This window comes from Mesorhizobium sp. M3A.F.Ca.ET.175.01.1.1, assembly GCF_004791945.1.
Classification (GTDB): Bacteria; Pseudomonadota; Alphaproteobacteria; order Rhizobiales; family Rhizobiaceae; genus Mesorhizobium.
Genome location: NZ_SRTP01000001.1, coordinates 858333 through 949432, shown reverse-complemented (window position 1 = coordinate 949432; position 91100 = coordinate 858333). Strand labels below are relative to the sequence as shown.

69 protein-coding genes and 1 pseudogene (1 of these 70 only partly in view) are annotated in these 91100 nt (G+C 64.4%); 45 read left to right on the top strand and 25 right to left on the bottom strand.

The genetic code is table 11. The features are described 5' to 3' along the window. Positions 1 to 178: 178 nt before the first annotated feature. Together EN818_RS04650 and EN818_RS04645 are read right to left on the bottom strand one after the other, a co-directional pair. Positions 179 to 2152 carry a pilus assembly protein gene (locus EN818_RS04650; protein ID WP_186815542.1) on the bottom strand — a complete coding sequence of 658 codons (1974 nt, stop codon included), beginning with the start codon at positions 2150 to 2152 and terminating at the stop codon, positions 179 to 181. Between the two features lie 52 nt (positions 2153 to 2204). Beyond that, a complete protein-coding gene (locus EN818_RS04645) occupies positions 2205 to 4169 on the bottom strand; it encodes a pilus assembly protein TadG-related protein (protein ID WP_095809501.1) in 1965 nt (654 codons plus the stop codon). 290 nt (positions 4170 to 4459) lie between these two features. On the opposite strand from EN818_RS04645, the gene EN818_RS04640 reads away from it, so the two are divergent. Beyond that, positions 4460 to 5320: a TIGR01459 family HAD-type hydrolase gene (locus tag EN818_RS04640; RefSeq protein ID WP_095809515.1), complete on the top strand. Its 861-nt coding sequence runs from the start codon at positions 4460 to 4462 to the stop codon at positions 5318 to 5320. An 8-nt stretch (positions 5321 to 5328) separates the two neighbouring features. Next, complete coding sequence (locus tag EN818_RS04635; protein WP_095809502.1) at positions 5329 to 6312, top strand: bifunctional riboflavin kinase/FAD synthetase; 984 nt, start codon at positions 5329 to 5331, stop codon at positions 6310 to 6312. A gap of 19 nt (positions 6313 to 6331) precedes the next feature. Here the strand turns inward: EN818_RS04635 and EN818_RS04630 are convergent, their stop codons facing one another. Beyond that, the gene (locus EN818_RS04630; protein ID WP_095809503.1) at positions 6332 to 6886 is read right to left on the bottom strand and encodes an HdeD family acid-resistance protein; all 555 of its coding nucleotides are present in this window, start codon (positions 6884 to 6886) and stop codon (positions 6332 to 6334) included. Positions 6887 to 7026: 140 nt separating this feature from the next. Here EN818_RS04630 and EN818_RS04625 point away from each other — a divergent pair, with 140 nt between their 5' ends. The 5 genes from EN818_RS04625 (at position 7027) to EN818_RS04605 (ending at position 14013) form a co-directional block, all read left to right on the top strand. After that, entirely contained in the window at positions 7027 to 8577 is a 1551-nt protein-coding gene (locus EN818_RS04625) for an acid phosphatase (protein ID WP_245420756.1), read from the top strand. A gap of 23 nt (positions 8578 to 8600) precedes the next feature. Further along, on the top strand, positions 8601 to 8813 hold the full coding sequence (locus EN818_RS04620; RefSeq protein WP_095809505.1) for a hypothetical protein: 213 nt from the start codon (positions 8601 to 8603) through the stop codon (positions 8811 to 8813). 118 nt (positions 8814 to 8931) lie between these two features. Further along, on the top strand, positions 8932 to 9729 hold the full coding sequence (locus EN818_RS04615) for a MipA/OmpV family protein (RefSeq protein WP_129552801.1): 798 nt from the start codon (positions 8932 to 8934) through the stop codon (positions 9727 to 9729). Between the two features lie 307 nt (positions 9730 to 10036). Then, the gene (gene ileS / locus EN818_RS04610; protein ID WP_095809507.1) at positions 10037 to 13003 is read left to right on the top strand and encodes an isoleucine--tRNA ligase; all 2967 of its coding nucleotides are present in this window, start codon (positions 10037 to 10039) and stop codon (positions 13001 to 13003) included. A gap of 332 nt (positions 13004 to 13335) precedes the next feature. Continuing rightward, positions 13336 to 14013 (top strand): hypothetical protein, encoded by a 678-nt coding sequence (locus tag EN818_RS04605; protein ID WP_095809508.1) that lies wholly within the window; start codon positions 13336 to 13338, stop codon positions 14011 to 14013. Positions 14014 to 14108: 95 nt separating this feature from the next. On the opposite strand, the gene EN818_RS04600 is transcribed toward EN818_RS04605, so the two are convergent. Continuing rightward, on the bottom strand, positions 14109 to 14573 hold the full coding sequence (locus tag EN818_RS04600) for a nucleoside deaminase (RefSeq protein ID WP_095809509.1): 465 nt from the start codon (positions 14571 to 14573) through the stop codon (positions 14109 to 14111). 183 nt (positions 14574 to 14756) lie between these two features. Here EN818_RS04600 and EN818_RS04595 point away from each other — a divergent pair, with 183 nt between their 5' ends. The 8 genes from EN818_RS04595 (at position 14757) to EN818_RS04555 (ending at position 28188) form a co-directional block, all read left to right on the top strand. Beyond that, positions 14757 to 16718, top strand: a complete 1962-nt coding sequence (locus tag EN818_RS04595) for a pseudouridine synthase (protein WP_095809510.1) — start codon at positions 14757 to 14759, stop codon at positions 16716 to 16718. Next, positions 16699 to 17253 (top strand): 16S rRNA (guanine(966)-N(2))-methyltransferase RsmD, encoded by a 555-nt coding sequence (gene rsmD / locus EN818_RS04590; protein ID WP_129552800.1) that lies wholly within the window; start codon positions 16699 to 16701, stop codon positions 17251 to 17253. The genes EN818_RS04595 and rsmD overlap by 20 nt, the downstream gene beginning before the upstream one ends. Before the next feature lie 128 nt (positions 17254 to 17381). Continuing rightward, the gene (locus tag EN818_RS04585) at positions 17382 to 18743 is read left to right on the top strand and encodes a pitrilysin family protein (RefSeq protein WP_095809512.1); all 1362 of its coding nucleotides are present in this window, start codon (positions 17382 to 17384) and stop codon (positions 18741 to 18743) included. A 235-nt stretch (positions 18744 to 18978) separates the two neighbouring features. Beyond that, the gene (locus tag EN818_RS04575) at positions 18979 to 20289 is read left to right on the top strand and encodes a pitrilysin family protein (protein WP_245518796.1); all 1311 of its coding nucleotides are present in this window, start codon (positions 18979 to 18981) and stop codon (positions 20287 to 20289) included. Beyond that, a complete protein-coding gene (locus tag EN818_RS04570; RefSeq protein WP_095809514.1) occupies positions 20286 to 21140 on the top strand; it encodes a patatin-like phospholipase family protein in 855 nt (284 codons plus the stop codon). Before EN818_RS04575 ends, EN818_RS04570 begins: the two co-directional genes overlap by 4 nt. A 589-nt stretch (positions 21141 to 21729) precedes the next feature. Continuing rightward, positions 21730 to 24975 carry a VCBS domain-containing protein gene (locus EN818_RS04565; RefSeq protein ID WP_135904073.1) on the top strand — a complete coding sequence of 1082 codons (3246 nt, stop codon included), beginning with the start codon at positions 21730 to 21732 and terminating at the stop codon, positions 24973 to 24975. 136 nt (positions 24976 to 25111) lie between these two features. Next, entirely contained in the window at positions 25112 to 26851 is a 1740-nt protein-coding gene (locus EN818_RS04560) for a type I secretion system permease/ATPase (protein ID WP_095809131.1), read from the top strand. Further along, positions 26848 to 28188, top strand: a complete 1341-nt coding sequence (locus EN818_RS04555; RefSeq protein ID WP_095809130.1) for an HlyD family type I secretion periplasmic adaptor subunit — start codon at positions 26848 to 26850, stop codon at positions 28186 to 28188. The genes EN818_RS04560 and EN818_RS04555 overlap by 4 nt, the downstream gene beginning before the upstream one ends. Positions 28189 to 28287: 99 nt before the next feature. Here the strand turns inward: EN818_RS04555 and EN818_RS04550 are convergent, their stop codons facing one another. Then, positions 28288 to 29823, bottom strand: coding sequence for an FAD-dependent oxidoreductase (locus tag EN818_RS04550; protein WP_095809129.1), 1536 nt, complete (start codon positions 29821 to 29823; stop codon positions 28288 to 28290). Between the two features lie 360 nt (positions 29824 to 30183). On the opposite strand from EN818_RS04550, the gene EN818_RS04545 reads away from it, so the two are divergent. After that, on the top strand, positions 30184 to 31134 hold the full coding sequence (locus EN818_RS04545) for a methyltransferase (protein WP_165349850.1): 951 nt from the start codon (positions 30184 to 30186) through the stop codon (positions 31132 to 31134). Between the two features lie 95 nt (positions 31135 to 31229). On the opposite strand, the gene EN818_RS04540 is transcribed toward EN818_RS04545, so the two are convergent. After that, positions 31230 to 32309: a mechanosensitive ion channel family protein gene (locus EN818_RS04540; protein WP_095809127.1), complete on the bottom strand. Its 1080-nt coding sequence runs from the start codon at positions 32307 to 32309 to the stop codon at positions 31230 to 31232. Positions 32310 to 32742: 433 nt separating this feature from the next. Between EN818_RS04540 and EN818_RS04535 the strand changes: the two genes are divergently transcribed. Continuing rightward, positions 32743 to 33372, top strand: coding sequence for a class I SAM-dependent methyltransferase (locus tag EN818_RS04535; protein WP_245454793.1), 630 nt, complete (start codon positions 32743 to 32745; stop codon positions 33370 to 33372). 74 nt (positions 33373 to 33446) lie between these two features. Here EN818_RS04535 and EN818_RS04530 read toward each other — a convergent pair whose 3' ends face one another. Next, positions 33447 to 35093: a caspase domain-containing protein gene (locus EN818_RS04530; protein WP_095809125.1), complete on the bottom strand. Its 1647-nt coding sequence runs from the start codon at positions 35091 to 35093 to the stop codon at positions 33447 to 33449. A 104-nt stretch (positions 35094 to 35197) separates the two neighbouring features. Here EN818_RS04530 and EN818_RS04525 point away from each other — a divergent pair, with 104 nt between their 5' ends. The 8 genes from EN818_RS04525 (at position 35198) to EN818_RS04490 (ending at position 46469) form a co-directional block, all read left to right on the top strand. Beyond that, the gene (locus tag EN818_RS04525) at positions 35198 to 37270 is read left to right on the top strand and encodes an adenylate/guanylate cyclase domain-containing protein (protein ID WP_135906515.1); all 2073 of its coding nucleotides are present in this window, start codon (positions 35198 to 35200) and stop codon (positions 37268 to 37270) included. A gap of 13 nt (positions 37271 to 37283) precedes the next feature. Then, on the top strand, positions 37284 to 38069 hold the full coding sequence (locus EN818_RS04520; RefSeq protein ID WP_095809123.1) for a hypothetical protein: 786 nt from the start codon (positions 37284 to 37286) through the stop codon (positions 38067 to 38069). Between the two features lie 250 nt (positions 38070 to 38319). After that, on the top strand, positions 38320 to 39927 hold the full coding sequence (locus tag EN818_RS04515; protein WP_095809122.1) for a heparin lyase I family protein: 1608 nt from the start codon (positions 38320 to 38322) through the stop codon (positions 39925 to 39927). A 210-nt stretch (positions 39928 to 40137) separates the two neighbouring features. Beyond that, positions 40138 to 41184, top strand: a complete 1047-nt coding sequence (locus EN818_RS04510; protein WP_095809121.1) for a LacI family DNA-binding transcriptional regulator — start codon at positions 40138 to 40140, stop codon at positions 41182 to 41184. 83 nt (positions 41185 to 41267) lie between these two features. Next, the gene (locus EN818_RS04505) at positions 41268 to 42515 is read left to right on the top strand and encodes a sugar ABC transporter substrate-binding protein (protein ID WP_095809120.1); all 1248 of its coding nucleotides are present in this window, start codon (positions 41268 to 41270) and stop codon (positions 42513 to 42515) included. A gap of 180 nt (positions 42516 to 42695) precedes the next feature. Continuing rightward, positions 42696 to 43622 (top strand): sugar ABC transporter permease, encoded by a 927-nt coding sequence (locus tag EN818_RS04500; protein WP_095809118.1) that lies wholly within the window; start codon positions 42696 to 42698, stop codon positions 43620 to 43622. Further along, on the top strand, positions 43622 to 44479 hold the full coding sequence (locus tag EN818_RS04495) for a carbohydrate ABC transporter permease (protein WP_095809117.1): 858 nt from the start codon (positions 43622 to 43624) through the stop codon (positions 44477 to 44479). The genes EN818_RS04500 and EN818_RS04495 overlap by 1 nt, the downstream gene beginning before the upstream one ends. 28 nt (positions 44480 to 44507) lie before the next feature. After that, the gene (locus tag EN818_RS04490) at positions 44508 to 46469 is read left to right on the top strand and encodes a glycoside hydrolase family 127 protein (RefSeq protein ID WP_095809116.1); all 1962 of its coding nucleotides are present in this window, start codon (positions 44508 to 44510) and stop codon (positions 46467 to 46469) included. 33 nt (positions 46470 to 46502) lie between these two features. On the opposite strand, the gene EN818_RS04485 is transcribed toward EN818_RS04490, so the two are convergent. From EN818_RS04485 to EN818_RS04465, 5 genes and pseudogenes are all read right to left on the bottom strand, one after another. Further along, positions 46503 to 47303, bottom strand: coding sequence for an endonuclease/exonuclease/phosphatase family protein (locus EN818_RS04485; protein ID WP_095809115.1), 801 nt, complete (start codon positions 47301 to 47303; stop codon positions 46503 to 46505). Between the two features lie 36 nt (positions 47304 to 47339). Further along, positions 47340 to 48800 carry a phospholipase D-like domain-containing protein gene (locus EN818_RS04480; protein WP_095809114.1) on the bottom strand — a complete coding sequence of 487 codons (1461 nt, stop codon included), beginning with the start codon at positions 48798 to 48800 and terminating at the stop codon, positions 47340 to 47342. 115 nt (positions 48801 to 48915) lie between these two features. Further along, on the bottom strand, positions 48916 to 49905 hold the full coding sequence (locus EN818_RS04475; protein ID WP_095809113.1) for a GlxA family transcriptional regulator: 990 nt from the start codon (positions 49903 to 49905) through the stop codon (positions 48916 to 48918). Between the two features lie 182 nt (positions 49906 to 50087). Then, positions 50088 to 50285, bottom strand: a pseudogene (locus EN818_RS04470) (hypothetical protein); the annotation flags it as partial. 149 nt (positions 50286 to 50434) lie between these two features. After that, positions 50435 to 51184, bottom strand: a complete 750-nt coding sequence (locus EN818_RS04465; RefSeq protein WP_095809112.1) for a DUF899 domain-containing protein — start codon at positions 51182 to 51184, stop codon at positions 50435 to 50437. 113 nt (positions 51185 to 51297) lie between these two features. Between EN818_RS04465 and EN818_RS04460 the strand changes: the two genes are divergently transcribed. Next, positions 51298 to 52518 (top strand): helix-turn-helix domain-containing protein, encoded by a 1221-nt coding sequence (locus tag EN818_RS04460; RefSeq protein ID WP_095809111.1) that lies wholly within the window; start codon positions 51298 to 51300, stop codon positions 52516 to 52518. 36 nt (positions 52519 to 52554) lie between these two features. After that, positions 52555 to 53202, top strand: coding sequence for a PQQ-binding-like beta-propeller repeat protein (locus EN818_RS04455; RefSeq protein WP_095809110.1), 648 nt, complete (start codon positions 52555 to 52557; stop codon positions 53200 to 53202). Positions 53203 to 53217: 15 nt separating this feature from the next. Here the strand turns inward: EN818_RS04455 and EN818_RS04450 are convergent, their stop codons facing one another. The 4 genes from EN818_RS04450 to EN818_RS04435 all read right to left on the bottom strand — a co-directional run bounded on the left by EN818_RS04450 (position 53218) and on the right by EN818_RS04435 (position 57493). After that, on the bottom strand, positions 53218 to 54297 hold the full coding sequence (locus tag EN818_RS04450) for an acyltransferase family protein (RefSeq protein WP_095809109.1): 1080 nt from the start codon (positions 54295 to 54297) through the stop codon (positions 53218 to 53220). Between the two features lie 201 nt (positions 54298 to 54498). Beyond that, the gene (locus EN818_RS04445) at positions 54499 to 55395 is read right to left on the bottom strand and encodes an ankyrin repeat domain-containing protein (RefSeq protein WP_095809108.1); all 897 of its coding nucleotides are present in this window, start codon (positions 55393 to 55395) and stop codon (positions 54499 to 54501) included. Positions 55396 to 55508: 113 nt separating this feature from the next. Then, positions 55509 to 56765, bottom strand: a complete 1257-nt coding sequence (locus EN818_RS04440) for an MFS transporter (protein ID WP_095809107.1) — start codon at positions 56763 to 56765, stop codon at positions 55509 to 55511. Next, complete coding sequence (locus tag EN818_RS04435) at positions 56762 to 57493, bottom strand: MBL fold metallo-hydrolase (protein ID WP_095809106.1); 732 nt, start codon at positions 57491 to 57493, stop codon at positions 56762 to 56764. The genes EN818_RS04440 and EN818_RS04435 overlap by 4 nt, the downstream gene beginning before the upstream one ends. A 99-nt stretch (positions 57494 to 57592) precedes the next feature. Between EN818_RS04435 and EN818_RS04430 the strand changes: the two genes are divergently transcribed. The 6 genes from EN818_RS04430 to EN818_RS04405 all read left to right on the top strand — a co-directional run bounded on the left by EN818_RS04430 (position 57593) and on the right by EN818_RS04405 (position 67297). Beyond that, the gene (locus tag EN818_RS04430) at positions 57593 to 58258 is read left to right on the top strand and encodes a metalloregulator ArsR/SmtB family transcription factor (protein ID WP_095809105.1); all 666 of its coding nucleotides are present in this window, start codon (positions 57593 to 57595) and stop codon (positions 58256 to 58258) included. Between the two features lie 268 nt (positions 58259 to 58526). Next, positions 58527 to 59411, top strand: coding sequence for a cellulose biosynthesis protein BcsN (gene bcsN / locus EN818_RS04425; RefSeq protein ID WP_165349849.1), 885 nt, complete (start codon positions 58527 to 58529; stop codon positions 59409 to 59411). Between the two features lie 143 nt (positions 59412 to 59554). After that, positions 59555 to 61750, top strand: a complete 2196-nt coding sequence (bcsA, locus tag EN818_RS04420) for a UDP-forming cellulose synthase catalytic subunit (RefSeq protein ID WP_095809103.1) — start codon at positions 59555 to 59557, stop codon at positions 61748 to 61750. Next, positions 61747 to 64095, top strand: a complete 2349-nt coding sequence (locus EN818_RS04415) for a cellulose biosynthesis cyclic di-GMP-binding regulatory protein BcsB (RefSeq protein WP_095809102.1) — start codon at positions 61747 to 61749, stop codon at positions 64093 to 64095. Before bcsA ends, EN818_RS04415 begins: the two co-directional genes overlap by 4 nt. Then, positions 64092 to 65150, top strand: a complete 1059-nt coding sequence (locus tag EN818_RS04410; protein WP_245420665.1) for a glycosyl hydrolase family 8 — start codon at positions 64092 to 64094, stop codon at positions 65148 to 65150. Before EN818_RS04415 ends, EN818_RS04410 begins: the two co-directional genes overlap by 4 nt. Further along, the gene (locus EN818_RS04405; protein WP_095809100.1) at positions 65147 to 67297 is read left to right on the top strand and encodes a cellulose synthase; all 2151 of its coding nucleotides are present in this window, start codon (positions 65147 to 65149) and stop codon (positions 67295 to 67297) included. Before EN818_RS04410 ends, EN818_RS04405 begins: the two co-directional genes overlap by 4 nt. A gap of 609 nt (positions 67298 to 67906) precedes the next feature. On the opposite strand, the gene efp is transcribed toward EN818_RS04405, so the two are convergent. Next, positions 67907 to 68476 carry an elongation factor P gene (efp, locus tag EN818_RS04400; protein WP_095809143.1) on the bottom strand — a complete coding sequence of 190 codons (570 nt, stop codon included), beginning with the start codon at positions 68474 to 68476 and terminating at the stop codon, positions 67907 to 67909. 129 nt (positions 68477 to 68605) lie between these two features. Here efp and epmA point away from each other — a divergent pair, with 129 nt between their 5' ends. Then, a complete protein-coding gene (gene epmA / locus EN818_RS04395; RefSeq protein WP_095809099.1) occupies positions 68606 to 69652 on the top strand; it encodes an EF-P lysine aminoacylase EpmA in 1047 nt (348 codons plus the stop codon). A gap of 173 nt (positions 69653 to 69825) precedes the next feature. Here the strand turns inward: epmA and EN818_RS04390 are convergent, their stop codons facing one another. From EN818_RS04390 to EN818_RS04375, 4 genes are read right to left on the bottom strand one after another with little or no spacing between them, the layout of a single operon-like run. Beyond that, a complete protein-coding gene (locus tag EN818_RS04390; protein ID WP_095809098.1) occupies positions 69826 to 70647 on the bottom strand; it encodes an ABC transporter permease in 822 nt (273 codons plus the stop codon). Between the two features lie 2 nt (positions 70648 to 70649). Then, positions 70650 to 71930, bottom strand: coding sequence for an ABC transporter permease (locus EN818_RS04385; RefSeq protein ID WP_095809097.1), 1281 nt, complete (start codon positions 71928 to 71930; stop codon positions 70650 to 70652). 8 nt (positions 71931 to 71938) lie between these two features. Continuing rightward, positions 71939 to 72991, bottom strand: a complete 1053-nt coding sequence (locus EN818_RS04380) for an ABC transporter substrate-binding protein (protein ID WP_129552795.1) — start codon at positions 72989 to 72991, stop codon at positions 71939 to 71941. Further along, complete coding sequence (locus EN818_RS04375) at positions 72988 to 74151, bottom strand: ABC transporter ATP-binding protein (protein WP_095809095.1); 1164 nt, start codon at positions 74149 to 74151, stop codon at positions 72988 to 72990. Before EN818_RS04375 ends, EN818_RS04380 begins: the two co-directional genes overlap by 4 nt. 275 nt (positions 74152 to 74426) lie before the next feature. On the opposite strand from EN818_RS04375, the gene EN818_RS04370 reads away from it, so the two are divergent. The 8 genes from EN818_RS04370 to lpxK all read left to right on the top strand — a co-directional run bounded on the left by EN818_RS04370 (position 74427) and on the right by lpxK (position 82872). Then, the gene (locus EN818_RS04370; RefSeq protein ID WP_095809094.1) at positions 74427 to 75815 is read left to right on the top strand and encodes a PLP-dependent aminotransferase family protein; all 1389 of its coding nucleotides are present in this window, start codon (positions 74427 to 74429) and stop codon (positions 75813 to 75815) included. Positions 75816 to 75836: 21 nt separating this feature from the next. Then, positions 75837 to 77081, top strand: a complete 1245-nt coding sequence (locus EN818_RS04365) for an FAD-dependent oxidoreductase (protein ID WP_095809142.1) — start codon at positions 75837 to 75839, stop codon at positions 77079 to 77081. A gap of 203 nt (positions 77082 to 77284) precedes the next feature. Then, positions 77285 to 78628, top strand: coding sequence for a TldD/PmbA family protein (locus EN818_RS04360; RefSeq protein ID WP_095809093.1), 1344 nt, complete (start codon positions 77285 to 77287; stop codon positions 78626 to 78628). Continuing rightward, positions 78615 to 79418, top strand: a complete 804-nt coding sequence (locus tag EN818_RS04355) for a 3'(2'),5'-bisphosphate nucleotidase CysQ (protein ID WP_095809092.1) — start codon at positions 78615 to 78617, stop codon at positions 79416 to 79418. Before EN818_RS04360 ends, EN818_RS04355 begins: the two co-directional genes overlap by 14 nt. Before the next feature lie 80 nt (positions 79419 to 79498). Further along, complete coding sequence (locus EN818_RS04350) at positions 79499 to 79744, top strand: DUF4170 domain-containing protein (RefSeq protein WP_095809141.1); 246 nt, start codon at positions 79499 to 79501, stop codon at positions 79742 to 79744. 5 nt (positions 79745 to 79749) lie between these two features. Continuing rightward, positions 79750 to 80523 (top strand): lysophospholipid acyltransferase family protein, encoded by a 774-nt coding sequence (locus EN818_RS04345; protein WP_095809091.1) that lies wholly within the window; start codon positions 79750 to 79752, stop codon positions 80521 to 80523. Further along, the gene (gene waaA / locus EN818_RS04340; RefSeq protein WP_095809090.1) at positions 80520 to 81836 is read left to right on the top strand and encodes a lipid IV(A) 3-deoxy-D-manno-octulosonic acid transferase; all 1317 of its coding nucleotides are present in this window, start codon (positions 80520 to 80522) and stop codon (positions 81834 to 81836) included. Before EN818_RS04345 ends, waaA begins: the two co-directional genes overlap by 4 nt. Before the next feature lie 10 nt (positions 81837 to 81846). Beyond that, positions 81847 to 82872 carry a tetraacyldisaccharide 4'-kinase gene (gene lpxK / locus EN818_RS04335; protein ID WP_095809089.1) on the top strand — a complete coding sequence of 342 codons (1026 nt, stop codon included), beginning with the start codon at positions 81847 to 81849 and terminating at the stop codon, positions 82870 to 82872. 84 nt (positions 82873 to 82956) lie between these two features. Here the strand turns inward: lpxK and EN818_RS04330 are convergent, their stop codons facing one another. Further along, the gene (locus EN818_RS04330; protein WP_095809088.1) at positions 82957 to 83190 is read right to left on the bottom strand and encodes a DUF2093 domain-containing protein; all 234 of its coding nucleotides are present in this window, start codon (positions 83188 to 83190) and stop codon (positions 82957 to 82959) included. A 163-nt stretch (positions 83191 to 83353) separates the two neighbouring features. Then, positions 83354 to 84280: a LysR substrate-binding domain-containing protein gene (locus EN818_RS04325; protein WP_095809087.1), complete on the bottom strand. Its 927-nt coding sequence runs from the start codon at positions 84278 to 84280 to the stop codon at positions 83354 to 83356. A 90-nt stretch (positions 84281 to 84370) separates the two neighbouring features. Between EN818_RS04325 and EN818_RS04320 the strand changes: the two genes are divergently transcribed. After that, the gene (locus EN818_RS04320) at positions 84371 to 85264 is read left to right on the top strand and encodes a DMT family transporter (protein WP_095809086.1); all 894 of its coding nucleotides are present in this window, start codon (positions 84371 to 84373) and stop codon (positions 85262 to 85264) included. A 199-nt stretch (positions 85265 to 85463) separates the two neighbouring features. On the opposite strand, the gene mutL is transcribed toward EN818_RS04320, so the two are convergent. Together mutL and EN818_RS04310 are read right to left on the bottom strand one after the other, a co-directional pair. Then, positions 85464 to 87350: a DNA mismatch repair endonuclease MutL gene (mutL, locus tag EN818_RS04315; RefSeq protein WP_135904095.1), complete on the bottom strand. Its 1887-nt coding sequence runs from the start codon at positions 87348 to 87350 to the stop codon at positions 85464 to 85466. A gap of 40 nt (positions 87351 to 87390) precedes the next feature. Then, positions 87391 to 88305 carry a LysR substrate-binding domain-containing protein gene (locus EN818_RS04310; protein WP_129552793.1) on the bottom strand — a complete coding sequence of 305 codons (915 nt, stop codon included), beginning with the start codon at positions 88303 to 88305 and terminating at the stop codon, positions 87391 to 87393. A gap of 93 nt (positions 88306 to 88398) precedes the next feature. Here EN818_RS04310 and EN818_RS04305 point away from each other — a divergent pair, with 93 nt between their 5' ends. Beyond that, positions 88399 to 89949: a trimethylamine methyltransferase family protein gene (locus tag EN818_RS04305; protein ID WP_095809084.1), complete on the top strand. Its 1551-nt coding sequence runs from the start codon at positions 88399 to 88401 to the stop codon at positions 89947 to 89949. Between the two features lie 46 nt (positions 89950 to 89995). Beyond that, a protein-coding gene (locus tag EN818_RS04300; RefSeq protein WP_095809083.1) for an ABC transporter substrate-binding protein crosses the window boundary here: on the top strand, positions 89996 to 91100 show its 5' portion. 545 nt of this gene lie beyond the right edge of the window; the window shows 1105 of its 1650 coding nt (coding positions 1-1105); its start codon is at positions 89996 to 89998; its stop codon lies off the right edge, out of view.

Sequence of the window (91100 nt, the reverse complement as noted above, 5' to 3'; positions counted from 1 at the left end):
TCGGGCAGCGCGCCAAAATAGCTCTCAAGGCTGGAAATGGCAGTCTCTCCTTCGTTCGACTGCCTGCCCAAAGAATCCCTTCTCAGGCCAACTTCAAGTCCCAAAAAGCCATATGCGATTCCCCTGCCCGCAAGGGGGGAGATTGGCGACTTCCGCGCCAGCGCTGCTCCTCGAAGGCTCACCCCACCACGCGCAAATTCGACAATTCGTTGGCGATCTCCTTGAAATTGTCGGACAGCGTCGCGCCGGTCGCGTTCCAGAACAGCTTGGCCGGCTTGCTGGGGTCGGTGGGATCCTTGCGGAAGCGCGAGTCGGACGAGCAGGTCTTCAGCGCATCCATCGCCTTCACGTCGCCGGAATCTGCCGACGACATGTCGAGCGCCACCGTCATCACCATGATGTTGGCCGCCTTGGCGTTGTTGCACAGCGTCGCCATCTGTTCGTTGAGCGCGGCGGTGTAGTTGCTGGAGGAATAGTTGAACTGGCCGATGGCGTCCGACGTGCCGCCGAACAGGCGCGTGATCGAGGTGCCGTTGTAGCCCAGACCGGTGTAGCCATAGGCGGCGTAGGTCGACTTGTTGCCCGCCGGGTCGTGCCCCACGGTCGAATAGGTGTTCTCGCCGTCGGTCAGCACGATGACGACCTTGTCGTTGCCGCGCTCGCTTTCCGGCCGCCCTTCGGTGAAGGGCTCGGCGCTCGACACGGTGCGCCAGCCCCAGGCCATGCCTTCGGGCACGTTGGTGTTGCCGTTGGGCGTCATCAGGTCGATCGCCGCCTTGATTGCCGCAAGCCCATCCGCGTTGGTGACGTCGGTCAGCGGCGTGATCGGCGTCGTGGTGCAGCTGTAGTTCGGGCCGGCGCCCTTGGACAGCACAGGCGCATCGATCGGCCGCGGCTGGAAATATTTGGCCATGTTCGACTGCCGGGTCTTGCCGGTGGTGCTCGACGGATCGTCGTTCCACCAGCTGTTCGCCGCGCCATAGGTCACCGGATCCGGCTCGTCCGGATCCTGCGTCAGCTTCCAATGGTTCCCAGGCTCGTCCGGGGCAAACATCGGCACGAACATGGTGGCGGGGTCGCCAATGCCGATGCCCGTGTTGGTGGGGCCGCCGGAGGCCGGTGTGTCGTCGACATTGTAGGGGTAGGGACGCACTTCCACGCAGCCCTGCCAGCTGGCGAACGGGCCGTAGGTGTCGACATAGTCGTATTCGTTGTGGCTGCGCCTGCAGGTATGGTTGGAGCGGTATTCGTCGCAGACGACGCGCTTGCTGCCCGCCACCCGTTCGTGGCTGGTCACCACCTTCATGTCGCGATAGAGCGAGAAGCGGGTCAGCATCTGGCCTTCCTCTTCGCCCCAGCCCGTTCCTCTCTTGTACCAGATGCCGTTGAGCCTCTCGGCCGATTTGCCGGCCGCGTTGAGTGTCGACCAGTCGAAATTCTCGTTGTGGACCGGCGACAGCCCATAGGTATCCATCCACGAGGCATTGTCGTTCTGCGGCCCGACATTGACCGAGGCCGCGAAGGGCACCAGGCTGAACTGCACCGGCTTGTCGATTTGCTTGATCTGCGCCGCTTGCTGGGCCAGCGTGTCGACGAGCTGCTTGGCGGCTTGCTTGAGCAGGTCGATGCGCTTCTGGCCAGCGCCGGTGCCGAGGTTGCTCATCGAGCCCGAATTGTCGAGCACCATGGCTACTTCCAGCGTGTTCTTCAGCCGCACCTGCGATCTGAGGGCGATGTCGATCTGCTTTTTCGCGTCTGCGTCCGACGCGCCAGCGAGCAGTGCCGCCGCCGGATAGAAATACGGACGGTACTTCAGCGTGGCGCTGAGCGTCAGCAGCCCGCCGCCGGATGTGTTGGTGGGCAGGGTGATGTCGAGCGTCACATCGGCGGGATCGACATTGTTGAGATTGGCATTGAAGAAGTCGACCGCATAGGCCTTGATCTGATCGTCCGTGGCGCCCTCCGACAGCCGCCGCGCCGCGGCGAAGTTGGCGGCGTCGAGCGCATTGAGCACCATCTGCTTTTCGCGATTGAGCTCGGTAAAATCGACACCGATTGCCACCGCGCCCATCAGCGGCGCCATGGCGAGCGCCGTCACGAGTGCATAGTTGCCGCCCCGGTCGCGGCAGAACCGACGCAGGATTTCGCGCATCCGTGGCATGCGGCTCCCAGGCTCTATCACTGTCATTTGTTCACAATGCCGATCAGCCGACGATGCGCAGGTTCGACAGTTCGTTGGCGATTTCCTTGAAATTGTCGGAGAGCGTCGCGCCGGTCGCATTCCAGTAGAGCTTGGCCGGCTTGCTCGGATCCGAAGGATCCTTGCGGAAACGCGAATCCGAGGCGCAGGCCTTGAGCGCCGTCATCGCCTTCTTCTCGGCTGCCTTGCTCTCGACCAGGTCGAGCGAAACCGTCATCACCATGATCCCGGCCGCCTTGGCGTTGGTGCAGAGCGTTTGCATCTGTTCGTCGAGCGCGGCGGTGTAGTTGCTGTCGGTGTAGGTGGTCTTCGGCACCGAACTGGTCGTGTTCATGAACAGGCGCGTCACGCTGCCCGACCCAGGATAGGTCAGGCCGGTGTAGCCATACGCGGCATAGGTGGAGCGGTTGTTGGCATAGCTGGCGTCGCTGATCGCGCTGTAGGTGTTGGCGCCGTCGGTCAGCACGATGACCACCTTGTCGTTGCCCTTTTCCGAATTCGGTCTGCCTTCAGTGAACGGCTCGTTGCTGGAAACCGTTCGCCAGCCCCAGGCAAGGCCCTCCGGCACGTTGGTGTTGCCGGTCGGCGCCATGGCGTCGATGGCATCGTCCAGTTGCTGTTTCTGGGCCGTCACCGTGACGTCCTTGAGCGGCGTGATCGGGTTGGTTGTGCAGGCCGAGTTCGGGCCGTCGCCGGCACTTGCCGAGGCCGAACCGTAGGGTTTCACCAGGAAGTATTTCCGCATGTCCGACTGCCGCTGGCTGGCTGTCGGGTTGGACGAGTTGGGCCAATCAGCCCACCAGTTGTTGCCGTAGCCGTAACTCGCGCTGGTGACGTCGTTGGTGCCGTCGTGGTTGAAGTCGCGCCATAGCGTGCCGGCTTCGTCCGGCGCGAACATCGGCACGAACAGTGTGGCCGGGTTGGCGGTATCCGGCGTGGTATCGTCATTGTTGTAGGGGTAGGGTCTGGCCTCGACGCAGCCCTGCCAACTCGCATAGCGGCTTGTCGTGTAGACGTATTGTGGGTCGCTCCAGTGGCCCTCGTCGCACTTGCTGCTGTTCCTCTTATACTTGTCGCAGATGTATTGCTTCGAATTGGGAACCTCTTCACGGCCCGATTCGACTGTCATGTCGGCATAGAGGCTGAAGCGGGTCAGCGGCTGGCCCACTGTGTCGCCCCAGTCGGCCCCGCGCTTGTACCAGACGCCGTTGGTCTTCTCGGCATACTTGTTCGGATTGTTGGTGGCGTTCATCGTCGTCCAGTCGAAATCCTCGTGCTGGATCGGCGAGATGCCAAGCTGGTCCATCCAGTCGTCGCCGTCATGGGTCGGACCGACATTGACCGAGGCCGAGAACGGCACCAGCGAGAACTGCACCGGCTTGGAGATCTGCTTCATCTGCTGCGCCTGCAGCGCCAGAGTGTCGACCAACTGCTTGGCTGCTTCCTTGAGCAGGTCGATGCGCTTCTCGCCGGTTCCCGAGCCGAGGGTGGACATCGAGCCCGAATTGTCGAGCACCAGCGCCACTTCCAGCGTGTTCTTGAGCCGGACCTCGGACGTGGCGACGATGTTGACGTCCGTCGAACCGACGGTACTGCCGAGCAGCATGGCTGCCGCTGGCCTGAAATAGGGATGGTAGGTCAGCGTCGCCTGCATCTTCAGCGTGCCGCCCCCCGTATTGCTGTTGGGCAAGGTCACCGTCAAAGTCGTGTTGGCCGGAAGGACGTGCCGGAGATTGGCCTCGAAGAAGTCCTTGGCATAAGCCTTCACCGCATCGTCGCTCGCGCCGGACACGATCTGCTGCGCCGTTGCGATGCCGGCGGCGTCGAGCGCGTTCAGCGTCTCCTGCTTCTGCCGCACCAGCTCGGAGTAATCGATCGCAAGCGCCACGGCGCCCATCAGCGGCACCATGGAGATGGCCGTAATCAGGGCATAGTTGCCCCGCCTGTCGCGTAGGAATCTGCGGATCATTGCGCTCAGCCCCTGCCAAAAGATCCATGGTGTATAGGACCATGGTCGTAACTGGCTGCAACTATGGTCACAGACGCATAAATTTCAGATTTCGCCAATGCATCAACAACGCATCGTTGTGTTGACGGCGCATTAACCCGGCCTGCGCGATCGCGCGCCTGCGTGCTGGCCCGGGCGAAAGCTGGTGACAGGATCGAGCGGTTCGGCTATGCGAGACCGGCCGCGGCGGCCTCGGATTGAAGGATGGCGGCGGCCACGGCTTTGCCAAAGATCACGAACAGGACAACGGCATGCCGGATTCGCCTGACATCATCGCTTCACTGGACGGCCTGACCGGCGGCTATGCGGCCATACTGTGCGACGTCTGGGGCGTGGTGCATAACGGCGAGTGGCATTTCCCGGCCTCCGCCGAGGCATTGGCGAACGCGCGCGCCGCAAATGTCCCGGTGGTGCTGATCACCAATTCGCCGCGCCGCAGCGCCGACGTCATCGCGCAGATGGACGCCATCGGCGTTCCCGCCACCGCCTATGACCGCGTCGTTACCTCCGGCGACGTCACTCGCGACCTGATCGCCGAAGGCCCGAGGAAGATCTTCCACATCGGCCCCGATCGCGACTTCAACCTGTATGACGGACTGGACGTCGAGCTGGTCGAGGAATTCGAGGCCTCCGGGATCGTCTGTACCGGGCCGTTCGACGACGAGGTGGACAAGCCCGAGGATTATGCCGAGCTGCTTCTGCGGCTGCGCGCCCGCAACCTGCCGTTCATCTGCGCCAATCCCGACATATTGGTGGAGCGTGGCGAGCGCATCATCTGGTGCGCCGGCGCCATCGCCCGCGATTATGCGCAGCTTGGCGGCCGTACGCTGATTGCCGGCAAGCCCTTCGCGCCGATCTACAATCTGGCCATGAAAGAGGTCGCCGGACTGCTCGGCCGTAGCGTGGAGCGCTCAAGTGTTCTGGCCATCGGCGACGGCATGATGACCGATGTCAAGGGCGCGGCCGACAACGGCTTCGACGTGCTCTATGTCTCGGGCGGCATCCATGCCCGCGACTATGGCGATGCGCTGCGGCCCGATCCGGCAAGGCTGGCGGGCTTTCTCGAAAAGCACGGCTACCGGCCGGTCGCCGTCATCCCGCGCCTGCAATAGGCCTCTCCATGACTGAATCGTTCGAACGCATTTCCGCCGTCTCGCCGCTGCCGTCTCATCTGCGCGGCGGCGTCGTGGCGATCGGCAATTTCGATGGCGTTCATCGCGGTCATCAATCGGTGCTGGAGCGCGCCCTGGCCGAGGCCCGCCGCCGCGGCGTGCCCGCCCTGGTGCTCACATTCGAGCCGCATCCGCGCAAGGTGTTCAGGCCCGACCTGCCGCTCTTCGTGCTGACGCCGCCGCCGATGAAGGCCCGGCTGCTGTCGCGCCTGGGCTTCGCTGCGCTGGTCGAACAGCCGTTCACGCGTGATTTCGCCGCGCTCTCGGCCGAAGCCTTCGTGACCGACGTGCTGGAGAAGAACCTCGGCATCAGCCACGCCGTCACCGGCTTCGACTTCCACTTCGGCAAGGACCGGCAGGGCGGTCCGGCGTTCCTGATGGCCGCCGGCGAGCGCCACGGCTTTGGCGTGACGCTGGTCGACGCTTTCCGCGACGAGGGCGCCGAGGTCGTGTCGTCGAGCCGCATCCGGGCCTTGCTCTGCGAAGGTGACGTGGCTGAGGCCGCCAGTCTGCTCGGCTACCGCTTCACGGTCGAGAGCGAGGTGATCGGCGGCCAGCAGCTCGGCCGTACGCTGGGCTTCCCGACCGCGAACATGAAGCTGTCGCGGGAGGCCGCGCTGAGGGAAGGGGTCTATGCCGTTCGCTTCCGTCGCGCCAATGGCGCGCTCCATGACGGTGTCGCCAGCTTCGGCCGCCGCCCCACCGTCGACGACAATGGCGCGCCGCTGCTCGAGACCTTCGTGTTCGACTTCTCCGGCGATCTCTACGGTGAGGTCTGCCAGGTGTCGTTCTTTGGCTATTTGCGTCCCGAGTTGAAGTTCGACGGGCTCGAGGCGCTGGTGGCCCAGATGAAGCGCGACGAAGCCGAGGCGAGGGCGTTGCTCGCAGGCGTGCGGCCGCTGTCGGAGCTCGACGCCGCGATCGCATTCTGACCGCCGGTCCGGCAGGACGCTACCTTTTCAGCGCCAGACCGATGGCGATGAAGCTCCAGCCCTGGAAGATCAGGTCGATGGCCAGGAACATGCCGAGCACCCACAGGCTGTTGACCGGCCAGCCCATGGCGATGACAAGGCCGGCAAGGGCTGTGATGGCGCCGGCCGCGACCAGCCACCCCCAGCCTTGCTCCGGCCGGTGGTGCAAGCCGACCCAGGCCCTGAGCAGTCCCGAGGCGATGAGGGCGATCGCCAGCAGCAGGGTCAGCACTGCCGACGCGAGCGCCGGATTGTCGAAGGCGAAGAAGCCGGCAATGGCATAGAGCAGGCCGCTGAGCAGCCAATAGAAGAACCGGCTCCAGGTCTTGACCCCGAACGCGTGAACGATCTCGATGGCGCCGGCCATCAGCATGAGCCAGCCGACAACATAGACCGAGGCGACGGTGGCGATGAACAGATTGCCGAAGGCGATGCCGCCGAAGATGAGCAGCAGCACGCCGAGAGCCACGAACCATCCCCATTTGTCGCGCGTCCGGCCGATCGCGTCTTCCAGGGCATTGCCTTGCAAAGTCATGGCACATCTCCCTTCCGATTTCGCCGCATCCTGCGGTTGAAAGAAGGTAAACCCGATGTGATTGTCCGTCCAGCGGAGCGGCTATTGCAAAGGCGCAGCGAAGCTGGTGTCATCAGCCTTTGCACCGGAGAGGTATGGCGATGAAGCGATCCTATGGACTCGCCCTGTTTTCCTCAACTCTCGCCCTGTGTGCTGCCGCTTCGCCTCCCGCGCCGGCGGCGCAGCCCGGCGATCCGCCGGAGGGGATGGCAAAGATCGAGACGGTGGTCGTCATCTTCGCCGAGAACCGCGCCTTCGACAATCTCTATGGCCGTTTTCCGGGTGCCGACGGCATCGACAAGGCGAGCAAGGAGAGCCTTCAGCAGCGTGACCGTGACGGTTCGGTTCTGTCCCAACTGCCGCCGGTCTGGGACGGGCTGACCGCCAAGGGCGTCACGCCGCCGGTGACGCAGGCGATGACCGAGCACCTTCCGAACGAGCCGTTCACCGTCAACGACCCGAAGGGTTTCAACGTTCCGCTCAGCGTCGCCACGCACGATCTCTGGCACCGCTACTACCAGAATCAGATGCAGATCAACGGCGGCAAGAACGACATGTTCGTCGCCTGGGCCGATTCAGGCGCCATGCCGATGAGCAACTGGGACGCCTCCAAGACCGACATGTGGGCGCTCGCCCAGAAGTACGTGCTGGCCGACCATTTCTTCATGGGCGGCTTCGGCGGCTCTTTCTTCAATCACCAATGGCTGATCTGCGCCTGCGCGCCTTACTACGCCAACGCCGACAAGAGCCCGGCCAAGCCGTCGATCGCGGTGACGGACGACAGCGGCACGGCGCTGAAGCTCGCCGACAATTCGCCGAAATCAGCGCTGGACGGCATCCCGAAATTCGTCTCCGACGGCAATCTGACGCCGGATTTCCACGCAGTAAATACGATGCAGCCGCCCTACCAGCCGAGCGGCAACGATCCGGCGCCGGGCGGCGATCCGCGCCTGGCCGATCCGGCCAAGGCCACGACGCTGCCGCCGCAGACCGAGCCGACCATCGGCGACATGCTCAGCCTCAAGCATATCAGCTGGGCATGGTATTCAGGCGCCTGGCAGTACACGCTCGACCATGGCAACCACGAGCCGATCCCGAATTTCCAGTACCACCACCAGCCGTTCAACTATTACGCCAACTACGCGCCGGGCACCGAAGCCAGGCGCGAGCATATACGCGACGCCGGGCTGGCCGGCGTGAGCTTCATCCAGGCGATCGACGACGGCGTCCTGCCGCAGGTCTCCTTCTACAAGCCGCAGGGCAATCTCAACGAGCATTCCGGCTATGCCGACATCCAGGCCGGCGACCGCCATATCGCCGATGTCGTCGCCCATCTGGAGAAAAGCCCACAATGGCCGCATATGCTGGTCGTCGTCACCTATGACGAGAACGGCGGCATCTGGGATCACGTCGCTCCGCCCAAGGGCGATCGCTGGGGACCGGGCTCGCGCGTCCCCGCGATCATCGTTTCGCCCTTCGCCAAACACGGCTATGTCGACCATACGCCCTATGACACGACCTCGATTCTGCGCTTCATCACCGAGCGCTTCGAACTGCCGGTCCTGCATGGCATCGTGGTTCGCGACAAGGCGGTGGCCGCGCATGGCGAGCCGCCGCTCGGCGATCTTACCGGCGGGCTCGACCTGAATTGAAGGCCCGTGTGCGGAGGACGAGGATGGACGTCGACAGGGCCATCGCCCTGATCACCGCTGCCGGCATCGAACTCACCGATCGCCGGCGCAACGCCGAGGGCAATGGCTGGTCCCTTAGCTTCTCAAACGGTGCCACCGTGGAGGTGGGGGACGACGGATCCGCCCGGGCTGCCGGCAAGGGTGCGAGGGCCGTGGCCAGGCTGCTGGACCTGCCGCCTGCGCGGCGCAGCACCTGATCCGTGCGGCTGCCTCGCCGCCTCTGTTACCGACCTTAAGCCAAATTTTACCGAACTGGCGCCATGGCTGAAGCCGAGCCGGGTGTTGCCGCCGGCCTGTTTCGCGTAAGGGGTGACGATGCGTATTGTCGGGACGATTCCGCTGTTTGTCGCCTCTGGCCTGATGGCCATGTCGGCCGCCCAGGCGGGCGAGGGGAGCTGGATTTCCGGCGACTGGTACCTGACGCTCGGCGCCACCGGCCTGGTCGCGCCGAATTTCGAGGGCGGCAAGCGCTATATGCTGAGCGCCCAGCCCATCATCTCTCTCGGCAAGGCCGGTCCCGAGGCCCGCTTCACCTCGCGCAACGACAACATCTCGCTGGCGCTGATCGATGACGGCAGCGTGCGCGCCGGCCTGACCGGCAAGCTCCTGTTCGCGCGCGACAGCAAGGATGAACTGGCAGGCCTCGACCCGGTGCGCTGGGGCGGCGAGGTCGGCGGCTTCTTCGAATTCTATCCGCTGGACTGGGTACGGGCGCGCGCCGAACTGCGCCATGGCATCCGCGCCCACGATGGCTTCGTCGCCGACATCGCGGCGGATGCCTTCTACGACATCACGCCGACGGTGCGCATCTCCGGCGGTCCGCGCATCTCCTTCGCTTCGGCTGATTATTTCGACGCCTATTACGGCGTCAACGCTGCGGAAGCGGCCGCCTCCGGCTTGAGCGAGTACGATCCCGGCGGCGGCTTGAAGTCGACCGGTCTCGGCGGCGCGATCACCTGGAAGGTGAGCGACCCGGTGACGGCGAGCCTGTTCGGCGAATATTCGCGCCTGATGGGACCGGCGGCCGATTCCAGCCTGGTCCAGGAGCGCGGCGACCGCAACCAGTTCACCGTCGGTGTCTCGACCAGCTATCGCTTCGATTTCTCTATGTAGGGCAACGCCCCCGCTTTGGGGCCTGAAAATCCCCGCTTTATTCCTGTCGCGGCATCCGCTAAAAGCCACGCCATGACGAGCTTTTCGCGCCTTTTTGCGATTGCGATACGAATTACAGGCCCGGTGTTCCGGGTGGCCTGAGCGCCGCCGGAGCCGCCGGGGGTTTCGTGCGCGCGCCTCGCGCTTTTTCAAGAACATCAACGCATATCGCCCAAAAGTGGGCTCCGGTTTTGGGAAAACGATATGCGTCAGCTAAGACTTCAACGCCCGGGCTTTTCCGCCGCCGGGCAACGCAGATGGCAGATCAATGACCGACACTGTTGAAACGATCGACTATTCCAAGACGCTCTATCTGCCGCAGACGGATTTCCCGATGCGCGCCGGGCTGCCGGAGAAGGAGCCGGTGCTGGTCAAGCGCTGGCAGGACATGGACCTTTACTGCAAGCTGCGCGAGGAGGCCGCCGGCCGCGAGAAATTCGTGCTGCATGACGGCCCGCCCTATGCCAACGGCAACATCCATATCGGCCATGCGCTGAACAAGATCCTCAAGGACGTCATCAACCGTTCCTTCCAGATGCGCGGCTACGACGCCAACTATGTGCCCGGCTGGGACTGCCACGGCCTGCCGATCGAATGGAAGATCGAGGAGCAATACCGCGCCAAGGGCAAGAACAAGGACGAGGTGCCGGTCAACGAGTTCCGCAAGGAATGCCGCGATTTCGCCGCCCACTGGATCAAGGTGCAGGGCGACGAGTTCCAGCGTCTTGGCGTGATCGGCGATTTCGACAATCCCTACACCACCATGGCCTTTCACGCAGAGGCGCGCATCGCCGGCGAGCTTCTGAAGTTCGCCATGTCGGGCCAGCTCTATCGCGGCTCCAAGCCGGTGATGTGGAGCGTGGTCGAGCGCACGGCGCTTGCCGAAGCCGAGGTCGAATACCAGGATTATGAGAGCGACACGATCTGGGTGAAGTTCCCCGTCGCCAGCCTCGCGCGCGCGGTTGCCGGCGCCGAGGATGCGGCGCTCTCCCAATCCTCGCTCGATCTGCTCGAGGCGCATGTCGTCATCTGGACGACGACGCCCTGGACGCTGCCCGGCAACCGCGCCGTCAGCTATTCGCCGCGCGTCGCCTATGGCCTCTACGAGGTGACGGCGGCCGAGAACGCCTTCGGCCCGCAGCCCGGCGAGAAGCTGATCTTCGCCGACGCGCTGGCCGAGGACGCCGCGGCCAAGGCCAAGGTCACGTTGGACCGGCTTCACAATGTTTCGGCCGAACAGCTTGCGAGCCTGACGCTTTCGCATCCGTTCAGGGGTCTGGCGGACGGCTATCAGTTTCCAGTGCCCATGATTGCCGGCGAGCATGTCACCGACGATGCCGGCACAGGCTTCGTGCATACGGCGCCGAGCCACGGCCGTGAGGACTTCGACGCCTGGACGGACGCGGTGGCCGAATTGCTCAAGCGCGGCGTCGATACCGCGATCCCGTTCCCCGTCGACGATGCCGGCTTCTTCACCAAGGACGCGCCAGGCTTCGGCCCGGACCGCGAAGGCGGTGCGGCGCGCGTCATCGACGACAACGGCAAGAAGGGCAACGCCAACCAGACGGTGATCGAGGAATTGATCAAGCGCAACGCGCTGTTCGCGCGCGGCCGGCTGAAGCACAGCTATCCGCATTCCTGGCGCTCGAAGAAGCCGGTCATTTTCCGCAACACGCCGCAATGGTTCGTCTATATGGACAAGGACCTCGACGACGGCACCACTTTGCGCAGCCGTGCGCTGAAGGCCATCGACGACACCCGCTTCGTGCCGGGAGCCGGCCAGAACCGCATCCGCGCCATGATCGAGGAGCGCCCCGACTGGGTGCTGTCGCGCCAGCGCGCCTGGGGCGTGCCGATCGCCGTCTTCGCCGACGAGGACGGCAATGTGCTGAAGGACGAGGCGGTCAACCGGCGCATCATGGACGCCTTCGAGAAGGAGGGCGCCGACGCCTGGTTCGCCGAAGACGCCAAGGAGCGCTTCCTCGGCAATCACGACGCCTCGAGATGGCATCAGGTGACGGACATTCTCGACGTCTGGTTCGATTCCGGCTCCACGCATGTCTTCACGCTGGAAGATCGTCCCGACCTCAAATGGCCGGCCGACGTCTATCTCGAGGGCTCCGACCAGCACCGCGGCTGGTTCCATTCCTCGCTGCTCGAAAGCTGCGGCACCAGGGGCAGGGCGCCTTACGATACGGTCATCACCCATGGTTTCACCATGGACGAGGAAGGCCGCAAGATGTCGAAGTCGCTCGGCAACACCGTCGTGCCGCAGGACGTCATCAAGCAGTCGGGCGCCGATATCCTGCGGCTCTGGGTGGTGACGACCGATTATTGGGAAGATCAGCGGCTCGGCAAGAACGTGCTGCAGACCAATATCGACGCCTACCGCAAGCTGAGAAACACCATCCGCTGGATGCTGGGCACGCTGGCCCATGACGACGGCGAGGACGTCCCGCTGGAAAAGATGCCCGAGCTGGAGCGGCTGATGCTGCACCGGCTCGCCGAACTCGACGAGGTGGTGCGCCAGGGCTACGACGCCTTCGAGTTCAAGCGCATCACGCGCGCGCTGCTCGACTTCATGGTGGTCGAGCTGTCGGCCTTCTATTTCGACATCCGCAAGGACGCGCTCTACTGCGACGCGCCGTCCAGCTTGCGGCGCAAGGCCGCCGTGCAGGTGGTGCGCCATCTCTTCGACTGCCTGGTCAAGTGGCTGGCCCCGATGCTGCCCTTCACCATGGAAGAAGCCTGGCTCGATCGCCATCCGGATGCCGTCTCGCTGCATCTCGACCAGTTCCCGGTCATCCCGGAAAACTGGCGGAACGAGGCGCTGGCGGAAAAGTGGCGCAAGGTCCGGCAGGTGCGGCGCGTCGTCACCGGCGCGCTGGAGATCGCGCGCGCCGAAAAGCTGATCGGCTCGTCGCTGGAAGCCGTGCCGGTCGTCACCATCGATGACGCCGCGCTCGAAGCCGCGATCGCCGATGTCGACATGGCCGAGATGGCGATCACCAGCGATCTCGTCATCGTGCATGGCCAGGCGCCGCAAGGCGCATTCACCCTCGACGACGTCAAAAGCGTCGCGGTGGTGGTCGAGAAGGCGCAAGACCGCGGCCTCGCTAAATGCGCGCGGTCGTGGCGCTACACCGCCGATGTCGGCCAGGATGCGGCTTTCCCCGACGTTTCGGCCCGCGACGCCGCCGTGCTGCACGAGTTGAAGGCTCTGGGGCGTTTCTAGTGCATGTCGCCCGGAAGCACACCCTCGAGCTTGACCCGAGGGTGTGCAGCGGTTCTGGGACGACGACATGCGCAACAAGGACTGAAGCGCGGCGCCTGAATCCCGTTTCAACGCGACGCGCTTTGGACGCGATTGTTCATAAGCCGGTGCAAAAGTGCCACGCCGGGAAGTGCAAACCCGCCCGTGCGTTGCCCTTGACGGGTGCTTGAGGTAAACACGCGACATTCCGGCAGACAAATTCTCGCCGGATTTCCATCGCAAGTGCGGGGATTGACGGGGACCGCGCCGATGGCCGGTAGCGATCAGAGGCAGCTAGAGTGGGACTTTATGGCATGACCGAAAAGACTTTTGCGCGCGCCGCGCTGCTGGCGCCGCTCGTGGTGTCGGCCATCGCTCTGTCCGGCTGTGTCGGCTCTCCGACCTACGGAACGGATAAGACCGCCGCCGAACAGCTCGCCGACGACGTTTCTGGCGCCATTGCGATCACGCCGAAACATCGCGATCCGATCGACTACAAACCGCGCCCCGATCTGGTGAAGCCCGCGCCGGGCCAGAAGGAAACCCTGCCGCCGCCGCAGGAAAGCATCCAGACGGCGAGCGCCGATTGGCCGGAATCGCCCGAGCAGCGCCGCGCCCGCATCCGCGCCGACGCCACCGCCCATCAGAACGATCCGAATTACCAGCCCGAGGCGGTCGAAGACGTGCAGACCGATCCGGCAGCGGTGAAGAAGGCGATGGCCGATTCGGCTTCCAGCCACCCGCCGCGCTGGTCGCCGGAAGATTCCAGCAAGTCCCGCGCCGCCGAGATCCAGCGTCGCCTTGCCGAGGGCAAGCAGGGCAGCCCCACCCAGCGCAAGTATCTGAGCGAGCCGCCTCTCGCCTATCGCCAGGCCGCCGACACCGCGCCGCAGAACGAGCTCGGCGAGGACGAGTACAAGAAGGAGCGCCGCCTCAAGGCCGAGGCGCAGGGCAAGAAGGGCGGCGGCTGGTTCGACTGGCTCGGCCTGTGAATAGTGAATAGTGAATAGTGAATAGATATCCACTACTCACAAGCTGGTTTTCATCTACTCACTGTTTGCTTCAATTATTCACCATTCACCATTCATCATTCACCTTCCCCGCCATTCCGTCTCTCATGAAAGAACTCCCTCAGGATGAGGGCGGCTTCGCTTTCGCTCAAGCCCGAATAGATATCGGGGGTGTGATGGCAGGTGGGTGAGGCGAAGAAGCGCACGCCGTTGATCACAGCGCCGCCTTTGACGTCGCCGGCACCGAAATAGAGCCGCCGCAGCCTTGCGAACGAGATGGCCCCGGCGCACATCGCGCAGGGCTCCAGCGTCACATAAAGGTCGTGGCCGGTGAGCCGCTCGCTGGCGAGTTTCCGGCAGGCTTCGCGGATCGCCAGCATCTCGGCATGTGCGGTCGGGTCGGCAAGCTCGCGCGTGCGGTTGCCGGCTTTTGCCACCACGATGTTGCCGCTGGCGATCACCGCGCCGACCGGCACTTCGCCGCGGCTGGCCGCCGCCTCGGCCTCCTCGAGCGCCAAAGCCATGAAATCCGGCCGCTTCACGCAGTTTCCATTCCGATTACTCCTCGCCACCCGACGGTGATCCTGTTATCTACCGCGTGACCCTGAAAACCGGAATCGGTTTTTACCGCGCTGATCGACGCGCGAAAATCAAGACGACACTGCCAGCGTTGAGCGTCCGGGAGGGCGCATGGCGCTGCAGCAGCTTACGAAGAGCCAAGAGAAATGGACGACGACGACAAGAAATCTTCGCGCGGCCCGCGGAAGGGCGGATCGAAACCGGCGGGCCCGCGCGGCCGCGACGGCGCCGTAGGCAAGAGCGGCAAGAGCGGCAAGCCGTCTTTCGGCGCCAAGAAGCCGTTCGCCAAGCGCGACCGGCCGATGGCAGCGGAGGGCGAGCGTCCGGCGCGCGATTTCAAGCGCAGCTACAAACCGCGCGAGATGAGTGAGGGTGCGCAGCGCGGCGACAAGGCGTTCCGCAAGGGGCCCGAAGGCAGGCCGTTCGAGGAGCGCAAGGGGCCGCGCATGTCTTTTGGGTCGCGCGGCGACAGGCCGGCGGCTGCCGGGGGCGAGCGACGCGATTTTAAGCACAGCTATAAGCCGCGCGAGATCGGTGAGAGCGGCGAACATGGCGAAAAGCCGTTCCGCAAAGGGCCGCGCCCTGAGGGCAAGCCCTTCGAGAAGCGCGAGGGGCCGCGCAAACCCTACACACCGCGCGGCGATCGGCCGATGGCCGCCGAAGGCGAGCGCGGCGAGCGACGCTTCGACCGTCCGAAGCGAGACTTCGTTGACCGTCCGAAGCGCGACTTCAGCGATCGTCGGTCGCGTGACGGCGCCGACCGAAAATCGGAAGGCGGCTTCAAGCCGCGCCCGCGTCCCTCCGGGGCGGCGCCGGAGGCCGGCGAACGCATCGCCAAGCGGCTGGCACGTGCCGGCATTGCCTCGCGCCGCGACGCCGAGGAGTTGATCGCCGCAGGCCGCGTCAAGGTCAACGGCAAGGTGCTGACCTCGCCGGCCTTCAACGTCATGGCCGACGATGTCATCCATCTCGACGGCACCGAGATCCCGCCGATCGAGCGCACCCGGCTCTTCCTGTTTAACAAGCCGGCTGGCGTGGTCACCACAAACCGCGACCCCGAAGGCCGCAAGACCGTGTTCGACGTACTGCCGGCCGATCTGCCGCGGCTGATGACCATCGGCCGGCTCGACATCAACACGGAAGGGTTGCTTCTGCTCACCAACGATGGGGGGCTGTCGCGGGTGCTCGAATTGCCGGCCACCGGCTGGCTGAGGCGCTATCGCGTGCGCGTCCACGGCAAGGTCGAGGAAAGCGCGCTCAAGGGCCTGCGCGACGGCATTGCCGTCGACGGCGTCTTCTACGGCGCGGTCGAGGCCTCGCTCGACCGCGAGCAGGGCACCAATGCCTGGCTGACGATCGGCTTGCGCGAGGGCAAGAACCGCGAGGTGAAGAACATCCTCGGCGCGTTGGGCCTGGAGGTGACGCGGCTGATCCGCATCTCCTACGGCCCGTTCCAGCTCAACGATCTGCCGGAAGGCCATGTGCTGGAGATCAAGGGCCGCATGCTGCGCGACCAGCTCGGCGAGCGTCTGATCGAGGAGTCCGGCGCCAATTTCGACGCCGAGATCGCCACACCCTTCTCCAACAAGCCGGTGCGGCGCAGCGAGCCGCGCCGCGAAGAGGCCGAGCGGCCGAAAGTCGCGCGCGAGGGCGATCGCCGGCCGATCGGCGAAGGCGGCCTGATCAAGGCCCGCAAGCGCCGCGAAGGCAGTCGTGACGAGGCGCTGAGCAAGCTCTCGACCAGGCCCGAACGGACATTCGGCGAGCGCGGACCCCAGTCTGGCTTCGGCAAATCCGAGCGCGGCTTCGGCGGCAAGCCCGGCGGCAGGAAATCCGAGCGCGAGCAGCAGCCGATCGAGCCGCCCGGCCAGCGCAAGGCCAATGTCTGGATGGCGCCGGGCGCGCGGCCGATCGGCAAGGGCAGGGCGGAGGCAGATGCCGCCAAGGCCGCCGAGGCCAAGGCCCGCAAGGCCTCGTTCAAGCCTGGGGGAAAGCCGCAGGGCAAGCCTTTCGGCAAGCCGCGCGGCGAGCGTCCCGAAGGCAGCGGGGATCGGCCGCGTGGCGGCCCCAAGGGTCCGAGGGGTGGCAATGCGGATCGTCGGCGGTGAGTTTCGCGGGCGTCCGCTGGCGACGCCCCGTTCGAATGCAATTCGCCCAACCACCGACCGCACGCGCGAGGCGGTGTTCAACGTGCTGGCGCATCGCTACGCCGAAAAGCTCCAAGGCGGCCGCGTGCTCGATCTCTTCGCCGGCACCGGCGCGCTCGGGCTCGAGGCGCTGTCGCGCGGCGCTTCCTACTGCGTCTTCATCGAGGAATCGGCGGAAGGGCGCGGCCTGATCCGCGACAATGTCGAGGCGTTTGGCCTTACCGGCCGCACCAAGATCTTCCGTCGCGACGCCACCCAACTGGGCGAGGCCGGCACGCTTTCGTCCTTCGGCCTGGTGTTTGCCGATCCGCCCTATGGCAAGGGGCTTGGCGAGCGCGCCTTGCGCTCGGCCGAGGCCGGAGGCTGGCTTTCTCCCGGCGCGCTCTGCGTCATCGAGGAGGCGGCCTCGGCGCCGTTCGAGCCGGGGCCAGGCTTTTCCGTGGTGGACGAGCGCGGCTATGGCGACACGGTCATCCGGTTTGTCGAGGTTAGGTGAGGCTTCCCCTTCTCCCACAAGGGCCCCACGAGGGGGAAGGTAAGGCCAGCGCCTCGAAAATGACGAACAATTCACTTTGTCTCCCATCCAACCTTTTCTATCGTCGCGCACCGAAATCGGAGCATTTGATGAAATCAGGCACCAGACGGCTGCGCGCGGCCCTTCTCACCGGCGCTCTGGCGCTCGCGACAGTTCCGGCGATCGCCGCCGGGAACGAGGCCGCGGTCAAGGATTTCCTGCTCGACAACGGCATGGAAGTGGTCGTCATTCCTGACCACCGCGCCCCGATCGTCACCCATATGGTCTGGTACAAGATCGGCAGCGCCGACGAGCCGCCCGGCAAATCCGGTATCGCGCATTTCTTCGAGCATCTGATGTTCAAGGCGACGAGCAATCACGCCGCTGGCGAGTTCGACCGCGCCGTGTCCGAGATCGGCGGCTCGAACAACGCCTTCACCTCTTATGACTACACCGCCTTCCACGAGACGGTGCCGCCTTCGGCGCTCGAGCAGATGATGGGGTTCGAGGCCGACCGCATGCGCAACCTCATCCTCACCGACGACGTCATCAAGACCGAGCGCGACGTCATCCTGGAGGAGCGCCGTTCGCGCATCGACAGCAATCCGCAGGCGGTGCTCGACGAGGAGGTCGACGCCACGCTGTGGCAGAACCAACCCTATCGCATCCCGGTGATCGGCTGGATGCATGAGATGGAACAGCTCAACCGCGAGGATGGCAAGGCATTTTACGACACCTACTACCGGCCGAACAATGCCGTGCTGGTGGTGGCCGGCGACGTCGATCCGGACGCGGTGAAGGCAATGGCCGAGCGGACCTATGGCAAGGTGGCGCGCGGTCCGGACCTGCGACCCCGCATCCGCCCGGTCGAGCCTGAGCAGAACACCAAGCGCACCGTGACGCTGACCGATGCGCGCGTCTCGGTGCCGAGCTTTTCCACCCAATGGGTGGTGCCGTCCTATCATACAGCCAAGCCCGGCGAGGCCGAGGCGCTCGACCTGCTGGCCGAGATCCTGGGCGGCGACAACCGCAGCCGCCTCTACCAGCAATTGGTGGTCAAGCAGGGCATCGCCGCCGAGGCCGGCGCCTTCTTTCAGGGCACCATGCTCGACGCCACCAACTTCACCGTCTATGGCGCGCCGCGCGGTGACGCCAGGCTCAGCGATATCGAGGCTGCCGTGGATACGGAGATCGGCCGCATCGTCAAGGACGGCGTCAGCGAGGACGAACTGGAGCGGGCCAAGACCCGCTATGTCCGCTCGATGATCTTTGCCCGCGACAAACAGGAGGACATGGCCAACATGTATGGCTCGACGCTCGCCACCGGCGGCAATGTCAAGGACGTCGAGGAGTGGCCCGAGCGCATCCGCAAGGTGACGGCCGATCAGGTGAAGGCGGCGGCCGCACGCTATCTGGTGCTCGACCATTCGACCACCGGTTATCTCTTGCCGCAGCAGCAGGCGGGGAATTGATGATGAGCACCGTCCTGATGCGCATGTGCGAAACGGAACAATTGCCCGAAGATTGGCGCCGCCCCTCACCCTTGCCCTCTCCCCGCAAGAACGGGGAGAGGGGGACGCCAGCGCCGGAGCTTGTCCCTTCTCCCCGTCCTTCACGGGGAGAAGGTGCCGGTAGGCGGATGAGGGGCAGCGCCACCGTCGGAAGTCGGTCTTCCTTTGATGCCATCGGGCGCATCTTTGCCACACTCTGCTTCGCCTGTTCTTCCTGCTGCTGCCGGCGCTGGGCGCACACGCCGAGATGAACATCCAGGAGGTCAAGTCGAAGAAGGGCGTCACCGCCTGGCTGGTGGAAGATCATTCGATCCCCTTGATTGCCATCCGCTTCGTCTTTGACGGCGGCACCGCTGAGGATCCCGCCGGCAAGGAAGGGCTGGTCAATCTGATGAGCGGCCTGTTCGACGAAGGCGCCGGCGACCTCGACAGCGAGGCCTTCCAGCAGAAGCTCGACGACGCCGGCGCCGAGATGAGCTTCACGGCGGCGCGCGACGGCACCTATGGCTCGATGCGCATGCTGTCGGAGGAGGAGAACGAGGCGTTCGAGCTGCTGAAGCTGGCTGTCAACAGCCCTCGCTTCGACCAGGCGCCGATCGATCGCATTCGCAGCCAGATCCTCTCCGGCATCCTGGCCAATGAGCGCGACCCCAACACGGTTGCGCAGCAGGGCTGGCTGCGCGCCATCTATGGCGAGCATCCTTATGCGCGGCCCGACGAGGGCACCAAGAAGAGCCTGGCCACCATCACCCCTGCGGATATCAAGTCGTTCCACAAGGCGAGTTTCGCCCGCGGCGGACTGCATATGGCGGTGGTCGGCGACATCGACGCCGCGACGCTGAGTGGCAAGCTGGACGACGTTTTCGGCGACCTGCCGCAGGCACAGGCGCTGGCCCCGGTGGCCGACGTCACGCCCAGGCTCGGACAGCAGTTGGAGGTGAATTACGACCTGCCGCAGACCTCGCTGCAGCTGGCCTGGCCTGGCGTCAAGCGCAGCTCGCCCGACTTTTACGCCGCGGTGCTGATGAACGAGATTCTCGGCGGCTCGACCTTCACCTCGCGCCTTTTCGAGGAGGTGCGCGAGAAGCGCGGTCTTGCCTATAGCGTCAGCTCCGATCTGGTCGACCACGAACATTCCCATGCGCTGCTGGTGACCACCGCGACGCGCTCCGATCGCGCCGCCGAGACGCTTTCGATCGTGCGCCAGGTGGTGAAGGACATGGCGCAGGACGGACCGACGGAGGAAGAGCTCGCGGCGACCAAAAAATACATGATCGGCGCCTACGCCATCAACAATCTGGATTCGTCCAGCTCCATTGCCGCGACGCTGGTCGAACTGCAGCTCGACGATCTCGGCATCGACTACATCAAGCGCCGCGCGGCACTGATCAATGCGGTGACGCTCGCCGACGTCAAGGCGGTGGCCAGGAAGCTTCTCTCGGCCGAACCGGCGGTGATGGTGATCGGCCCGTCGCTGGTGAAGACAGCCGGAGGCGGCAAGGGATGAGTCCGACCTTCGGGGTTGCCTTCGGCGGCGGCGGAGCGCGGGGGCTTGCGCATATCCATGCCATCGAGGCGCTGGACGAGCTCGGCATAAGGCCGGTGGCGATCGCCGGCTCCTCGATCGGGGCTATCATGGGCGCCGGCATGGCCGCCGGCATGACGGGCGCTCAGATCCACGATCATGCCCGCTCGATCCTCGGCAGCCGTGCCGAGGTGGCGGCGCGCATGTGGCGCTCGCGCCCGGGCACCATCGCGGAAGCCATGCAGGGCGGCATCCGTGTCGGCCAGTTCAACGTCGAGCGCATCCTGAAGGCCTTCCTGCCCGAAGCCATCCCGGCTAGCTTCGAAGAGCTGAGGATCCCACTCAAGGTGACGGCGACCGACTATTTCGGCCACAAGCTCGCCGTCTTCGCCGAGGGCGACCTGCAGTCGGCGCTGGCGGCTTCCGCCGCCATCCCGGCGGTGTTCCGCCCGGTGACGCGCGACGGCCGCCTGCTGATCGACGGGGGCATCTACAACCCCGTGCCCTTCGACCTCGTCGAGAAGGACGCCGACATCATCATCGCTATCGACGTGGTCGGGGCGCCGAGCGATGCCGAGCGCAAGCACCCGACCACCGTCGACCTGATGTATGGCGCCACGCAGCTGATGATGCAGTCGATCATCGCCAACAAGCTGAGACAGCACCGGCCCGACATCCTGATTCGCCCCGCCGTCTCGAAATACAGGGTCCTCGATTTCATGAAGATCGAGACGCTGATGGCCGACACCGTCGAGATCAAGGATGAACTGAAACGCGCCGTCGAGAAGGCGCTTGCCGAGCGCGACGGCAAGCGCGGCAAGAAGGTCGTCTGATACACGGCGCCCAAATCGGCGCAGCGGTTTTGTAAGAACGGCACGGACGAGACGAAGATTTAAAGCGCCTCGCCTGAAGCTGTTTCAGCGCCACGCGCTTGGGCGCGCAATTCCGCCCGATTCGTTTTGCCTGGCGCCAGCCTCCAATTGGCAAGCATCTTCATCGTGCACAGCCATCCAGCTGATCAAGTTTATCCACAATCGCGTGCAAGTACGCCTTTTGTCGTTAACTCTTCATCGAATTGGCGGTTGACGCAGCTGAGGGTAGGTTAATAATATCCTAATATATGGGGTAGCGTGAACAAGCTCTCGATCGGCAACAACGAGTCACGGCGCTACAGGGGCAGGGAAAACGCAGGGCGGCATTCAATGCCGTCGCAGCCATGACCATGAGCCGCCGTCGTCTGTGAACCGCCATTGTGGGGTGGCCGTTCGCCGGCCATTCACTTCGGTTGCGCTTGGTCCCATGGCATTCTGATCATTTTCCTCTCCCCGCGAGACTGGGCGCCGAATCGTTCGGCATGGGGTGGTGCGTCGTCGGTTCGACGGCATTGAGCGGCGCTGAGCGTCCGCCAAAGGGGTGAATGAGATGGCTACTACGACAATTTCCGGCGCGGGCGGCACCACGACGTCATTCTCCAACACACCGCAGGCGCAGGGTGATGTCTTCAATTACACTGAAGACAATGTCGTCATCGTCAACGCCGCCCAGTCCATCATCCTGCTCGACGTGATGGCGAACGATCTTGGGGGCAATGCGAAGACCCTCTTTTCGGTCGATGACGGAATTTCCGCCTCAACGGCCACCAAGCAATACGCGCCGATCGACCTGACCACCCAGGACGTCCAGGCAACCGGCATCTCCAACTGGGAAAGCATCGGCGGCGGGGTTTCTATCCGCATCAACAATGGCAAGGTCGAGATGGACCTCAGCCAATATCTGCTATCGCATGGTTTCACCAGCCTGCAGGCGCTAGGCGCTGGTGACAACATCAACGAGACCTTCACCTATGCCATCAAGCTCGGCAATGGAACGCTGAGCTGGGCAAGCGTTTCGGTCAACATCCAGGGTAAAAATGATGGCGCGACGATCACAGCCGCCGCCGCCGTCGACAACACCGTAGTGGAAGCGGGCGGCGTCGCCAACGGCACGCCCGGCGACCCCAGCGCGCACGGACAGCTCATTATTTCGGACGTCGATCTCAATGAGAACCATTTCCAGACGCCGCCCAGTCTTCAAGGCACCTACGGTACCTTCACCTTCGACGCGACATCCGGAGCGTGGACATACGCCCTCAATCAGACGCTGGCCGACCCGCTGACGCAAGGCCAGCAAGTAACCGATATGCTGCAGGTGAAGTCGGCCGATGGCACGGCCACCTACAACATCGTGGTCAACATTACTGGGACGAACGATGCTGCCGTCGTTTCACACGACGTGCGCAATCTCACGGAAGGCAACGCGGCCGCCGACATCTCGACCTCGGGCACGCTGACCATCTCGGACGTCGACAGTGATCCGCACTTCGTCGCCCAGGCCGGCACCGCCGGCCTCTACGGCACCTTCGCCATCGATGCCGATGGCGCCTGGACCTACACGGCGTCCTCGGCGCATGACGAGTTCGTCGCCGGCACCACCTACACCGACACCTTCAATGTGGTCAGCGCCGACGGCACCCCGACCACGGTGACGATCAACATCCTCGGCACCAACGATGCCGCGGTGCTGTCGTCCGACGTGAAGAACCTGACCGAGACCAACGCGGCCGCCGACATCTCGACCTCGGGCACGCTGACCATCTCGGACGTCGACAGTGATCCGCACTTCGTCGCCCAGGCCGGCACCGCCGGCCTCTACGGCACCTTCGCCATCGATGCCGATGGCGCCTGGACCTACACGGCGTCCTCGGCGCATGACGAGTTCGTCGCCGGCACCACCTACACCGACACCTTCAATGTGGTCAGCGCCGACGGCACCCCGACCACGGTGACGATCAACATCCTCGGCACCAACGACGCCGCGGTGATAACGCTCAACGGCGCCCAAGACACGTCCGTTACGGAAAAGAGCGGCGTCGCCAACGGCACGCCAGGCGACGCCACTGCTTCCGGCGATCTTAATGCGACCGATGTCGACAATGCGGCGACCTTCACCGCACAGGTCGCCGTCGCCAAGAGCTACGGCACCTTCTCGATCGATGCCAACGGCACCTGGAGCTACACGCTCGACGACAACAATGCCACCGTTCAGGCGCTGAACAGCAGCGGAGCGAACACCACGCTGTATGAGCTGGTGACGGTCACCACTGTCGACGGCACGCAACAGGTCATCGATATCACCATCAACGGCGCCAACGACGCGGCGGTGATCACCGTCAACGGGGTGCAAGACACCTCGGTCACCGAAAAGAGCGGCGTCGCCAACGGCACGCCCGGCGACGCCACTGCCTCCGGCGATCTCAACGCGAGCGATGTCGACAATGCGGCGACCTTCAACACGCAAGTCGCCGTCGCCAAGAGCTATGGCACCTTCTCGATCGATGCCAACGGCACCTGGAGCTACACGCTCGACGACAACAACGCCACCGTTCAGGCGCTGAACAGCACCGGAGCGAACACCACGCTGCACGAGTTGGTGACGGTCACCACTGTCGACGGCACGCAACAGGTCATCGACATCACCATCAACGGCGCCAACGATGCGGCGGTGCTATCGTCCGCGTCGGTCAACCTGACAGAAGGCAACGCGGCCGCCGACATCTCGACGTCGGGCACGCTCACCATCTCGGATGTGGACAGTTCGGCGACATTCGTCGTTCAGGCTGCGACCGCCGGCCTCTACGGCACCTTCGCCATCAACGCAGCCGGCGCCTGGACTTACACCGCGTCCTCGGCGCATGACGAGTTCATCGCCGGCCAGCATTATACGGAAAACTTCGACGTGGTCAGCGCCGACGGAACCCACACCTCGATAGCCATCGATATCCTTGGGACGGATGACGGCCCGCCGCGTTTTGCGCCGACGGATATCCAATTGACGCCGAGCACCACGACCGCTGACGTCAGCTTCAGTTCCTTCCAGTTCACGGGAACGCTGAGCGCCACCGATCCAGATCCGGGCGGCAGCTTCGTCTACAGCATCACTTCGCAGTCGGACCCTGGGCTTTTCTCAATCTCGGGCAACACACTCAGCTCAAGCCTGTCCGGCTTGTCACCCAGCAAAGCTTACTCAATCACAGTGCAGGCAACTCAGGTCGGCGACCCCGCGGGGCCAACGTATCAATACAGCGAGACGTTCCAGGTCATCACCGGAAGCAATGGCAATTCGAGCGATGGCCTCAACGGAGCCAACGGGGGCGACGATGTCCTCTATGGCAACGGCGGGGCCGACATCATTCTCGGCATGGCCGGCAATGACACGCTGTTCGGACAGGATGGCAACGACACGCTGAATGGCGGTGATGGCAATGACAGGCTCGTCGGCGGTGTTGGAGCCGATACGCTCACCGGCGGTTTGGGAGCCGATACCTTCTACTACGGATCGGCCATCTCAGACTCACCGGTAAGTGTCGCAAACGACACCATCACCGACTTCGTGCACGGCGTCGACAAGATCGACCTCTCGTCGATCGATGCCAATACGGTGAGCGGCGGAGACCAGGCTTTCCTGTTCGGCGGGTTCAACGCGGCCACCGTCGCCAACAGCATCACCTGGTCGGAAGTCGGCGGCAACACGATTGTGCGTGTCGATGTCAATGGCAATGCAACGGCCGATTTCCAGATCACGCTGACCGGCACCGGGCTTGGCCTGACCGCCAGCGACTTCGTGCTGTAACGAACAAGGTGAGCCGCGGCCACGCACGGCTCACCTCGTTTCCCGCCGGGCGAGGGTTACGAATTAAGGTTTACGGCAGGTTTACGAGTGGATCGCGTGGCCGGGTGGAAGATCGGGAGTAGTATTGGTTCTGGGCATGCAGTTTGGACAGGGGGCGGTTCTGCCGCTGGGTGTTTTGGGTCTCGACAACAAATCCAGGATCGTCAGGCAAGCGCTTCTCGCATGCCGCCGCTATTTCCTCTTTGCGGCGGTATTCAGCCTGGCGATCAACCTGCTTTATCTCGCATCGCCGCTCTACATGCTGCAGATCTATGACCGGGTGGTCACCAGCGGCAGCGAGACGACGCTGGTGATGCTGACCCTGGTGCTGCTTGCGGCCTTCCTGGCGCTCGCCGGGCTCGACCTTGTGCGCGCCGCGATCCTGACGCGTGCCAGCGCCCGGCTCGACCGGCTGCTGTCGGCCAAGATCCTGGCGGCTTCCGTCGAGACCCCGTCGCAAGGGGCCTCGCAAAGCCAGCCGATCCGCGATTTCGATACGTTCCGGCAAGTGATCACCGGCAGCGGCATCCATGCGCTGTTCGATCTGCCGTGGTCGCCGATCTATATCGGCATCATCTTCCTGCTGCACCCGTGGCTCGGCTTCTTCGCGCTCGGCTCCTCGCTGCTGTTGATCGCCATGGCGGTGCTCAACGAATACATGGTGCGGGCGCCGCTCAAGCAGGCCAATGACCTTGCCACGGCCAGCTACAATTTCACCGAAATGAGCCTCAGGAACGCGGAAGTCGTCCGCGCCATGGGCATGATCGACGGGCTGGTGCGCCGCTGGGGGCGCGATCGCGGCCAGGCGCTGCGGCGACAGGGGCAGGCCAGCGACCGGGCGGCGCTGATGTCCGGGATGATCCGCTTTCTGCGCCTCGCCATGCAGTCGCTGATCCTCGGCCTCGGCGCCTATCTGGTCATCGAGCGGCAGATCACCGGCGGCTCGATGTTCGCGGCGAGCCTGTTGCTGGGCAGGGGGCTGCAGCCCATCGAGCAGATCGTCGGCCTCTGGCGCAGCCTGATCCTTGCCCGTGCCGCGCTCGGCCGGGTCGAGAAGCTCCTGGACGGCAGCGCTCAGGGCGAACGTGCGTTCAACCTGCCGAAGCCCACCGGCAAGATCGCCGTCGAGCAGCTCAGCTTCGCCATCCCCAGCCTGCAGAAGGTGCTGCTGCGCGATGTCTCGTTCCGGCTGGAGGCCGGCGAGGCGCTCGGCATCGTCGGGCCGTCCGGCGCCGGCAAGTCGACGCTCGCCCGCCATCTCGCCGGCATCATGCAGCCGAGCCGCGGCACGGTGCGGCTGGACGGCGCCGATCTGACGCAATGGGGCCGGGAGGCGCTCGGCGACCATATCGGCTATCTGCCGCAGGACATCGAGCTGTTTTCCGACACGGTGGCCGCCAACATCGGCCGCTTCAAGACCGATGTCGATCGCGACGTGATCGAGGCCGCCCGGCTCGCCGGCGTGCATGAGATGATCATCCGGCTGCCGCAAGGCTATGAAACGCAGATCGGCGAGGGCGGGGCGGTGCTGTCGGGCGGCTACCGCCAGCGCATCGCGCTTGCCCGCGCGGTGTTCGGCACTCCGAACCTCATCGTGCTCGATGAGCCGAGCTCCAATCTCGACGCCGATGGCGACCGCGCGCTCGCCGAATGCGCGCTGGAGCTCAAGCGTCGCGGCAGCACGGTGATCATCGTCTCGCACCGGCCTTCCACGCTTGCCAATGTCGACAAGATCCTGCTCTTGAGGGACGGCGGCGTCGAGGCCTTCGGCATGAAGAACGAGATCGTGGCGCTGCTCAACCAGCGCGCGGCGCCGATGGCGGTGGCCACCCAATGACCGACGTCGCCGCCACCTACCACAGCCTCTCCGTTGGCGACAAAGCCGGCGCCAACCCGGATTCGATCCGTGGACCGGTCTGGGTCGGCGTGCTCATCATTGCCGCGTTCTTCGGCGTGTTCGGCGGCTGGGCGGCGGTCGCGCCGCTCAACGGCGCGGTGCTGGCCGACGCGGTGGTCAAGGTCGAGGGCAACCGCAAGAGCGTCCAGCATTTCGATGGCGGCACGGTGAAGCAGATCCGGGTCAAGGACGGCGATGTCGTCAAGTCGGGCGACGTGCTGGTCCTGCTCGACGACACCCGCGCCCGCGCGGAGTTCAATCTCTATTCGCAGCAATACGCGCTGCTGCGCGCCACCGATTCTCGCATCCGGGCCGAGCTCGACGGCAGCGAGGCGGTCGCCTTTCCGAAGGACATCACCGCCGAGCATCAGGCCTATCTGCAGGACGCGATGGCGAGCCAGATCGCCGACCTCGAGAGCCAGCGGGCGCAGATGGCCGGCGCCAGGCAGATCCTGCAGAAGCGGATCGCCGAGCTCGAGGAGCAGATCGAGGGCAAGCAGGCGCGCGTCGAGTCCTTCCGCGCGCAGCTGAAATCCACCGTGGACGAGAAGGCCGGGCTTAACAAGCTGCTGAAAGCCGGGCTGACGACGAAGCCACGCATCCTGGAGCTCGACCGGTCGGCCTCCGACCTGCAGGGCCTGATCGACCAGGCGCTCGGCGAGATCGCGGGCAACCGCCAGAGCAAGGCCGAGCTCGAGAGCCAGATCGCGCAGCTCACCAACGAGCGCCGGGCAAAGCTGTCAGCCATGCTGATCGAGACGCAGGCGAACCTTGCCGACCTGGTGCCGAAGATGTTTGCCGCACAGGCCATGATGAACCGCGCCGAGGTGCGCGCGCCCTATGACGGCCAGGTGATGGACCTCACCGTCTTCTCCACCGGCGCCATCGTCGCCCCCGGCCAGACCATCCTCGACATCGTGCCGACCAGGAATTCGCTGATCGTCCAGGCCCAGGTGCGCGTGGAGGATATCTCCAGCCTGCGCGCCGACATGACCGCCGAGATCCGCTTCACCTCCTACAAGCAGCGCACGACGCCAGTCATTCACGGCCAGGTCACTCATATCTCGGCCGACCGCGTCACCGACGCCAAGACCGGCTTTCCCTACTATGTGGCCGATGTCGCGGTGGACGCCGACGAACTCGCCGCCGCGCCGCAGATCCAGCTCTACCCCGGCATGCCGGCCTCGGTGATGATCGTCACCGAGGAGCGCACCGCACTGGATTACATTCTCGGTCCGCTGACGGCGTCGCTGCACACGGCGTTCCGGCAGAAATAGCGGCCGCCCTCATCGCCTCTCAAGCGCCGCCGCAAGCCCGGGCAGGGGGCCGGCCTGATGCGCGCCGAGGTGCTGCAACCAGTTCCGACATCCGCCGTTTCAGCTTGCCGTCTGCCGCTCCATCTCCATTTCGGCCTTCAGGCTTTCGATGTCGCGGAAAATCGAGGCGACTGCCAGCGTGCGTCCCTCGCGCTTGAACCGCAGCAGGCAATCCTTGGCGGCAATGTCGCCTTCGACCGCTATCTCGTCCCATCGCTCCGCATGTCCGACGTAGTTGATCGGCACGTCATAATGCTGGCTCCAGAAGAACGGGACTGCGGTGTACTTCTCCCGATGCCCGAGCATGTTCAGCGCTGCGGTCTGCCCTTGCCTTTCTGCGACCACCCAGTGCTCGACCCTGATGTTTTCGCCACTGTGGGGATCGGGCCACCGCGCAATGTCGCCGGCCGCGAAGATGCCGGGCGCGCTCGTTTCCAGAAAGGCGTCCACCACGATCCCGCGGTCGAGGCTGAGACCGGCCTTTTCGGCCAATCCGAGCCGCGGCCGCACGCCGATGCCGGCGACAACGAAATCCGCGCTCAGCGCAAGACCACTGCTCAGTTGTATGGTCCGGCCGTCGATCGCGCTCGCGGTCTCCTTGAGATGAAACACGACGCCATTCCGCTCGTGGAGGTTGCGGATGAAGTCGCCCATTTGCGGCCCGAGGACCCGCTCCATCGGGCGTTCTTCGGGCGCGACGACGTGAACTTCGATGTCCCGCGCGCGCAAGGACGCGGCAACTTCCAGGCCGATGAAACTGGCGCCCAGCACGATGGCGCTGCGAGCAGTCTTGGCTCGCTCGATGATTGCGCCGCAGTCTGCTAACGAACGCAGTGTGTGCACGTGTGGCTGATCTGCGCCGGGGATGGTGAGGCGGACCGGTTCGGCTCCCATTGCAAGCAGCAGCCGGTCGTAGGCAATCCGGTCTCCGTTTGCGAGCACGACCTGGTGGGAGCGGACATCGATGTCGGCGGCGTTGGTTTTCAGACGCAGATCGATGTCGTTCTTTGCGTAGAAGCCTGCCCCACGCAGCGGAATCCACTCCGACGGCGCTTTGCCGGCGAGGTAGTCCTTGGAGAGGTTGGGACGATCGACCGGCGGCGCCTCGTCCTCGCTGAGCATGACGATGCTGTCCCGATGGCCTTCGCGACGCAGTCTTTCGGCGGCTGCGAAACCAGCCGCGCCGCCGCCGACGACGACGATCTTGCCGGCCGACTGGCCAGCGCCTGCGCCGGCAGGCTTTTCAGCCGCCCGTTTGCGCTTCTCGCCGACGACTATCCGCTCGCCACGCTGCTCTACCGACCAGCAGGCCAGTCGATTGAAGGCAGGCGCGCGCAAAGCTTCGCCCGTGCGCAAATCGAAGCATGCGTGATGCCACGGGCACCGCACGGTATCCTCCACGAGAAGGCCGTCGACCAGCGGCCCGCCGTAATGCGTGCACGTCGCTCCGACTGCGAAGATCTCTGCCCCGCGGCGCACCAACAGCACCTGTTCGTCGCCACAGTGACCGACAAGCTTTCCGCCGTCGGGAAGATCCGATAGCGCAATGCCCTGGGCCAAATCCGGTCCGCTCGATTTGGAATGGTCGTGAGCCATCTTCTTCTCCCTTGCGCCATTGATGTCAGAACCTGCGCTCGACAGACTGAACCCGGGCGACGTTTTGGGCAATCACATGATCGCTTGGCCGCTCCGGTTGGTGAGTTCGAGGCGTTGTCGGCATCGCCCACCATCTGACGGCAGGCGTCGCCATGGTTTGATGAGATTTCGTCTGATCGGTTTCCAACCAGGCGAAAAATTTTGTGGCTCTGACCGCACCGCGGATCAGGTCCTGGTCCTCCGTCGGTAATGACGGGTCGGGTCAAACCGGCTATGCTCAAGGATCGATCGGGGGTTGAGATGGTCGCTGAGCCATTTGCGGAAGTTGCGCTCCAAATGAGGGGCTTCCAGGTCTCGCAGATGGTGTTTGTCGCGGCAAAGCTGCGCCTGGCCGATCGGGTCGGGGATTCGGGCCGAACCGTTTCCGACCTGGCGGCGGACAGCGGCGCCCGGCCCGAGATGTTGCTGCGTCTGTGCCGGGCTCTCGCGGCCTTCGGGATCTTTGCCGTCGACGACGCGGGCATGGTGAGCCAGACACAGAAATCGGCCTGCCTGAGAAGCGACGCATCGCCGACCCTCCACTACGCAGCGCTCTACTGGGGGCTGCCGAGCACCTGGGCCGCATGGGGCAATTTCCATCATGCGATCATGACCGGCGGGCCTGCCTTCGAGGCCACGTTCGGCATGCCGAATTTCGAGTATCTCAAAGCCAATCCCGAGCAGAGCGCGGTTTTCGACGAATTCATGCAGCACAGCCCCGATGATCGACATGCTGCGGTGGCGGCAGCCTACGATTTCTCCGGTGCCGGCGTCGTCGTCGACATCGGCGGCGGCAATGGCGGCCTGTTGCGCGCCATCTTGGATGCCCACACCGACGTGCGAGGCATTCTCGCCGACCAGGCGGGAGTGGTGGCTGCAGCCAGCAAGGCTCTTGGGCATCAGGCTGGCCGCTGCGAAGTCATGGCCATCGATTTCTTCGCAAGCGTACCCAAGGGCGGAGATATCTACACCCTGGCCCAGATCCTCCACGACTGGAACGACGAGAGTTGTCTCAGACTGCTGGCGAATTGCCGTGCAGCGATGAAGCCGGAAGCGCGGTTGCTCGTGATTGAACGCCTTCTCGAAACCACGGCGGGATGCAGCCTGCCGATGAATTTCCTCAGCGACATGCATATGATGACGCTGTTTCCGGGAGCCAGGGAGCGTACGCCCGAAGAGTTCAGCCGCCTGTTCCGCGAAAGTGGCCTGAGGGAACCGAAAATTATCCCCACCCGCTCTCCATTCGGCATCTTGGAGACTGGCCTCGCCTGACCTTGCGTGCCTTCCGCAACTCCATGACGCATATGTGCGAGCTAGCTTCTGCCTCCAGCGTTGCCTCGTTGCCGGTGTGACGTCAGGAAGGAAGATCACCTCAGATTGCTCTTCGGAAACAGCACGCGATCGGGTTTTGCATTCATCCGCGCCAGCATTTCCTTGATCAGCCGGGTTTTGGTCCGCCCGGCCTCCTTCGGCGGCACGAGGTAGCGCACGATGGCCTCGAGCCAGGTGTTCTCACTGACGCGAAAATGAACCACCGGATGCTCCTTCACTTCGAGCTCGTCCACCGGCGTTTTCGACAGGATGTGCTTATAGACCTTCACCTTCTGGCTCATGATGTCGCCGATCTGCTCGTCGACGACCTCTCTCATGGTTGCAGCCACGAATTCCAGGTCGCTCTCATAGGCGAGCTGAAACTTGATTTCGTTCCAGACATAGGGAAACAGCGGCCAGGAATAGTTGAAGACCGGCGTGTCAAACACGGTGGAGTTCGGGAATTTGATGACCCGCCCGCTCGGATGATCGGTCCAAAGATGCTCGCCGCCGAATTCCCATAACGTCGTGTCGAGATAGCTGACATCGATGACATCGCCATGGGCATCGCCGATGCGGATGCGGTCGCCGACGCGATAAGGCGCCCTGGCCAGGATATAGATCCAGGCGATGAAACTGGAGATCGGCATCTGCAGCGCGAAGCCGAGGATCAGCGAAATCAGGCCGAGCGAAACGACGGCCGCGTACCAGTTCACGAACAGAACCGAAATGGCGACGAAGACGATAGCGACGACGACGATCAGTCGAAAGATGCGCTTCAGGTTGAAACGCGAGACGCGATTGGGAATGCGGCCGATGAGAAACACCTCGACGACATTCGCCACGGTCAGCATGCCGAAGATGACAAGGCCGCCCCAGACGTAATTCAGCACGCGAACGCGCAGAGGCGGGTCAAACCAGTCCAGGTGCCAATTGATGAGGAGTTGGAGGGCAAAGAGCAGCAGGGCGCCGGCAGCGAAACCAGCCGTCCACCAGAGGTCTTGCTTGCGCAGGCTGAAGCGGAATTTTTCGTCGGGCTTCTTCGCCTTCCGCTGAATGGTTTTCGGATCGGCAGTCTGCTGTGCGGCCCGTTCGAGCCGGGAAAGGTTCTCCTGTTCTTTGTCGCGCGGTTCCATGGGTTCACCTCGCCATCAACCCCCAGCAGCGCCATCTCGTTCCTTCGTGCCGGCCCGCTGCGCGGCTGGATGAGGGCAATCGTATATGGCAGGCCACCCCACCCCTCTCCGACCACTACGCGGCCACTTCTCCCCCTTTCATGCCTTTCATGGGGGCGACCAACGCCAATCGCTGACGTCGCAGCCTGGTTCGCCCCGGAACGGTGGCTCGGCGAAGCCGAGACGGAGAGGGGGAGCGCCATATGCAATTTGCATGATGGCTGGAGAGCGAGTGTGTTCATGAAGAATGCGCGGCGCGGGATGCTCTTCGCCAGCGAGTGAGCTTGCTCGATGCTAGCGGCGCGCCGGTCCGGCCGGTTACGCTGCGTTCAGCTCCGCCATGTAAGGATTTCGCAATCTGGAGGGCAGCGGGCCAATGTTGGACAACTACGAGGTGGACCGGTTTGGCGTGATCCACCAGATCGACTTCACGCCGATCAAGTACGACAAGCAATATATCTCCTATTACGAGGACCTGAGCGACCGGACCATCAAGCTCGGCTATCAGCGGCTTGGCTGGGTGCTGGGGGTAACCGGCGAGATTCCGCGCTCGGTGCTGGAGATTGGATATGGCACAGGCACATTCATCGAAGCCGCGAAGATAACCGGGGTCGCCGATTGCGCCGGCTGCGACATCGCCGAGTTTCCGCTGCCCAAGGGTGTCCGCTTCGTCGATTGGAATGAAGCGCTGGCCAGCTCGTGGGATCTCGTCGCCATGTTCGACGTGCTCGAGCACATCCCGGATCTAAGTTTCCTCGGCCGGCTTCAGACCCGGAACCTTGCCGTCGCCGTCCCCTATTGCCGCTGGCGCGAGCTCGGCGCCGACGGCGACGCCTGGTTCAAAACCTGGCGCATGCGTCTTCCCAACGAGCACCTGCACCACTTCGATCGCGAGTCGCTGGTGGCACTGCTCGCCCACAACGGCTTCGACTGCGTGACGCTGAACTCATTCGAGGACGGCATCAGGCTGCGACGCGGTGAGGTGGGCCCGAACATTCTGTCCGGGTTTTTCAGGAGGCTATAGCGGAGATTCTGTCACTGCTGGCCGACGGCAAAGGCCTTTCAACATAGGTGCGGACGACGGAGGACTCCGCGGTTCTACATTCTCTCCATGATAATTTTTCCTGAACACCCGGTGCCAACGCCGGTCCCTTTAAATTTGCCGGTTCCGTTGTCACCCTTTATGACGCCAGTCAGGGTGTTCCCGCCTGTTCTTCCCTTATAAACAAAGGTGTGTCTTATATTGACAGCGCCGCTGCTGGAAATACTTCCAGTAAAGCCGCTGCTAGACGATATCTTACCGTCACTTATGACGACCGATGTTGAGAGTTCTCGCCAATCGCCACAGTCCGTTATGGCTCGTCTGACCAATTTCCAAGTGCCATTAAAGGCGCTTAGCCCGCTCGTCTGAGGCACACAATGATCGTCCTGCACCCTCGTTCCGTCTTCACAAGTAAGCCGGCAGATGCGAGCTCTGACTGCCCTTAGTCGTGCCAGAAGTTCCGCTGTCGGTTCCAACGATGCAAGCTTGACCCCTTGCCGATCAGCATAGTCCCGAAGCGCTTTGCGGCTGCCAGCCCCCCATTTTCCGTCAGCCTGGCCTTCAAGGCATCCTATGCGGAAGAGTTCCGTTTGCGTGGCGCGCGCAAGTCTGCTGGGGTCTGTGGCAGCTGCCGATGGCTGCGCCAGCGGCTCGGAGTGCTCAAGGCTTGCGACTTCTGTCCCCTTGGCGTCGTCGGTTGCCTTAGCGGCGCGCTCCGTCTCCGGCAGGTGCGCCACCTGCCGTTCCATTTCGATGCGCTTGTCGATCGCGTCGATCTTCAACCTCGCAAGCGGTGCAAAAGCGCCGCCCGGAAACTGCTGCAAATACGCCTCGAAAAAGCTCTTGTCAGTCGAGTCCTTGATAGTCGCCCAATATGCAAGTTCGACTGCATTGTCCGGCGACGTCGACTGTGGAGTGACGGTAGCTACCTTCGGTTCCGTTGCGAGGGGCCTCAACACAACCTCGCCGGTGAGCGAAGAGTTCTCCCACGGCACTTGCTTGCCCTGCGTCGCAGCCAGGACATCGCGGCGCACCTCGACGAGGTCCCGCATGATGTCCTGCCCCGGCGTGCCGAGGTGAGCAACCAGCGCAGTGGTGAATGGTGAATTCCGTCCTGCTCCGTCGACAGCGACATTACCCGGTTGCGTTGCGAACGCTATGAGCGAGCCGACTCCGCTGCCGAGCCTGGCTAGCCCCCGACTCACGGAACCGGAGCGCGTCCCCATCGAGCGGGAAAGCTTCTCGGCGAACGGATTGTCCCGGCAGGCGTCCAGGAAGATGAGGTTGACCTTGGTGCTGCGCTCCATCGCTGAAAGCACGAGGTCCATCGGAAGTGTCTCGAAATCGAGGTCATTGTAGCCGGACAACTCGGCATCGACCGGCACCATGTAATTGCTGCCATTCACCTGCAGGCCGTGCCCGGCATAGAAAAACAGCGCCATATCGGCACCGTCGAGCTTTTCCAAGAACTCACGCACCGTGCGACGCATTCCCGCGAGATCGAGGTCCTGGCCGCTGACGACCTCGAAGCCAAGGGTTTCAAGCTTGGCATTCATGTCGGACGAATCGTTCTTCGGGTTGGCGAGTTGGACGGTATGCTGATAGGCCGAATTGCCAATAACCAGCGCCACGCGTTTCTCGGCTGCTGCCTGACCCGAAACAGCGACAAACAATAAAGCCAAGAGAATGAAAGCGCTGCGCATGGCAGAAACGGCTCCCCCGAGGAATTGTAGCAGAGGCTAATACAGTCGAAAAGAGCTATGCCCCCGGGCTGCGGACGAACGGCCTGCGATCCCGGAGATGGTTCTTGGCGACTGCCGTTTCGGCGCGGGCCGGGATTTCCATACTAACGGGCGACAATTTGCTTGATACACCCGAACGGGTATGCTGGCGGCGAGCAACGCTTCCACTGGCTTGGGGTCTATTGGGCGTGCGAACACTTGGCCGAGTCGTCAGCCTGCACCGAGGTGGCATCGCCGCATCATTCGCCTATCTGGTTCTGCTGGGCGTCTCGACTGCTCTCGTGTCACCGCCGTTGGAGAATATAGTGCGCGACGTGATGACGGTGTCGATCTCGCCGTTCACCCAGCCCCCATCCAACATCGTTGTGGTCTCGATAACAGAACAGACCCTGGCGAATTTTCCATATCGCTCACCACTGGACCGCGGCTTCTTGGCCGACATCGTGGCCCGGATCGAGTCGGCCCACCCTCTTGTCATCGGTATCGACCTGTTATTCGACCAGGCGACAGAGCCGCAAAAGGACGCCCGGCTCGAAACGGTCATTGAAAACGCCAGTGTGCCTGTGGTGATCGCCTCGGCGTCGCGCATTGATGGTCTCACCCGGAGGCAGTCCGACTATCTCGACGCGTTCGCTCCGTCGGCAAAGCGGGGCCTTGCCGCATTATCGCATGACAATCTCGACGGCGTGGTTCGTGGAGCTTTTTCAGGTCGGGAAACGGAAGGAGGTTGGACGCCAAGCTTTGCTGCTGCGATCGCGGCAGCGACCGGCATTGGTCGCGGCCGCTGGCCGGAGGAAATGGTCTACTACCGCACCGCGAACAGCTTGCCCTTCAACTTTCCAACCTATCCGGCACAGGCCGTCAGGCTGGCGCCACTCAGCTGGTTCAAGGGGAAATATGTTCTTATCGGCATGGACCTGCAGCAAATAGACCATCATCCGACACCGTTTGCGTTGTTGAGCGGCGCAAAGATCGGTGTTCTCCCTGGCGTCGCAATCCACGCCCACGCCTTGGCCGGAATGTTGTCCGGGAACAGAATAACGATCCCCCGGGCTGCAGCGGGGTACGCGCCAATGCTTCTTGTCGGGCTGTTCTGCTTGTGGATCGTTTCGCGGCCGAATCCGGTGGTCTTCAAACCAATCGCGGTCGCCGGAGCGGTGCTGCTGGTGTGGATCGGCCAAGCCTGGGTCTTCGCGAAGTTCGCAATCCTGTTTCCGATGGTCGCACCTGCATTGCTTGTGCTCGGTCTGTCGGCATTCGTTGGCTTCCTGGCTTGGAGACGGGACGCGAAAGCTCGCCACTTCATTCAAGACGCGTTCTCGAAATATGTCAGTCCGGCGGTCGTTGCAGCGGTCGTCGAGCAGCCCGCTGCCCTGCATCTCGGTGGCGAACGGCGTGAGATCACCTGTGTATTCACGGATGTCGAGGGATTTACGTCACTCAGCGAAAAACTTGCGCCAGAGGTGCTGGCAGACCTATTGAATGAATATCTGGACGGGCTCTGCGAGTTGTTCATCGAGCATGGTGCAACCATCGACAAGGTCATCGGAGATGCGGTGGTCGGCTTCTTCGGAGCTCCAGCGGCGCAAAATGACCAGGCGGAGCGGGCAGTGTCCCTGGCACTGGCTGTGCAGGACCTGGCTCAGCGGCTGCGAGAAAGATCCGCAGGACGAGGCCATTCATTCGGCGCCACCCGCATAGGTATTCACGGCGGGCCGGCAATCGTCGGCAACTTCGGGGGAAATCGGTTCTTCAACTACACAGCTATTGGAGACACGGTAAACACCGCAGCCCGGCTGGAGGGCGCAAACAAGTACATCGGCACGAAAAATTGCATAAGCGCGGAAGTGGCGAAACAAGCGACACGCTTTTTGTTGCGCCCTGCGGGAGTTCTGCACCTAAAGGGCAAGAGCCAAGGTATCGAGGCTTTCGAGGCAATGAGCCCCACGCCAGAGAACACGATGCTGTGCGAGGCTTATGCAAAGGCATACGCCCTGCTCGCCACCGACGATAAGCTCGCGACAGGGGCATTTGAGCTGCTGGTCAAAAGCTATCCCGAAGATGCATTGATAGCCTTTCACCACAGTCGTCTTGCAAGCGGACGCTTTCAAGCAGACATTCATCTCGCCGACAAATAGGGCCATCCTTGCCATGAGCCTCAGGCGTGCGATCTCGCAGTTCGCCTTTCTGGCCCTCGCCGCGGCCGTTGTTGTGACGGCGCAACGCGCGGTGGCAGGCAGTCAATATGTGGTCCTGTCAGCTGAGCCGGCCGTGGATGAACTGCCGCCAGGCAAGCTCTTCATGCCAAGTGACGTCATCAATGTGCCAGCCGGTACAGTCGTCACCTTGCTCGGCGAGGACGGCAGCGTGAACCCCATTTCCGGTCCTGGAGCCTTCGTGGTCACCGAGGACCGGTTGGTGCCTGACGGTTCAGAGCGGGCCGCCGACGGGCAGGCAGGACCTTCAAGCCTGGCCCTGATAGCCGGCCTTTTGACGAATGAGCGCAAAAGAAGCGAGTCCATCGGTAGCGCACGCGCCATCCCCAACCATTCCCAACCGAGGGGACTTGACGATCCCTGGGCGATTTCCATCGAAGAATCTGCTCCTGGCTGCATCCGCAATGGCGAGGTGGTTTTGACGCGCCAGGCGGTCGGCGACAGCGCGGTGTTGTCGGTTCGCGTCGGACATGGAGAGCCATTGAACGGCTTGGTCTGGAACGCCGACAGGCTCACTTTCTCTCTTCCGGATCCAATTCCGGCCGAGGTAAAATCGATTGTCGTCGAGACCAACAAGACATCGGCGTTGATCGAAATTAAGATGTTTCCGGAGAACGCTGTTCTCGAAAATCCGCTGGAAGTTCTTGGATGGATGGTGAGCAGCGGTTGCAAACGGCAAGCGTTGGCCTTTGTGCGTCAACTTGTGACGAAACAACGCTAGATGATCAGGTAGGAGCCGCGCCGCGAATGACGGAGCGGCTGGCCGACGGTACAGCGGTGCCGTTCTCAGACTCGCATCGCCGGGCATCACGCAAGCAAGGCATTGAGTGCTGATGGTCTGTCGATCCACTGGTCCGAGCTTGTCGAATTCCGCGCAAGAGCACAGTATCAGGCGAGAGACAGGCATCATCGGCCGATATCTAGTTGAATGATGAAGTCCGGACGCGCTGGAAAATCCAGAGGAGGGTGCGATGCTCCACCCGCGTTTCAACGTTATTGCAGCCTTGCTTGTGGCTGCGGTTTTGTTTTGTGCCAGGGGCCCGGTGGAGGCCGCCGAAGAAACCGGTTTCGATCCTTTCGTAATTGATGAGTTGAGTGCTCCCAACTCCGTTGCGATCATCGAAGACCCGACCGGCGAGGCACCGACCCCCAAGGTGTATTCATTTCGGATTCCCTCAGGTTATTGCAATCCACGCCGGTATGAGCCGCATGCTCCAGCCAACGACTGCGATGAGCAGTCGGTACGGTCGCAAATTCGTGAAAACGTCTTTGCGACCAAAAAAAACGGCAATGGGCAACCGAAACAGAGTTGGTATGGATTCGCTCTCTACTTGCCAGAGGACTTCCCGTATGGCGTAAAACAAGCTGACGGTTACATGCAATTATTCTATTTTCACAACAAACAATGCCAGCACGTGTCACTCGCAAATTTCGCTGGAAAAGACGACTCCCTCTACATTGCATTCAGTAGCGCGCTCGGAAATTACAGCTGCACGCCAGGTCCGCGCCTAAAAGTAACTGATTTCAAGAATCTCATTGGAAAGTGGAGCCGCTTCGAACTGTTCATCAAATGGGCGAAGGACAGCTCCGGCCAGGTTAAGGTATACCTCGATGGTAAACTTGTCACGGAGTGGCGTGGACCTACCTTCACTCCCGGATTCGAGCGCACAAATTACGCGAAGTTCGGCATCTACCTTTGTTGCACCCAATCGGTCGCTCGGGTCAGAGGCGCGTCGCTGTACTTCGCGGCGGTGAGCCGGGCTGAAACTCGCGACGGTCTCTATACTCAAGGCGACGCCCTCGCGCTCAAATCGCTGCAGGTGACTCTCAATGCTTTGGGCTGTGATGTCGGCAAGCCGGACGGGCGTCCCAACGAGCGCACCCGCGAAATGGCGCTGAGTTGCCGCACGTTGCCGGCGGGCGCCGCACCTCGGGATTTAAGCGTCGCGACTGTGAGGTCCTTCCTCGCGCTCTACTCGGACCCTGCAACCGCTGCTTTGCCCAAGGGAAGATTCATCGAGCCGCCACTGGAAGTGGGGTCCGTCTCGAACGTGCCGAAGGATGTTGCGTCACCGTCCGGTCTACTGATGCCCGTGTTCAAGGTACATGCGTATGAGGGGCAGGCGCAAATGGGAGGCAACGACTCGACCTATGTCACGGATCTAGACATCAAGATCGACAAATCCGGCGGAACGCCGAATTTCTCCCTGGCTGTCGTAGTTCATTCCGCTGTCCCTGGGGACATCGGTACACTTGAGATGTTCCTGAACGCTCCTACGAAATCAGCCCGCAAGGTCGCTTCTTGCGCCCTGGGCACTATAAAATATCCCGACGGCACCGACCACGTCGCCTTCAGGTTTGCCAAGTCCGGGGACACATGGATCGTCGGCAACGCTTCATGCCTGATCGCGGCGCTACCAAAGAAGGAAGCTGCGGTTGCGCGCTTTGTCGCCGATCATTTTTCGGACGTGGCGGTAGGCATGGTTGCAGATGGCAGCGTGAACCTACTGACGTTCGACGTGATGCGCAGTTTTGTCGGCAAGGTTGCCACCGGCGAACTGAAGGTCGCAGGACAGTAGCCTTCACAGAAACTCCGCATCGCAGGACAAGATCATTCCGAAGGCTCTTCCCTGAGCCGCCATCCCCCTTGCCAACCCCGCCACTTTCCCCTAATCTCTCTTTTGAGAAAACCTTTTCCCAAACCGCTCCACGCTAGCTGACCTCACCCGTCGTCTTCGCGCAGGGCGATAAGAGAAAACCTTTTTCCAACTTGGGATGCGCCTCGAAAAATGTCGTCCGACGCCGAGCAAGCGCCTGTCTTTGCCAAGCCGCCGGTCACCCTGCGCGAGGTGGCGGCTGCCGCCGGTGTCAGCGTCGCCACGGCGTCCAAGGCGCTGAACGGGCAGGGGCGCATGACGGTCGAGACGCGCGAGCGCATCCGCGAGACGGCGCGGCGTCTGGGCTTTCGCCCGAACAGCCTGGCGCAGAGCCTGCTGCGGCGCCGCTCCTTCACCGTCGGCCTGCTCACCAACGATACCTATGGCCGCTTCTCCCTGCCGCTGATGGCCGGCGTTTCGGATGCGCTGGTCGACAATGGCGTGTCGGTCTTCCTGTGCAATGTCGAGGACGACCAGCGGCTCGGCCAGTTGCATGTCGAGGCCATGCTCGACAAGCGCGTCGACGGCATCATCGCCACGGGAAAACGCGTGGACCGCCATCTGCCGGTCGACCTTTCCCATCTGCGCGTTCCGGTCGTCTACGCCTTCACCCAGCCCGATCCCGGCGCGATCGGCCTCGTCTCCGACGATGCCGGCGGCGCGCGGCTGGCCGTCGAGCACTTTGTGCGGCTCGGACGGCGCCGCATCGCCCATGTCAGCGGCCCGGAGAGCTTCGCGGTGGTGCCCGTGCGCGCCCAGGCTTACCGGGACGTGCTTCAGGAGAACAATCTGGTCGTCGGCGAGCCGCTGCTCGGTGCCTGGTCGGAGGCCTGGGGCCACGAGGCGGTGGCAAAGCTGTTCGCGGGCAGGGGCGAGAAGCCGGACGCAATCTTCTGCGGCAACGACCAGATCGCCCGCGGCGTCATCGATGCGCTACGCGAGCGCGGCATCCGTGTGCCCGACGATGTCGGCATCATCGGCTTCGACAATTGGGAGATCGTGGCCGAGGCGACGCGGCCGCCGCTCACCTCGGTCGATATGAATCTGGCAGCACTGGGCCGCGAGGCCGGGCTTGCCCTGCTTTCGCTCGTCGACGGCCAGCCGGCCGCGCCGGGCATCAGGAAACTGCCGTGCCGGCTGGTGGTGCGTCAGTCATGCGGCCGCCCAGCGGGCGGCTGAGGCAACGAAGCAAATGGCCGAGCTCTGCCCGAACCCGCGGGCAGCATGGCCGAACAGGGAGGAGAACCATGAGGAGGAATACCATGAACAGCATGATCGCGAAGCTGGCGATCGCCGCGGCGGTGATCGGCTGCGGCCTGCAGGCGGCGTCGGCCGAAACCGCCAACATCTGGGTGCGCGCCGACGGCTCGAACTTCATGCCGCGCATCGTCGACGCCTTCAACAAGGCGCACAAGGACCAGATCAAGCTCGACATCATTCCCAATGCCGAGATCATCCCGAAATATGGCGCGGCGGCCGCCGGCGGAACCGCCCCCGACGCGCTCTCGCTCGACCTGATCTACACGCCGTCCTTCGCCGCCGCCGGCCAGCTCGAGGACATCACCGATTGGGCCAAGTCCTTGCCCTATTTTTCCAGCCTGTCGCCGGCGCATGTGAAGACCGGCACCTATAAGGGCCGCATCTATGGGCTGCCGTTCTCGGCCGATTCCTCGGTGCTGATCTGGAACAAGAAGCTGTTCAAGCAGGCCGGGCTCGATCCTGAGAAGGGCCCGACCAACTGGGCCGAGATCGAGGCCGACGCCGAGAAGGTCAACGCGCTCGGCGGCGACATCAAGGGCTTCTACTTCTCCGGCAATTGCGGCGGCTGCAACATCTTCACCTTCACGCCGCTGATCTGGGCCTCGGGCGGCGACATCCTGTCCGAGGACGGCTCCAAGGCCACGCTCGACAGCCCGCAACTGCGCGGCGCCATCGACCTCTACCGCTCGATGGTCAAGAAGGGCCTGGTGCCTGCAGGCGCGGAGACAGATGTCGGCCACGATTTCTTTGCCGCGTTCGCGACCGGCAAGATCGGTCTCTCGCCCTCCGGCGCCTTCGCCATCGGCGCGCTCAACACCCAGTATCCCGACATCGACTACGGCATCACCTTCCTGCCGGGCAAGGATGGCGGCTGGTCGTCCTTCGCCGGCGGCGACAATTTCGTCGTCACCAAGGGCACCAAGAAGATCGAGGTGGTGAAGGAGTTTCTGGACTTCGCTTATTCGCTGGAGGGCCAGACCATCCTGGCGAAATATGGTAGCCTGCCGGTGCGCGGCGACATCGCCAAGGAAGCGCTGAAGGATCTCGATCCGCGCTACCAGGTGGCGGCCGAGGCGATGGCCAAGGGCAAGACTCCCTATTCGGTGGTCTTCAACGACCTGATCAACTCCGCCAACGGGCCGTGGACGCAGATGATCAACGAGGTGTTCTTCGGCGACGATGTCGACGGCGCCATCGCCAATGCCCAGGAGACCATGCAGTCGATCATCGACCAGGCGCCGCAGAAGTAAAGTGCGGCAAACCTCCCCCTCGGGGGAGGTCGGACCGCAGGTCCGGGTGGGGTCGCCCGCGAAGTACGCCGACGCTCTCTCCCCGTCGGCGCACGTCATAGAGGACCCCACCCCCGGCCTTCGGCCGGACCCTCGCCTCAAGGAGGAGGGGGACGCCGCGCCCTATCGGAAGAAGCATTCATGACGTCCATCGCAGCAACAGCCTCTTCCGCCCGCGCCCGCAAACTGGTTGGCGTCAGCCGCCGGCAATGGGTGGGCTTGCTCTATGTCCTGCCTGCCGTCGCCCTAGTCACCGTCTTCTTCGTCATCCCGCTCGGCATGACCGCCTGGATGTCGCTCAACAACTGGCCGCTGATGGGCGAGCATGCCTTTATCGGCTTCGACAATTACGTCGCCATCCTGCGCGACAACCGCTTCTGGAACGCGCTCAAATTCACCTTCTACTATACGGTGATCGTCACCATCGCGATCTTCGCCGTCGCCTTTCCGCTCGCAATCTTCATCGAGCGGCCGCGTCCGCTCACCAATCTCTACCGCACCGCCTTCTTCATGCCGGCGGTGGTGGGCTTCGCCTCGGCCAGCCTGCTCTGGTCCTGGCTGCTCAACGTCGATTCCGGCCTGTTCAGCCCGGCGGCCCTCGATCTCGGCCTGACCGAGAAGAAGGTCAATCTGCTCGCCACCTTCCAGCCGGCCTTCTGGTCGATCATCGCCATGGTGGTCTGGAAGGTCGCCGGCTTCACCATGATCATCCTGATGACCGGCCTGCAGTCGATCCCGCAGGATTTGCAAGAAGCCGCCGTCATCGATGGCGCCGGCCCCTTTGCCAGGTTCAGGGCCATCACCTTGCCGCTGATGCGCCGCACGCTGGCGCTGGCGCTGATCCTGTCGGTCGCCGGCTCGATCCTCGCCTTCGACCAGTTCTACATCATCCTGCGCGGCGGCCCGCGCAACCAGACGCTGACGGCCGTCTACTGGATCTTCAACCAGTCCTTCGTCTCGTTCAAGCTTGGCTACGGCGCGGCACTGTCCATGGTGCTGCTCTTGATCCTGGTGGCGCTCAGCCTCATCCAGCTCTGGCTGCTGCGCAAGCCCGAGGGGCTCGACTGATGGCCGAGGCGATGTCCCGCAGCCGCAAGGCGGCCTTCAGCTTCGGCAGGCATTCCACCGGCATCATCGCCTCGGTGCTGTTCCTGGCGCCGATCGTGTGGACGGTGCTGTCGACCTTCAAGCCGGCGCAGGAGGCGCGCCAGCCGCCGCTGCCGCCCTGGCCGACGACCGGCTTCTCGATCGAGAATTACCAGACGCTGAACAGCTTCGGCGACGGGCTCTGGGCCTCGGCGCAGAACAGCATCTACGTGTCCGTGATGACGGTGCTGCTCTCGGTGCTGGTCAGCGTGCTTGCCGGCTACGGCTTCTCGCGCTTCCGCTTCCCCTTCCGGGACTTCTTCTTCGTCCTCATCCTGTCGACGATCATGATTCCGTTCCAGTCGATCCTGACGCCGATCTTCCTGGTGCTGACCAGGCTCGGCCTGCACAACACGCTGACCGGCCTGGTCTGCGTCTACGTCACGCTGCAGCTGCCGTTCTCGATCTTCATGATGCGCAACGCCTTCGACGCGGTGCCCCGCGAGATCGAGGAGGCCGCGCGCATGGACGGCGCCAACAACGTCACCATGCTGGTCAAGGTGATGCTGCCGCTGGTCTGGCCGGGCGTCGTCACCATCGCGCTGTTTGCCTTCCTCGGCGCCTGGAACGAGTTCCTGGCCGCGCTCGTGCTGATGACCGACCAGTCCAAATTCACGCTGCCGGTGATGATGACCGCACTGCAGTCCGGCCGCTTCGGCGCCATCGACTGGGGCGCCGTGCAGGCCGGCGTCACCGTGATGATGGTGCCCTGCCTGATCCTGTTCCTGGCGCTGCAGCGCTTCTACATCCGCGGCCTCATGGCCGGGGCCGTCAAATAATCCGCCGCATTCGAATGGAGTGACATTCATGACCGCATCGCAAACCGCCGCCGCACCTGCCAAGCCGAAGCTCGCCTTCCGGCCGCTGCCGGTGCCGCAGGTCGATGTCCGCGGCTTCTGGGGCGACCGCGTCGACGCGGTTGCCGCCAAGACCGCCGGCATCCTCTACGACCGCTGCGTCGAGGCGCGCATGCTGGAGCAGATCGATCCCGACCGGCCGTCGCCGGGCGTCGTCATCCCCTTCCATGTCAGCGACGGCTTCACCTCGCGCACCGTCACCACGCAGATGTTCTGGGATTCCGACTGGGGCAAGACCATCGAGACTGCCGCCTATTCGCTCTACCGGCGCCGCAATCCCGATCTGGAAGCGAAGATCGACGCCGTCATCGACATGTATGGCAAGCTGCAGCAGGCGGACGGCTATCTCTCCAGCTGGTACCAGCGCATCCAGCCCGGCCTGCGCTGGACCAACCTGCGCGACTGCCACGAGCTCTATTGCGCCGGCCATCTGATCGAGGGCGCGGTCGCCTATTACCAGGCGACGGGAAAACGCAAGCTGCTCGACATCATGAGCCGCTATGCCGACCACATCGCCGACACCTTCGGTCCAGAGCCGGGCAAGAGAAAGGGCTATTGCGGCCATGAGGAGATCGAGCTGGCGCTGGTCAGGCTCGCTCGCGTCACCGGCAACCGGAAATACATGGAGCTGGCGAAATACTTCATCGACCAGCGCGGCCAGCAGCCGCATTATTTCGACGAGGAGGCGGTGGCGCGCGGCGCCGATCCCAAGGATTTCCACTTCAAGACCTACGAATACAACCAGTCGCACAAGCCGGTGCGCGAGCAGGACAAGGTCGTCGGCCACGCCGTGCGGGCGATGTATCTCTATTCCGGCATGGCCGACATCGCGACCGAATATGGCGACGACACGCTCAAGGTGGCGCTCGAGCGGCTTTGGGACGATCTCACGACGAAGAGCCTCTACGTGACTGGCGGCCTCGGTCCATCGGCCGACAATGAGGGCTTCACCAACGACTACGACCTGCCCAACGACACCGCCTATGCCGAGACTTGCGCCTCGGTCGGCCTGGTGTTCTGGGCCAGCCGCATGCTCGGCATGGGTCCCAACGCCCGCTATGCCGACATGATGGAGCGGTCGCTCTACAACGGCTCGATCTCGGGCCTCTCGCTCGACGGCTCGCTGTTCTTCTACGAGAATCCGCTGGAGAGCCGGGGCGGCCACCATCGCTGGAAATGGCACCGCTGCCCGTGCTGTCCGCCCAATATCGGTCGCATGGTGGCTTCGATCGGCAGCTATTTCTACGGCCTCGCCGACGATGCGCTGGCCGTCCATCTCTACGGCGACTCGACCGCCCGTTTCGAGATCGCCGGCCGGCCGGTCAGCCTCGTCCAGACCAGCAACTATCCCTGGGACGGCGCGGTCGCGATCGCGGTCGAGGCCGAGGCGCCGGTGGCGTTCACGCTTCACCTGCGCATACCCGCCTGGTGTCGCAGGGCCGCACTGCGGGTGAACGGCAAGATGGTCGATCTCGAGACGGCAACGGTCGACGGCTACGCCGCGATCCGGCGCGAGTGGCGCCAGGGCGACCGCGTCGAGCTCGACCTCGAAATGTCGATGGCGCGCCTCTTCGCCAACCCGCATGTGCGCCAGGACATCGGCCGCGTGGCGCTCGCGCGCGGGCCGCTAATCTATTGCGTCGAGGAGACCGACAATGGCAGCGGGCTGAATCGCATCGCCCTGCCGCGCACGGCCGTGCTCGAGGCGCACAAGGAGCCGAACCTGCTTGGCGGCATCGTCACCCTCTCGGTGGTCGGCGAGCGGGCCGAGGCGGAGAACTGGGGCAGGGATCTCTACCGCCCCGAGCCGCCGGTGACGCAGGAGATGCAGCTCAAGGCGGTCCCCTATTTCGCCTGGGACAATCGTGATCCCGGCGAGATGCTGGTCTGGTTGAGGGAAGGTGAGGGCTGACGGCGCCCACTCTGTGCTGACGACCAGCCAATGCTAGAGATGCACGAAGGCCGTCAGTGGCAAATGATCGGAGGCCACGCGCGACAGCGGCGTGTCGTGTGCTTCCACTGCCGAAACCATGCCGTTCCGGTTGCCCATGATCCGGTCCAGCGCCAGCACCGGCAGGCCTGACGGAAAGGTGGGCACCGCCGGCGGCGTGGGGTCGAAAGTCGAGTGCAGCGTGTTGAGCGCCGAGCGGTTGCCGAGCCGCCACTCGTTGAGGTCGCCGAGCAGCAGCGTCGGCCTTTCATCCGCGCTGCTCATGATGTCGAGCACTACGCGCGCCTGTTCCGAGCGCGAGCGGCGCAGCAGGCCGAGATGCGCCGCGATCACGCGCAGCGACCGGTTCTCGTCGAGATCGATCTCGGCAACCAGCGCCCCGCGCGGCTCCAGGCCCGGCAGCTTGATCTGATGGACGTCGCGCACGGTGCCGCGCTTGAACAGAAGCACATTGCCGCGCCAGCCATGCGCCTTGCCGTTTCCCGTGACCGGCACCGGCACCAGCCCGGTTTCCATTTCCAGCCGGTTGAGGTCGAGCAGCCCGGTCCGGTCGCCGAAGCGGCTGTCGGCCTCCTGCAGCGCGATCACGTCGGGGCTGATCTCGCGGATGACGCGGGCTGTCCGTTCGGGATCGAATTGCCGGTCGGTGCCGATGCATTTGTGGACGTTGTAGGAAGCGACCACCATCCCGGCGTCGTCTATCCGCTGGCGCGGCGTCGAAATCGCCTTCCGCGCCTTTCTGCGGCGGATCGTCAACAGCACTGTCTCCGGGAGGCTGCGTCCGTTCTTCTTCATGGGTCTGCTGCTCGTCTTCCCTGAACGTAGGCCCTGCTAAAGATAGGGCGATCCCAGCCACAGCAACCGGTCGAAGACGCGGATGATGAACGGCCGGGCCCTTAATGTCTGCAGTGTCACCGGTTGCGCCGAAGCCATCGCCGCGCCGATGCGGGCGTCGATGGCGGCAGCAAAATTGGCATCCAACACCTCCATGTCGATCTCGAAATTCAGCCTCAGCGAGCGGGCATCTAGATTGGACGAGCCGACATAGGCCCAGACGCCGTCGATCGCCATCAATTTCGAATGGTCGAACGGGCCTTCGTGGCGCCAGACCCGGCAATAGTGCTTCAGCACCTGGTCGAACTGGGCCGTCATGGCGTGGTCGACCAGGAAGAGGTTGTTCACCGCCGGCACGACGATGTCGATCTCGACGCCACGTCGGCCGGCCGTCGTCAGCGCGCTGATCAGCTCGCGATCCGGCAGGAAATAGGGCGACATGATGCGGATCGATTTGCGCGCGACCGAGAACGCCCCCATCATCAGTTTGTGGTTGGTTTCGTTCGAAGCATCCGGGCCGGTCGCCACCGCCCGCACAAGCATCGGTTGGCCAGGCGGCGGCGAAGCTCTTTCGACCTGCCAGATTTCTCCCGTCAGGGCCTCGTTGCCGGCGAAGCGCCAGTCCTCCGCGGCGACCGCGAACAGCTCTCCTACGATCGGCCCGGTCACCTCGAAATGCGTGTCCCTGGAGCTGTCGGAGCCGGCGAATTCGGCCGAGAACCCCTTGCGGATGTTCATGCCTCCCGTGAACGCCACCATGCCGTCGACGACCAGGATCTTCCTGTGGGTCCTGAGATTGGCATAGGGGAGCCTCAGCCCCATCAGCAGGTTGCCGTTGAAGAGGTCGGTCGTGACGTTGGCCTCGTGCAGCTGTTTGAAGATGCTGGGCACGGAATAGCGCACGCCGACGGCATCGATCAGCACGCGCACGGTGACGCCGCGTTTGACTGCGGCGGCCAGCGATTGCACGAACATCTGCCCGACCGCGTCATTGTCGAAGATGTAGGTCTCGAGAAGGACGCTTCTTTGCGCCCCGTCGATCGCCCGGCACATCGCCATGTAAGCTTCGTCGCCGGTTTCGAGCACGGCGATCGTGTTGCCCGAGGTCAGCGGACGCCGCGCGACCCTGTCTCCCAATATCTTCAGCCCGGCGAAGCGCTGGCCATATTGCGCGCCGACCAGCCTTTCCAGCGCCACGTCGCGGTCATGCTCGGGCCCGCTCGTCCCGCCGACCGACGGACGCATGGCGCTGATCGTCGCGCGGCGGATGCGGTTGATGCCGGCGATGGCGTAGATGATCGCTCCGAGGAACGGAGACAGGAGCATCACGCCCACCCAGCCGGTGGCCGCGCGCACGTCTTCCTTCGTCATGATGGCATGGACGATGCCGACCGCCGCCATCCCCAGCGAGAGGATCAGGATGAGCTGGGACCAGTGACTCGCAATCGCCTCGAACATCGCTTCGACTATTGAGCGAGCGGAAACGGAAGGCAATGCGTCCGATCAAGCAGTCTCGTGTATCGCCCACCCTCTATCCGCATACGATCGCGCTGCAGGCCGGCCGGGCACCTGGTCAATTTGGAACGGCCGACCTGACTTTGCTCGGCGGCACGCCGAATGTCTCGCGAAAGGCTCTGGAGAAGTGCGAGGCGTTCTCGAAGCCGACCTCGATGGCGATCTCGACCATCGGGACGCTGGTTTCGAGCAGCAGTTGCTTTGCCCGCTCGAGACGCACTCTCTTGTAGATGACGGCAGGCGAGCTCTTTGCCTGCTCCATGAACAGGCGCTCCAGCTGCCGCCGCGATAATCCGACCGATGCCGCGATCTGGGAAATCGACAGCGTGTTTTCGAGATGGCTCTCCATCGAGATCAGCGCCGCCTGGAGGCGCGGATCGTTGCATTCGATCGCCAGCGGCCGGCGCGGCTGGATGTGCAAGGCCGAGCGCGCCTTGTCGATCTGCAGCACTTCGAGGGCATTCCGCTCGGCGCGTTCACTGATGTGGCGCCTGACGATCGACGCCGCCATGTCGGCCGCGCTGCTGCCGCCGGCGCACGATCCCCTCGTGCGGTCGAGGTTGAAGATGCGGTCCGCCCTGACCTCGTGATCCGGGAAACGCTGGCGAAACGCCTGGTAATGCAGCCAGCTGACGCAGGTCCGGTGGTACTTCATCAGGCCGGCGTCTGCCAGGATGAAGGTTCCGGTACAGACACCGATCAGCGGAACCTTGCTTGCGGCCGCTTTCTTCAGATAGCGGACCGTCTCGTCGTCGACCGGAAACTCGTTGTTCAAGAGTCCCCCCACCACCACGACATAGTCGAACAGCTTGGGGTCCACCAGATCCGACGTCGGCGCGACCTGCACGCCGCAGCTCGAGGTGATCAGGTGCCGGGTGCTCGCCAGGACCTGCCAATCGGCGAAGATCCTGCCGGACCTGTCCGCCTCGTCGCTGGCCAGCCGGAGCGTGTCGACGAACAGCGCGAAGGCTGAAAGTGTGAAGGAGCGGGCAAGGACGAAACCGATCTTCAGTCGAGTGGTTTCGGCAGTTCCGTTCGCGGACTTCATGACTGACTCTCTGATACCGGCCCGAACTGTAGCGCTTTCCGAGAGCATTGTCCCAGGCGGATTGCTGGCGACGCCGCTCACACCGGGAGAGGATGAGCGCGCCAGCAGGCCGCTGATGGTCCATGAACGACGCGCGCAGCCCCGAATGCGTGCCGGGGCGAGCGTTTTGATGATTGCGGCGCCTACACCCGCTTGGCGACCAGCCGCAGCCATGGCGCAAGATGGAAGGCAGCCATCAAGAGATACATCGGTACCATGCCGCTGAGCATGGAGGCTCCGGGACCGGACATGCACGTCATGTCCTGACCATCGTAGGCGGCCGTCAGCAGCGCCATGATCGCGAAAGTGGGCGCTGCCGCGAGGCAAAGCCAGTCGGCGGCACCGAAGCCGCCACGACATGCCGGGCGAGGGGCGAGGTCAGGGTGATCGACGCTCATCGTCTTGATCTTCCAAATCGTCGGACTTTCGAGGCATTTGGCAAGAAATCGGCACTGGCGGCGCAGCTCGCACCGCCAGTGTCGCTTCACGTTCAGGCGCTCTTGTTGCGGAACGCCGCTTCGCCGGCATCCGAGACCTCGACCCATCTCTGGTCGGGCGCCGCACCTTCCTCGTAGTTGTCGTGCCAGTTCCACCACTTGTAGGTCTGTGTCTGCGGATAGCCCTCGGGCGAATCCTCCCACACCTCCTGGCGGCCGAGCGGGGTGACGTCGAGATAGCTCCACACCGTGCCAAAAGCCTCGTCGCCGCGATTGTTGACGAAATAGGTGCGGAAGATGCGATTGCCGTCATGGATGAAGACGTTGTGGCCGTGCCACTCGTCGACGCCGAAATCCTTGTCCCAGCTGTCGGTGATGGTGTACCAGGGCATCTCCCAGCCCATCCGCTTCTTCAGCCGGGCGATGTCGGCCTGCGGCGCGCGCGAGGCATAGGCAAGCGTGGTGTCGCGGGCGTTGAGATGGGCAAGGTTGCCGACCATGTCGGCGCCGAGCGAGCAGCCGCGGCAGGCATGCTCCGGCCAGCCATAGACGCCTGGCTCGAAGAAGGCGCGGTAGACGACGAGCTGGCGGCGGCCCTCGAACAAATCGAGCAGGCTCGCCTTGCCGTTCGGCCCTTCGAACACATAGTCCTTCTCGACCGCCATCCACGGCATGCGGCGGCGTTCGGCGGCGAGCGCGTCGCGGGCGCGGGTGAGGGCTTTCTCCTTCACCAGCATCTCCTCGTGTGCGCCTTCCCAGGCTTGCTGCGAAACGATTGGGGGTGTCTTCATCTGCTGGGTCATTGCTCTTGTCCCGTTCTTTCGGTTTGGTTGAAGGTGACGAAGGCAGACATAGGGCGCGGCGGGCCCACGGTGAGAGTTACAAGTGTGGCGGGATTTTTCTCGATGAGCCTGAGATGGACTCCCTGATCAATGCCGCCGGCCGTGCGCTTGCCGCGGGCGATCCGCTGGGCGCCTTGAAGCGGGTTGCCCTGCGCGAGGACGCGCCGGCGCTGGCACTGCGCGGTATCGCGATGGCGCAGCTCGGCGACTTGTGCAAGGCAAAGACGCTGCTGAAGAACGCGGCGCGCGCCTTCAGTCCGAAGGAGCAGGTGGCGCGCGCCCGCTGCGTCGTCGCCGAGGCCGAGATTGCTCTGGTCTCGCGTGACCTCGGCTGGCCGGAGAAGGCCCTCGGATCCGCACGCCGGACGCTTGCCGCACACGGCGACCGGGTAAACGCTGCCTATGCGGGAAGTCTCGAGGCGCGCCGCCTCATCCTGATCGGCCGCCTCGACGAGGCCGAGCGTGTGCTGGCCGGCTTCGATCCGGCGCCGCTGCCGCCGGTCGCGCGCGTGGCGCACGAACTCGCGGCCGCAGGCATCGCGGTTCGGCGTCTGAGGACGAAAGCGGCGCGCGCTGCGCTCGGACGGGCCACGCTCGCCGCCTATGAGGCGAACATCCCGGCGCTGAAGGCCGAGGTCCAAGCCGCCTCGCAGGTGCTGAATGCGCGCGTGGCGCGGCTGATCTCCAAGGGTCGGGAGAAGTCGCTGCTGCTCGATGAAGTCGAGGCGTTGCTGGGCTCGGGCGCGCTGGTCGTGGATGCCTGCCGCAATGTGGTGCGGCAGGCCGGCGCGGTGGTCCCGCTGGCGACGCGGCCGGTGCTGTTTGCCCTGGCGCGCACGCTTGCCGAAGCATGGCCGGCGGACGCATCGCGCGAAACGCTGCTCCGGCGTGCTTTCCGGGCAAGGGATGCCGATGAATCACATCGCGCGCGGCTCAGGGTCGAGATGGGCCGGCTGCGCGCCGAACTCGGCGCATTGGCCGAAATCAACGCGACTGCTGCCGGCTTTGCGCTGACGCCGCTGAACGCCGGCGAGGTCGTCGTGCTGGCGCCCCCGGTCGAGGAAGAGCATGGCGCGGTGCTCGCTTTCCTGGCCGACGGCGAGTCCTGGTCTAGTTCGGCGCTGGCGATCGCGCTTGGCGCCAGCGCCCGCACCGTGCAGCGGGCGCTGGAAGAGCTGTCGACGCGCAACAAGGTTCAGGCGGTCGGCCGCGGCCGGGCGCGCCGCTGGATGATGCCGCCCATAACCGGATTCCCGACTGTCTTGTTACTCCCCGGTCCGCTGCCGAGCGACTAGGGTAGCGGCACATCGTTCAGATCGAAGAGGAAGACAATGAAACGAGTGGCTGCCGAGATCCTGCGTGAATACGGTCCTTTTCCAGGTGTTGCCAAGGTGGCCGGCGTGACCTTCGACGGCGAGAAGGTGTGGTTTGCCTCGGGCGACAAGCTCAATGCGCTCGATCCCGGAACGGGCGCGACGCAACGCTCGATCGACGTCGCCGCCGATGCCGGCACCGCCTTCGACGGCAAGCATCTCTACCAGATTGCCGAGGACCGCATTCAGAAGATCGAACCGGCGACCGGAAAGGTCGTCGCCACCATTCCGGCTCCCGGCAATGGCGGCGATTCAGGGCTTACCTGGGCCGAGGGGTCGCTCTGGGTCGGCGAGTACCGGGCGCGCAAGATCCACCAGATCGATCCCGAAACCGGCAAGGTGATCCGCACCATCGAATCCAAGCGCGTCGTCACCGGCGTCACCTGGGTCGACGGCGAGCTCTGGCACGGCACCTGGGAAGGCGATGAGAGCGATATCCGCCGCATCGATCCGCAGACCGGCGAAGTGCTGCAGATGCTGGAGATGCCGGCCGGAACCGGCGTCTCCGGGCTGGAGTCCGACGGCGCCGGCTGCTTCTTCTGCGGCGGCGGCAACAGCGGCAAGGTCAGGGCCGTGCGCCGTCCGGGATACGAAGCTGCCGAGTAGCGCGCAACGGGCGGTTCAGGCCGTTTCACGGGCCGGCAACGCGGCGCCGGAAGCCTTGGCAGCCATTGTCCTGTCGATATGCGCCCAGGCCGGCCGCTCGAACAGGAACATGCCGAAGCCCGTCCACTTGACGATCAAATAGAGCACGACCGGGCTGATCGAGACCAGCAGCACCGCCAGGCTGAGCATGCCGGTGTCGGTCAACAGGCCGCTTGCCAAGGCAGCACCCCGGAACAGCGACATCGGGATGGTGAAGGCGACATAGACGACCAGCGAATGCTCGCCGAGCCAGCGCAGCCATTCCATGGAGGCGAATTTCGACAGGAAGCCGCCGGCGACGCAGAGCGCCAGCGCTCCGGTGACGGCGAGCACGAGGTGCAGCGGCGGCCAGGCCGCAAGGCCCATCTGCATGCCGACCGGCTCGACGGCATAGCCTGGCGAATAGACGAGCAGGCCGTTGACGATCGCCCAGGCGAGCAGCCCCGCGACGGTCAGGGCGGGACGGTCCTGTGTCCGCGCGACAAGCCGGAACACCAGCGGCGCCATCACGAAGCCGAGATAGAAGAAGACGAAATAGGCCGCGAACTGCTCGAGCGCATAGCTATCCGGGTGCGGTGCCCACATCTGCAGCGCGGCGGCGGTCGGGATGACGGCCCAGTGCGGCACGCGAAGCTCGCGCAGCACGCGAATGACGATGCCGAACACCGCCAGCATGTAGATGAACCACAACACGCCATAGGGCTGGACGACGGCCATGGCGAGGTCGTGCAGCATGCCGTCGACATCGCGGCTGTAGATGCCGATCTTCAGCCCGATCGAGATGATCGCCCACAACACATAGAAATAGAGGTAATGGACGACGCGCCGATCGACATAGCGCCGCCACGGCCGGTCGATCACCTGCGACAGGAACAGTCCCGAAATCAGGAAGAATTCCGGCATGCGGAAAGGCGTCGCAAAGCCGATGACATAATGCAGGAAGCCCACACCATTGGTGTATTCACCGGTGTTGTAGGCCGAATACATCATCACCACCAGGATGATCGAAAGACCTTTTGCCGTGTCCACCCACGGCATGCGCATCGGACTGTTCATCAACGAACTCGAGAAGGAAACACTGCGCCATACTATCGGATAGGCCCATTTCTAGCAGCATGAAGCTTCGGATATCGTAAACATGGCACTGCTGGTGGTGGAAATCTGACGCTTGTCGAAGGGGAATTCCGGCAAGTGCGGAACGGCCGTTGCGTGCAGTCGGCGCAGGCTGCGCAATAGTTGCGGAACAGACGATCGGGTTCAGGGTAGCGGGACCGGCTTGTCACTGAGGGTGCGCAAGTAGGCGATCAGGTCGACTCGTTCGGCCTCGTCCGGGACACCGGGAACCTCCATGTAGACGCCCGGCCTGGTGAGCATGGGCGCGAAGAGATATCCGTTCAGGTCCTCATACGACCATACGCCCTCCCAGCTCAGCAAGGCCTCAGAGTAACGCATATTCGCCACAGACGCCTTGTCGCGGCCGACGACGTCCCACAAATTCGGTCCCGTTTTGGTCCCTCCCTGTGGCTCGGCGTTGTGGCAACCATTACACACGTGGGTGAAATAGGTTCGGCCTTTCTCGACATCGGCAGAAGCCAGCTTCATCGAGATAGGGTCCGGTGTCGACAAGACGACGCCGTGCGACATGAGATAGTCGGCCACTTCACGGTGTCCCTTGATTTTTGCCAGATGGAGCGGTGTCTTGCCATCGTTTGTCTTCGCATTCACGTCCGCGCCGGCCTCGACCAGTGCCTTCACGCAGTCGAAACAATCGATAGTGACGGCGACATGAAGGGCGGATTGGCCACTGCGGCCGGGAATATTTGGATCTGCCTTTCGCTGCAGCAACAGCTTTAGCAGTTCGATCTTCTTGCCCTTTCCCACGGCTGCCATCAGCGCGGGACCCCAAGTCGACTGGGCGTTGACGTCCGCACCACGTTCAATGAGCAGTTTCGCCGCTTCGATATGGCTGGTCCGGACCGCAAAATAGAGCGCCGTCGCGTTTCCATCGCTCTCATCTATGCCGGCACCTGCATCGAGCGCTGCCGTGATCGCAGCGACATCGCCTTTCTTCGCGGCGTCGTGAATGGCGGCAGCGCGTGCTTCAATCGGGAAATGTACAAGCAGGAGCGGAATGAAAAGCAAGAACCCGCGCATTTGGCAGCCTCCCCAAGGCTTACCGGGTTGCGAAGGATACCTTAAATGCCCCGCAAGAACCAGAGTTTTAAGCAAGACTGGCCATGGCCTTGCTGGCCGTTAGGCTTTCGCCACTAGCCGTCGCTTCGCGCCGGCGTTGATGCGGTTGCCTCCCGCATCAACACCGCCACGATCGCTCCCGACAGGAAGGTCAGCGCCGCGACCGCTGAGATCGCGGCCACGAAGCCGAAGAAATCGGCGATCAGCCCTGCCGACAGCGCGCCCGCCGCGTAGCCGAGGTCGCGCCAGAAGCGGTAGACGCTGAGCGAGCGCGCCCGCCAGGACGGGTGCGAAGCGTCCGACACCGCCGCGATCAGGCTCGGATAGACCATCGCCGTGCCGAGGCCGAGCAGCAGGCTGGCCCACAGCCACCAGCCGAAGGCAGTGGTTGCGGCAGTGAGGAAAAGTCCCGCCGCCTGCACCCACATGCCGGCGACGATCAGGCCCTTGCGCCCCCACCGATCGCTCAGCGGCCCGGTCGCGACCTGGAACACGCCCCAAACGGCCGGGTAGACGGCCTTCAGGATGCCGATCCGCTCGACGCCGAGCCCGTTGGCGGCGAAGAAGAGCGGAAAGAGGCCCCAGCTCATGCCGTCGTTCAGATTGTTGACGAGGCCCGCCTGCGAGGCGGCGAAAAGATTGCGGTCGCCGAAGGAGGTCAGCATGAAGATCTCGCGAAAGCCGAGCGGCGAAGCCTGTTTGGCATGGTTGGCCAGTTCCAGCCGCACATGCTCGCGCGTGTCGCGTACCAAAAGGATCGATAGCGCGGCACCCACGATCGCATAGCCGACGCCGAGATAGATCGGCACCGGACGCAGCCCGTAGCGGCTCGCCAGGTAGCCGGTCAGGAAGGCGGTGATGCCGACGGCGAGATAACCGGCGAACTCGTTCAGGCCGACGGCAAGGCCGCGCGATTTCGGTCCGACGAGGTCGACCTTCATGATCACCGTCATCGACCAGGCAAGTCCCTGGTTGATGCCGAGCAGCGCGTTGGCGGCGACGATCCAGCCCCAGTTCGGTGCCGCGATGATGATGAAGGGCACCGGCAGGCCGAAAAGCCAGCCGAGGATCAGCACGCGCTTGCGCCCCCATAGGTCCGCAAGCTGTCCGGAAACGAGATTGGCGCAGGCCTTGACCACGCCGAAGCTGACGATGAAGGAGACGACGAGCGTCGTCGAGGCGACGCCGAACTCCTCCGCACCGATCAGCGGCACCACGGTCCGCTCGATGCCGACCATGCCGCCGACGAAGGCGTTGATCAGCACAAGCAGCGCAAATTGTTTCCAGTTGGCCTTGAGGCCGAGCGCGACGGCCGGCGCGGATGCGCTCAAGACGTCGCTCCGGCGTTGGCGGCCCGGTTGCGGGCGGCTTCCGGGGGCGGAGGCGGGATGTCGGCGGTCATGGCGGCGACGAACTGCTCCTCGTCCTCGATGCGAAAGGCCTTGTTGAAGCGCCGCTCGAAGCCGATCGTCGATGTCGGCTTGCCGCTCAGCGAGCGGCCGCAGACCGAGCCGGAATAGGCGCCCGGCAGCACCTCGATGTGATCGGGCAATTGCTTCAGGCGTTGCGCGCTGGCGAAGAGCGCGCGGGCGCCGTCTTCGGCGCTCGAAGCAAGCTCGGTTCGGCCGAGGTCGCCGACCATCAGCGTGTGTCCGGTGAGCACGAACCACGGCTCGGTCGAACGGGTATGGTCGGTGACGAGCAGGCTGAGATGCTCTGGCGTATGGCCGGGCGTGTGGATCACGGTCGCCGTCACATTGCCGAGCTCCAGCACCTCGCCGTCCTTCACGCGCCGGAACGGGAAGTCGGCCTCGGCGTCTTCGAACAGGACATAGTCAGCGCCGCTCGCTTCGGCGAGCGCCCGCCCGGCCGAGATGTGGTCGGCGTGGATATGGGTGTCGATGACATACAGGATGCGCATGCCGGTCGCGCGCGCTGCCTCCATATAGGGCGCAATGTCGCCGACCGGATCGACGACAGCCGCGGACGCGTTGCCGCCGCAGCCGAACAGGTAGGAGGCGGCAACCGGCTCTCGATGCAGGAACTGCCTGAGGATCATTGATCTTCCTCCCACAAGGAGCTGCCGCATAGTCTTGACAGCCGGTCGAAACCGTCATTCAACAACTCTATTGAATGACGGTGCGTCGCTGAAAGGCCAATGTCAATCCGCAATCCGAAGCAGGCGCTCTACGAGCAGTTCGCGATAGTCGCCAAGGCGCTTGGACACCCGCTGCGCCTGGAGATGATCGAGCATCTGGCGCAAGGCGCGCGCAGCGTCGAGGCGCTGGCGGCCAAGCTGGGACAACCGATCGCCAACATCTCCCAGCATCTTCAGGCGCTTCGCCGCGCCGGTATCGTCACGGCTGAGCGCGACGGCAAGTTCGTGCATTATTCGCTTAGCGACGACAGCGTGCTGTCGGCTTCCGCCTCGCTCCGCGCGATAGCCGAGCGTCACCTTGCAGAAGTCGACCGCATCGCGCGCGGCTATTTTCACGCGCGAGACGAGATGCGACCAGTAGGCCGGGACGAACTACAGGCGCTCATGCGCGACGGATTGGTGACGCTGATCGATGTCCGCCCGCCGGACGAGTTCGCGCTTGGCCATGTGTCCGGCGCGATCAATGTCCCGCTCGGGGAGGTCAAGGCCTGGTCCGCCGGGGTCGCGATGGACCGGGAGATCGTCGCCTACTGCCGTGGTCCATGGTGCGTCATGTCCTTCGAGGCGGTATCGACATTGCGCTCTCTCGGATTTGCGGCGCGGCGGCTGGAAGAGGGCATGCCGGAATGGAAGGCCGCCGGCCTGCCGGTCGAGACGGCCGCCTGACGGGCGTCGTCGACCGTCGAGTGTGGCGCTTCTGACTCGGCCGGCTTTTTGTTGAGCGGGATACGGCCTGGGGTTGCATTAACCCTTCGTCAATCCGGGCGAATCTCTTAGCTTCGCGCAGATGGACTTAGCCCGTTCCCGCCAAATCTATGCTGCCCGACCCCGTAGAACGCCGAGCGCCGTTCTGCGGGCTGCAGGTCTGATTTCCGCCGGTCTCGTTGCAAGCTGCGCCAATCCGCCGCCGCTGGCCAACTCTTCCGGCACACTCATGGTGCCTGCAGAAACCGCCTTCGCCTATCCGTCTCCGGGCGGACCAGCCGTCACCGCCGTGCTCGAGCGGCGCTTCGCCAATGCCACCGAGCAGGACATACTGCTCGCGACCTCGGCGCGCACGCCCGGCCAGAATATGCTTCGGGTGCAGATTTTCGGCCCGGTCGATGCCTCGATGGCTGGAGAGGGCAGGCTGCGCGACGGTTATCTGCCGATCGGCGATATCGGCTCCGAGATGCGGCAATTGCTGCCCGGCATCCGCATGCAGCGCTCGCCTTTCTTCGTGCAGAACAAGTATGGCCCGTTCGGCTATGCCGTCGGTCGCGGCGCCTCCGGCGACACCTGCCTCTATGGCTGGCAGCGCATCACCTCCACCGGTTCCACCCAGACCCTGATCGGCAACAAGGGCTCTGTCCAGGTGCGGCTGCGGCTTTGCGACCAGGATGCGTCCGAGCAGCAGCTGCTGGAAGCCCTGTATGGCTATACGATTTCCTCGGCGTTCAGGACACGCAACTGGAACCCTTATGGCGGCGCGCCTGGTCCGGACGCGGCGATCGGCAAGTCCGGTCATCCGATCTATCCGCTCGGCGCCGCTCAGTTCGGCACTGTGACCACTCCGCCGGCTCCGGCTCAGCCGGCGCGCCGGCTTGCGCGCCAGCACATCGCGGCTGAGCAGGCACCGCCGACGCCGGAGCAGCCACCGCCGGTCGGCCCGACGGTGCCGGCGCCGCCGGGAGGACAGACGGCCCAGACGCAAACGCCGAACTCCGTGCCACCGGTTCCCGCCGCCTCTGACGGTGCCCCCGCGACGATCGTTCCACCGCCGCCTTGTGCAAAGACGGATTCGGCCTGTGTCCAGGGCAAGGAAGACACCTCTCGTTAACCATCATCGCGGCACAACTGGAATCAGGCGGTGTGGTTGTAGCGCGAAACCGGAATAGGCAGCGGCAGGCGAGGGGCTACCTTGCCGTAGGCGATTGCCAAGCGGTGGCCCGACCGGCCGAAGCCGATTGCAGAGGCACTTGGATGCGGAAGTTCCTGATCGTCTTGCAATGGGCAATGGCTTCGGTCTGCGTCATCACCATGGTGTCGCTGCCGATCAGCCTGGAAACGCAGCTCGTCGCCTCGATGAGCGTGCTCCTCGCCATGATGATCCTCAAGCTGGTGCGTCCTGACGGCATCTGGCGGCTGATCGCGCTGGCTTTCGGTACCGCCATCGTCATGCGTTACGTCTATTGGCGCACGACCAGCACGCTGCCGCCGGTCAATCAGCTGGAAAACTTCATCCCCGGCGTGCTGCTCTATTTGGCCGAACTCTACAGCGTCATGATGCTGGCGCTCAGCCTCTTCGTCGTCGCGCTGCCGCTGCCTTCGCGCCCGTCGCGTGCCAACTCCAACGACCGGCTGCCGACCGTCGATGTCTTCATCCCGACCTACAACGAAGATCCCGATCTGCTCGCCAACACCATGGCCGCGGCGAGAGGCATGGACTATCCGCCGGACAGGTTCACCGTCTGGCTGCTCGACGACGGCGGCACGCTGCAGAAGCGCAACTCCGACCGCATCGTCGACGCCACCAATGCCGAGCGTCGTCACGCCCGGTTGCAGAAGCTCGCCGCCGATCTCGGGGTCAACTATCTGACGCGCGACCGCAACGAGCATGCCAAGGCCGGCAATCTCAACAACGGGCTCGCCACGTCGACCGGCGAGTTGGTCGCGGTCTTCGACGCCGACCATGCGCCGGCGCGCGATTTCCTGAAAGAGACCGTCGGCTATTTCGATGAGGATCCGCGCCTGTTCCTGGTGCAGACGCCGCATTTCTTCCTTAACCCCGATCCTGTCGAGCGCAATCTGAAGACCTTCGAGAAGATGCCCTCGGAGAACGAGATGTTCTACGGCATCATCCAGCGCGGCCTCGACAAATGGAACGCGTCCTTCTTCTGCGGCTCGGCCGCGGTGCTGCGGCGCTCGGCGCTTGTCGAGACCAACGGCTTCAGCGGCGTCAGCATCACCGAGGACTGCGAGACCGCGGTTGAATTGCACGCGCGCGGCTGGCACAGCGTCTATGTCGACAAGCCGCTGATCGCCGGCCTGCAACCCGCCACCTTCGCCAGCTTCATCGGCCAGCGCAGCCGCTGGGCGCAAGGCATGATGCAGATCCTGCGCTTCCGTTTCCCGCCGTTGAAGCGCGGCCTCTCGATCCCGCAGCGCCTCTGCTACATGTCCTCGACGCTGTTCTGGCTGTTCCCGTTCCCGCGCGCCATCTTCCTGGTCGCGCCGCTCTTCTACCTGTTCTTCGACCTGCAGATATTCACCGCCTCCGGCGGCGAGTTCATGGCCTATACGCTGAGCTACATGATCGTGAACCTGATGATGCAGAATTATCTCTACGGCGCCTTCCGCTGGCCGTGGATCTCAGAGCTCTACGAATATGTGCAGACCGTGCATCTTTTGCCGGCCATCGTTTCGGTGATCCTCAATCCGCGCAAGCCGACCTTCAAGGTGACGGCCAAGGACGAGTCGATCGCGACCAGCCGTCTGTCGGAGATCGGCAAGCCCTTCTTCGTCATCTTCGGCGTGCTCCTGGTCGGCGTCGCCATGACGGCCTACAAGGTCTACACCGAGCCTTACAAGGCGGACGTGACACTGGTCGTCGGCGGCTGGAACCTGCTCAACCTCATCATGGCGGGCTGTGCGCTGGGTGTCGTCTCCGAACGGGGTGAGCGTGCCGCCACCAGGCGCGTCAAGGTTAGCCGTCGCGCCGATTTCGAGATCGACGGCAAATGGTACAAGGGCACGATCGAGAACGTCTCGGCCTTCGGCGCGCGCCTCACCGTGCTGGACGCCGAGCTCGAGGATCTTGCCAAGGATGCCAGGGCCGGTATCCGTTTCAAGCTGTTCGCCGACGGCACCGAGGCGGTGCTGCCGGTCGCCATCCGCAACTTCGAGCGCACCTCCGACGGCATCGCGGTCGGCTGCCTCTACCAGCCGAGCGAGGCCGTGCACCACCGGCTGGTCGCCGACCTGATCTTCGCCAATTCCAAGCAGTGGGAGCAGTTCCAGCTTTCGCGGCGCGGCAATCCGGGCCTGCTGCGCGGCACGGGCTGGTTCCTGCGCCTCGCGATTTTCCAGACCTATCGCGGCCTGGTCTATTTCTGGCGCGATCTGCGGGGCAGAACCAGGAGCGCGCAGGTTGGACAGCTCGCGGAGAAGCGGCCATGAGAAGCGTCTGGCTGCTTCTGCTTCTGCTGGCGACGTGGCCAACGGCCGCACAGACCCCGTTCGACATGTCCGAGGAGCGACCGGCCGCGCCGCCTTCGCAGCCGCCCGCACCTGGAGCCCAGACTGTCCTGCCGGGGACCACGCCGTCATCTGCCGCGGGTAATAGGGGCACGGCCGAGCCCGGGATACAGCAGGCCGCCATTCAACCCGCCAAACGCCACTTCATACCGTTCAGCGAACTCGTGCTTTCCGGCGAATATGCGCAACGCTCCTGGTCGGTCTTCCTGACGCCCGAGCAGGCCGACGCAGCAAGCGAGCTCCATCTCGGCTATCAGAATGCGGTCGTCGTCGCCCCGGAGGCTTCGCGCATGACCGTGTCGATTAACGGCACCAAGGTCGTCGACGAGCCGATCGCCGCCTCGGACGATGCCGCCGACATTGTCGCCACCGTTCCGCCGAAGGTTTTGCATGCCGGGTTGAACGATATCGTGATTTCGGCGGTGCAGCGGCATCGCACCGACTGCACCATCCAGTCGACCTATGAGTTGTGGACCCAGATCGATCTCGCGCGCAGCTTCTTCTCCTTCGAGGGCGCGGAAGCAGGACACTGGAAACGGGTCGAGGATCTGCGCGCCGTCGGCGTCGATGAAAACGGAGCCACGACCTTCAACCTGATTGTGCCATCCATGGCCCAGGCTGTCTCAACGGCGCCGACGGTGCGGCTCGGCGAGGCGCTGGCGTTGATGGCCAACATGCCGAACCAGTCCTTCGAGGTCAGCGAGACCGGTTCGCCTGCCTCCGGCCCCGGCGTGGCCAACGTCGTTCTCGGCCCCGCCGCCGATATCGCCAAGCTGGTGGCGAGGCTGCCCGAGGGAGCGGAGGCGGGACCGGTTGCAACAATGGTCGACGACCCGAAGCTCGGCCCTTCGACCCTGGTCGTCAGCGGTCCGAACTGGCAGGCCGTCGACACGGCGATCGACGACCTCGCCAAGCAGGTGGATCGCCCGGTCGGCAGCCTGCGCACCAGCCTCGGCACGCGAAGCTGGCGCACGCCCGACGTGCCGATGCTGCTCGGCGCCAGCACGCTCAAATTCTCCGATCTCGGCGTGAACACCCAGGAATTTTCGGGTCGCCGGATCCGCACCGATCTCGCTGTCGGTGTGCCCTCAGATTTTTATGCCGGCGCCTATGGCCAGGCCACCATCCTGCTCGACGCCGCCTATTCGGCGGAGGTGCTGCCGGGCAGCCATATCGACGTCTATGTCAACGACAACATCGCCGCCACCGTGCCGATCACCACCGCGGGCGGCGAGATCCTGCGTCACCTGCCGATCAAGGTGACGATGCGCCACTTCCGGCCGGGCGAGAACACTATTGCGATCGAGGCGGTGTTGTTGACCGAGGCAGACGCCATCTGCGCCCCGGGCGCCACTGCTCAGGGCGCTCAGCGCTTTGCCGTCTTCGACACGTCCGAGCTCGTCATGCCCGACTTCGCCCGGATCGCCCGGATTCCGGATCTTGCCGCGATCAGCGGCACCGGTGCGCCCTACAGCAGAACCGATTATGCGCTGCCTCTTATCATGGACCGCGCCCAGCCCGAGACGGTCTCGGCCGGAGTGACGCTCATGGCACGCATGTCGGTGGCCGCCGGCCGCCTGATCGGTGTGGATTCATCGACCGCCGCGGCAGCCGTGTCCGATCGCAACGCTGTCTTCATCAGCCCGCTGTCGCAAGTTCCGCCGGCCGTGCTAGCCCAGGTCGGCGTATCCGGCAACAGTTCCTCGACCTGGGGACTGGTGGTCGCCTCGATCAAGCCGAACACCGAAACGACTTTCGACGAGTGGCGCCAGAAGCTGCGTGGCAGCGGTTGGCGGGGTCAGATCAGTTCGCTCGAGGACTGGATGGGCAGGACCTTCAACATCTCCATGGATTCCTTCCGCATTTTCCCGGGCAGGCCGGCCGAATACACGCCGCAGGGCAGCGCCAGCCTGCTCGTCGCGCAGGAAACCAGCCCGACCGTCGGCGGCACCTGGACCGTGATCACCGCGCCGACGGCCAGCGCGCTTCGCGAAGGCGTGCGCACGCTGACCCAGCAACGCAGTTGGCGCCAGATGGGCGGCCATCTCACAACGGTCGATTCCGGCGACGACAAGGTTGCGACGCTGCCCGTCACGCGCTTCAGTTTCGTCGAGACGCAGCCCTTTTCGCTATCCAACTACCGCCTGATCGTCGCCAACTGGCTGTCGGCCAATGCGCTGTCCTACGCCGCGGTGCTGACGGTGTTGTCGATCGTGCTCGGGCTGGCAACGGCAGGATTGCTTGCGTCGCTGGGGCGCCGCAAGTGAGCAGTCCCGTGCAGGCCTTTCTCGTAGCCTTTGCCTTGGCCGCCTCGCTGCTCGCACCAGCCCGGGCAAGCCTCGCGGCCGCAGCGATCACCTCGCAGGAGTGGTCGCTCTACAAGGACAAGTTCCTCGACCCCGCCGGTCGAATCGTCGACAACGCCAATGGCGGGATAAGTCACAGCGAAGGTCAGGGTTACGGGCTGCTTTTGTCTTACCTTGCCGGCAACCGGGGCGATTTCGACCGCATCTGGGCGTTCACGCGCACGGAGATGATGGTGCGTGACGACGGCCTGGCGGCCTGGAAATGGGACCCCGCCGCGAAGCCGCATATCAGCGACACGAACAACGCTTCCGACGGCGATCTGCTGATCGCTTATGGCCTGGCGTTGGCTGGCGAGGCATGGCACCGTCCCGACCTTACCCAGGCCGCGACCGGCATGGCGATGGCGCTCGCCGCCGGCAGCCTGGAGAAGGTGGGCGACCTCGTTCTGCTCAAGCCCGGCAATTCCGGCTTTGCCGCCGGCGACCGTCCCGACGGCCCGGTCGTCAATCCGTCCTACTGGGTCTTCGAGGCGCTTCCGGTGATGGCCGAGCTTGCCCCCGACGGACCCTGGAACGAACTTGCCGCCAACGGCAGGACCCTGCTGGCCAGTTCGATGAAAATCGGACCTTCGGAGCTGCCGCCTGATTGGGTTTCGTTGAAAGCGCAGCCGGCCGTCGCCGACGGCTTCCCGCAGGAGTTCAGCTACAACGCGCTTCGCATTCCGCTTTACCTGCTGCGCGCCGGCATCCATGACCGCGACCTGCTTGCCCCGTTCCTGTCGCAGATGCCTGACGATCAAGGCCGTGTTCGCATCGTCGACATCGCGACCGGACAGACGCGGCAGTTGCTGGCCGACAGCGGCTACCGCATCATTCCGGCGCTCGTCTCCTGCGTTATCGAGAGCAAGCCGCTGGCCGGCGATCTCAAGGCGTTCCAGCCGACCGACTACTATCCTTCGACACTCCAGCTGCTCGCGCTCGCCTATGCGCGCCGCCATCATCCGGAGTGCCTATGAAACCGGCAATCTTCATAGCTGCCGGAACGGTACTGCTCGGCGCCATGGTGCTTCATCAGGGCGGCTATTTGTCGAGCCCGGCGACCTTCCCAAAAGCTGGGACATTTCCGAATGCCGCGCAAAACCCTCGCGACGATGCCTCGCAGCAAAGCCTGTCAAAGCCCATCACCCTGGCCCAGGGCGACCAGCCGGTTGACGCCGATGTGGCGCCGGCATCCTCGCGAAAGATCGACGAGAGCGCGCTGCGCTACTTTGCCTCGAAGGGCGACACCAAGCGGCTGAACGCCGAGATCGCGCGGCTCAAGGCGCTCTATCCGGACTGGACGCCGCCGGCAAATCCGCTGGCCGTGCGCAGGCAGGGCGATCCGCAACTCGACCAGATGTGGAAGCTCTATTCGGCGGGCAAGCTGGCAGAGTTGCGCAAGGCGATCGCGGACCGGCAGACGGCGCAGGCCGGCTGGCAGCCCCCGGCCGACCTTCTGCAGCGGCTGGCGCTGGCGGAGGCGAGGGAGCAGCTCATCAACGCCTCCAACCTGAAGCAGTATGATGCCGTCATTCGCGTCGGCTCGACTAATTCCAGCCTCCTGACATGCGGCGACGTCGACGTGCTGTGGCGTGTCGCGGAGGCGTTCGCGCGCACCCGGCGCGAGGATCGCGCCAAGGACGCCTATCTCTACATCCTGGACAACTGCAAGAAGCCCGAGGAGCGCTTCGCCACCGTCCAGAAGGCACTGCCGCTGCTGTCGCGGCAGAACCTGGACCAATTGCTGGCGACGGAGCAGAAGACGCCCGACGGCAAGGGCGAGTTCGCCGCCTTGCGCGGTGACATCGCCAGGCAGAGCCTCGCCAACGCCGATGCCGATCCGAAGCTGGTCATTCCCGCCGCCGACATCGCAACGGTTGAGGGCCTTGCCCGGGAAGGCGGCCTGGCTTCGGACGATCTGCTGCTCGGCTGGTACTATGTCCAGCGTGACAATCCGCAGAGGGCCGAGACGTGGTTCCGCAAGGCGCGCGACAAGGAAGACACCGCCAAGTCGTCGCAGGGCCTGGCGCTCGCCCTGATCAACCAGAACCGCCCGGCCGAGGCGGAGGACATCCTCTTCCGGTGGCGCGATACGGACGACGATACGCGCAAGGTCTATCTCGCGGCGGTGGCAAACCTGCTCGCCATGACGCCGCCGGCGCCGCTCACCCCGCAAGTGCTGCAGCGCATGGTGCAGGCGGTTTACGCCGCCAAGGACGCGGCCTCGGCGCAGCAGTTCGGTTGGTATGCGGATGCCCTAAACCAGCCGCAGACCGCGGCGCAGTGGTTCAAGCTGGCGCTTGAGTGGAAACCCGATGAGGAGCCTTCCGCCTACGGGCTTGCGCTGACGCGCTGGAAGACCGGCGACAAGGCAGGCGTCAGGGAAATCCAGTCGGCTTGGATAGGCCGGTCAGAGCGCATACCGACGGTCGGCGAGCGCAGCATCGAGACAGCCGCCGTCGGCAAGCCCAGGCAAGCCGCGGCTGCCTCGAACGAGGCTGGGCAGGAGCAACCGTCGCGGCGCCGCCCGCTCGCCCAGGTCGAGGTCAGCGAGCACAGCGCCGCCAGGCCGCGCGCGGCGACGCCCGGCAGAGCACGGCAGGCGCCCCGCAACTGCTCGACCACGCTCGATCCTTCGTCGCTGTCGCCACAGACGGCGCTGTCTCGCGGCTGGTGCCTTATGCAGGTCAACAGGCCGATCGAGGCCGCGGCCGCCTTCGACGTCGCGCTGCGCGGCTCCGGCAGGACGCGGGCCGACGCCGCCTATGGCCAGAGCCTTGCCTATCTGCGCGCCGGACTGATCGACAGGGCGGCGATTGCCGCCTCGCAGGCGCCGATGGAGGCCGGTCGCAGCATCGAGATCAGGACGGCGCTGCTCGAGGCCCAGGCCAACACCGCTTTCGATCGCGGCCGCTACAACGAGACGATCATGGCCCTCGACGAGCGCGCGCGCATCGCGCCCGAGCGCACCGGCCTGATGGTGCTGCGCGGCTATGCCTATCTGAAGCTGCGCCGCTTCGCCGACGCCGAGCAGGCGTTTCGCGCCGCCGCGGCCACCGGCAATCATGACGCGCTGAGGGGCCTCAACGACGTCAGGAACGAACGCCAATCGAACATGCAGTAACCCAATGCATGTCGCCCAAAAGTGCGCAGCGGTTTTGGGACAACGACATGCATCAAACAAAAGGGCATGTCGCCCAAAAGTGCGCAGCGGTTTTGGGACAACGACATGCATCAAACAAAAGGGCATGTCGCCCAAAAGTGCGCAGCGGTTTTGGGACAACGACATGCATCAAACAAAAGGGCATGTCGCCCAAAAGTGCGCAGCGGTTTTGGGACAACGACATGCATCAAACAAAAGGGCATGTCGCCCAAAAGTGCGCAGCGGTTTTGGGACAACGACATGCATCAAACAAAAGGGCATGTCGCCCAAAAGTGCGCAGCGGTTTTGGGACAACGACATGCATCAAACAAAAGGGCATGTCGCCCAAAGTGCGCAGCGGTTTTGCGACAACGACATGCATCAGACAAAAGGGCATGTCGCCCAAAAGTGCGCAGCGGTTTTGGGACGACGACATGCGTCAAACAAAAGGGCATGTCGCCCAAAGTGCGCAGCGGTTTTGCGACAACGACATGCATCAGACAAAAGGGCATGTCGCCCAAAAGTGCGCAGCGGTTTTGGGACGACGACATGCGTCAAACAAGTCCGCCCGATACTTTTCAGGCGTCCGCTCTAATCCTTGGCGCGCTCGACATAGGAGCCGTCGGCGGTCATCACCACCACGCGCGTGCCGGCGGAGATGTGTGGCGGCACCGCGGTGCGCACGCCGTTGGAAAGCACGGCCGGCTTGTAGGAAGAAGACGCTGTCTGGCCCTTGGTGACCGGCTCGGTCTCCACCACCTCGAAAGTGGCGCGCTGCGGCAGCACCAGCGAGATCGGCGCGCCGTTGAACTGCGCTAGCTGCACCGCCATGCCTTCCTGCAGGTAGGGAGCCATGTCGCCGACCACGCTTTCCGAGGCCACGACCTGGTCGTAGCTCTCCGGGTTCATGAAATGGAAGCCTTCGCCGTCGGCATAGAGGAAGGTGTGCTCGCGTTCCTCGACATAAGCGCGCTCGACCATCTCGGTCGTGCGATAGCGCTCCGAGACCTTCACGCCGTCGCCGATACGGCGCATGTCGAGCTGCGTTACCGGCGTGCCCTTGCCAGGGTGGATGTTTTCGGCAAAGAGAATGACATAGAGCTTGCCGTCCTTATCGACGACGTTGCCTTTGCGTAAGGAACTGGCGATGACCTTGACCACGGTATTCAATCCTAATCGAGTTATTCGGCCTGCAAGCGTTGAGTGCCGTAAATCGGCGACGGCGGCCATCGCGTGCGCCCTAGCGCATCTTGCGGCGAACCGCCAGCCTTCTGCGCGATTTTCCTGTCCATGACCGGCGCTTCGCCCTGGTGGACGCCGCATGTCCATGCCGACCGCCGGCCAAGGCTGATGGCGCGCAACGCCATCGCCGCGGCGCTGCGAGCCTGGTTTGCCGAACGCGACTTCATCGAGGTGACGACGGCTGCGCTGCAGGCCTCGCCCGGCAACGAGGCGCATCTTGCAGCCTTCGCCACCGAGGCGATCGGGCCTGACGGATCGCGCCAGCCGCTCTATCTCCACACCTCGCCGGAATTCGCCTGCAAGAAGCTGCTTGCCGCGGGCGAGACGCGCATCTTCAGCCTGGGCGCGGTCTGGCGCAATCGCGAGCGTGGGCCGCTGCACCACCCCGAATTCACCATGCTGGAATGGTATCGCGTCGGCGAGACCTATGAGGCTCTGATGGCCGACTGCGCCGACTTCCTGGCGCTCGCCGCGGAAAAGGCCCGTGCGAAAAGCTTCAGCTTTCGTGGCCGCATCGCCGACCCGTTCGCCGAGCCGGAACGGCTGAGCGTCGCGGAAGCCTTCGCCCGGCACACCGGCATTGATCTGCTGGCGACCGTCGCCCCCGACGGCGGCACCGACCGCGACGCGCTGCACGCAGCGCTGGTCCGCGCCGGCCTGCGCACCGCGCCCGACGACAACTGGGCCGACCTGTTCAGCCGGGTGATGGTGGAAAAGGTCGAGCCGGCGCTGGGGCAGGGGCGGGCCACCATCCTCTACGGCTATCCGGTATCGGAGGCCGCACTTGCCCGGCCAAGTGCCGACGATCCGCGCGTCGCCGAGCGCTTCGAACTCTATTGCTGCGGCGTCGAGCTTGCCAACGCCTTCGGCGAATTGACCGACCCGGCCGAACAGCGCCGCCGCTTCCTCGCCGAGATGGACGAGAAGGAGCGCGTCTATGGCGAGCGCTATCCGCTCGACGAGGATTTTCTCGATGCTCTAGCGGTAATGCCCGAGGCAAGCGGCTCGGCGCTTGGCTTCGATCGGCTGGTGATGCTGGCGACGGGGGCAACGCGGATTGAAGATGTGATCTGGGCGCCGGCGGCGGGCATCTGATAGCACCGGCTTCTGCCTATGCCGAAGCGCCATATCGGTTTGGCCGCGCCGTGCCAGAAGGTGGCGACGATCAGAAGCACGATCGACAGCGGGGCGCCGGCACGATCCATTCCAAGGAACGCAGCCGCTTATCGCGACGCGCATCACCATTCCCGTCTGATAGCGTTGCGCTCTCATCTATTCGGGGCTGTCCGACCGCGTCGCGCCAGAAGATTGGCAACGACCAGGAGTACGATCGATAGCGCCATCATCAGCGTCGCGGCGGCGGTGATGGCCGGGCTGAGCTTTTCGCGCAGTCCAATGAACATCTCGAGCGGCATGGTGCGCTGGCTGGCGCTGGCCAGGAACTGCACCACCACCACTTCATCGAAGGAGGTGACGAAAGCGAAGGCCGCGCCCGACAGCACGCCGGGCAGGATCAGCGGCAGCATCACGCGGAAAAATGCAGTCAGCGGTCTTGCCCCCGAAATCGCTGCGGCGCGCATTAGGTTGCGGTCGAAACCGGTGAGGCTGGCGCCTACTGTTACCACGACGAAGGGGCTGGCCAACGCGGTGTGCGCCAGGATGATGCCGGCATAGGTGCTGGCTAGCCCGACGCGCGCGTAGAACAGGTACGAGCCGACGGCCGTGATCACCACCGGCACGATCAACGGCGACAAAAGCAGCGGCATGATGATGCGTCGACCGGGGAATTTCTCGTCGGACAGCGCGATGGCCGTCAGCGTGCCCAGCGTGGTTGCGATCAGCGTTGTGCCGAAGGCGACGATCAGACTGTTGCCGATCGCCGATTGCCAGCGCTGAGTGCCGAGCACCACCTCGTACCAGCGCGTTGAAATTCCCTCCAGCGGGAAGATGAAGAAGGCACCGCTATTGAAGGAGAGCGGTACCGGAATCAGGATCGGCACCAGCAGGAACAGGATCACCAGTCCGCACCACAGCCAGAGCAGGGCGATGCGGACGCGTTCGCCGGTGGTGGGGTAGGGGGACAACAGCATGGCTACACCAGCTTCAGGCGGTCGAGGCCGAGGATGCGGGCGAAGATTGCGAACAGCGCCAGCGTGAAGACGAGCAGGATGAAGGAGAGCGCCGCCGCCATCTCCCAATTCAGTTCGACATTGACGTAGTTGGCGATGAAGTTGCTGATCAGCTGGTCGCTCGCGCCGCCGATCAGGGCAGGGGTGATATAGTAGCCGAGGCACAGGATGAACGTCAGCAGGCAACCTGCCATCACGCCGGGGAACACCTGCGGAATGTAGATGCGACGGAAGGCGGTGAAGGGTCGGGCGCCCAACGAATAGGCGGCCTTCATCTGCGAGGGCGGGATGGTGCGCATGACGCTGTAGATCGGCAGCAGCGTGAACGGCAGCTGGATATGGGTCATGGCGATGATGAGCCCGATACGGCTGTACATCAGGTCAAGCCGGTCGCTGGCGACGCCAACAAACAGCAGGAAGTCGTTGACCAGGCCGAATTTCTGCAGGAGCACCGTCCAGGCGGCAGTGCGGACGAGGATCGACGTCCAGAAGGGCAAAAGCACGGCCACGATTAGGATGGCGGCCAGCCCTTTCGGCACGTTGGCTATCAGATAGGCGAGCGGAAACCCGAGGACCAGCGTTGCCAATGTGACTGCGGCGGCGACGAAGAAGGTGCGCAGAAACACCTGAATGAAGATCGCCTGCTCGGGCGGCACCCGTTCGATGCCGCCATCGGCGTTCCAGCGCAGATCGAGCGCGCTGAGAAGGTAGAAGGAAGTCAAGCTCCGGGTGCCGCTCTGGATCGCCGGCCAGGTCGACGGAGCCGACCAGAATGGCACTGATTTCATGGCGTCGAGCGCAGCCTGGCCGTCAGCGTTTTCGAGCTTGCGCACCGTCTTCAGCACCTGGCTGCGCGCGCCGGGCAGGCGCGCGTTCATGCTCTTGGCCAATTGATAGGCCGTGCCCTTGCCCTGGTTGTCTTTGAGGTCCGCGGCCAGGGCGGCGAAAGCATCGTCGCCCGGCAGGCCCTGGCCGTTCCAGCCGCTCAACGCCTGCGTGGTCTTGGGCAGTGCGTCGGCGATCGTGGGATCGTACACGGCGCGCGAGAGCAGCAGCACGATCGGAATGCCGAAGCTTAGCGCCAGGAGGACCAGCAGGGGTGCCGCGAGCAGCAGCGTGCGCATTCGATCACCGAATTCGGCGCGGCGGAGCGCCGCCGACACGGATTTCAGGTCCGCATCGGCGGCTGACCGGTCGCGGGCCAGCGTCGGCCGGTCGAGTTGGCTGGGCTGGAGCGCCGACATCTGGGATCCTACTGGGCAAGCCAGGCGTTGAAGCGCTTGACGAGATCCTCGCCGTAGTCGCCCCAGAACTCGGTGTCGGCGACCAGGTACGCGCCCGCCAGATGGTCCGGAGCGTTGGGCAGCTTGGGCAGGGCGTCCGCCGCCACGAAGGACGCCGCGTCGGTGCGCACCGGCCCATAGGTGATGTAGCTGGCGAGCTTGGCGTTGTTCTTCGGATCGCTGATGTAAGCCAGATACTTGTAGGCGAGTTCCGGATTGCGCGCGCCCTTCGGGATGGCGATCATGTCGTATTCGAGGATCTGGTTGTTCCAGACGATCTTGAACGGCTTCTTGTCGTTGTCGATGGCGTTCTGGATGCGGCCGTTCCACGCGGTGGTCATAACCACCTCCTTGGAGGCGAGGAGCTGCGCCGGCTGCGCGCCGGCATCCCACCACACGATGTCCTTTTTGATCGTGTCAAGCTTCTTGAAGGCGCGGTCGACCCCTTCCGGCGTGGCCAGCACTTTATAGACGTCGGCGGGCGGGACGCCGTCGGCAAGCAGCGCCCATTCGAGATTCTGTGCCGGGAATTTGCGCATGGCGCGCTTGCCGGGGAATTTCGTTGTGTCGAAGAGGTCGAGGACCGAGGTCGGCCCGTCGTTCAGCACCGTCGGGTCATAGGCGAGGATGTCGCCGTAGGCATCGAGACCTACACCGCAATCGAGCGCCGAGCCTTCGATGAACTTGTCGCGCGGCCCGATCTTGGCATAGTCGAGCCGTTCGAGGATGCCTGCGTCGCAGCCTTGCAGCACGGTCGCGGTTTCGACCGTCACGAGGTCGATCGGTACATTGCCGGTCTCCACCATGGCTTTGACCTTGCCGAGATCGCCGAGATATTCCTGCTCGAGGATCTTGGCGCCCGTCTCCTTGGCGAACGGCTCGAACCAGGCCTTGCGCTGCGCGTCCTGCCAGGCGCCGCCGCTTGCCATGATGGACAGCTCGTCCGCGCGGACGGCACCGGCGATCGTCATGACCGCCGTGGCGGTCGCAAGCGCGAGCAGATGTGTTCTCACATGTTTCATGTCGTTTTCCCCTGTTTTGGAATGGCGCCGCCCGTTCCCGCATCGGCCGGAAAGGCGCGGCAATCATTGGGCGCGCAGGAGACCGTCACGGTCTCGCCATTCGCCATCGTCGCTTCGGGGCCGACCTTGACGATCAGCACTTGCTCGTTGGCGAGCTTGGCCACAAGGCGCAGGTGGTCGCCGAGATAGATACGTCCGTCGACCGTGGCCGGCAGCGCGTTGGCGCCGGCGGCAGCCGGCGTGAGATTGAGCCGCTCCGGCCGGATCGCGACGTGGCAAGCGCTGCCTTGCGCTACGCCGATCGCAAGCGCCGTAAGCTCGCCGCCGCCGTTCAGCCGCACGCGGCATTGCCCGCCGGAGACGCGCTCGACCATGCCTTCCAGCGTGTTGTTTTCGCCTATGAAGCTCGCCACGAACGAGCTTTGCGGTGTGTTGTAGAGGTCGTCAGGCGAGCCCAACTGGGCGATCGCGCCTTGGTTGAAAACGGCGACGCGATCCGACATCGTCAGTGCCTCGCTCTGGTCGTGCGTGACATAGACGATGGTGATGCCCAGCATCGTATGCAGTTGCTTGATCTCGAGCTGCATGTGTTCGCGCAGTTTCTTGTCGAGCGCGCCGAGCGGCTCGTCCATCAGCACCAGGCTTGGCTGGAACACCAGGGCGCGGGCAAGCGCCACCCGCTGCTGCTGTCCGCCGGATAGCTGTGTCGGCCGGCGGTCGCCGAATTGCCTCAGCCGCACCATGTCTAGCGCCCGCGCCACGCGTGATGCGATGTCAGCCTTGCTCACCTGGCGGACGGAGAGCGGGAAGCCGACATTCTCCTGGACCGTCATGTGCGGAAAAAGCGCATAATTCTGGAACACCATCCCGATGTTGCGTTGGTATGGTGGCAGGCGGTCGACCGGCTGCCCCTCCAGTGTGATCGTGCCGTGCGTTGGCCGCTCGAAGCCGGCGAGCATGTTGAGCGTCGTGGTCTTGCCTGAGCCGGAGGGGCCGAGAAGCGTCAGGAACTCGCCGCGTGCCACGGTGAGGTTCATGCGCGTCACGGCGAAGGTGCGGCCGTCATAGGATTTCTCGACCTCGGCGAATTCGACGAAGTCCTGGCTGGCGGAAGCCGCTTGAGCCGCGGCGGCTGGGATCGCGGCCTGACCGGCGATCATCGTCCGCGATCCTGGAAACTGTTGATCGATTCGAGCTTGCGATCCATGCCTCGTCCTCCCGGAAACCAGACTGCCGTCGCTGGCTACCAACTTGTATGGTCACACAATTAACGCGAAATCGACCATAGATGCAGACAACTCTGCGCGTCAAGATGGTTTTCGCAAGATTGTGTGGTTATAATCTGGCCTAGGTCATGTCGGACAAATTCTATTGTCCGGAGCGTTGTCCTGTGCTAGATGCCCAAATGAGATGTCAGTCTTCGTTTGAATCCCGCATGCTCCAAGATCTCCGTCTCGCCGAGGATGAAAGCCCGGTCTACCGCCGTCTTGCCGACGCGATTGCCGAACGCATCGCAGCCGGTACGCTGGCCGTCGGTGATCGGCTGCCGACGCAGCGCGAGATCGCGCGCGCCCTGGGTATCAACGTCACGACCGTGACGCGCGCCCTATCGACACTGCAGGAGCAGGGGCTTCTCGAAGCACGGCCTGGACGCGGCACCACGGTCGCGGCCCGAGATATCGGTGAAAGACCGGGTTTCGCATCGGCGCCCAGCGACCAGAGCGGCATTATCGACCTTTCCGTCAACCGGCCGCCCACCGCGGCCTATCTCGACGCCGTTTCGACGCTGCTGCCGCGGCTGTCCAAGGACCGGCATTATGCCGCGCTGCAGGATTATCACCCGCCGGAAGGGCCGCTCTGGGGCCGCGTGGCGATCGCCGACTGGTTCAGATCCGTCGCTGGCGACGGCGACCCAGGCCGGGTCGTGCTGGCCGCCGGCGCCCAGCATGGGCTGGATTGCGTTCTTGGCGCCGTCACCAGGCAGGGTGAGGTCGTGCTTGCTGACGAGGTCACCTATCAGGGCATAAACGCGCTGTGCCGCGTGCACGGGCTCGACTTGAGGGGCGTCGCCATGGATCGCGGCGGCATGCGCCCAGACGCCTTCGAAGCGGCTTGCGCCCAGCTTCGGGCCCGCGCGGTCTTCCTGGTGCCGACGCTGCACAATCCGACGACCACCACGCTCAGCGAAGAGCGTCGGCGCGAGCTTGCCGCAGTGGCGCGGCGCCACAACGTGCTGATCATCGAGGACGATGTCTACCGGCCGCTGGCCGACGATCCGCCGCCCTCCTTCGCAAGCCTCGAGCCCGAGCTGACGATCTATCTCGGCGCGCTGTCGAAATGCCTGGCACCAGGCCTGCGACTCGGCTTCGTCATCGCGCCGCGCCCGATCGCCGGTCAGGTGGCGGCGGCGCTGCGCATCAACTGCTGGAGCATCAGCCCGCTGACCGCGCTGATCGGCGCGAGGCTGATCGAGGAAGGGTCGGCCGCGCGCATCATCGAGATCCAGAAGCAGGAACTGCGCCAGCGTCAGGCCATCGTGAGGGACGTCCTCGGCAACTTCGATACCCAGAGCCATCCGACCTCGACTCATGTCTGGCTGCGCCTGCCGGAGCCCTGGCGCGGCGCCGGCTTTGCCCGCACCTGCCTGGAGCGCGGCGTCGCCGTGCTGCCGGGAGACGCCTTCGCCGTCGGTCGCGAGCCCGTGCAGCATGGCGTACGCATCAACGTCGGCGCGGCCCGCTCGCAGGAGGACCTGCGCTCGGCGCTGACCGCCATGGCGGAATTGCTCGCCGCCGGCCATCTACAACTGCCCGGCTTCGTCTAAACCATGATTTCGAATCCAACGGTGTCTGCAGCCAAAAGCGTCGAGATCGCGATCGTCGGCGCCGGCGTCGTTGGCCTGGCCACGGCACTACGGCTTGCCGGCGAAGGGCGCGAAGTCCTGCTCATCGATCCTAACGAACCGGGTTCTGGCGCCTCCTTCGGCAATGCCGGAACGATCGCCGAATATGCCTGCATGCCGGTCGGCAATCCCGCCGTTCTGCGCGCGCTTCCGAAGCTGCTGCTCGATCCCGACAGCCCCTTTGCGCTGCGCTGGGCTGCGCTATTCCAGCTTGCGCCGTGGCTGATCCGCTTTGTTCGCCAGTCGCTTCCGGCGGCCACCCGCGCCAACGCGATCGCGCTTGCCGGCCTGCTTGCGGAGGCCCTGCCGGCCTGGGGAGAAATGGTGCAGGAAGCCGGTCTGCAGGATCTGCTGCGCCGCAACGGCTGCCTCTATATCTACCGGCGCGAAAGCGATTTTGCCGCCTCGGCCGACGGACGGGCCTTGCGGGCCGAAATGGGTGTCCATCAGGAACTTCTCACGGCTGCGGAGGTCGCGGCGATGGAGCCGGCCTTGGCGGGCGCGGCTACCCAAGGCCTCTATTTCCCGGATTCGCTCAATATTAGCGATCCCAGGAGAGTGATGGCGCGGCTGGCGGCTGCCGCTGGCGCTCGCGGTGTGCATCCGGTGCGGACAAGCGTCACCGGTCTCGTAGCGGATGCGGGAGGCGTCCGTCTGACCGGCCCAAGTCTCGCCATCACGGCGCGAAAAGTGGTGATTGCGGCGGGCGCCCGCTCGCGGGCACTTGCCCTGCAAGCCGGCGACAGGATCCCGTTGGAGACCGAGCGCGGGTACCATCTGGAATTTCCGACGGCGGCGCCATTGCTCAACCGGCCTGTATGCCCGGTGGATCTCGGTTTCTACATGACGCCGATGGCCGGCAGGCTCCGCGTAGCCGGCACTGTTGAGCTTGGCGGGCTGGCAGCACCGCCCAATCCTCGTCGGTTGGCGCTGCTCGACCGCGGTGTACGGCACTTCTTTCCCGAACTCGGCCGGCCATCCTCCGAATGGCTCGGCTTCAGGCCCTCACTCCCCGATTCGCGTCCGGTCATCGGTCCGTCCCGCCGAAGTCCTGCCGTTATCTACGCCTTCGGGCATGGCCATCTCGGGCTGACGCTGGCGCCGATCACGGCGCGTCTTGTCGCCGATCTTGTCAGCGCGCGCGGCAACGCGGCACGCCAGGCGCCTTTTGCCGCAGACCGCTTCTGATCAACCTCGCCCCTCTGGTCCCTTCCAATTTCCCTCAAACGTGTGCAGCGGGCAGCGTGAGCGACGCGGCGGGGATAGCCATGGCTCCTATCGCAATGCGTCCTCTGCCGCGCAGCCCATTGCACAAGCGATGGTGGAACAATAGATGGTGCGGCAGGGTTCCGCCCCAACGGCCCGCTTGAACAACAGGGATCAACAACAGCATGACCGACAAGCTCGACGCAGCGAAACTGACCGATCGCGTCGCGGCGCTCGTCGAGGCCGCCAGGCGCGCCGGCGCGGATGCCGCCGACGCCGTTGCAGTACGCGGCCGCTCGGCCGGCGTGTCGGTCAGGCTCGGCAAGGTCGAAGGAACCGAATCCTCGGAAAGCGAGGATGTCTCGCTGCGCGTCTTCGTCGGCCAGCGGGTGGCGAGCGTATCGGCCACCGCCGCCTCCGATCCGAAGACGCTGGCCGAGCGCGCCGTCGCCATGGCGAGAGTTTCCCCCGAAGATCCCTTTCAAGGTCTGGCCGATCCGGCGCTGCTTGCCCGCAATTTGCGCGATCTCGATCTTTTTGACCCGACCGAGGTATCGGCCGATCAGCTGAAGGAGGCAGCGCTTGCGGCGGAAGCAGCGGCGCTTGCGGTGAAGGGGGTCACCAATTCAGCCGGAAGCAGCGCCAGCGGCGGGCTGGGAGGCCTGGTGCTGGCCACTTCGCATGGCTTCCTCGGCCAGTATGTCGCCTCGCGTTTTTCGCGCTCGACCAGCGTGATTGCCGGCGAGGGCACGGGCATGGAGCGCGACTATGAATTCTCCTCTCGCCAGCATTTCGCCGATCTCGATGCGCCGGAGGAAATCGGCCGCAAGGCCGGCGAGCGCGCCGTGCGCCGCCTCGGCGCCCGCAAGGCGGCGACCGGCCCGGTCGATGTCGTGTTCGATCCCCGCGTCGCGCGCGGGATCGCCGGCCATCTCGCCGGCGCCATCAACGGTGCCGCCGTGGCGCGCAAGACCAGCTTCCTGCGCGACATGATGGGCAAGCAGGTGGCATCGAGCGCCATCACCGTTACCGACGAGCCGCTGCGGCGTCGCGGCCAGGCCTCGCGCCCCTTCGATGGCGAAGGCGTCGAAGGCGAGAAGCTTCTGATGGTCGAGAAGGGTGTGCTGAACCACTGGTTCCTCTCGACATCGGCCGCGCGCGAGCTTGGCCTCGCCACCAATGGGCGCGGCTCGCGCAGCGGCTCTTCCGTCTCGCCGTCTTCCACCAATCTTGCCATCGAGCCGGGTGAACAGCCGCCCGAGGAGCTAATCAAGTCTCTCAAAAACGGCTTCTATGTTACTGAAGTTTTTGGTCAAGGCGTCGATATGATCACCGGTGAATACAGCCGCGGCGCCTCCGGCTTCTGGATCGAGAACGGCGCGCTCGCCTATCCGGTGGCGGAGGTGACGATCGCCTCGAACCTAAAGACCATGTTCCTCAACATGGTGGCGGCGAGCGATCTCGACCGCAATTTCGGCACCGCGGCCCCGACGCTGCTGATCGGGGGGATGACCCTTGCCGGCGCCTGATGCGGTGATTTCAACCGCAGCGCGCGAGGACCTCGCCTTGCTGCGCGACGCCGCCCGCGCGGCCGGCGCGATTGCCATGCGCTATTTCGGCAACAGCCCGCAGGTGTGGATGAAGGGCGGCACCTCGCCGGTCAGCGAGGCCGACCATGCGGCCGACGCTTATTTGCGCGAGACCTTGCTCAAGGCACGGCCGGGTTATGGCTGGCTTTCGGAGGAGACCGCGGACGACCATGCGCGCCTGTCGGCCCGCCGCACTTTCGTCGTCGACCCCATCGACGGCACGCGCGGCTTCCTCGACGGCCTGCATTCCTGGTGCGTCAGCGTCGCGGTGGTGGAGAATGGCCGCTCGTTGGCCGGTGTGCTCGAATGTCCGGCCAAGCATGAGACCTATTGGGCACTGCCGGGCGAGGGCGCTTTCCTCAACGGCAAGCGCATTCAGGTCAGGCCGCTTGCCGAGGCCATCGACATCGGTGGGCCGAAGGCGCTGATCGACCGGATGCCGGAAAAGTGGCAGGGCAGGCTGCGGCGCATGCCCTATATTCCCTCGCTGGCCTACCGGCTGGCGATGATCGCCGCCGGCAAGCTCGATGCTACATTCGTCAAGCCGAACGCTCATGACTGGGACATCGCCGCAGCGGACTTGATTCTCAGCGAGGCGGGCGGCGTCCTGCTCGACCGCAGCGGAAAGCCGCCGCGCTACGCCGGCGAGGTGATCAACCATGGCGCTCTCGCCGCCGGCAGCGGCGAGCTTCTGGGCGTCATTGCCGGGGTCGTCGCCGGGCTTGACTAGGGTGAGCCGGTCGAAGGTTCCAAAACCGGCTGCTTTGGTCTAGACCTATGACAAAATTGATGAATCTGCGAAGGATAGGCATGGCCGCGGAAGACGGAAAGAAACAGCTTTTGCACCTGGTGTTCGGCGGCGAGCTGAAAAAGCTGGGGGGAACCGAGTTCCGCGATCTCGACGCCCTCGACATCGTGGGCGTCTATCCCGACTATCAATCGGCCCATGCAGCTTGGAAAGCCAAGGCTCAGGCCAGTGTCGACAATGCTCATATGCGCTATTTCGTCGTTCACCTGCACCGGTTGCTCGACCCAGACGCAAAGGCCTCCGGTTGATACCGATGGAGCATGAAGCTGTGAAAGGGCCGACCAGGGTTCCGGCGGCCCGACGCAACGCGACGCTCTGGCGGCGGATTCGCGAGCCGCTGGCGCAGTCGGGGTTCGTCAAGAGCTTCATCGCCGGTCTGTTCGCTTGGTTTGTCCGCCTGGTGCGCCTGACCAGTCCGCTGGTCAAGGGATCGAGCCAGGTCGCCGGCGGTCCCCAGGTCGATCTCGAGCCGGGCATCATCGCGCTCTGGCACGGTCAGCATCTGCTGACGCCTGCCTTCTATCCCAAGGGCCGGCCGCTGGTCGCCATGGTTTCGCGAAGCGCCGACGCCGAGCTCAACGCGCTGATGCTCGAAAAATTCGGCATCGAGGCGGTGCGCGGATCCGGCGGCCGCGAGAATGCGCGCCACCTCGACAAGGGCGGCGCCAAGGCCTTGATCGCGCTCAAGAAGGCGCTCGTCGCCGGCAAGAACGTCGCCATGATCGCCGATATCCCGCATGGCAAGCCGCGCGACGCCGGAATGGGCATCGTGCTTTTGGCACGGCTTTCGGGCCGGCCGATCCTGCCGGCGGCGATCACCACCAGCCGCCGCAAGGTGCTGGAAAGGAGCTGGGACAAGACAACCATCAACCTGCCGTTCGGCCGCTCCGCCGTGGTGGTCGGAACACCTGTCTTCGTGCCGGCCGACGCCGACGATGCCGAGATGGAGCGCAAGCGCCAGGAGGTCACCGCCTCGCTCAACGCCGCGACCGCCGAGGCCTACCGCCTCGTGGACGGTGGCAAATGAGCGAGCGCTGGGCGCGCGCCATGCTGACGGCCTACCGCTATGCCGGCGCCGTCGCCTACCCGCTGATCGGGCCCTATGTCGCCTGGCGCGCCTCGCGCGGCAAGGAAGACCGTTACCGTCGCCGCGAGCGCTATGGCGTTGCCGGTCGGCCGCGCCCGCCTGGGCCGGTGATCTGGATCCATGCCGCCAGCGTCGGCGAAACCATTGCCGTCGTGCCGCTGGTCGAGAGCATTCTCGACTATGGCGTCAACATCGTGCTGACGACCGGCACCGTGACGTCCGCCCAGGTGGCCGACGAGCGGCTCGGCGATCGCATCATCCATCAATATGTGCCGCTCGACCTGAAACCGGCTGTCAGCCGCTTTCTCGACCATTGGCGGCCGGACCTGGCGATCATTGCCGAATCCGAGATCTGGCCGATGACCATCCTCGAACTCGGCGCCCGTCACGTGCCGCAGGTGCTGGTCAATGGCCGGCTGTCCGATCGCTCCTTCACCTCGTGGAAGAAGCGCGCCAGTGTCGCCGAGGCGCTGTTCGAGAACCTCGCCCATGTGATTGCGCAATCCGATGTCGACGGCGAACGCTTTCGCGCGCTTGGCGCGCGGCCGGTCACCGTGTCCGGCAATCTCAAGGTGGACACCAATCCGCCGCCGGTCGACGAGAGGATACTGGCCAGCTTGCAGCGTCAGATCGGGGGCCGCCCGACCTGGGCGGCGATTTCGACGCATGATGGCGAGGAAGTCGTCGCCGCGGAAGTCCACGCCACCCTCCATCGCCGCCACCATGGCCTCCTGACCATCGTCGTGCCGCGCCATCCCGACCGCGCCGACGCGCTTGCCGCGCAGATTTCCGGCATGGGGCTGAAGGTCGCGCGGCGCAGCAAGAGCGAGCGCATTTCGCCCGACACCGATATCCTGCTCGGCGACACGATCGGCGAGATGGGGCTTTACCTGCGTCTCACCGAGATCGCCTTCGTCGGCCGCTCGCTGACCTCCGAGGGCGGTCAGAACCCGCTCGAACCGGCCATGCTCGACACGGCGGTGCTCGCCGGCCGCAACGTGCAGAATTTCCGCGAGGCTTACCAGCGCCTGCTCGACCGCGGCGGCGCCAAGCTGGTGCGCGATCGCGACATGCTGGCCGGCGCGGTCAACTTCCTGCTGACCAACGAGGTGGCGCGCCAGGAGATGATTGCCGCGGGCGCTGCGACCGTCGACGAGATGCGCGGCGCGCTGGCCCGCACGCTGAAGTCGCTCGAGCCCTATATCCAGCCGCTGGTCGTCAAGGCGCGCCTGAAAGGCGCCAACGGGCGCTAGGTCCGGACCGGTGACAAGCGAAGCGCCGCCCTTCTGGTGGGAAAAGCCCGACTGGCGCGTGTTGGCGCTATCGCCGCTGTCGGCGGCCTACGGGCTTGTCGCCGGGCGCCGCATGCGGCGCGCGCCGCGCGAAAAGATGGCGGCGCCGGTGCTTTGCGTCGGCAATCTCACCGTCGGCGGCAGTGGCAAGACGCCGGTCGCGATCGCGCTGGCGAAACAGGCAAAGCGCATGCGGCTGACGCCCGGCTTCCTGTCACGCGGCCATGGTGGATCCTTCTCCAAGCCGCATGTCGTCGATGCGCATCACGATGCCGCCAAGCATGTCGGCGACGAGCCGTTGCTTCTGGCGGAGCACGCCCCGGTGGCGGTGACGCCGAACCGTGCGGCAGGCGCAAGGCTGCTGATGGAACAGCATGGCTGCGACTTCCTGATCATGGATGACGGATTCCAGTCGGCGCGCATCCACATCGACTACGCGCTGGTCGTGGTCGACGCGCGCTTCGGCATCGGCAATGGGCGTGTCATTCCCGGTGGGCCGCTGCGGGCCAAGGTCGTCGACCAGCTCGTTTTCACCAGCGGATTGCTGAAGATGGGAGAGGGCTCCGCAGCCGACGGCGTCGTGCGCCAGGCGGCTCGTGCCGGCCGGCCGATCTTCCTCGCCCTTGTCGAGCCGGCTAATCCTGGGCACTTTGCCGGCGGCCGCTTCCTCGCCTTTGCCGGGATCGGACATCCCGAAAAATTCTTCGACACGGTGCGCGGCGCCGGCGGCGAGGTCGTGCTGTCGCGCGCCTTTCCGGACCATCATGTCTATGCCGCGGACGAGCTCGCCGATCTGGCGACGCTTGCCAAGCGCGAAGGACTGCGCCTCGTCACCACCGCCAAGGATGCCGCGCGCCTGCGCCACGGCACGCCGGCCAACTTTCTGGATCAACTGGACGTGCTGGAGATCGACGCCGTGTTCGAGCTCGACCATGTCCCGGAGCGCATCATCAACGAGACGCTGGATGCGTGGCGCCAGCGCAAGATGCGGGGATAGGCCGCGATTGGGCGGCGATGCAGAAACGGGCGAGACAGAGGGGGCGCGAAGAAACGCGGCGCTTCGGTGTCCAGCGGGACGAACCTACCCCCGGCTGCGCAATTCCGGATGCGTTTCGATCTCTCGGCGCAATGAGGCTGCCGCGTTCGCATAGGGCTCCTGCCTTGCGACGCTCCAATATTTGAGCTCGTCCAGCGGAATGCTCTCGCCGGTCACCGCGCAGCGCACGAACGAGCCGGGGCTGGTGACCTGGAAATCGCCATCGAGATAACGGATGCGCGCTTCCTTGCCGCCGGGGCCTTCAAAACGGTTCATCATGAAATGACATGTGGGTTCATTGGGCTTCAATCGCCACAAATCTCGAGCAAGGTCAAGCTTGACACCCTCGCAGATGGGAAATCGACACGAGGTTCGAGCCTGGCCGGTCGTTCGCCTCGGCTCACCGCCATCGAGGTGTTGCGGCTGTGCTGGCCGCCGCCGGCTACGCGTCGTCCTGCAGGAACGCGTCGAGCTTTTCCTGCGCCAGCCCCGCCTGCTCGCCGATGCGCCGGGCAAGGTCGGCGGCCGCGGCGCGCGGACGACCTACTGGTCGATCCATCCAATAGGATATCGGATTGAGCGCGACGCGCTCGTCGACGGCCACGATCCTCCCGGACTTCAGCTGATCTTGCGTCATCGGCGGCCGCGCAAGCGCGATGCCGAGACCATGCGCGGCCGCGTCCAGCACCAGGTTGTAGTCCTCGAAGCGCCGGTCTTGCGGGCGCGGGCGATAGTCGACGTCCTGCGCCGCGAGCCACGCGCGCCAGCCGGAAGCGTCGGAATCATTGATCAGCGGGAATTTGAGCAGTCGGGCCGGGTCGCCGCGCCCGATTTCCTTTGCCAGCTCCGGCGATGCGATCGGGAAGATGTGCTCCTCGAAAAGCCGCACCGAAACGCGGCCGGGAATGCGGCCGCGCCCGCAACGCACCGAAAGGTCGATGCCCTCCTCGGCGAGGTCGGACTGGCGGTTGTCGATGTCCAGCACAATGCGCAGCCGGGTCGGGTTGTTCTCGAGCGCCGCCATGCGCGGCATCAGCCAGAGGCCGCTGACCGAAGGGATCGAGGCCAGCCGCACCACCGCGGTGCCGCGCGGCTCCACCCAACGGTCGGAATTGACCGAGATCAGCGCGAAGGCCTCGGTGGTGCGAAGGTGCAGCCGGTTGCCCTCATTGGTCAGCGTCACGCCGCGCGCGTTGCGCTCGAACACCTTGAGCCCAAGCCAGTCCTCCAGCTTGGCGATCTGGCGGCTCACCGCGCCATGGGTGAGGTTGAGTTTCTCGGCCGCCGCCGAGAAACTTCCCGTGCGCGCCGCCGCGTCAAAGGCGCGCAACGTCTCCAGCGGCAGCATCCGGTCAGAGCTGTGATCCATACTCACAGCTGACCCTCGAAATGCTCGTTTGTCAACGGGCCGGCCATCGCGTTTTCTACCTCCATGGCACTGAAAGACGGGGAATCTGTAATGAGCGCTTACACCGGCACGTTGAATGAGACACAGCGCATGGACACAACTGCTGGGATCGCGGTGGCCCTCACGGTGGTCGGCTGGGCCTCGGCCTTTCCGGCGATCCGCGCCGGCCTTGCCGCCTTCCAACCGCTCGAACTCGGGGCGTTGCGCTTTGCCATTGCGGCCGCCCCGGCCGCCATCTTTCTCGCCGTGAAGCGTCCGGCGCTGCCCAGGGTCGATGAGCTGTGGCGCTTCGCCTTCGGTGGCGCCATCTTCGTCGCGCTCTATACGGCCATGCTCAATTTCGGCGAGCTAACCGTCTCGGCGGGTGCCGCCGGCTTCATCATCAATGTCAGCCCGATCTTCACCGCCATAATGGCGATGGCGCTGCTCGGCGAGCGCTTCTCGGCGATGGCCTGGGCCGGCACGGTGATTTCGTTCACCGGCATCGGCATCATCGCGGTCGCCGACGGGCACGGCTTGCATTTCAACGCCGGCGCGCTGCTGGTGCTGGGCTCGGCGCTCTGCTCCGCGGTCAACACGATCGTGCAGAAGCCGCTCTTTGCCCGCCATCATCCGCTGACGATTGCCGCCTCCAACATGGTGCTTGGCGCGCTCTGCCTGTCTCCATTCCTGCCGGAGGCGGTCGCCCAGGCGGCGGTCGCCGATCTCGCTGGTCTCGGTGCCGTCATCTATCTCGGCGTCGTGCCCAGCCTGATCGCCTATGCCGCCTGGGCGACCGCGCTCTCGCGCTTGCCCGCCGCGCGCGCCTCGAACTTTCTTTACCTGGTCTCGCCGACCTCCGCCCTGATCGGCTTCTTCTGGCTGGGCGAGGTGCCGACACTGCTCGGTGTCATGGGGGGCGCGCTCGCGCTGGGTGGCGTGATCGTGGTGAATTTCAAGCGCTAGATCAAAGAGCAGGCTTCATCTTTCACATCGAAAAGTGCCGTTGAAAGCGGCTCTTTTCGGACCCTCACTCCGCTGCTGGCGCAGCGACCCTCCCCACACGGGGCCACAAGGGGGAGGGTTAAGGCGCGGCGCCCTACCTCCCCCTTGTGGAGAGGTCGGGCCGAAGGTCCGGGTGGGGGTCTGCGCCCTATGTGGTTTCTCACCGCCGCCCGAACAGCCTTTCGATGTCGGCGAGCTTGAGCTCGATGTAAGTCGGACGTCCGTGGTTGCAGGTGCCGGAGCCCGGGGTCGCCTCCATCTGGCGCAAAAGCGCGTTCATCTCCTCCGCCTTGAGCAGCCGGCCCGAGCGCACCGAGCCATGGCAGGCCATCGTCGCCGCTATCTTGTCCAAACGCTCCTTCAGCGTTTCGACGGTATCGTTGTCGGCGATTTCGTCGGCAAGGTCGCGCACCAGCTGCTGCACGTCGGTTTCGCCGAGCATCGATGGCGTCTCGCGCACCGCCACCGCGCCCGGCCCGAAGCGTTCCAGGCCGAGGCCGAATTTGGCGAGCGTATGCGAATGCATGGCCAGCCGCTCGGCATCCTCTTCCGGCAGGTCGACGATCTCCGGCAGCAACAGCATCTGCGAAGGCACGGCGCGCGCATGCAGCGCGTTCTTCAGCGCTTCGTAGACAAGCCGCTCATGCGCGGCATGCTGGTCGACGATAACCAGCGAATCCCTCGTCTGTGCGACGATGTAATTCTCATGCACCTGCGCGCGTGCCGCGCCCAGCACCATCCCGAGCAACGCTTCGGCCGGCGCGCTCTCGCCGGCCCGCGCATCGGCGCTGGCAAGCGGCCCGGTATCGAAGGCCGCCTGGTCGTTCTCCGCGAAGCCGCCCCTTTGCTGCCGAGGATCGCCATAACCCGTGTCGAGCGGACGCTGCGGCGAGCGCGCCAAATTCGAACCATGATCGAAGCCGCTGAAGCCGGAGGCGCGATAGGCCGCATCGTAGCTGCGGTGTCCGTTGGCGGGGCCAGGATGCGCGAAGGGCGCCGCGCCCGGCCGGAACGCCGCCATCATGCCGGCGGCGCCCGAGGTGGCAGCCCGGATGCCGGCGCCGGCCAGTGCCTCGCGGATGGCGCCGACGATCAGTCCCCGCACCAGGCCCGGATCGCGGAAGCGCACATCGGCCTTGGCCGGATGAACGTTGACGTCGACAGTTGCCGGATCGAGCGAAAGAAAAAGCACCGTCACCGCGTGCCGGTCGCGCGGCAGGACATCGGCGAAAGCGCCGCGAATCGCGCCGGCAATCAGCTTGTCGCGCACCGGCCTGCCGTTGACATAGGCATATTGCTGCAGCGCGTTGGCGCGCGTGTAGGACGGGATCGAGACGTGGCCGGCAAGATGAACGCCGTCGCGGACTGCATCGATGGCGATGGCGTTATCGGGAAAGGCGGTGCCCATCACCTGCGCGACGCGGGCGAGCCGGCCTTCGGGCGTGTCGCTTGTTGCCGGCAGCTCCAGGGTCGAGCGGTCGGCGCCGGCGAGCGTGAAGCGCACGTGGGGGAAGGCGATGGCGATGCGCTTGACCACGTCGCTCGTGGCCGAGCTTTCGGCCCGCTCGCCTTTCATGAATTTGAGCCTGGCCGGTGTGGCGAAGAACAGGTCGCGCACCTCGACCGTGGTGCCGCGATTGGCCGCCGCCGGCCTGACGGGCAGGAGACGGCCGCCCTCGATGCCGATCTCGGCCGCGCTATCGCCGCTGGCTGTTCGCGAGCGGATCGACAGCCGCGCGACGGAGCCGATCGATGGCAGGGCCTCGCCGCGGAAGCCAAGCGAGCGGATGTCGTGGATGTCGTCGGCAAGCTTGGAGGTGCAGTGACGGGCGACCGCCAGCGCCAGCTCCGGTTCGGGGATGCCGGAGCCATCGTCGGTGACGCGGATCAGGTTCAGGCCGCCCCCAGCGGTGACCACCTCGATGCGCGAAGCACCGGCGTCGAGCGCGTTTTCGACCAGTTCCTTGACCACGCTCGCAGGACGCTCGATGACCTCGCCGGCGGCGATCTGGTTGATCATCGTTTCGGAAAGCTGGCGGATGGGCATGGCGCGATTATAGGCGGATTCGCGGCGCATGCGGGAGGGACTAGTTCGATTGCCTCGCCTGCGCTGCCAGCCAATCCCGTACCTTGCGCGCGTTGTCGCTGAGCTCTCGGTTCTTCGGCCAGATCACGTAGAACGCGATCCCGGTCCTGAGCACATGATTGGTCAGCGGCACCAGCAGTTCCGCCGCAACGAGGCGCTCGACAAGGTGCCGCCACCCGAGGGCGATGCCTTGTCCTTCCATCACCGCCTGGATCACAAGGGCGTAGTCGTTGATGCGCAGTCCGCGTTCGGCATTGCGCAGGCTGGTCCCGGCGGATGCGAACCATTCGTCCCAGTTCGGGGCCTCGCGGTAGGGCTCCTCGAGATGGATGAGCCGGTGCGTGGCCAGTTCCGCGACGGTCTCGGGCGGCCCGAACTTCGCCAGATAGCCGGGGCCAGCGACCGGGAAGATCTCTTCGTCGGCGAGGGGCAGCGAATGATAGTCCGGCCAGTGCGCGGGCAAGCCGCCGCGCACGCCGAGCGGGATGCCTTCGGCGATGATGTCGAGGTCGCGGTCGGCGGTCTGGATGCGCAGATCAATGCCCGGCAGCGCGTCGCGGAACTGCTGCAGGCGCGGCATCATCCAGAAGGAGCCGAACGCCGTCGATGCGGCAACCGTCACATGCCCGCCGGTCGCCTGCAGGCGAAGGTCCTCGGCCGACTTGCGGATATGCGACAGGCCCAGCGAGACATCGGCATGGAAGCGCTCGCCGGCCTCCGTCAGGAGCACCTGGCGGTGGCGGCGCTGGAAGAGCTTGACGCCGAGCTGCTCCTCCAGGCCACGCACCGCGTAAGAAACGGCGGCTTGCGTCATGCCGAGCTCGCGCCCGGCGGCGGTGAAGCTCGACAGCCGGCCTGCCGCCTCGAAGACAATCAGGCTGCCGGCCGAGGGGAGAAGTTGACGCAGATTTCGCATAAGCATAGCTTATACTAGAGATCAGGATTTTCCAGCGTCACAGTCACATTTCGCCTCGCTAAGTTGACCGGAACTGGAAGGGATGGAGGTTCCATGAACGGACTGGCTGCGGAAGCGACCGAACCTACTCATCGTCGCGGTGGCGGCCGCCTTGGGCGCAAGGCGCTGAGGAGCGCGCCGATTGCGTCGTTCCCGACCTTGGTCCGTCAAATTCCCGTCTATCAGATCGTTCCCGACGAAGCGGTGGAACTGATCAACCAAGAGTCGCTCAGCATTCTTGAAGAGGTCGGCTGCGAGTTCCGCGACGAGGAAGCGATCGCCCAGTGGAAGGCGGCCGGCGCCGACGTCAAGGAGACGCGAGTCCGCATCGACCGCGCATTGCTGCTGGAGCTCGTGTCGAAGGTCCCGTCGGAATTCACCCTCAACGCGCGCAACCCTGAGCGCACCGTGCGGGTCGGCGGCAAGAACTCGATCTTCGTGCCGATGTATGGCGCACCCTATGTGCGTGACCTCGACAACAATCGGCGCTACGGCACGCTGGCCGATCTCAACAACTTGCACAAGCTTGCCTACATGGCGCCGGCGCTGCATTCGTCGAGCTCGATCATCTGCGAGCCGATGGAGATTCCGGTGCCGAAGCGCCATCTCCACATTATCCATTCGGCGCTTAAGCACTCCGACAAGCCGTTCATGGGCATCGTGACGTCCAAGGAGCGGGCCGAAGACACAATGGCGATGGCCGGCATCGTCTTCGGCGAAGACTTCGTCCGCGACAACCCGGTGCTGGTTTCGATCACCAACTGCAATTCGCCGCTGGTGTGGGACGCCACCATGATCGACGCCATGAGGGTCTATGCCCGCAACAGCCAGCCGCTGATCCTGGCGCCTTTTGCGCTGTGCGGCGCGTCGACCTCGGCCTCCGCGGTCGGCGCGGTCGCGCAGGTCAACGCCGAGGCGCTTGCGGGTGTCGCCTTTACCCAGCTCATTCGCCCGGGCTCGCCGCAGATCTACGGCCAGTTCATGGTCACCGTCGACATGAAGACCGGCGCCCCGATGGGCGGCACGCCGGAAGCCGCCCAGATGATGTATCTGATGGGCGCGCTGGCGCGGAAGTACAAGCTGCCGTGGCGCACCTCCGGCTTCCATGTCGGTTCGAAGCTCAATGACGCCCAGGCTGGTTACGAAGCGAACATGCTGATGCACGCGGCGATCCTTGCCGGGGCCAATTATATCTGGCACTCGGCCGGCTGGCTCGAGGCGGGTCTCACCTGCGGCTTTTCGAAATTCGCCACCGACTGCGAGCAGCTTGCCGGCTGGTACAAATATGCCGGCGGCGTTTCCTTCGATGATTTCAAGGAGGCGATGGCGGCGGTGCGCGAGGTCGGGCCGCAAGGGCACTTCCTCGGTACCCAGCACACGCTCGATCATTTCGAGAAGGCCTTTTTCATGCCGACCATCATGGACTACAACTCCTTCGAGCAATGGAGCGCCGAGGGTGCGAAGGATCATGACACGCGCGGTCGGGAGAAGGCTCGCAGCATGCTCGCTGATTACCAGGAGCCGAAGCTCGACGAGGGCATTGCCGAGGGCCTCAGAGATTTTGTAGCGCGACGCGAGGCAACGCTGCCTGATAGTGTTAGTTGAGAGAAAGAATGGGCGAAAACCCGCTCAAACCAATGGGAGAAAGAAAATGACGATTTTCAAAAGCAACGGCGACCGCGTTCCCGGCGCGATCGAGGCAATGGCCGAGGACGCACGGGCCGGCCGCATGGACCGGCGCGAATTCCTGGCGCTGGCAAGCGCTTTCGGCGCCTCCACGGCTTTTGCCTATGGCATGATCGGCCTTGCCGCGCCGACCAAAGCGCTGGCCGAGGAGCCCAAGAAGGGTGGCACGCTGCATGTCTCTATGTCGGTCAAGGCGCAGAAGGATCCGCGCACCTATGACTGGACGGAGATGGCAAACGTCACCCGCACCTGGCTGGAGCCGCTGGTGCGCTACACGCACCAGTTCACCTTCGAGCCGGTCCTGCTCGAAAGCTGGGACGTCAATGACGACGCCACCGAATACACCCTGCATCTGCGCAAGGGCGTGACCTGGAACAATGGCGATGCCTTCAACGCCGATGACGTGGTCGCCAACCTGAACCGCTGGTGCGAGAAGGGCGCTTCCGGCAATTCCATGGCCGCTCGCGTCGGCGCGCTGATCGACGCCAAGACGGGGAAGGCAAAGGATGGCGCGATCACCAAGGTCGATGACCTCACCGTCAAGCTCAAGCTCAACGAACCCGATATCGCGATCATACCGGGCTTCACCGACTATCCGGCGCTGGTCGTGCATCGCGACTTCGACAAGGACGGCGCCGACCCGATCAAGAAGCCGATCGGTACGGGAGCTTTCGAACTGGTGTCCTATGACGTCGGCCAGAAGGCGGTCGTCAAGCGTCGCGAGAACGGCAAGTGGTGGGGCGGCGAAGCGCCGCTCGACAGTGTCGAGTTCATTGACTACGGCACTGACTTCAACGCCACGGTGAACGCCTTCGATTCCGGCGAGATCGACCTCGATTTCGAAACGCCGGCCGACTTTATCGACGCCCTCGACAAGATGGATCTGGTGAAGTCGGAGGTCGCCACGGCGACCACGCTTGTTGCCCGCACCAACATCACGCACAAACCCTATGACGACCAGCGGGTGCGCAACGCGCTGCAGATGGCAGTCGACAACAATGCCGTCATGCAACTCGGCTACGCCGGGCGCGGCACGGTGGGCGAGAACCATCACGTCAGCCCGATCCATC

Excerpts from the sequence above, each read along its gene's own strand:
- bcsN (WP_165349849.1), top strand. The coding sequence starts at position 58,527 with ATGGTGCCTGCAGAAACCGCCTTCGCCTATCCGTCTCCGGGCGGACCA.
- EN818_RS04485 (WP_095809115.1), bottom strand. The coding sequence starts at position 47,303 with ATGAAGAAGAACGGACGCAGCCTCCCGGAGACAGTGCTGTTGACGATC.
- EN818_RS04635 (WP_095809502.1), top strand. The coding sequence starts at position 5,329 with ATGACTGAATCGTTCGAACGCATTTCCGCCGTCTCGCCGCTGCCGTCT.
- EN818_RS04585 (WP_095809512.1), top strand. The coding sequence starts at position 17,382 with ATGAAATCAGGCACCAGACGGCTGCGCGCGGCCCTTCTCACCGGCGCT.
- EN818_RS04505 (WP_095809120.1), top strand. The coding sequence starts at position 41,268 with ATGAACAGCATGATCGCGAAGCTGGCGATCGCCGCGGCGGTGATCGGC.
- EN818_RS04520 (WP_095809123.1), top strand. The coding sequence starts at position 37,284 with ATGAGCCTCAGGCGTGCGATCTCGCAGTTCGCCTTTCTGGCCCTCGCC.
- EN818_RS04430 (WP_095809105.1), top strand. The coding sequence starts at position 57,593 with ATGTCAATCCGCAATCCGAAGCAGGCGCTCTACGAGCAGTTCGCGATA.
- EN818_RS04465 (WP_095809112.1), bottom strand. The coding sequence starts at position 51,184 with ATGACCCAGCAGATGAAGACACCCCCAATCGTTTCGCAGCAAGCCTGG.
- ileS (WP_095809507.1), top strand. The coding sequence starts at position 10,037 with ATGACCGACACTGTTGAAACGATCGACTATTCCAAGACGCTCTATCTG.
- EN818_RS04615 (WP_129552801.1), top strand. The coding sequence starts at position 8,932 with ATGCGTATTGTCGGGACGATTCCGCTGTTTGTCGCCTCTGGCCTGATG.
- EN818_RS04330 (WP_095809088.1), bottom strand. The coding sequence starts at position 83,190 with ATGATGAACCGTTTTGAAGGCCCCGGCGGCAAGGAAGCGCGCATCCGT.
- EN818_RS04565 (WP_135904073.1), top strand. The coding sequence starts at position 21,730 with ATGGCTACTACGACAATTTCCGGCGCGGGCGGCACCACGACGTCATTC.
- EN818_RS04620 (WP_095809505.1), top strand. The coding sequence starts at position 8,601 with ATGGACGTCGACAGGGCCATCGCCCTGATCACCGCTGCCGGCATCGAA.
- EN818_RS04495 (WP_095809117.1), top strand. The coding sequence starts at position 43,622 with ATGGCCGAGGCGATGTCCCGCAGCCGCAAGGCGGCCTTCAGCTTCGGC.
- EN818_RS04305 (WP_095809084.1), top strand. The coding sequence starts at position 88,399 with ATGAACGGACTGGCTGCGGAAGCGACCGAACCTACTCATCGTCGCGGT.
- EN818_RS04370 (WP_095809094.1), top strand. The coding sequence starts at position 74,427 with ATGCTCCAAGATCTCCGTCTCGCCGAGGATGAAAGCCCGGTCTACCGC.
- EN818_RS04455 (WP_095809110.1), top strand. The coding sequence starts at position 52,555 with ATGAAACGAGTGGCTGCCGAGATCCTGCGTGAATACGGTCCTTTTCCA.
- EN818_RS04555 (WP_095809130.1), top strand. The coding sequence starts at position 26,848 with ATGACCGACGTCGCCGCCACCTACCACAGCCTCTCCGTTGGCGACAAA.
- EN818_RS04475 (WP_095809113.1), bottom strand. The coding sequence starts at position 49,905 with ATGAAGTCCGCGAACGGAACTGCCGAAACCACTCGACTGAAGATCGGT.
- EN818_RS04645 (WP_095809501.1), bottom strand. The coding sequence starts at position 4,169 with ATGATCCGCAGATTCCTACGCGACAGGCGGGGCAACTATGCCCTGATT.
- EN818_RS04540 (WP_095809127.1), bottom strand. The coding sequence starts at position 32,309 with ATGGAACCGCGCGACAAAGAACAGGAGAACCTTTCCCGGCTCGAACGG.
- EN818_RS04390 (WP_095809098.1), bottom strand. The coding sequence starts at position 70,647 with ATGCTGTTGTCCCCCTACCCCACCACCGGCGAACGCGTCCGCATCGCC.
- EN818_RS04375 (WP_095809095.1), bottom strand. The coding sequence starts at position 74,151 with ATGATCGCCGGTCAGGCCGCGATCCCAGCCGCCGCGGCTCAAGCGGCT.
- EN818_RS04490 (WP_095809116.1), top strand. The coding sequence starts at position 44,508 with ATGACCGCATCGCAAACCGCCGCCGCACCTGCCAAGCCGAAGCTCGCC.
- EN818_RS04595 (WP_095809510.1), top strand. The coding sequence starts at position 14,757 with ATGGACGACGACGACAAGAAATCTTCGCGCGGCCCGCGGAAGGGCGGA.
- bcsA (WP_095809103.1), top strand. The coding sequence starts at position 59,555 with ATGCGGAAGTTCCTGATCGTCTTGCAATGGGCAATGGCTTCGGTCTGC.
- EN818_RS04500 (WP_095809118.1), top strand. The coding sequence starts at position 42,696 with ATGACGTCCATCGCAGCAACAGCCTCTTCCGCCCGCGCCCGCAAACTG.
- EN818_RS04325 (WP_095809087.1), bottom strand. The coding sequence starts at position 84,280 with ATGGATCACAGCTCTGACCGGATGCTGCCGCTGGAGACGTTGCGCGCC.
- EN818_RS04385 (WP_095809097.1), bottom strand. The coding sequence starts at position 71,930 with ATGTCGGCGCTCCAGCCCAGCCAACTCGACCGGCCGACGCTGGCCCGC.
- rsmD (WP_129552800.1), top strand. The coding sequence starts at position 16,699 with ATGCGGATCGTCGGCGGTGAGTTTCGCGGGCGTCCGCTGGCGACGCCC.
- EN818_RS04360 (WP_095809093.1), top strand. The coding sequence starts at position 77,285 with ATGACCGACAAGCTCGACGCAGCGAAACTGACCGATCGCGTCGCGGCG.
- epmA (WP_095809099.1), top strand. The coding sequence starts at position 68,606 with ATGACCGGCGCTTCGCCCTGGTGGACGCCGCATGTCCATGCCGACCGC.
- EN818_RS04515 (WP_095809122.1), top strand. The coding sequence starts at position 38,320 with ATGCTCCACCCGCGTTTCAACGTTATTGCAGCCTTGCTTGTGGCTGCG.
- EN818_RS04510 (WP_095809121.1), top strand. The coding sequence starts at position 40,138 with ATGTCGTCCGACGCCGAGCAAGCGCCTGTCTTTGCCAAGCCGCCGGTC.
- EN818_RS04550 (WP_095809129.1), bottom strand. The coding sequence starts at position 29,823 with ATGGCTCACGACCATTCCAAATCGAGCGGACCGGATTTGGCCCAGGGC.
- EN818_RS04640 (WP_095809515.1), top strand. The coding sequence starts at position 4,460 with ATGCCGGATTCGCCTGACATCATCGCTTCACTGGACGGCCTGACCGGC.
- EN818_RS04310 (WP_129552793.1), bottom strand. The coding sequence starts at position 88,305 with ATGCGAAATCTGCGTCAACTTCTCCCCTCGGCCGGCAGCCTGATTGTC.
- EN818_RS04480 (WP_095809114.1), bottom strand. The coding sequence starts at position 48,800 with ATGTTCGAGGCGATTGCGAGTCACTGGTCCCAGCTCATCCTGATCCTC.
- waaA (WP_095809090.1), top strand. The coding sequence starts at position 80,520 with ATGAGCGAGCGCTGGGCGCGCGCCATGCTGACGGCCTACCGCTATGCC.
- EN818_RS04345 (WP_095809091.1), top strand. The coding sequence starts at position 79,750 with ATGGAGCATGAAGCTGTGAAAGGGCCGACCAGGGTTCCGGCGGCCCGA.
- EN818_RS04650 (WP_186815542.1), bottom strand. The coding sequence starts at position 2,152 with ATGCGCGAAATCCTGCGTCGGTTCTGCCGCGACCGGGGCGGCAACTAT.
- EN818_RS04570 (WP_095809514.1), top strand. The coding sequence starts at position 20,286 with ATGAGTCCGACCTTCGGGGTTGCCTTCGGCGGCGGCGGAGCGCGGGGG.
- EN818_RS04530 (WP_095809125.1), bottom strand. The coding sequence starts at position 35,093 with ATGCGCAGCGCTTTCATTCTCTTGGCTTTATTGTTTGTCGCTGTTTCG.
- EN818_RS04435 (WP_095809106.1), bottom strand. The coding sequence starts at position 57,493 with ATGATCCTCAGGCAGTTCCTGCATCGAGAGCCGGTTGCCGCCTCCTAC.
- EN818_RS04415 (WP_095809102.1), top strand. The coding sequence starts at position 61,747 with ATGAGAAGCGTCTGGCTGCTTCTGCTTCTGCTGGCGACGTGGCCAACG.
- EN818_RS04380 (WP_129552795.1), bottom strand. The coding sequence starts at position 72,991 with ATGAAACATGTGAGAACACATCTGCTCGCGCTTGCGACCGCCACGGCG.
- EN818_RS04560 (WP_095809131.1), top strand. The coding sequence starts at position 25,112 with ATGCAGTTTGGACAGGGGGCGGTTCTGCCGCTGGGTGTTTTGGGTCTC.
- EN818_RS04605 (WP_095809508.1), top strand. The coding sequence starts at position 13,336 with ATGACCGAAAAGACTTTTGCGCGCGCCGCGCTGCTGGCGCCGCTCGTG.
- EN818_RS04630 (WP_095809503.1), bottom strand. The coding sequence starts at position 6,886 with ATGACTTTGCAAGGCAATGCCCTGGAAGACGCGATCGGCCGGACGCGC.
- EN818_RS04625 (WP_245420756.1), top strand. The coding sequence starts at position 7,027 with ATGAAGCGATCCTATGGACTCGCCCTGTTTTCCTCAACTCTCGCCCTG.
- EN818_RS04450 (WP_095809109.1), bottom strand. The coding sequence starts at position 54,297 with ATGAACAGTCCGATGCGCATGCCGTGGGTGGACACGGCAAAAGGTCTT.
- EN818_RS04320 (WP_095809086.1), top strand. The coding sequence starts at position 84,371 with ATGAGCGCTTACACCGGCACGTTGAATGAGACACAGCGCATGGACACA.
- EN818_RS04445 (WP_095809108.1), bottom strand. The coding sequence starts at position 55,395 with ATGCGCGGGTTCTTGCTTTTCATTCCGCTCCTGCTTGTACATTTCCCG.
- EN818_RS04350 (WP_095809141.1), top strand. The coding sequence starts at position 79,499 with ATGGCCGCGGAAGACGGAAAGAAACAGCTTTTGCACCTGGTGTTCGGC.
- EN818_RS04460 (WP_095809111.1), top strand. The coding sequence starts at position 51,298 with ATGGACTCCCTGATCAATGCCGCCGGCCGTGCGCTTGCCGCGGGCGAT.
- mutL (WP_135904095.1), bottom strand. The coding sequence starts at position 87,350 with ATGCCCATCCGCCAGCTTTCCGAAACGATGATCAACCAGATCGCCGCC.
- EN818_RS04405 (WP_095809100.1), top strand. The coding sequence starts at position 65,147 with ATGAAACCGGCAATCTTCATAGCTGCCGGAACGGTACTGCTCGGCGCC.
- EN818_RS04545 (WP_165349850.1), top strand. The coding sequence starts at position 30,184 with ATGGTGTTTGTCGCGGCAAAGCTGCGCCTGGCCGATCGGGTCGGGGAT.